Origin of the sequence: Agrobacterium albertimagni AOL15, assembly GCF_000300855.1 — a bacterium.
Classification (GTDB): Bacteria; Pseudomonadota; Alphaproteobacteria; order Rhizobiales; family Rhizobiaceae; genus Allorhizobium; species Allorhizobium albertimagni.
Genome location: NZ_ALJF01000009.1, coordinates 1 through 113,173 on the forward strand (window position 1 = coordinate 1; position 113,173 = coordinate 113,173).

Annotated in this window: 115 protein-coding genes, 1 tRNA gene and 2 pseudogenes; 51 read left to right on the top strand and 67 right to left on the bottom strand. The window is 58.2% G+C overall.

All coding sequences use genetic code 11. The annotated features are described in order from the left end of the window. Window positions 1-107: 107 nt before the first annotated feature. Window positions 108-410: a transposase domain-containing protein gene (locus tag QWE_RS11205; protein WP_276306993.1), complete on the top strand. Its 303-nt coding sequence runs from the start codon at window positions 108-110 to the stop codon at window positions 408-410. Beyond that, window positions 410-715: a hypothetical protein gene (locus QWE_RS25985; protein WP_006726234.1), complete on the top strand. Its 306-nt coding sequence runs from the start codon at window positions 410-412 to the stop codon at window positions 713-715. Before QWE_RS11205 ends, QWE_RS25985 begins: the two co-directional genes overlap by 1 nt. A gap of 212 nt (window positions 716-927) precedes the next feature. Here QWE_RS25985 and tnpB read toward each other — a convergent pair whose 3' ends face one another. From tnpB to QWE_RS11230, 4 genes are all read right to left on the bottom strand, one after another. Further along, window positions 928-1,272 carry an IS66 family insertion sequence element accessory protein TnpB gene (gene tnpB / locus QWE_RS11215; protein WP_006726236.1) on the bottom strand — a complete coding sequence of 115 codons (345 nt, stop codon included), beginning with the start codon at window positions 1,270-1,272 and terminating at the stop codon, window positions 928-930. Next, on the bottom strand, window positions 1,269-1,619 hold the full coding sequence (locus QWE_RS11220; RefSeq protein ID WP_100220890.1) for a transposase: 351 nt from the start codon (window positions 1,617-1,619) through the stop codon (window positions 1,269-1,271). The genes tnpB and QWE_RS11220 overlap by 4 nt, the downstream gene beginning before the upstream one ends. Before the next feature lie 167 nt (window positions 1,620-1,786). Next, a complete protein-coding gene (locus QWE_RS11225; protein ID WP_006726238.1) occupies window positions 1,787-3,121 on the bottom strand; it encodes a hypothetical protein in 1,335 nt (444 codons plus the stop codon). A gap of 5 nt (window positions 3,122-3,126) precedes the next feature. After that, window positions 3,127-3,858 (bottom strand): hypothetical protein, encoded by a 732-nt coding sequence (locus QWE_RS11230; RefSeq protein WP_006726239.1) that lies wholly within the window; start codon window positions 3,856-3,858, stop codon window positions 3,127-3,129. A 314-nt stretch (window positions 3,859-4,172) separates the two neighbouring features. Here QWE_RS11230 and QWE_RS11235 point away from each other — a divergent pair, with 314 nt between their 5' ends. From QWE_RS11235 to QWE_RS25630, 3 genes are all read left to right on the top strand, one after another. Further along, window positions 4,173-5,252 (top strand): acyltransferase family protein, encoded by a 1,080-nt coding sequence (locus QWE_RS11235; RefSeq protein WP_006726240.1) that lies wholly within the window; start codon window positions 4,173-4,175, stop codon window positions 5,250-5,252. Window positions 5,253-5,382: 130 nt separating this feature from the next. Beyond that, the gene (locus tag QWE_RS25255) at window positions 5,383-6,303 is read left to right on the top strand and encodes a Gfo/Idh/MocA family protein (protein WP_157790699.1); all 921 of its coding nucleotides are present in this window, start codon (window positions 5,383-5,385) and stop codon (window positions 6,301-6,303) included. Continuing rightward, window positions 6,300-7,796, top strand: a complete 1,497-nt coding sequence (locus tag QWE_RS25630) for an SDR family oxidoreductase (protein WP_006726242.1) — start codon at window positions 6,300-6,302, stop codon at window positions 7,794-7,796. Before QWE_RS25255 ends, QWE_RS25630 begins: the two co-directional genes overlap by 4 nt. A 201-nt stretch (window positions 7,797-7,997) precedes the next feature. Here the strand turns inward: QWE_RS25630 and QWE_RS25260 are convergent, their stop codons facing one another. The 8 genes from QWE_RS25260 to QWE_RS11285 form a co-directional block, all read right to left on the bottom strand. Next, window positions 7,998-9,233: a hypothetical protein gene (locus tag QWE_RS25260; RefSeq protein ID WP_157790700.1), complete on the bottom strand. Its 1,236-nt coding sequence runs from the start codon at window positions 9,231-9,233 to the stop codon at window positions 7,998-8,000. A 31-nt stretch (window positions 9,234-9,264) separates the two neighbouring features. Next, the gene (locus QWE_RS11255; protein ID WP_006726243.1) at window positions 9,265-10,515 is read right to left on the bottom strand and encodes a lipopolysaccharide biosynthesis protein; all 1,251 of its coding nucleotides are present in this window, start codon (window positions 10,513-10,515) and stop codon (window positions 9,265-9,267) included. Between the two features lie 85 nt (window positions 10,516-10,600). Continuing rightward, on the bottom strand, window positions 10,601-12,061 hold the full coding sequence (locus QWE_RS11260; protein WP_006726244.1) for an aminotransferase class I/II-fold pyridoxal phosphate-dependent enzyme: 1,461 nt from the start codon (window positions 12,059-12,061) through the stop codon (window positions 10,601-10,603). Further along, the gene (locus QWE_RS11265) at window positions 12,061-12,699 is read right to left on the bottom strand and encodes a NeuD/PglB/VioB family sugar acetyltransferase (RefSeq protein WP_006726245.1); all 639 of its coding nucleotides are present in this window, start codon (window positions 12,697-12,699) and stop codon (window positions 12,061-12,063) included. Before QWE_RS11265 ends, QWE_RS11260 begins: the two co-directional genes overlap by 1 nt. Continuing rightward, entirely contained in the window at window positions 12,689-13,828 is a 1,140-nt protein-coding gene (neuC, locus tag QWE_RS11270; RefSeq protein ID WP_006726246.1) for a UDP-N-acetylglucosamine 2-epimerase, read from the bottom strand. The genes QWE_RS11265 and neuC overlap by 11 nt, the downstream gene beginning before the upstream one ends. Beyond that, window positions 13,828-14,865 (bottom strand): N-acetylneuraminate synthase, encoded by a 1,038-nt coding sequence (gene neuB / locus QWE_RS11275; protein WP_006726247.1) that lies wholly within the window; start codon window positions 14,863-14,865, stop codon window positions 13,828-13,830. The genes neuC and neuB overlap by 1 nt, the downstream gene beginning before the upstream one ends. 609 nt (window positions 14,866-15,474) lie before the next feature. Beyond that, a complete protein-coding gene (locus QWE_RS24700) occupies window positions 15,475-16,695 on the bottom strand; it encodes a sugar transferase (protein WP_006726248.1) in 1,221 nt (406 codons plus the stop codon). Window positions 16,696-16,713: 18 nt separating this feature from the next. Next, on the bottom strand, window positions 16,714-18,522 hold the full coding sequence (locus QWE_RS11285; protein ID WP_006726249.1) for a polysaccharide biosynthesis protein: 1,809 nt from the start codon (window positions 18,520-18,522) through the stop codon (window positions 16,714-16,716). Window positions 18,523-19,072: 550 nt separating this feature from the next. Here QWE_RS11285 and QWE_RS11290 point away from each other — a divergent pair. From QWE_RS11290 to QWE_RS11330, 9 genes are all read left to right on the top strand, one after another. Next, on the top strand, window positions 19,073-20,206 hold the full coding sequence (locus QWE_RS11290) for an N-acetyl sugar amidotransferase (protein WP_006726250.1): 1,134 nt from the start codon (window positions 19,073-19,075) through the stop codon (window positions 20,204-20,206). Then, the gene (hisH, locus tag QWE_RS11295; RefSeq protein ID WP_006726251.1) at window positions 20,203-20,817 is read left to right on the top strand and encodes an imidazole glycerol phosphate synthase subunit HisH; all 615 of its coding nucleotides are present in this window, start codon (window positions 20,203-20,205) and stop codon (window positions 20,815-20,817) included. The genes QWE_RS11290 and hisH overlap by 4 nt, the downstream gene beginning before the upstream one ends. Before the next feature lie 3 nt (window positions 20,818-20,820). Further along, window positions 20,821-21,594, top strand: coding sequence for an AglZ/HisF2 family acetamidino modification protein (locus tag QWE_RS11300; protein WP_006726252.1), 774 nt, complete (start codon window positions 20,821-20,823; stop codon window positions 21,592-21,594). A gap of 75 nt (window positions 21,595-21,669) precedes the next feature. Next, complete coding sequence (locus QWE_RS11305; protein ID WP_006726253.1) at window positions 21,670-22,704, top strand: polysaccharide biosynthesis protein; 1,035 nt, start codon at window positions 21,670-21,672, stop codon at window positions 22,702-22,704. After that, the gene (gene wbjC / locus QWE_RS11310; protein ID WP_006726254.1) at window positions 22,704-23,813 is read left to right on the top strand and encodes a UDP-2-acetamido-2,6-beta-L-arabino-hexul-4-ose reductase; all 1,110 of its coding nucleotides are present in this window, start codon (window positions 22,704-22,706) and stop codon (window positions 23,811-23,813) included. The genes QWE_RS11305 and wbjC overlap by 1 nt, the downstream gene beginning before the upstream one ends. After that, complete coding sequence (gene wecB / locus QWE_RS11315) at window positions 23,810-24,943, top strand: non-hydrolyzing UDP-N-acetylglucosamine 2-epimerase (protein WP_006726255.1); 1,134 nt, start codon at window positions 23,810-23,812, stop codon at window positions 24,941-24,943. The genes wbjC and wecB overlap by 4 nt, the downstream gene beginning before the upstream one ends. Window position 24,944: 1 nt before the next feature. Continuing rightward, window positions 24,945-26,174, top strand: a complete 1,230-nt coding sequence (locus tag QWE_RS11320; RefSeq protein WP_006726256.1) for a glycosyltransferase family 4 protein — start codon at window positions 24,945-24,947, stop codon at window positions 26,172-26,174. A gap of 673 nt (window positions 26,175-26,847) precedes the next feature. Continuing rightward, entirely contained in the window at window positions 26,848-27,408 is a 561-nt protein-coding gene (locus QWE_RS11325) for an ATP-binding protein (protein ID WP_006726257.1), read from the top strand. Then, window positions 27,408-28,097 carry a hypothetical protein gene (locus QWE_RS11330; protein ID WP_006726258.1) on the top strand — a complete coding sequence of 230 codons (690 nt, stop codon included), beginning with the start codon at window positions 27,408-27,410 and terminating at the stop codon, window positions 28,095-28,097. Before QWE_RS11325 ends, QWE_RS11330 begins: the two co-directional genes overlap by 1 nt. Before the next feature lie 58 nt (window positions 28,098-28,155). On the opposite strand, the gene QWE_RS11335 is transcribed toward QWE_RS11330, so the two are convergent. Continuing rightward, window positions 28,156-29,349, bottom strand: coding sequence for a DUF3644 domain-containing protein (locus tag QWE_RS11335; protein WP_202802982.1), 1,194 nt, complete (start codon window positions 29,347-29,349; stop codon window positions 28,156-28,158). Between the two features lie 272 nt (window positions 29,350-29,621). On the opposite strand from QWE_RS11335, the gene QWE_RS11340 reads away from it, so the two are divergent. The 5 genes from QWE_RS11340 (at window position 29,622) to QWE_RS11360 (ending at window position 34,234) form a co-directional block, all read left to right on the top strand. Next, window positions 29,622-29,918 (top strand): hypothetical protein, encoded by a 297-nt coding sequence (locus tag QWE_RS11340; RefSeq protein WP_006726260.1) that lies wholly within the window; start codon window positions 29,622-29,624, stop codon window positions 29,916-29,918. A 9-nt stretch (window positions 29,919-29,927) separates the two neighbouring features. Next, window positions 29,928-31,076, top strand: a complete 1,149-nt coding sequence (locus QWE_RS11345) for a plasmid recombination protein (protein WP_006726261.1) — start codon at window positions 29,928-29,930, stop codon at window positions 31,074-31,076. After that, entirely contained in the window at window positions 31,073-31,744 is a 672-nt protein-coding gene (locus QWE_RS11350; RefSeq protein ID WP_006726262.1) for a hypothetical protein, read from the top strand. The genes QWE_RS11345 and QWE_RS11350 overlap by 4 nt, the downstream gene beginning before the upstream one ends. Further along, window positions 31,741-33,678, top strand: coding sequence for a DotA/TraY family protein (locus tag QWE_RS11355; RefSeq protein WP_006726263.1), 1,938 nt, complete (start codon window positions 31,741-31,743; stop codon window positions 33,676-33,678). The genes QWE_RS11350 and QWE_RS11355 overlap by 4 nt, the downstream gene beginning before the upstream one ends. 169 nt (window positions 33,679-33,847) lie before the next feature. After that, entirely contained in the window at window positions 33,848-34,234 is a 387-nt protein-coding gene (locus QWE_RS11360) for a hypothetical protein (RefSeq protein WP_006726264.1), read from the top strand. Between the two features lie 120 nt (window positions 34,235-34,354). On the opposite strand, the gene QWE_RS11365 is transcribed toward QWE_RS11360, so the two are convergent. The 10 genes from QWE_RS11365 to QWE_RS11410 all read right to left on the bottom strand — a co-directional run bounded on the left by QWE_RS11365 (window position 34,355) and on the right by QWE_RS11410 (window position 41,056). Beyond that, on the bottom strand, window positions 34,355-34,672 hold the full coding sequence (locus tag QWE_RS11365; protein ID WP_006726265.1) for a hypothetical protein: 318 nt from the start codon (window positions 34,670-34,672) through the stop codon (window positions 34,355-34,357). A 133-nt stretch (window positions 34,673-34,805) separates the two neighbouring features. After that, a complete protein-coding gene (locus QWE_RS11370; RefSeq protein ID WP_006726266.1) occupies window positions 34,806-35,024 on the bottom strand; it encodes a hypothetical protein in 219 nt (72 codons plus the stop codon). Then, the gene (locus tag QWE_RS11375; protein WP_006726267.1) at window positions 35,021-35,305 is read right to left on the bottom strand and encodes a hypothetical protein; all 285 of its coding nucleotides are present in this window, start codon (window positions 35,303-35,305) and stop codon (window positions 35,021-35,023) included. Before QWE_RS11375 ends, QWE_RS11370 begins: the two co-directional genes overlap by 4 nt. Continuing rightward, entirely contained in the window at window positions 35,302-35,499 is a 198-nt protein-coding gene (locus tag QWE_RS11380) for a hypothetical protein (RefSeq protein WP_006726268.1), read from the bottom strand. Before QWE_RS11380 ends, QWE_RS11375 begins: the two co-directional genes overlap by 4 nt. A 20-nt stretch (window positions 35,500-35,519) precedes the next feature. Further along, a complete protein-coding gene (locus QWE_RS11385; RefSeq protein WP_157790701.1) occupies window positions 35,520-35,969 on the bottom strand; it encodes a hypothetical protein in 450 nt (149 codons plus the stop codon). Between the two features lie 122 nt (window positions 35,970-36,091). Continuing rightward, window positions 36,092-36,430: a hypothetical protein gene (locus QWE_RS11390; protein WP_157790702.1), complete on the bottom strand. Its 339-nt coding sequence runs from the start codon at window positions 36,428-36,430 to the stop codon at window positions 36,092-36,094. Between the two features lie 184 nt (window positions 36,431-36,614). Then, on the bottom strand, window positions 36,615-36,875 hold the full coding sequence (locus QWE_RS11395; protein WP_006726271.1) for a hypothetical protein: 261 nt from the start codon (window positions 36,873-36,875) through the stop codon (window positions 36,615-36,617). A gap of 165 nt (window positions 36,876-37,040) precedes the next feature. Then, a complete protein-coding gene (locus tag QWE_RS25265) occupies window positions 37,041-37,211 on the bottom strand; it encodes a hypothetical protein (protein WP_157790703.1) in 171 nt (56 codons plus the stop codon). A 960-nt stretch (window positions 37,212-38,171) separates the two neighbouring features. Next, window positions 38,172-39,881 carry a hypothetical protein gene (locus QWE_RS11405; protein ID WP_006726273.1) on the bottom strand — a complete coding sequence of 570 codons (1,710 nt, stop codon included), beginning with the start codon at window positions 39,879-39,881 and terminating at the stop codon, window positions 38,172-38,174. Between the two features lie 302 nt (window positions 39,882-40,183). After that, window positions 40,184-41,056, bottom strand: a complete 873-nt coding sequence (locus QWE_RS11410; RefSeq protein WP_006726274.1) for a NaeI family type II restriction endonuclease — start codon at window positions 41,054-41,056, stop codon at window positions 40,184-40,186. A 137-nt stretch (window positions 41,057-41,193) separates the two neighbouring features. Here QWE_RS11410 and QWE_RS24410 point away from each other — a divergent pair, with 137 nt between their 5' ends. Further along, the gene (locus QWE_RS24410; RefSeq protein ID WP_006726275.1) at window positions 41,194-41,799 is read left to right on the top strand and encodes a hypothetical protein; all 606 of its coding nucleotides are present in this window, start codon (window positions 41,194-41,196) and stop codon (window positions 41,797-41,799) included. Beyond that, window positions 41,796-42,923 (top strand): DUF262 domain-containing protein, encoded by a 1,128-nt coding sequence (locus QWE_RS11420; protein WP_006726276.1) that lies wholly within the window; start codon window positions 41,796-41,798, stop codon window positions 42,921-42,923. Before QWE_RS24410 ends, QWE_RS11420 begins: the two co-directional genes overlap by 4 nt. 70 nt (window positions 42,924-42,993) lie before the next feature. Here the strand turns inward: QWE_RS11420 and QWE_RS11425 are convergent, their stop codons facing one another. The 5 genes from QWE_RS11425 to QWE_RS11450 form a co-directional block, all read right to left on the bottom strand. Then, a complete protein-coding gene (locus QWE_RS11425; RefSeq protein WP_040300035.1) occupies window positions 42,994-43,953 on the bottom strand; it encodes a DNA cytosine methyltransferase in 960 nt (319 codons plus the stop codon). 139 nt (window positions 43,954-44,092) lie between these two features. Then, window positions 44,093-44,518, bottom strand: a complete 426-nt coding sequence (locus tag QWE_RS11430; RefSeq protein WP_006726278.1) for a very short patch repair endonuclease — start codon at window positions 44,516-44,518, stop codon at window positions 44,093-44,095. Between the two features lie 117 nt (window positions 44,519-44,635). Beyond that, window positions 44,636-46,195 carry a DUF6538 domain-containing protein gene (locus QWE_RS24705; protein ID WP_157790704.1) on the bottom strand — a complete coding sequence of 520 codons (1,560 nt, stop codon included), beginning with the start codon at window positions 46,193-46,195 and terminating at the stop codon, window positions 44,636-44,638. A gap of 97 nt (window positions 46,196-46,292) precedes the next feature. Then, window positions 46,293-46,382 (bottom strand) — tRNA-Ser (locus QWE_RS11440). A gap of 507 nt (window positions 46,383-46,889) precedes the next feature. Next, window positions 46,890-47,780 (bottom strand): LysR family transcriptional regulator, encoded by an 891-nt coding sequence (locus tag QWE_RS11450; RefSeq protein WP_006726281.1) that lies wholly within the window; start codon window positions 47,778-47,780, stop codon window positions 46,890-46,892. Window positions 47,781-47,857: 77 nt separating this feature from the next. Here QWE_RS11450 and QWE_RS11455 point away from each other — a divergent pair, with 77 nt between their 5' ends. Then, window positions 47,858-48,190: a helix-turn-helix domain-containing protein gene (locus QWE_RS11455; protein ID WP_006726282.1), complete on the top strand. Its 333-nt coding sequence runs from the start codon at window positions 47,858-47,860 to the stop codon at window positions 48,188-48,190. 112 nt (window positions 48,191-48,302) lie between these two features. On the opposite strand, the gene QWE_RS25270 is transcribed toward QWE_RS11455, so the two are convergent. After that, window positions 48,303-48,539, bottom strand: coding sequence for a hypothetical protein (locus QWE_RS25270; protein ID WP_157790705.1), 237 nt, complete (start codon window positions 48,537-48,539; stop codon window positions 48,303-48,305). Between QWE_RS25270 and QWE_RS24710 the strand changes: the two are divergent. From QWE_RS24710 to QWE_RS11475, 4 genes and pseudogenes are all read left to right on the top strand, one after another. Beyond that, window positions 48,520-48,672 (top strand): annotated as a pseudogene (locus QWE_RS24710) (FliM/FliN family flagellar motor switch protein); the annotation flags it as partial. The gene QWE_RS25270 and the pseudogene QWE_RS24710 overlap by 20 nt on opposite strands. Before the next feature lie 28 nt (window positions 48,673-48,700). After that, window positions 48,701-49,741 (top strand): flagellar motor switch protein FliG, encoded by a 1,041-nt coding sequence (gene fliG / locus QWE_RS11465; protein ID WP_006726285.1) that lies wholly within the window; start codon window positions 48,701-48,703, stop codon window positions 49,739-49,741. Window positions 49,742-49,923: 182 nt separating this feature from the next. After that, window positions 49,924-51,006 carry a flagellar biosynthesis protein FlhB gene (gene flhB, locus QWE_RS11470; RefSeq protein WP_006726286.1) on the top strand — a complete coding sequence of 361 codons (1,083 nt, stop codon included), beginning with the start codon at window positions 49,924-49,926 and terminating at the stop codon, window positions 51,004-51,006. 5 nt (window positions 51,007-51,011) lie between these two features. Further along, complete coding sequence (locus tag QWE_RS11475) at window positions 51,012-51,452, top strand: hypothetical protein (RefSeq protein WP_006726287.1); 441 nt, start codon at window positions 51,012-51,014, stop codon at window positions 51,450-51,452. Between the two features lie 7 nt (window positions 51,453-51,459). Here the strand turns inward: QWE_RS11475 and visR are convergent, their stop codons facing one another. The 13 genes from visR to QWE_RS11540 all read right to left on the bottom strand — a co-directional run bounded on the left by visR (window position 51,460) and on the right by QWE_RS11540 (window position 63,562). Continuing rightward, a complete protein-coding gene (gene visR / locus QWE_RS11480) occupies window positions 51,460-52,209 on the bottom strand; it encodes a transcriptional regulator VisR (protein WP_006726288.1) in 750 nt (249 codons plus the stop codon). 10 nt (window positions 52,210-52,219) lie between these two features. Beyond that, entirely contained in the window at window positions 52,220-52,969 is a 750-nt protein-coding gene (visN, locus tag QWE_RS11485; RefSeq protein WP_006726289.1) for a transcriptional regulator VisN, read from the bottom strand. 268 nt (window positions 52,970-53,237) lie between these two features. Then, the gene (gene fliF, locus QWE_RS11490) at window positions 53,238-54,932 is read right to left on the bottom strand and encodes a flagellar basal-body MS-ring/collar protein FliF (protein WP_006726290.1); all 1,695 of its coding nucleotides are present in this window, start codon (window positions 54,930-54,932) and stop codon (window positions 53,238-53,240) included. A gap of 160 nt (window positions 54,933-55,092) precedes the next feature. Next, window positions 55,093-55,482, bottom strand: coding sequence for a chemotaxis protein CheT (gene cheT / locus QWE_RS11495; RefSeq protein ID WP_006726291.1), 390 nt, complete (start codon window positions 55,480-55,482; stop codon window positions 55,093-55,095). A gap of 13 nt (window positions 55,483-55,495) precedes the next feature. Further along, on the bottom strand, window positions 55,496-56,050 hold the full coding sequence (gene cheD, locus QWE_RS11500) for a chemoreceptor glutamine deamidase CheD (RefSeq protein ID WP_006726292.1): 555 nt from the start codon (window positions 56,048-56,050) through the stop codon (window positions 55,496-55,498). Further along, window positions 56,047-56,436: a response regulator gene (locus tag QWE_RS11505; protein ID WP_006726293.1), complete on the bottom strand. Its 390-nt coding sequence runs from the start codon at window positions 56,434-56,436 to the stop codon at window positions 56,047-56,049. The genes cheD and QWE_RS11505 overlap by 4 nt, the downstream gene beginning before the upstream one ends. Continuing rightward, a complete protein-coding gene (gene cheB, locus QWE_RS11510) occupies window positions 56,436-57,482 on the bottom strand; it encodes a protein-glutamate O-methylesterase CheB (protein ID WP_006726294.1) in 1,047 nt (348 codons plus the stop codon). The genes QWE_RS11505 and cheB overlap by 1 nt, the downstream gene beginning before the upstream one ends. Then, window positions 57,482-58,384 carry a protein-glutamate O-methyltransferase CheR gene (cheR, locus tag QWE_RS11515; RefSeq protein ID WP_006726295.1) on the bottom strand — a complete coding sequence of 301 codons (903 nt, stop codon included), beginning with the start codon at window positions 58,382-58,384 and terminating at the stop codon, window positions 57,482-57,484. Before cheR ends, cheB begins: the two co-directional genes overlap by 1 nt. After that, window positions 58,381-58,851, bottom strand: coding sequence for a chemotaxis protein CheW (locus QWE_RS11520; RefSeq protein ID WP_006726296.1), 471 nt, complete (start codon window positions 58,849-58,851; stop codon window positions 58,381-58,383). Before QWE_RS11520 ends, cheR begins: the two co-directional genes overlap by 4 nt. Window positions 58,852-58,855: 4 nt before the next feature. Next, window positions 58,856-61,111 (bottom strand): chemotaxis protein CheA, encoded by a 2,256-nt coding sequence (locus QWE_RS11525; RefSeq protein ID WP_006726297.1) that lies wholly within the window; start codon window positions 61,109-61,111, stop codon window positions 58,856-58,858. 16 nt (window positions 61,112-61,127) lie between these two features. Next, the gene (cheY1, locus tag QWE_RS11530; protein WP_006726298.1) at window positions 61,128-61,493 is read right to left on the bottom strand and encodes a chemotaxis response regulator CheY1; all 366 of its coding nucleotides are present in this window, start codon (window positions 61,491-61,493) and stop codon (window positions 61,128-61,130) included. Then, window positions 61,490-61,789: an STAS domain-containing protein gene (locus QWE_RS11535; protein WP_006726299.1), complete on the bottom strand. Its 300-nt coding sequence runs from the start codon at window positions 61,787-61,789 to the stop codon at window positions 61,490-61,492. The genes cheY1 and QWE_RS11535 overlap by 4 nt, the downstream gene beginning before the upstream one ends. A gap of 135 nt (window positions 61,790-61,924) precedes the next feature. Further along, window positions 61,925-63,562 carry a globin-coupled sensor protein gene (locus QWE_RS11540; protein WP_006726300.1) on the bottom strand — a complete coding sequence of 546 codons (1,638 nt, stop codon included), beginning with the start codon at window positions 63,560-63,562 and terminating at the stop codon, window positions 61,925-61,927. Between the two features lie 415 nt (window positions 63,563-63,977). Here QWE_RS11540 and ku (QWE_RS11545) point away from each other — a divergent pair, with 415 nt between their 5' ends. Beyond that, complete coding sequence (ku, locus tag QWE_RS11545; protein WP_006726301.1) at window positions 63,978-64,820, top strand: non-homologous end joining protein Ku; 843 nt, start codon at window positions 63,978-63,980, stop codon at window positions 64,818-64,820. A gap of 1 nt (window position 64,821) precedes the next feature. Beyond that, entirely contained in the window at window positions 64,822-67,404 is a 2,583-nt protein-coding gene (ligD, locus tag QWE_RS11550; RefSeq protein WP_006726302.1) for a DNA ligase D, read from the top strand. A gap of 6 nt (window positions 67,405-67,410) precedes the next feature. Here ligD and ku (QWE_RS11555) read toward each other — a convergent pair whose 3' ends face one another. Continuing rightward, complete coding sequence (ku, locus tag QWE_RS11555) at window positions 67,411-68,217, bottom strand: non-homologous end joining protein Ku (RefSeq protein ID WP_006726303.1); 807 nt, start codon at window positions 68,215-68,217, stop codon at window positions 67,411-67,413. A 288-nt stretch (window positions 68,218-68,505) separates the two neighbouring features. On the opposite strand from ku (QWE_RS11555), the gene QWE_RS11560 reads away from it, so the two are divergent. Next, entirely contained in the window at window positions 68,506-68,769 is a 264-nt protein-coding gene (locus QWE_RS11560; RefSeq protein ID WP_006726304.1) for a DUF2934 domain-containing protein, read from the top strand. Between the two features lie 128 nt (window positions 68,770-68,897). Further along, complete coding sequence (glgA, locus tag QWE_RS11565) at window positions 68,898-70,349, top strand: glycogen synthase GlgA (RefSeq protein WP_040300063.1); 1,452 nt, start codon at window positions 68,898-68,900, stop codon at window positions 70,347-70,349. A gap of 72 nt (window positions 70,350-70,421) precedes the next feature. Here glgA and QWE_RS11570 read toward each other — a convergent pair whose 3' ends face one another. Together QWE_RS11570 and QWE_RS11575 are read right to left on the bottom strand one after the other, a co-directional pair. Next, window positions 70,422-70,631 (bottom strand): hypothetical protein, encoded by a 210-nt coding sequence (locus QWE_RS11570; protein ID WP_157790706.1) that lies wholly within the window; start codon window positions 70,629-70,631, stop codon window positions 70,422-70,424. Between the two features lie 2 nt (window positions 70,632-70,633). Next, entirely contained in the window at window positions 70,634-70,912 is a 279-nt protein-coding gene (locus QWE_RS11575; RefSeq protein WP_006726307.1) for a hypothetical protein, read from the bottom strand. A gap of 100 nt (window positions 70,913-71,012) precedes the next feature. Here QWE_RS11575 and QWE_RS11580 point away from each other — a divergent pair, with 100 nt between their 5' ends. Both QWE_RS11580 and QWE_RS11585 read left to right on the top strand, forming a co-directional pair. Further along, the gene (locus QWE_RS11580; RefSeq protein WP_006726308.1) at window positions 71,013-71,333 is read left to right on the top strand and encodes a hypothetical protein; all 321 of its coding nucleotides are present in this window, start codon (window positions 71,013-71,015) and stop codon (window positions 71,331-71,333) included. Between the two features lie 38 nt (window positions 71,334-71,371). Beyond that, the gene (locus QWE_RS11585) at window positions 71,372-71,524 is read left to right on the top strand and encodes a hypothetical protein (RefSeq protein WP_157790707.1); all 153 of its coding nucleotides are present in this window, start codon (window positions 71,372-71,374) and stop codon (window positions 71,522-71,524) included. Between the two features lie 18 nt (window positions 71,525-71,542). Here the strand turns inward: QWE_RS11585 and QWE_RS11590 are convergent, their stop codons facing one another. Together QWE_RS11590 and QWE_RS11595 are read right to left on the bottom strand one after the other, a co-directional pair. Continuing rightward, window positions 71,543-71,773: a hypothetical protein gene (locus tag QWE_RS11590; RefSeq protein ID WP_006726310.1), complete on the bottom strand. Its 231-nt coding sequence runs from the start codon at window positions 71,771-71,773 to the stop codon at window positions 71,543-71,545. A gap of 62 nt (window positions 71,774-71,835) precedes the next feature. After that, on the bottom strand, window positions 71,836-73,527 hold the full coding sequence (locus QWE_RS11595; protein ID WP_006726311.1) for a sensor histidine kinase: 1,692 nt from the start codon (window positions 73,525-73,527) through the stop codon (window positions 71,836-71,838). 101 nt (window positions 73,528-73,628) lie between these two features. Here QWE_RS11595 and QWE_RS11600 point away from each other — a divergent pair, with 101 nt between their 5' ends. After that, window positions 73,629-73,904, top strand: coding sequence for a BON domain-containing protein (locus QWE_RS11600; protein ID WP_040300043.1), 276 nt, complete (start codon window positions 73,629-73,631; stop codon window positions 73,902-73,904). Window positions 73,905-74,053: 149 nt separating this feature from the next. On the opposite strand, the gene QWE_RS11605 is transcribed toward QWE_RS11600, so the two are convergent. After that, on the bottom strand, window positions 74,054-74,308 hold the full coding sequence (locus QWE_RS11605; RefSeq protein WP_006726313.1) for a hypothetical protein: 255 nt from the start codon (window positions 74,306-74,308) through the stop codon (window positions 74,054-74,056). A gap of 86 nt (window positions 74,309-74,394) precedes the next feature. Further along, a complete protein-coding gene (treZ, locus tag QWE_RS11610) occupies window positions 74,395-76,242 on the bottom strand; it encodes a malto-oligosyltrehalose trehalohydrolase (RefSeq protein WP_006726314.1) in 1,848 nt (615 codons plus the stop codon). Between the two features lie 202 nt (window positions 76,243-76,444). On the opposite strand from treZ, the gene QWE_RS25470 reads away from it, so the two are divergent. Further along, a complete protein-coding gene (locus QWE_RS25470) occupies window positions 76,445-76,621 on the top strand; it encodes a hypothetical protein (RefSeq protein WP_085942931.1) in 177 nt (58 codons plus the stop codon). A gap of 22 nt (window positions 76,622-76,643) precedes the next feature. Here QWE_RS25470 and QWE_RS11620 read toward each other — a convergent pair whose 3' ends face one another. Beyond that, window positions 76,644-77,735 carry a glycoside hydrolase family 25 protein gene (locus QWE_RS11620; RefSeq protein WP_006726316.1) on the bottom strand — a complete coding sequence of 364 codons (1,092 nt, stop codon included), beginning with the start codon at window positions 77,733-77,735 and terminating at the stop codon, window positions 76,644-76,646. 268 nt (window positions 77,736-78,003) lie between these two features. On the opposite strand from QWE_RS11620, the gene QWE_RS11625 reads away from it, so the two are divergent. The 4 genes from QWE_RS11625 (at window position 78,004) to QWE_RS11640 (ending at window position 81,118) form a co-directional block, all read left to right on the top strand. Continuing rightward, window positions 78,004-78,543 (top strand): histidine phosphatase family protein, encoded by a 540-nt coding sequence (locus tag QWE_RS11625; RefSeq protein ID WP_240532535.1) that lies wholly within the window; start codon window positions 78,004-78,006, stop codon window positions 78,541-78,543. A 284-nt stretch (window positions 78,544-78,827) separates the two neighbouring features. After that, on the top strand, window positions 78,828-79,676 hold the full coding sequence (locus tag QWE_RS11630; protein ID WP_006726318.1) for a hypothetical protein: 849 nt from the start codon (window positions 78,828-78,830) through the stop codon (window positions 79,674-79,676). Window positions 79,677-79,773: 97 nt separating this feature from the next. Further along, complete coding sequence (locus QWE_RS11635; RefSeq protein WP_006726319.1) at window positions 79,774-80,283, top strand: acyl-CoA thioesterase; 510 nt, start codon at window positions 79,774-79,776, stop codon at window positions 80,281-80,283. A gap of 76 nt (window positions 80,284-80,359) precedes the next feature. Further along, window positions 80,360-81,118: an SDR family oxidoreductase gene (locus tag QWE_RS11640; protein ID WP_006726320.1), complete on the top strand. Its 759-nt coding sequence runs from the start codon at window positions 80,360-80,362 to the stop codon at window positions 81,116-81,118. A 23-nt stretch (window positions 81,119-81,141) separates the two neighbouring features. On the opposite strand, the gene QWE_RS11645 is transcribed toward QWE_RS11640, so the two are convergent. Further along, window positions 81,142-81,792, bottom strand: a complete 651-nt coding sequence (locus tag QWE_RS11645; protein WP_006726321.1) for a GntR family transcriptional regulator — start codon at window positions 81,790-81,792, stop codon at window positions 81,142-81,144. Between the two features lie 374 nt (window positions 81,793-82,166). Here QWE_RS11645 and QWE_RS11650 point away from each other — a divergent pair, with 374 nt between their 5' ends. Genes QWE_RS11650 through QWE_RS11670 form a run of 5 tightly spaced genes read left to right on the top strand, consistent with a single transcriptional unit; the run spans window position 82,167 to window position 88,390 of the window. Next, complete coding sequence (locus QWE_RS11650; RefSeq protein ID WP_085942932.1) at window positions 82,167-83,381, top strand: NRAMP family divalent metal transporter; 1,215 nt, start codon at window positions 82,167-82,169, stop codon at window positions 83,379-83,381. Between the two features lie 22 nt (window positions 83,382-83,403). Continuing rightward, entirely contained in the window at window positions 83,404-84,168 is a 765-nt protein-coding gene (locus tag QWE_RS11655) for a LamB/YcsF family protein (RefSeq protein ID WP_006726323.1), read from the top strand. A gap of 22 nt (window positions 84,169-84,190) precedes the next feature. Beyond that, complete coding sequence (locus tag QWE_RS11660) at window positions 84,191-84,997, top strand: putative hydro-lyase (RefSeq protein WP_006726324.1); 807 nt, start codon at window positions 84,191-84,193, stop codon at window positions 84,995-84,997. A gap of 7 nt (window positions 84,998-85,004) precedes the next feature. Then, on the top strand, window positions 85,005-86,606 hold the full coding sequence (locus QWE_RS11665) for a 5-oxoprolinase subunit B/C family protein (protein WP_006726325.1): 1,602 nt from the start codon (window positions 85,005-85,007) through the stop codon (window positions 86,604-86,606). Between the two features lie 47 nt (window positions 86,607-86,653). Next, window positions 86,654-88,390, top strand: a complete 1,737-nt coding sequence (locus QWE_RS11670) for an acetyl/propionyl/methylcrotonyl-CoA carboxylase subunit alpha (RefSeq protein WP_006726326.1) — start codon at window positions 86,654-86,656, stop codon at window positions 88,388-88,390. Window positions 88,391-88,513: 123 nt separating this feature from the next. Here QWE_RS11670 and QWE_RS11675 read toward each other — a convergent pair whose 3' ends face one another. From QWE_RS11675 to QWE_RS11685, 3 genes are all read right to left on the bottom strand, one after another. After that, window positions 88,514-88,705, bottom strand: a complete 192-nt coding sequence (locus tag QWE_RS11675; RefSeq protein WP_006726327.1) for a CsbD family protein — start codon at window positions 88,703-88,705, stop codon at window positions 88,514-88,516. Between the two features lie 280 nt (window positions 88,706-88,985). Continuing rightward, on the bottom strand, window positions 88,986-89,813 hold the full coding sequence (locus QWE_RS11680) for a p-hydroxycinnamoyl CoA hydratase/lyase (RefSeq protein ID WP_006726328.1): 828 nt from the start codon (window positions 89,811-89,813) through the stop codon (window positions 88,986-88,988). Between the two features lie 48 nt (window positions 89,814-89,861). Further along, window positions 89,862-91,418 (bottom strand): AMP-binding protein, encoded by a 1,557-nt coding sequence (locus tag QWE_RS11685; protein WP_006726329.1) that lies wholly within the window; start codon window positions 91,416-91,418, stop codon window positions 89,862-89,864. Window positions 91,419-91,583: 165 nt separating this feature from the next. On the opposite strand from QWE_RS11685, the gene QWE_RS11690 reads away from it, so the two are divergent. Next, a complete protein-coding gene (locus QWE_RS11690) occupies window positions 91,584-92,096 on the top strand; it encodes a MarR family winged helix-turn-helix transcriptional regulator (protein WP_006726330.1) in 513 nt (170 codons plus the stop codon). A gap of 61 nt (window positions 92,097-92,157) precedes the next feature. Here the strand turns inward: QWE_RS11690 and QWE_RS11695 are convergent, their stop codons facing one another. Both QWE_RS11695 and pobA read right to left on the bottom strand, forming a co-directional pair. Beyond that, complete coding sequence (locus QWE_RS11695) at window positions 92,158-93,603, bottom strand: aldehyde dehydrogenase (protein WP_006726331.1); 1,446 nt, start codon at window positions 93,601-93,603, stop codon at window positions 92,158-92,160. 203 nt (window positions 93,604-93,806) lie between these two features. Next, window positions 93,807-94,979: a 4-hydroxybenzoate 3-monooxygenase gene (gene pobA / locus QWE_RS11700; RefSeq protein ID WP_006726332.1), complete on the bottom strand. Its 1,173-nt coding sequence runs from the start codon at window positions 94,977-94,979 to the stop codon at window positions 93,807-93,809. A gap of 123 nt (window positions 94,980-95,102) precedes the next feature. On the opposite strand from pobA, the gene QWE_RS11705 reads away from it, so the two are divergent. Next, entirely contained in the window at window positions 95,103-96,005 is a 903-nt protein-coding gene (locus tag QWE_RS11705) for a helix-turn-helix domain-containing protein (protein ID WP_006726333.1), read from the top strand. A 3-nt stretch (window positions 96,006-96,008) separates the two neighbouring features. Here the strand turns inward: QWE_RS11705 and QWE_RS11710 are convergent, their stop codons facing one another. Beyond that, window positions 96,009-97,610 carry an alkaline phosphatase family protein gene (locus QWE_RS11710; RefSeq protein WP_006726334.1) on the bottom strand — a complete coding sequence of 534 codons (1,602 nt, stop codon included), beginning with the start codon at window positions 97,608-97,610 and terminating at the stop codon, window positions 96,009-96,011. A gap of 134 nt (window positions 97,611-97,744) precedes the next feature. Here QWE_RS11710 and QWE_RS11715 point away from each other — a divergent pair, with 134 nt between their 5' ends. Continuing rightward, window positions 97,745-98,665, top strand: coding sequence for a lysylphosphatidylglycerol synthase transmembrane domain-containing protein (locus QWE_RS11715; protein WP_040300044.1), 921 nt, complete (start codon window positions 97,745-97,747; stop codon window positions 98,663-98,665). Window positions 98,666-98,673: 8 nt separating this feature from the next. Here the strand turns inward: QWE_RS11715 and QWE_RS11720 are convergent, their stop codons facing one another. From QWE_RS11720 to ribA, 3 genes are read right to left on the bottom strand one after another with little or no spacing between them, the layout of a single operon-like run. After that, entirely contained in the window at window positions 98,674-99,432 is a 759-nt protein-coding gene (locus tag QWE_RS11720; RefSeq protein ID WP_006726336.1) for an FkbM family methyltransferase, read from the bottom strand. After that, window positions 99,429-100,241: a CDP-alcohol phosphatidyltransferase family protein gene (locus QWE_RS11725; protein ID WP_006726337.1), complete on the bottom strand. Its 813-nt coding sequence runs from the start codon at window positions 100,239-100,241 to the stop codon at window positions 99,429-99,431. Before QWE_RS11725 ends, QWE_RS11720 begins: the two co-directional genes overlap by 4 nt. A 28-nt stretch (window positions 100,242-100,269) precedes the next feature. Then, window positions 100,270-101,376: a GTP cyclohydrolase II RibA gene (ribA, locus tag QWE_RS11730; RefSeq protein ID WP_006726338.1), complete on the bottom strand. Its 1,107-nt coding sequence runs from the start codon at window positions 101,374-101,376 to the stop codon at window positions 100,270-100,272. A gap of 159 nt (window positions 101,377-101,535) precedes the next feature. On the opposite strand from ribA, the gene QWE_RS11735 reads away from it, so the two are divergent. From QWE_RS11735 to QWE_RS11750, 4 genes are read left to right on the top strand one after another with little or no spacing between them, the layout of a single operon-like run. Beyond that, window positions 101,536-102,537 (top strand): zinc-dependent alcohol dehydrogenase, encoded by a 1,002-nt coding sequence (locus QWE_RS11735; RefSeq protein WP_006726339.1) that lies wholly within the window; start codon window positions 101,536-101,538, stop codon window positions 102,535-102,537. Between the two features lie 13 nt (window positions 102,538-102,550). After that, window positions 102,551-102,949 (top strand): 6-pyruvoyl trahydropterin synthase family protein, encoded by a 399-nt coding sequence (locus QWE_RS11740; protein WP_006726340.1) that lies wholly within the window; start codon window positions 102,551-102,553, stop codon window positions 102,947-102,949. Beyond that, on the top strand, window positions 102,946-103,989 hold the full coding sequence (locus QWE_RS11745; RefSeq protein WP_006726341.1) for a glycosyltransferase family 4 protein: 1,044 nt from the start codon (window positions 102,946-102,948) through the stop codon (window positions 103,987-103,989). Before QWE_RS11740 ends, QWE_RS11745 begins: the two co-directional genes overlap by 4 nt. Next, a complete protein-coding gene (locus QWE_RS11750; RefSeq protein ID WP_006726342.1) occupies window positions 103,986-104,783 on the top strand; it encodes a class I SAM-dependent methyltransferase in 798 nt (265 codons plus the stop codon). The genes QWE_RS11745 and QWE_RS11750 overlap by 4 nt, the downstream gene beginning before the upstream one ends. Here QWE_RS11750 and QWE_RS11755 read toward each other — a convergent pair. The 3 genes from QWE_RS11755 to QWE_RS11765 form a co-directional block, all read right to left on the bottom strand. Then, complete coding sequence (locus QWE_RS11755; protein WP_006726343.1) at window positions 104,736-105,545, bottom strand: RibD family protein; 810 nt, start codon at window positions 105,543-105,545, stop codon at window positions 104,736-104,738. The genes QWE_RS11750 and QWE_RS11755 overlap by 48 nt on opposite strands. A gap of 21 nt (window positions 105,546-105,566) precedes the next feature. Further along, on the bottom strand, window positions 105,567-106,103 hold the full coding sequence (locus tag QWE_RS11760) for a cytochrome b (RefSeq protein ID WP_006726344.1): 537 nt from the start codon (window positions 106,101-106,103) through the stop codon (window positions 105,567-105,569). Between the two features lie 142 nt (window positions 106,104-106,245). Beyond that, a complete protein-coding gene (locus QWE_RS11765) occupies window positions 106,246-107,292 on the bottom strand; it encodes a type 1 periplasmic-binding domain-containing protein (protein WP_240532537.1) in 1,047 nt (348 codons plus the stop codon). 460 nt (window positions 107,293-107,752) lie between these two features. Between QWE_RS11765 and QWE_RS11770 the strand changes: the two genes are divergently transcribed. Further along, window positions 107,753-108,715 carry a transglutaminase-like cysteine peptidase gene (locus QWE_RS11770; RefSeq protein ID WP_006726346.1) on the top strand — a complete coding sequence of 321 codons (963 nt, stop codon included), beginning with the start codon at window positions 107,753-107,755 and terminating at the stop codon, window positions 108,713-108,715. A 32-nt stretch (window positions 108,716-108,747) separates the two neighbouring features. On the opposite strand, the gene QWE_RS11775 is transcribed toward QWE_RS11770, so the two are convergent. The 4 genes and pseudogenes from QWE_RS11775 to QWE_RS24415 all read right to left on the bottom strand — a co-directional run. Further along, a complete protein-coding gene (locus QWE_RS11775) occupies window positions 108,748-109,404 on the bottom strand; it encodes a ribbon-helix-helix domain-containing protein (protein WP_040300045.1) in 657 nt (218 codons plus the stop codon). Window positions 109,405-109,407: 3 nt separating this feature from the next. After that, entirely contained in the window at window positions 109,408-110,700 is a 1,293-nt protein-coding gene (locus QWE_RS11780; protein ID WP_006726348.1) for an HlyD family type I secretion periplasmic adaptor subunit, read from the bottom strand. Beyond that, a complete protein-coding gene (locus tag QWE_RS11785) occupies window positions 110,697-112,850 on the bottom strand; it encodes a type I secretion system permease/ATPase (protein ID WP_006726349.1) in 2,154 nt (717 codons plus the stop codon). Before QWE_RS11785 ends, QWE_RS11780 begins: the two co-directional genes overlap by 4 nt. Window positions 112,851-112,871: 21 nt before the next feature. Beyond that, window positions 112,872-113,173, bottom strand: a pseudogene (locus tag QWE_RS24415) (channel protein TolC); the annotation flags it as partial.

A 113,173-nucleotide genomic window follows, 5' to 3' on the forward strand; every position in this document is an offset into this window, starting at 1 on the left:
GGGCGGCCAGATAACAACGCGAGCTCGCAGCTCAAAGTCAATTCGGCCTGCCCGCTTCTTCGCACTCCGACGCCCCTGTCCCGACACGACAATTCTAACATGACAGGATAGAATCTGCCGAGCGTTCGTGGGACGCCGATGACAACATGCCCGATAACAACATTGCTGAACGAGCCATGAGACCGCTTGGAATTGGTCGGAAAAACTGGCTGTTTGCCGGCTCGGACAAGGGCGGAGAGCGCATCGCCAACATTCTGACCATCATCGAGACGGTCAAACTGCACGGTCATAATCCGGAGGTCTATCTGACAGATGTCCTGACCCGGATCCAGGATCACCCCAAGGATCGACTTGAAGACCTGCTGCCTTGGAACTGGGCGCCGGCAAAAGCTCGACACGAGGCCGTCTGATGGCTCGCTCAAGGTTCATCTACACACTCAGCCAAGTCGCCGGCATGATCAGCGAAAACCTCGAACTGATCGAGGAAATCACCGCAAACTCCGACAACATCTCCGAAGGCGAACTGGTTTACGTCGGTGATGGCAGTGAGGATGGCACGAAGGGTCTGACCGAGAACGGCATCGAAGAGCTTCAAAGCCTACTTGCCGACATCAGGACGTGGGACGGCGGTATCCGCGAGTTCCTCATCGAGACACAATGCGATCCTGAAATAATCGACCGCATCATGGTCGATGAGATGAAACGCGGCCTATAGCTTCCATCTCTCGACACCCGGAAATGCGTTCTCCGGACGCTCACAGAGCATCGGCGCGCGCAGCCTTCTCGGCCATGGCAAGGACCATGGCTTTCAGGGTCTCTACATCATCTGGGAGCTGCAAATCGGGCGGCGTCATAAGGCCTACCAGAGCATATTTTGCTCCGATTTTCCTGCCCTTTCAGACGGTTGATTCACTTCGCCGCAGGCCTTTACCCAACACTCTCCGGCGGTTTTACCGCCACCGAGCGGAACCGTTTCCAGTCCATGCCGTCAACGAGCGCCATGAGCTGGGCATGGTTGAGCTGCACCCGGTTATGGCCGATCCGAGGCCAGCAGAACTGCGCCTTCTCCAGCCGCTTCGAGTAGAGGCAGACCCCTGATCCATCCCACCAGACGATCTTGACGCGGTCGGCCCGCTTCGCCCGGAAGACATAAAGAGAGCCGTTGAACGGATCACTGCCGGCATCCCGCACCAGCGATAGCAAACTGTAAGGCCCCTTGCGGAAGTCGATGGGATGGCTGGCGAGGAAGACCTTTACACCTGCGGGGATCATGCTGAGCGAACCGCCCGGATCACGCGCTGCAGATGAGCTTCTTCCACATGCTGGCCGGCCCGCACGACGATACCGCCAATGACGATTTCGACGACGGAGTCGGGCCCACGTGCTGCGCTCTGCGGTTCAACTGCCGGCGCTGCTTGTCCAGGCTCATCACTGCCCAACAGTTCTCTGCGCCAGCGGTAGAGTTGAGATGGCAGGATCCCAATTTGCCGCGCGACTGCCGACATGTTCACACCGGGCTGACAGGCTTGCTCAACCGCTGTGGCCTTGAACTCGTCGGACCAGAACCGCCGCAACTGTCGCGGCGACCCGTCAAGGCGATCGGGCACCGCCTCAATCATTCGCATCAATCCAAGGCTAGCCGCAGGCCTAGACATAGATCCTCACATTCAGAGAACTCGTATGTCCAGAATACCCTGCCCAGCATCAGCCACGCCAGATGAGGTCTCCTTGCCGCTTACGCTCGATCGGTTGCTTTGACAGGTTCATTCTTATTGTTTCGCGGAATTCACGTAATTAGTGTTCGATGAGCGCTGTGAACGGGAGCTATGTGTTCGCTTTTACCCATCTTCCATCCCCCCATAACTGTCATCACAAACAAAATGTAAGGGTACATGTAAAAATCAACGTGATTGTATAAGCTTCCCCGAAGGTGTGAAAGCATGGAAACAGTCAGCATGACTGCTGCGAACCATGCGCCGACTGAATTGACCCGGCGAGCAAAGCCGAACAGCCATCCATGCAGGAAAAAGAAGACGGCGATAAGTGGAAGTCCGCCAACGAAGTAGAAATTGAGATAAAGATCTGTCTCAACTGGCCACTGCTCGGTCGCGCGGATCGCCCACGCATCAGGGCGGTAAATGTCTGTAAGCATATGGTTCATATCGAAATAAGACGACGGGTCCATCCATCCCATTGTCATCCAGATCTTGTTGAGCGGCATGAAGAACGTGGTGAGCAAGCCTGGGTCGAAATCGCGGATGGACACAGCGAGGTTATGCAAGGCTGTAAAATAGTTCGCTGTAGACATCACCATGCCCCACGAACTCAATATGCTCTGGTGGCGAAAATACATGCCGACGATGAAGACGGCCACTCCAGCTCCGAGTAAGGCGAACAGCTTCCAGCTCCAGAATCTTGATGTCACCAACCAAGGTGTCAAGCTGAGTATCAGCAATAGCATGATCTGCATTTTGCTGCCGTGGACTGGCGACGTGACCGCCACCCACGCGAAAAACAGTGCAAGGAGACCGTATCGTCTCCATCGGTAGGCTAAGAACCCCGTCAGCATTGCCAGGGCCAAGGATGAGAAGTGGCTGATGATCACATAGACGCCGGTGCCCGCACGGTTTAGAAATGCGTCACCTGGATTGCGAAGCCAGGTCTCAAAGCCGCCACTACCCAGTATGATCGCGAAAATCGCTGCAGTTGACATGGCATAAAGGGGAGCGGCGAGCCGAACGACAGTACTCTCACTCACATCTGGCAGCGCAAGATGTATCGGGCTCGTCGCCAGCCCTGCCCGCTCGCCAAAGTGAATGGCAAGCGCAGCAACACTATATACCGAGAAGGCAAATGCAAAAGAGAGGCGATATTCCGGCATGCCTAGCTGACCTGCATAGAGCGAAGCCATGGTTGGTGCAAACACGAACCAAGCTCCATAGTAGATGTAAAGCATCGTCAGAGGAGACAGCACTCGGCTAGGCTGGCAGGCGAAGAACACACCAATGTAGAGCAGCAAAAAGATTGGGAACGTGTGCCAGCCCACTATGTGGAAGGCGTAAACCAAGGCGTTCCCAAAAACGAGTAGTGAAATCCGAACGGCGTCGATCGAAAGCTTCATGCCGGCTAGGTTCTTTTCATCAGAAAGGCGTGCCGCACTTGGTCCAGCTTGGCGCTGGATTTGGGGTCCTGTCTCAAGTGCGAAATAGTGGTACGGACAACAGCAAATATGAGCGCAATGAGCCCGGTGAGAGCTCCAGCGGCTATTCCGTGAATCAAGGGCCGTGCTGTGCTGCTCGCTTCAATCTGCTGCGTAGAAATGTTGTTGGTCCATGCTTGAGCTGCGGAAAGCCGCTGAGATTGGTTTTTGACATGGCTGGTCAGCTTTATCACTTCCAGGATGGTCTCAGCACTCCTTCCATCGTCCGCCACTAATTGCTCAAGCAGTTCTTTCTGCCGCTCAAGCAATTCTGCGTACACATCAATCGCCGTCTTCAACGCTTCAGCGATTCTTGATCGCTCCTTTCTGATAACTGAGATGGCCTCTTCTCGGGTCGGCGATAGCGTCGATATACTGATTACCCGCTCACTCACGTTAACCGTAACGCCGTCACTTGGTTCATCCTGAAAAATTAACGCGACAGCATTGTCAACGATATCATTCGCTACAAAATGGGGCACTTGGAAGCGCGTGTTTGCGGTGTAGGGCGAGGACGTTGTGGACGACATGAGGTAAACAATGGCGGCAGCAACTAGTGGAACGAATATTAAAATCACCCAGTAGCGCGCAACAAACACAGCCAGATCGAGAAGATCTATTGCTTCTACTTGTTTCTCCGGCCTGATATCTTCAACCATATCGTCAATGCCCTTTTCTCACTGCAGCGGTCAACTAGCGGTTTAATGCGGCGAATGCAATTACCTTTCGCTCTTGCGAGGCACTCCGCGTAAGGAAGTCTATCGCCGATGCCCTCATAACTCCCAGCCTTCTTGGATATAAAAAGCGATGATGCAGAGTAAGGCTTCGCGCGGTCCAGGCGAGTTAAGGGTTGCGTTTGTTTCTTTCAGCCTTTTTAAGATGCGGTATAAGCTCACGGCAAATGTCACTGCATCATTCGGCGCTGAGCGGTTCTTGAAGGACGATAGTTCCTAGGTTAATGAGGCCACCAACAATGAACGACGTCCAGGACAACCCTAGTCAGGCGAGGCTGGATAATCTTCTTACATTGCGGGTACTTGCAACATTTGCCGTAGTTTTCGGACACGCTGCGTCATTCTTCAGTGCATTCTCGTGGTCTCAGTTCCCCGCTGCACCGTACATCCAGAGCCAAGCCGTCACTGTGTTCTTCTTAGTGTCCGGCTACACAATCGCGTGGGTATGCGATCGGGACGCCGCGAAAGGACTTGGCGTATGGACTTTCGTTTTCGACCGCCTTGCTCGGCTCCTCATTCCTCTCGTCCCAATTCTGCTACTCGTCGCTGCACTCGAATCATACATCTTTGATGTTCATCCCTATGCGCAAAATTTCAACTTGCGGACGCTGGTTGGAAATTTTTTGTTCCTTCAGACCATAGTAGTCGACTCGTTTGCGACAAATCGCCCACTGTGGACGATTTCGCTTGAGTTCTGGATCTACCTTGCATTTGCTGGGTCGTTTTTTGCTCTCATGGCGAACAATTGGCGCACCGGCATGGGATCCGTTGTTATCTCGACGCTTGGCTACTGCGCACTCAACGAAGAGATTTTGGGGGGGCGCGGCGCTGGTTTGCCCGTTGTTTGGATTTTGGGAGCTCTGATATACTGGGCATTGAAGCGCGCGCCGCTAGCTCGCCCACGCACCTATCTGGCAGTGTTCCCCCTATCAGTAATGGTGCTGACGATGCTCGCTTCAAACCGAAACTGGCCACCAGACGGAACATATTCACCAACATACAATTTGGTCGTCAGCCTAGCTTTCTTCATCTACGTCAGTGTATGCCCCAAACTTCCGGCTTGTTGGAATAGAATGATGGCATGGTTTGGCTCATTTGCTTACACCGTCTACTTGGCCCATTACCCAATTCAATACTGGATCTGGAGTTTCGAGGTTCTGCCCAGAAACGCCGCTGGCGCGACCGGCGCTGTTGCAGCTAGCCCTGCGATCTCATGGGGCCTCGGATGGCTATTTGAACGGCGCTATAAACGGTTGCGCGAAATTATACGGTATAAGCTACAAGTCATCACGCGTTCACGGACCTCCGTGAGTGTCTGAATGAGCGACGAACAAAACCACACTGCTACAGCACTAGACGAATCACATATTGGCTTTGCGACTAACGATGTCGAAGTGGGAACGAATAGGTCGTTGCCGCTACGGAGTCAGGACGGCTTGGGAGAGACATTTGCCGAAAAATTCATTCTTGGTGATCGGCCAAGGTTCCATTGGTCAACGCCACGCTCGCCTACTTCAGAAACACGGCGAGGTCAGCACAGTTAGTTCCGTCGCCGATTACTCTTTCCGTAGCATATCCGAAGCAGTTCGAGGGCGCCACTACACGCACGCAGTGGTGGCCAACATGACAAGTCATCACGCACGCACCGCTTTCGATCTTGCCCAATGTGGTTTTACTGGACACGTTCTCTTAGAAAAACCTGCTTGCTCAAACGTACATGAGATAAGTCAGCTCGTTGAGTCTTCTAGAGCTTTCGCAGGGGTGTCTGTTGGCTATAACCTTCGCTTTCACCCAGTCATTCAAGCGTTGCGTCGGTGTTTGCAGGGCAAAAAGGTTATCGAAGCTCGATTGTCGGTGGGACAATTGCTTTCCGAATGGAGGCCTGGCTCAGACTATAGAAACGGCTCCTCTGCGAATAGGTTGGCAGGTGGCGGGGCTTTGCGCGACTTGAGCCACGAGTTAGACCTAGCACTTTCGATCTTTGGGCCATGGAAGAGGCTGGTGGCGCTTGGAGGAAATTTTCAGCGCTTAGATATAGAAACTGATGAAGCATGGTCGATCATCATGGAAACTGAAAAATGTCCCATGGTGTCTATCTGTATGAACTACTTTGACCAGCCGGGAAATCGGTCAATTAGAGCAACGACGGACGATACCTCGATTATAGCAGATTTGAGCGAGGGGCGGATTACTTCTAGCAGCCTCAGCGAGGATTTCGTGGTGAAGAGAGATGATACCTATCAGCTTTTGCACCAGGATTTCATAGAGCAGCAGGGGCAATCATGCACTTTAACCGACGGCATTGCAGTAGTCCGTCTGATGGATGCCATTGAGAAATCAAACTCCCAAAGGAATTGGATCGAAGCATGAAACGAATTTGCACCATTTGCGCTCGAGGCGGCTCCAAAGGCCTTCCGGGCAAGAATGTCATGCCTCTTCTGGGTAAGCCCCTTATAGCGTGGTCCGTTGAGCAAGCTGTCCAATCTGGACTTTTCCAATACGTCGCGGTGTCGAGCGACGATGACACGATCCTCGAAGCAGCAGAAACCGCTGGCGCTAAGATACTAATTCGCCGACCAAGCGATTTGGCCACTGACAGTGCCGCTAAAGTACCCGCAATACTCCACGCCCTAAGGACAGCAGAAGCTCAGACCAATGAAATTTTCGACATATTGGTCGACCTGGACGCAACTTCACCGCTTCGGCTCGTCGAAGACATCTCAGGAGCAATTCGCTTGCTCGAAAGCACGGGCTGCACAAACGTGATCACTGGGGCAAAAGCCCGCAGATCACCTTACTTTAACCTAGTTGAGCGCTCGCCGGATGGATTTATCAATCTCTCGAAGCCGAGCCAGATCACGCGACGGCAGGACGCCCCTGCAGCTTTCGACATGAATGCTTCAATCTACGCATGGCAGAGAGATGCGTTCAACAGCACTCCTAAGGTCTTCTACGACGACACACTTCTCTATGAGATGCCTGAGGATCGCTCACTGGACATAGACACGCCACTCGATTTTAAGATCGTCGAGTTGATTTTGCGCGAACGGGGCGGGAGCAACCGTCAAGATGCTTTCAGCCTTGAAGGGAAGGTTGCAGTAGTTACAGGGGCATCCGGAATATTGGGGCGTTATTTCTGCCGCTCGCTTGCTGAACGTGGCGCCATCGTAGCGGCATTGGACTTAAAAGGTACGGGAGAGGTTGCCGATGAAATGCAAAGAATCTCCGGACGTAGCCTGGGAATTGACATGGATGTATCGGATCCGAGTTCATGTATGTCGGCAATAGAACGCATAGAACAAACACTGGGGCCGGTGGATATTCTTCATAACAACGCTGCATCTAAGGGACCCGAACTGGCCCGCTTCTTTGATCCTGTCGAAACCTTTTCACCTGAAATTTGGCGCGACATCATGAAGGTTAATATTGACGGTTACTTCTTCATGGCGCAAGCCGTTGGACCGCGCATGGCAAAACGTGGGCGGGGATCAATCATTCAGACCTGCTCAATCTACGGCGTAGTCGGTCCCGACCAGCGTATATATGAAGGTTCCGATTATTTGGGCATGCCAATCAACACCCCGGCTGTATACTCAGCATCCAAGGCGGGCGTCGATGGGCTAACGAAGTATCTGGCCACGTATTGGGGGAAGGACGGCGTGAGGGTGAATAGCCTAACACCCGGAGGGGTAGAAAGTGGGCAGAACAAAGAGTTTTCGCGACGTTACTCGGCACGCGTTCCACTCGGCCGCATGGCAGCGCCAAGTGACATTGCTAACGCCTTGGCATATCTCGCTTCAGACGCTTCGAGCTATGTGACAGGGCACAACCTTATCGTTGATGGCGGCCTCACCGCGTGGTGATAGCATTCCAGAGATGCATACCTGTGCGGCGCCATGCTCTGATCCCCAAAAACTGGAGGGAGGTCGGGTCTCAGGTCATGATGCATGTCCAGCGCCACGGCGGCGCTGACGGAGGAAAGGCAGATGACACAGGTGCAATACCCTTGCGATCGACCTCGCGAAGCGAAGCGTTCCAGCCTGTGGATCGGATAGCGGCGGGGCTCAGCGCGGAAGTAAATCGATAATTTTGGTGACCACATGCGAGCACTCATTAGTCTCATTCGTCAGGTCGTGCACGACAGACCTAATGCCCACATTTTCGTATTCTGATACTAGGGTTGATCGGTACGACACCACCAGATCTACGACTGGGAACAATGTGTTGTCTTCTATGATTTTCCAACTCCGATTTCTACATGAAGCAGGTAACCCGGCTAGCGGATGCGGTTTGTAAAAAGCATTAATTGCCCGACCTTGCAGTCGGTCAAGCACCGAAAGTTGCAGGTCTGCACATAGAGGATGACCAACAAATAAAACTCTAGGCGATTCGTCGGTAGCAACTAGCGTCAGGGTTATCAGTGGTTTGAAGAGATGGGTTACCACTCCAATTGCGGCGTGAGAAGTCAGTACAACTGAACGAAACATACGATCAGCGGCATCGTCGTAGACATAGAGGGTCGTCACTGTGGATAGTTTGCAGGGTGGGACAAAATGCTCTTCCTCTTCACCAATGGCGCCGATGTAACCATGCTGCACGAGCGTCAACTTTCGGCCAGGCCGACGTGCTCGGCGCGCAGCTCGGACTGTCATGTCTACCAAGACAGCCCAGCGATCAAAGTGCTCGGCCATCACAAAGTCCGCATCTAAACGTGACAAGGCAATTCGAACTAGAAACCAAGGAACGGCCGTGTAAGTCTGTAAAATCCACCTGCGGCGGCGTGCGTCTCGACCCATCGTCCAAGTGGCGATAACGGCAAGTTTCACTGCAAGTGCAATATCTCGATACCCTATTAGGTGAAGGAGTGAGAAGTCCTGCCGCCTACCCTCACCCACGTTTATCCATGGAGGGACAATCCACACTTCTGGCGCAGAAATTTCCGGCGCCTTGACAACCTCAACCGCGCGGCTGGACAGTGCAAGACCGACCTTATCTGCGTTCTGAAGAACAGAACTCTCGTTCGGGCCCAGTCGACACCGAAGCCACAACAACTGTCCTCCTCGTAGCAAGTGAAAAGGAAGCCCCACCGTAAGCCGCCAAAGCGTGGCAAATAGCGCAACCAACTGCGTAAATGACGCTTTTTCTGGAAAGCGCCCTAACCAGAGGGGTACCCGCGGAATGAAGCCGACGCTCTCAGGCTTCTTATTCGCACGCTGCAGGAACAACAGGTCGGTTGCGATCTCATTGTCTGTTGCCGCACGATACTCCACAACATAACGGCGGGTGGTGTAATCTAGCATCTGGAATGGCCTTTCACGTTAACTGACAGTCTCAATCTCTGTCGACCGTTAACCGACCAAACAAATGGACGCAGACCGCACTTTTCCAAACTAAAATGACGCCGAACACGACGTTCAAGGCAAGTGGAATACTGGATATGCCGATAACAGGATTTAGAGTGTATATTACCGCAATAAATATAGCTGCTGCAACGAGATGGCTTGCGACGATCGTCCCGTCGTAGTTGTGTGCGTAAAGTGCGAGATGAGGAACAGAGCTTATGCCGTAGAGAGCGATTGCCAAAACTATTGGAGCCAAGAGGCCCATATTCTGCTGATAGACAGGGTTTGGTAAGAACTCCAAGAAGAAGACAAAGCCAAACCAACAAACGGTCGATAGAAACACCACGGCACCTGCAACCGTAGCTGCAAGGCGGCGCATTTCCGTCCGAAATTCTTCACTTTTCCCGGATCTGGCTGCTAGTACGATTCGAGGGTATGCGAAGTCGACAATACCAGCGTCAACGAATGAGAGGATAGCAGTCGCGACGCCTATGAAAAGGACATATGCGCCCAATACTTCTGCTCCGCCGATCAATTCAATCCAGACGCGGTCAATGGTAAAAACACCACGCAGCGAAAGGCTGGCAATCATGAGCGGCAGCGCGACGGATAGTCCTTTGACAATCCAGCGCCAATTTATAGAATTTGCACCAGTTTGGCCGGTTAACCGGAGAAGCGTCCTAAGGCTGAGCAAAAGTCCCACCGCCGAACCGGCCGTCCAACTTGCTAGCACGAAGTCAAGATTCCTAAGCTGTGGTAGTGCCAGCATGGCAGCAATCGCGACGAGGCACCACGCACCACCGCGCAAAAACAACACGACGCTAGAAAGCAAGGGGCGCGACAGGGCGACCAACACTCGGCCCGCCTCTAACCCTAAGTGCTCGAGGACTAAGAGTGCGGCGAACCAATATCCGTAACGCGCAGGAAGAGTATCGGTGAAGAACACCAGAACGATGATCGGGGAAATGATCAGATAAGTTACTGCATAAAGCGCAGCCTGGTTTCGCACAATCGCTCGTACATGGCCAGGACCTTGGGCAATAATCTCGCGAATCGAAAACGTATAAAACTCCCAACCAACAAGATACATGGTCCATCCGATGGCAGCTGTTAAGAGCCCATAATGGCCAACATCAGCCGGTGACATCGATACCGCCATAAAGGCGAGCATGCCAAATTTCGCGGCGAGAGTGAGCCCACGCAAACTTACATTGAGAACCCGGGTAAAGTTCGTGTTCATTCAACCGTTGCCGATCAAGTTTTATGGTTCAAATGACAATGCGGTTACGTTTGCCTTGATCGGGCGCCACACGCTAAATTAATGGCTACGCTACGCTTTTTATGGCGGAAACAACACGGTCAATGCTCTCGTCGGTCATGTTTGAGCCTGACGGGAGGCAGATACCTCTTTCAAAGAGGCTATCCGACACAGATGCTGGGTGATGGGGGTAATACTGGCACTCTGCGAAGACCGGCTGGAGATGCATTGGCTTCCAAACTGGCCGGGCTTCAATGAAGTCAGCTGACAGTAGAGTGATCAGGTCTTTTGCTTTAATCGGGCTATCGTCGTCCAAAGTCGCCACGGAAAGCCAGTGGTTAGAACGACTCCAACTTGGCTCTGGCATCCAGTGTAGCCATTGCAAGTCCGCTAGTAACGAACGGTAAGTGTTGAATACACGACGCCTGGCGTTCACTCTCTCATCGAGCACACGCAACTGCCCCCGCCCCACGCCGGCGAGGATGTTGCTCATACGGTAGTTGTAGCCGATGGTCGAATGTTGGTAGTGCGGCGCGGGATCGCGAGCCTGCGTGGCGTAAAAGCGAGCACGCTTGGCAAAGTCCTCGTTCTCCGTGACCAACATGCCACCACCAGATGTGGTGATTATCTTATTGCCATTGAATGAGTAGATGCCCATAGCACCGAACGTGCCGGATGGCTTGTCCTTGTATGATGCACCAAGGGACTCAGCGGCATCCTCCACAATCGGCACACCATAGCGTTGGCAAAGCGCGATGATTGGATCCATATCGGCGCTCTGACCGTATAAATTTACAACAATCACTGCTTTTGGCAGGCGACCTGCATTATATGCTTCAAAAAGGGCTCGCTCTAGAGCTTCTGGCGACATGTTCCAGCTTTCAGGCTCAGAGTCGATAAACACAGGCTCGGCGCCTTGGTAAACTATAGGATTAGCACTGGCAGCAAAAGTTAGTGTCGAACAAAAAACCACATCGCCTGGTGCCACGCCCAACATAATGAGTGCCAAGTGAATAGCGGCGGTTCCTGAGCTGAGTGCCACCGCATGGGATGCCCCCACCTTCTCTGCTAGCTCCCGCTCGAAAGCGTCGACATTGGGCCCTAAGGGAGCTATCCAGTTCGTCTCAAACGCTTCCGCTATGAAATCTAACTCGCTGTCGCCCATGTGAGGAGTCGAGAGCAGTATTTGCTCGCCAATGCGCGACCGCTCAAGCACATCGACAACACGATTAGCCTCATCTACCACTGGTAGATGGTTTATACCGTGCTTCTGCATCAAACCGAGCGCCTCCTGACGAGTATATCGAGGCGGGATTGTGACTGAGCTTATGCGTGGGAGATTGCTCAGAGTCTCATCAAGAGAGCCGCTAGCCAACAGCAAACGCCGCAGGTCACCATCAGTGACTGTACGCAGAAATCGTCCGTCGCCAGCGATCAGCAGCAAGATCCCCTTGCCAGACTCGTTCAGCCTTGCGAGAGCCTCTTTTACGGTGGCGCTTTCGCCTAAACTAAGGACTGCAATCGACACTACATTCTCCTGTTATTCAAAGGCACAGCAGGAACACCTGCATATGTGGATCCTGCACTTAAATCAGATGTGACAACTGCGCCTGCGCCAACCACAACGCCAATTTCGATTTTGCGCGCCGGGAGGATATTGGCGCCCGCGCCAATCAACACCAAGTTGGCGAGGGTAACCCCGCCACCCAACGTGGCCCCGGGTGCGACATGGACGAACTCACCCAATACACAGTCATGATCCACGACGGAATTGTGGTTTATGATAGCCCCCTGACCAATTGTGGCGCGCGCGGCGACGATTGAGCCGGCAGCGAGGAAAGCCCCAACACCCACGCTCGCATGAGCGGAAACCGTTGCCATGGGGTGAATGATGGTGCGAAGCTTAGCACCTACAGCGACGAGATTACGCGACACACGCTGCCGTACGACATTATCTCCAATTGAAACGTGGACATCCCTACCCGTCAGCCGCTCAGCCCCAGAAAGATGGCGGACTTGGATTCCAAACAATTTAAACTCAGAGCTGACCTCATCTTCTGTCCAGACCTCGATGGTATCTGGCTCTACGCCGGCTGCCAGCAGCGCGTCTACCGTCACTGCGCCCTGGCCTCCTGCGCCAATCACGTTGATAGGGTCAGTAGGCATTGGCCTTGTCCATTACAGAAGGGTCGCTCAAATCTAGCTGGCGCAATGCAGCGATAATACGTGGCGCAGCTGCGCCGTCTCCATAAACGTTCTCGGTCGTGAAACGCGGCGTTGCAAGAGCCTGCACAATGCCGAGCGCCACCGATTCTGGATCGGTAGGCACATCAATAACATTCGCGTTTCGCTCCCGGAGGTTTTGACGAGAGCCAATATTGATAACCGGTGTACCAAAACTAGCTGCCTCGATGATCCCACTGCTCGAGTTACCCACTAGCAAAGCGGCGTCCCGTATGGCGGAAAGATATTCGCTACGCGGCATGTGCGTTACCAGCGTGATGCGATCCTGTGCTGAGAAATGCTCAAGCACCTCGATGATGCCAACACTACCAGCATCCGAATTGGGCCTGAGGGCGAGAACCTGTAGGCCTGCCGCTAGCATCGCATCAAGTGCTGCTCTAGCACCCTCAGCCGCCTCATCGGCTTCTTGCAAAACTGGGTGGTATAGAAATATGGCGACAGGACTATCACCGCCAACGCCGTATTTAGAAAATACTTCCTTTCCATTGTGGCACGCTAGCTCTGTAATGCCATCTAACCCTGGAGCGCCAACCACGGTGATCATATTCTCTTGCTCACCCATCCGTACCAACCTTTCGCGGCTTTCGGACGTCGCCACTAGGTGTAAATGAGCAAGTTTAGAAATGGCATGTCGAACAGGCTCGTCAACCGTGCCGGAGCGCTCACCTCCATGGATATGTGCGATTGGGATATTAAGGTGGATCGCGGCGATTGCGCACGCCAGCATCTCACCACGATCGCCTAGCAGCAGAACGATATCGGGGCGATCGACCGTAAAAGCGGACACCAAGGCAATTACAATTTTCCCTATGTTGATCGCAGTGAGGCCACCGCTTGGCATACCCGACTCGACATCAATTCTTCTGGGCAGCGGAAGGCCCGACTTTTCGATCTCCTCGATCGTGTGTCCAAGCAGTGGGTCGAGATGCATTCCTGTGGCGTAAATCGTCAATTCCATGTCGGCTTGAGCGTCGATAGCCGACAATGTCGATCTCATAAGGCCAAAGTCGGCACGAGTGCCGGTCAGATAGGCTATGCGTCTCTGCCGCATCACGCTAGATCGCTCCACTGAAGCGTCTCACCCGCCGAGATATCCCGAATGGCTCGCCTTCCGGTCACTGAATTCAGCTCGGCGGGGGAAATTCCAGTGCCAGGACGGAGTAGCACAAGATCCGAGGCATTGATGACGGCCCCTGCTGCGATTGCGTATTTGCTCGTGACACTGCGTCGCACCAAAGCTCGCACGGGCAACTCTGATTCTTTGGGTTCCTTAACACCATTGCCTCGTGCACGATCTACAAGGCGAATAGCCTCAACCATGGAGGTCAGCTCTCTAGGATCAAGAGACGCACCATGATCAGGTCCAGCCAGGGTCTTATCAAGAGTGAAGTGCTTCTCAATTACCTCTGCGCCCATGCCCACCGCGGCGATTGGGATCGTGATCCCAAGTGTATGATCTGAGTAACCTACCGGTACACCGAGCTCGTCGCCAATGGTGCGCATAGCCAGAAGGTTTACATCGTCGGGCGCGGCCGGATAGTTGGAAGTGCAATGTAGTATAACTAAGGAATTAGCGAATGCCCCGCCGGGGCATGCTCGACCTACGACTTCCGCGGCCTCACGCACCTCATCAATTGTTGCCATGCCTGTGGAAAGAATTATCGGCAGTCCGGACGATGCCATATGCCGCAGGAAAGGGTGATTGGTTATCTCACCTGAAGGGACTTTTACACGCTTGATTCCCAGCGACACAAGGTAGTCGAACGAGTCCTCATCGAAGGCTGTCGACATAAACTCAATACCTCGCTCATGGCATCGCTTGAGTATGCATTCATGCATTTCAACCGACATCTCCAAGCTCTTTAGCATGTCATATTGGTCACCAGCACCAGTGGCCTTTTGCTGATAGAGAGCTTTTTCAGCGCCACGTCTTACCAGCTTATCCGCGGAGAAGGTTTGAAATTTAACCGCATCGGCTCCGGCATGTGCGGCAGCGTCAACAAGCTGCAGCGCCATATCTAGGCTTCCATTGTGATTGACGCCCGCTTCAGCAATGATGAATGTCGATTTCACAATAGGGTCTGCCAAATTATTGGTCCTCCAGAAACACTGTCTTCCGTCCTCTCAACCAGGACGCCGAGTTAAACACCATAGAACAAGACCGCCGACACTTCCTACTGTGCGCCAAGAGGCCAGTTGGACGTTTTGTCCGTAGCACTAGACGAGCTTGTCATTCGAACGCTGAATACCGTCAAAGGCAATGTCACCTGATCAGAAGATCTGGCAACCCCGTTAGCTGCAACATGCATCCTTTGATCGAGATCGATGGCTTGGAAGCCATGTCGCTTGCGCGCGAGTCCCAACCAGCTGCATAGTTTTATGTTTGGGCGCAAAAAACCGGAACAACGAGCTATGAGTAAGCGATTCCCTCACTTGAGCTACACTGTCATCAGTCTCCACACAAACAAACGCCTTCCCGATTGGCCCCAGGTAAGTTCTCGACAAGCAAAAACCCATAGTCACACCGCACAGATCAACCGAAGTAATAGAGACTCCCTCACATCTGCTCCCCAACAGACAAAATGGAAAACAGTTGGGTACGAAGATTGCTTTGGCAGCTAACGCCTCAATCCTAAGCTGAATCTAAAGTGCTTCGATCATTCTCGGAGGATCCAATACCCATCGACTGGAGGTGCGCTAAGGAGTTATGTTAGAACCACGGATCTTATCTCCCGAACCCGCACCTGTCGCCGTCTCAACAATGATTTTAACGTCAAGCCCAAGTGATTGTAGCTGTAGATACTCGCGATCACACTGGGCAAGGCCTGCAGGGTTACTCATGTCTATCCCTCGGACTTGTGCTAGGCCGGTAATACCAGGCTTTATGGCGAACACTCCCTGGCCTCTGCGTTCAAGAATCATGTCTGTTTGATTGGGCAAACATGGTCGTGGCCCCACAAGGCTCATCTCGTTTCGTAGGATGTTGATCACCTGTGGTAACTCATCCAGTTTTGTACGTCTCAGGAAGTGACCAATAGGTGTGACGGCGGATATAGGTACTTCATGAGTCCCCACATTCGGCGCCGAAGCAAACATCGTTCGGAACTTGAGGCAAGTGAACTGCTCTTCATTCCGCCCTACGCGCTGTTGGCGAAAAATGCCTGGCCCGGGAGATTGGAGCCTTATCGCCACCCATATCGCAATCATTGCCCACCAGAGCAGCGCCACTATTGACAGTGAAAACGCCAAATCTACGAAGCGCTTGGCTTTACTGAAGACTACATTCTCTCCCTGTCCAGCGGTGACAATCATGTTTCTGATGCCGTCGCCTTCCAGCGGCTCCAGATTTCTTAGAGTGTCGGCCAACTGCGACACATGGACAGTTGGCTTAAACGCTTTCAGGACCTCGAGAGCCGCGCGGCGAAACGGCGTCGGAAAACGATTTAGCACGGCAAGCTTTCCACCAAGCTGATCCCCTACGACCGCCGGCAGATAGAGCACCCATCGTCCAATGCCTTCAACAGTTGCGAGACGCTCGACCGCGAGGCGTTTCGACTCGGCATAACTGGTCTTGTCGTTCAGTTCCAAGGCATGGGTGGATGAGATGAAAACGAATGTGCGGATGCCAGCTGCTTTTGCTTTTCGACAGACTTCGATCGGCATATCTGCATTGATTCTCACAAAGCTGTCCCAATCTGCGACTTGGTTGTTGTTAAGCACAGCCAAGTGTAGAATGCAGTCAAATCCGTTCGCCAGCTTTAAAAAATCGCTGTAGCTGCTGGTCGCGATCCCCGGAAAAAGATTGTCTAAAATCTCCCTTTTGCGCCCGACGAGCAAAAGGTCGCAACCTCGAGCCTTCAACAGCGGCACGAGCTGTTTGCCTATGAAGCCGCTAGCCCCGGTTACTACAATACGCATAATTACGTCCCGTCATTGCTATGGCTTCTCGCTCTTGGCCACGATATCGAAAAGAATGCGGCGCGCGGTTTGCTCGTCACGAGCGCTCACAGCCGCCCTAAGAGTGACCAATGCATCATCGAGGAACGACAATGTAGTATTGGTCGCACGCAATATTTTAGGATGCTGTGTGCGACTTGCCGTCGAATCGTCGTAGAAGAGTTCCTCATACATTTTTTCGCCGGGTCGTATACCCGTTTCCACAATTTCAATGTCGCCGTTCGGATATTCTGGTGAACGAATTTTGAGACCTGCAAGCCGAACCATACTCTCCGCGAGGTCTGAAATGAGTACCGGCTCTCCCATATCGAGCAGGAATACATCGCCCCCTTGCGAAAGTGAGCCTGCCTGCACAATGAGCTCAGCTGCCTCTTTAATTGACATGAAATAGCGTGTCATTGCGCGATCGGTGAGGGTGATGGGCCCACCATTGGCTATCTGTTGCTTAAACAGTGGAACGACAGATCCGTTCGAGCCCAAGACATTTCCAAATCGTACAGCACAGAACCGCTGCTCCGTACGCTCCATAGCGATACGATGAGCTTTCTCTTGGACAATCAACTCTGCCCAGCGCTTGGTTGCGCCCATCACATTGGTGGGGCGCACAGCCTTGTCAGTGGAAATTAATACGAAGTCACGAACACCCAATCGATACGACGCATCTACCACCGTTTTCGTACCGAACACGTTGTTACAAATACCTTCCAAGGCATTAGCTTCCACCAGCGGCACATGTTTGTGCGCCGCAGCATGGAACACTACATCGACGTCATGATTAGCAATCGTCTCCTCAACTCGTTTCTCGTCGATGACCGACGCCAACACAGGCACGATAGAGATTTCCGCGTTGGCCAACTCTAACTCGATACGGTATAACGCGAACTCGTTGGCCTCGAACAATACCAAGCGCCGTGGCCTCCACTGCGCAATCTTACGGCAAAGCTCCGATCCGATAGATCCACCAGCGCCCGTTACCATGATCGTGCGTCCAACGATCATATCCCGGATGAGGCCGAGGTCTGGAGGGACTGGAGACCGCCCGAGAAGATCATCAATCTCAATCTGCCGAACTTGGCTCACCAGATAATTGCCTGAGACAAGGTCCGCTGCGGCAGGTAGTGACATTACCTTTATCTGGCCTTTGGCCAACTCAGACACAATCGCTTTGCGTCGCGCTGCGTTAATTGAAGGCATCGTGAGAATAACCTGTTCCACGCCGTAATCGCGAATCAAGCTAGACAAACTGCTTGGAGGATAGACACGCAATCCCGCCACCTCACGACGATGAAGATCTGAATTGTCATCAAGAAAACCAGCGATCATATGCGTGCCACGCAGCGACATGGCAAGCTGGGTACCGGCCTCACCTGCACCGTAGATTACTACCGCAGGGTTTTTTGAAGTTGAACGCGGGCTGCTCCTATTGAATAAGAGCTTTGCCGCAAACCGGCTCCCAATGACACAGATTGTCGCCAGCGCCCAATAAATCACTGGGACCGAACGAGGCACAACGTTGTAGATAACGAATTGACTCAAAAATACGACTGCTAGCCACAATAATACGGCGAGCGCTACAGCGCTTACCATTTTCCAGAGTGCACGCTCGGGCAGATATCGAATTACTGCGCGATAAAGGCCCATCCTTACAAAGACTGGAAGCGCCACCACGGGGCCAGCAAGTATGATGAACCAAGCTTCCGCACTTGCAGGCGGAGCCCAATAATCGAGCCGCAGCGAAAAGCTACCCCAAAGAACAAGTGCCAGCAGCACAAAATCAAAGCAGATCATAACAAAGCGCTTCCACCCACGCGGAAGAGCGACGAGAACACTTCTTATTCTTTTTATCATGAGTGTATCAATAGCCTAGCTAGTTCGGTCGGCGGCCGACAGGGCCGAAGCGGCTTTATACAGCAACGATCAATTTTTCAAGAACCGGCGACAAAATGGGACGAATTGTCGTCGTACACTGTAGCCCCCAAACCCCTGGATGATGGCCGCAGACATCTCATGCGACCGCCTTAAGCGAATCTGCAAATTCGTGACCGTCCTTGTATCCCTGGCTTAGCTGTTGCGAAAACTGCGGTGAGGTTGAGGGCGTAGTGGTTGCCAGATTGAAAAATTAGATATCCTTACGCCTGGATACGAATCGGCAAAGCCTGGCACGCTAAACGTCGATCTGCGCCGGCTGCCCTAATCAGTTTGATCCGATGTTGTTGACCCGTCGGGCATGATTTGACATACAGGCCGGATCTGCGACGGACGCTCGGCTGCCGAGGATAGCAATCGGGCTGCAAATGTGAACTGCGTTGGTTTCGCGACGTCTATTTGAAGAGAACTCATGGCCGCCCACCGGATAATTTGTTCCAACTGTATCATGGACACTTCTGACTCGAAAATCGTGTTCGATGAGCGAGGTTGGTGTGAGTATTGCAACAATTATCATCAGAACATCCTGCCGAATTGGCATCCTGATGAGCGCGGGATGAGGGAACTAGAGCCCGTTCTCGAGCAAATCCGGAAAGACGGTCGCGGCAAAGAGCACGACTGCATCATCGGACTCAGTGGAGGCGTAGACAGTTCCTACGTTGTTCTGCTGGCACGCAAGTTTGGCTTGCGTCCACTATTGTTCCATGTTGATGCAGGCTGGAATTCGCAACAAGCCGTCAATAACATCGAGAAGTTGGTAGACGGGTTGAATCTTGACCTTCACACCGAGGTCATTAACTGGCAGGAGATGAAAGACCTGCAGTTAGCGTTCTTCAAGGCGCAGGTGCCGCACCTTGACACGCCCCAGGACCACGCATTTTTCGCGGGCCTATATAACTATGCCGCCAAGAATGGCATCAAATACATATTGACTGGTGCCAACTATTCGACGGAGTGCGTGAGGGAGCCACTAGAGTGGCACTATCACGCATCTGACCTCCGTCAGCTCAAAGATATACACAAGCGCTTCGGAACCCGCCCACTTAAGACTTTCCCTCTCGCCGACATTTTCAAGTTCAAAATCTATTATCGCTTCGTGAAAGGTGTTCGGGTCGTTAAGCCGCTCAACCACGTGCCCTATTTCAAAGAAGCTGCTATGCAAGAACTGGCAGACACATTCGGCTGGCAGCGTTATGCGCACAAGCACTACGAGTCGCGCTTCACGCGCTTCTATGAAGGCTACTGGCTGCCGACAAAGTTTGGTTACGATAAGCGTCGAGCCCATTTTTCTAGTCTGATCTTGACTGGACAGATGACTCGTGACGAGGCTCTGGAGAAGATCTCCAAACCCGCTTACGACCCCGAAGAAATTGCACAGGATTTCGAGTACATCGCAACCAAGCTCGGCCTGAGCGTTGACGAGCTCAGGGCCCTTCACGCCGGCCCTAATAAGACCTATAAAGACTATAAAAATGCAATGACTTTCATCGATCTTGGTACCAGAGTACTTCGTGTTCTTGGTGTGCAAAAGGCCGTAATGCGGTGATCACGATCGTTGACTATGGCTTGGGGAACGTAAAGGCGTTCTCCAATATGTATAAAAGGCAGAATATCGAAACGCGCTTAGCGCGCTCGCGTGATGATTTGGCCGGGGCCAGTAAGATTATTCTGCCGGGCGTGGGACATTTTGATCATGCCATGGATCTCCTCGACCGCTCAGGTATGCGCACAACACTTGACGACCTGGTAGTTAATCAATGCCTACCGGTGATGGGCATCTGTGTCGGCATGCAGATGTTGGCCAATAGCAGCGAAGAAGGACAACGAAGGGGGCTTGGTTGGATACCAGGGCACGTTCAGTCGCTATATAAGCTGCCAATTGGGAACAACATGCCACTGCCGCATATGGGCTGGAACGACTTATCGATATCGCGACCCTTCGCGCTATTTTCTGGACTGGAATCGAACTCACGATTCTATTTTCTGCATTCATTCTACTTCGCTGCCGCAAACGATGACAGTGTTGTGGCTACCGCTAACTATGGCAAAGACTTTCCTTGTGTGGTCCGATCTGGGAATGTGACTGGCGTTCAGTTCCACCCGGAAAAGAGCCATCATTGGGGCGCGCGGTTGCTAAAGAATTTTGCGGAGCTTTAGGCCATGCTTCGTTCGCGCATAATTCCATGCCTGCTCGTTAGCGATGGAGGTCTTGTGAAAACTCAACGGTTCGGAGAGCCAAAATATGTGGGCGATCCGATCAATGCCGTGAAGATTTTCAACGAAAAAGAGGCGGACGAATTAGTCGTCCTCGATATAGATGCCACTAGCCAGGGGCGGCAACCTGACTTCACGATGATCAGCCAACTAGCTGTCGAATGCCGCATGCCGCTATGTTATGGTGGCGGCATAACAACTCGTGAACAGGCCAAGCGAATTGTTGGGCTGGGCGTTGAGAAGATATCTCTGAGCGCCGCAGCTATAGCCAATCCGGCTCTAGTAACGGAAATAGCAGATGAGGTTGGCAGTCAAAGCGTAGTCGTCGTTCTCGATGTTAAGAAGCCCGTATTTGGGAAAGAATTTGACGTCTACACCCACAACGGCTCAAAGAAGGTCCGCGGTGGGCTCAATAGCTTGATCGCGGAGTTTGAGCGGCGCGGTGCCGGAGAACTGGTAATCAACTCTATTGATCGCGATGGCATGATGAAGGGATACGACCTGAATCTTGCTGAGCACGTTCGTGCAACGACTAGATTACCAGTCACCATTTTGGGCGGCGCTGGATCGCTCGAAGACATCGGAGCCTTGATCGATCGATGCGGCCTGATAGGCGCGGCCGCAGGCAGTCTGTTTGTCTTTAAGGGTAACTATCGCGCCGTGCTAATCAATTACCCGAACCCCATCCAAAAAGACGAAATCGTTCTACGCGGCAAATAGATTGCACAGAGTAGGCCGATATAGATTTGCCGCTTGGCAACTTCTATTTATCGATTCAACGCGAGACAGGTAAGCATGTTCGACGGCAAGACACTATTGATCACCGGGGGCACAGGGTCTTTTGGAAATGCCGTGTTGAGACGCTTCCTGGACACAGGAATTCGTGAAATCCGCGTTTTCAGCCGGGATGAGAAAAAGCAGGACGACCAACGCAAGAAATTTCAGAGCAACAAGCTGAAATTTTACATCGGCGACGTGCGCGATCCCGTCAGCATTTTAACTGCCACCCGTGGCGTTGATTTCATCTTCCATGCTGCGGCCCTTAAGCAGGTGCCTTCGTGTGAATTCCACCCGATGGAAGCTGTTAAAACAAACGTGATGGGTACCGAAAATGTGCTCGAGGCGGCAATTACGAATGGCGTCAGCCGCGTCGTCTGTCTGTCGACCGATAAAGCAGTTTACCCCATTAATGCCATGGGCATATCCAAGGCGTTGATGGAAAAGGTTATGGTTGCCAAGTCACGCGAACTGATGAATTCGAACACGGTTATCTGCGGCACACGATATGGTAACGTTATGGCCTCCAGGGGTTCAGTCATTCCACTCTTCGCGGAACAGATAACATCAGGTAGGTCAATTACGATAACCGACCCCGAGATGACACGCTTCATGATGACATTGTCAGATGCAGTGGATTTGGTTCTCTTTGCTTTTAGCAATGGCGGTAACGGGGATATATTCGTCCAGAAAGCACCTGCCGCTACCATAGGTGTTCTCGCAGAAGCAATGCGCCAATGTCTCGGTGTCCATCAGCACCCGATTGATGTCATTGGTACGCGCCATGGCGAGAAGCTTTATGAGACGCTACTAAGCCGAGAAGAAATGGCTAATGCTATCGATATGGGCGATTACTACAAAATTCCGCCTGATCTCCGCGATTTAAACTATTCTAAATTCGTGGAGCAAGGTGAAACTACCATCACCAGATCAGAAGATTACAATTCGCACAATACAATTCGCCTTAACGTCCGTGAGATGGGCCAGCTGTTAGGAAAACTGGATTTCTTCCGCGACCTTATGGCGGGGCGCAAGCCAATCTTGGAGGACTGATGAAGAAGATTGCTGTTACCGGCGCCGGCGGCTTCATTGGTAAGAATATTATGGTCCGCCTGACGGAAGAAGGCTACGACCCCATACCAATAAAACGGGAACTTAATGTAGACTTACTTGCTGAGAAGTTCGCTTCGGTAGATTTTGTTATTCACCTCGCTGGCGTCAACCGTCCCGAACATGACCAAGAATACGAAACCGGAAATCTTGGGATGTCAGAGCGAGTTGTTTCAGCACTCAGAAAATTAGATCGACCGATACCGATTTTCTACTCCTCCTCCATTCAAGCTGAAATGGATAACCCCTATGGGCGTTCCAAGCGAGCGGCAGAGAACGCATTACAGAGATATGGAGACGAGACCGGCGCGCCCGTACATATTTGGCGCCTGCCGAACGTTTTCGGTAAATGGTGCAGACCGAACTACAATTCGGTTGTTGCGACATTTTGCAACAACATAGCTCAGGGTTTGCCAATCAATGTTAGGGATCCTGCCGCACGCTTGCATCTTGTATACGTCGACGATGTTGTGGACGCGGTTCTCAGATTGATTTCGGCAGACGGTAATTCACCGGTCACGCTTGAACCTGTATACGACACTACGGTGGGAGAACTCGCAACTTCAATACAAGCATTTCGAGATAGCCGGCATTCACTTGTAACGGGCCCAGTTGGATCAGGTCTCCAGCGAGCTTTGCATGCCACTTACTTGAGCTATCTGCGGCCTGCCGATTTCGCTTACTCTCTTGAGACCCACGAGGATCCGCGCGGCACATTCACTGAAATGCTCCGTACACCTGACGCAGGCCAATTCTCATTCTTTACTGCTCATCCAGGTGTCAGACGTGGTGGCCACTATCACCATTCTAAGACAGAGAAATTCCTAGTGGTCCAAGGCAAGGCACAATTTGGTTTTCGCCACATCCAGACCAACGAAACATACACAATTGAGACCTGTGGCGACAAACCAATGATAGTAGAAACTGTCCCAGGGTGGTCACACGATATAACGAATGTAGGCGAAGATCTTCTTATCGTATTGTTGTGGGCCAATGAGATCTTTGACAGAGGAAGACCCGACACTTATGCAGCTGAGGTCCTGCCACAATGAAGCTCTTGAAAGTAGCCACAGTAGTGGGCACCCGACCAGAAATCATCCGCCTTTCGCGAGTGATGGCTAAGCTTGACCAGTATTGCAACCACGTTCTCATTCACACTGGCCAAAATTACGACTACGAACTGAACGAGATATTTTTCAATGATTTAGGCGTCCGTAGACCTGACGTATTTCTGAACGCCGCAGTCGATACTCCAGCACAGACAATCGGCAACATCATCGGCAAAGTGGACGCAGTTCTCGCGGAGCATCGGCCAGACGCACTGCTTGTTCTGGGCGATACTAATTCTTGTTTGGCAGTAATCCCGGCAAAACGCCGAAAAATACCAATTTTCCACATGGAGGCGGGCAATCGGTGTTTCGACATGCGTGTACCGGAGGAGATCAATCGCCGTATTGTTGACCACACCGCCGATATTAACTTGACCTACTCCGATATTGCCAGGGACTACCTGCTGCGCGAAGGGCTCTCTCCTGATCGCGTCGTGAAGACAGGCTCACCTATGCTTGAAGTCCTGCAGTTTTATCGCCCGCAAATTGACGCCTCTGACGTACGCCAGCGATTAAACCTCATCGAAGGCCGATATATTGTTGTGAGCGCACATCGTGAGGAGAACGTCGATTCTGACGTAAATTTTGCAAAGCTTGTCGACGTACTCAATGGTGTGGCCGACACGTTCAACGAACCTGTCATAGTCTCGACCCATCCCCGCACACAGAAGCGTATTGACGCCAAGGGGATAAAATTCGACCCAAAGATCCAGTTGCTAAAGCCACTTGGTTTTCACGATTACGTTAATCTCCAGGTGGGTGCCCGTATTGTCATGTCCGATAGTGGCACCATTACCGAAGAGTCATCCATTCTCAATTTTCCTGCTGTCAACCTGCGTGAAGCTCATGAACGGCCAGAGGGAATGGAGGAGGCATCGGTGATAATGACCGGACTTGATCTTGAGCGCGTCCTCCAAGCCATAAGGATCTTGGAGACTCAAGGTCGCGGCAAGCAGCGAACTTTGATGCAGGTAGCCGATTACTCCATGCCGAATGTCTCTGACAAGGTTGTAAGAATCATCCATTCGTATCGTGACTATGTCATGCGAACCGTGTGGAAGCAGTTTAGCTAAAATGAGAATTCTCGTGGTTAGCCAGTACTTCTGGCCTGAGAATTTCAGAATTAACGACTTGGTCGCTGAGCTTGTTCGACGCGGGCACTCCATTACTGTTCTGACCGGCCAACCAAACTACCCCGGTGGCAGCGTATTTTCAGACTTCAAGGAGCAACCCGAAGCCTTCAGCACGTATGAGGGTGCGTCAGTTGTTCGTGTGGCAATGTTGCCACGCGGGACCGGTGGTCTTCGCCTGATGCTCAACTACGTCTCATTTGCGCTGTCGGCAAGCATCTTTGGCTCATGGATGCTACGAGGACAGGACTTCGATGCCATTTTTGTTTTCGAGCCCTCGCCAGTTACGGTGGGCTTGCCCGCTATAGTTCTAAAGAAACTCAAGCGCGCGCCGATTGCATTCTGGGTGCTTGATCTTTGGCCGCAATCACTAGAGGCAGTCGGAGTTGTACGTTCAAAAATCATTCTCAGCATTGTGGATCGATTGGTGCGGTTCATCTATCGGCGCTGCGACGCAGTTTTGGCGCAGTCGAGAAGTTTCATTCGTGCTATTAGTCAGCAAATCGACGACCCCGCCCGCATTGTATACTTCCCGAGCTGGGCAGAGCCTGCCACCTCGCTGGAAACGGTCGAGTTCGCTCCGGAAGTGGAACGGCGCGAGGATCTTTTTAATGTAGTTTTCACAGGCAACGTCGGAGAAGCGCAGGATTTCGGAGCTGTTCTCGTAGCAGCTGATGCGATGCGCCATGATCCAGTCAGGTGGATCATAGTCGGGGACGGGCGCAAATCCAACTGGTTGGCCGAGGAGATCAATCGAAGAGGGCTTGAAGAACGCTTTATATTGGTCGGACGTTTTGGTCTCGAACGCATGCCGTCCTTCTTTCGGCACGCCGATGCCCTTCTCGTTTCATTGCGAGATGAGCCAATTTTCGCAATGACGATTCCTGGCAAGGTACAATCATATCTTATGGCGGGGCGCCCAATTCTTGCTATGCTGAATGGTGAAGGCGCGCGGGTCGTCAATGAATCTGGAGCGGGCTTCGCCGTCAACGCTGGGGACCCTGCCAGCCTCGTAAACGCCACTCGAGCAATGTTATCCTTGGACCGTTCTCAGCTCGACCAAATGAGGCAATCAGGGAGACAATACGCAGAAGCGAACTTCAATCGCGACGTGTTGATATCACAACTGGAAGACATTCTTCATCAGCTAGGTGGCAGAAAGTCGGGCAAATAGGTGTTGAACAATCGGCTGGGGACGCAAAATTCGAGGGCAATCAGCATCCCCCGCGTATTGAGACAATTGGTCGACGCAAATCAGTACATGCGCCAGGGATGTTCGCAAGAAAAATCCGGCCGCCGGCGAGAAGAGACTGAAGCCGACCCATCGCTTCAGCGTGATTCGTTTGCCCGGCCGCGAGAGAAAGGTGCGACGGCTTTACTCTTGAAGAACCCGACGCACGGACATTGCATACTGCGCACCTTGGAGCAGTACACTCTTTGACAAAGCTGTATCGCGACAGCCAACTCTGAAACCAGTCTGATAGTACAATTCGCAGTCTCGCGAATATCGAAATTTCACAAGCGTCAAGACGACGTGGATAATCTGGCGGAGAGGGTGGGACTCTCGCCTATGATCCGAAAAAGCCCAGAAAAAAGGGGTCTCAGGCCGACGAATAGGTGTCGTGTGTACCAATGTTGTGCCTCGTCCTAATTGGCGGTTGGCGACCTGTCAATCTGCGATCGAATGGGTTTATCCCCTGCCCCGTTTTGACGACAGGCTGCCTCTCCTGGACATCCCATGCAGCTCGGTTAGAGGCGTGATGCAAAAGGCAGAGATGCAGTCTTAAGTTGACCTTAAAATGAAACTCGACCACCTTTGCGTGACGCAGATTCTCCTGAGGTGAAATGTGACAACGGAAGAGCTTGAAACGCTGCTGGAAGGTGCCGAGGAAACTGACTCCTTGGAATTCAAGACCGCCATGAATTGGGACAAGCTCGCACTCGCAAAGGACATTCTGGCGATGGCAAACATCCAGGATGGTGGTCAGATCGTCTTCGGGATCGAAGATGAAACGAATAAGCGAATAGGAATGTCGGACGAGCAAATCGCAACGTTCAACTCGGATCAGATGAAGGACCAAATTGGTGAATATGCTGACCCGCGCGTCTTGTTCAGAAAAGAGGTCGTTAGCGACCTCGACGGCCTGAAATTCGTTGTTGTGACCGTCAGCCCCTTCGATGAGTTCCCCGTTATTTGTAAAAAGGACGGTCCCGATCTGCAGAGGGGCACCATCTACTATCGAAGCAAAGCCCAGAAACCGCAAAGCGCTCGCGTTTCAAACTACACAGACATGCGTGATATCATCGAGGTAGCGGTAGTACGTAGAATGCAACGACTTCAAAAGCTCGGCTTGGTAGCCAAACCGGAAGCTGGTTACGACTTTCAAGGTGAGCTGGGCGGGTTGTGATGAAAGAAGGATTGATCGAACGCATTCAAGGTCTGGGCTTCTGGCGGGTAAACATTCGTCCACTTCGTGCACCAGATGCACTCCTCACACTCGCGCAGTGTCGTGAATTGGTCACCAAGAGCAGCGTTTCCCTTAGAGGATGGGATTATCCGCACATCTCCACCCGAGACGACGAACAAGGCGGCATTGAAAACGTTGGTGATTTTGTACAGGGCTGGTGCGATTGGTATCACCACGTAGAGTTTTGGCGGATGTACAAAAGCACGCAGTTCCTTCACTACAAAGCTCTCCGTGAGGACTTGAATGATGACATTCCAGCGAAACCAGATGGGCCTTTCTTGGGCGTCGGTGCATCAATCTACACGATGACTGAGTTGGTGGAATTCACGTTCAGACTGTTCCGGGCGGGCCTTTACAGGGAAGGCGCGCAAATCCATGTCACGATCGGGAATACACAAGACCGGACACTGTGGATCGACGATCCCATGCGTATGGGGTTCTCTTATCCGCGAAAGACGGCCGCTACAAAGATCGAAGTCCAACGCCAACTATCCGCTGCGGACTTGGAAGGAGAGCCGAAAGACATTTCGTCGGAGATGGTTGTCGAGCTCTTCGATCATTTTGGCTGGGCAGTTGATCGCGGTAGAATACAGGACGATCAGTCTCGCTTCTACAGAAGGCAGTTCTAGCGGCGGCGAGTGCGCAACAGTTTCGGCTGCGCTCCACTTCTCCGCGGCTCAGTGGACACTACAGCTTCGCTGCTCTGATAGCGGCAAGCCGCTCAGCATCGGTCGCTTCTTCAACTAGCCGCGCCACCCACTCGTCTGAGTATGTGTAGTCTTTATGGGCGGGATGGTAGATGCAGTACCGCTTGTCGGTGTTGCCCGGCTGTGCAGCACCTTTTTTCGGCCGTACCTTGAAGAGCTTCCAAGCCCTAGTGTGGTCGTTCGATGTGAACGGTACGGCTGCCTGCGCGGCAACGGCCCCAACTACCACTGAGGGCTTATGCGGGAACAGTTCGTCTGCAGCTACCTTCTTTGCCAGGACGTTGTGGATTTCCTTGCCTTCCTGCGAGTCCGGGTTCACGAACTGGAAGTGAGCGTGCGACTTCGAGGCAGCATCGAGAGTGTAGATAACGCGGAACTGGAACTCTAGACTGTTGATCTGCTCTGGCGTCATGCCGGCCGTGACATTTGCGTCGATGGCGTCAATGTGGCCCGGTAGCTCGTACTGATTGAGCGTGGCAGCCTGGTCAAGGTTCATTTTCGCGAAATGAAGCGCGAAGGAGAGTTCGTTAGCGAGGCTCAGATGATCCCCAAACAGCTCGCAAATCGTCTTATTGAAGTTCAGGCAACATGCCTGAAAGATGCCGAGCCACTTCACATCTGCCTTGCCAAGTAATTTGTGCTCTACCTCGTCGCGCAGAACCTTCAACGCTCGGAGGTTTTGTTTAATGCCTTCGCTCGTGGGAAAATCATTTCGTCCATACAGTTCTGATAATGCCATCGTCTTACCATCGGCCTTGACGATGTTCACGGCCTGTCGTGTAAAGTATTCGTGCATGAGGTAAGTCCAAGCGACGTTCGCAAGCATGCAGAAAACTTCTGTTTTAAACTTAAGGCCTGCGCTGTTGAAGACTTGGACGGCTAAAATCATCGCCTCGCGCGCACGAATTAGGCGTTCATGGTCGTAAAGGTTGAGACCCGTTTGCGGGTCGGTGGCCTTCTTCCATTTCAGCCAGAAGTCTACTTCCTCGGGTGTAGCCGCTTGCTGATCCGCATCCTTCTTAACCCCCGAGATACGTGCTCCGTTCACAGTCCCATTGCGGCCGCCGTTGATCCACGCTTGGATGTCCTGGTTGCGCCAGTTCTGGGCCAACAGCCCTTTGACGATGCGTTTCTCCTCCGGAGTGAGCGCACCTTCCTTCTTTTTCTGAGCCATTTCCCCGCCCGTCATCGTCCAGAATTTTCCTGACACAAAGTGCTACAAACGGTTGCAGTTCTGTGTCAAGGCGGAGATCGACGGTGGTCGTTGTAGGCTTGGCGAGCGATCGCCGATCGCCATAAATCCTTGGGAACTGAACTCACCGAGGGCAACTCACACGATCGCCAATGGTCAGGGCAGGCCCCTGCCTATTCTCCTTAAATAGCTCCGCGGCGCGGCCCTCGGAGAGCCACACCATGACGCAGGAATGATGATAGTCGGTCACTATCATGGTACTTTTTGCTGTCTTTCCTTTCCGCCGGCAGGCACGCTTGGGGTATTCCTTCGAGTGCCTGAAAATGCCCGATGACCTTTCTACAATAATTGAGGACCTTATCCTCGATGGCCAAATCCATAGCCTGGAAGATGTCCTTTCCGACGCCGAACGCAACATACCGGACCATCCTCTGCTCCAGTCAGGATGGGCAATCCTCCATGTGATGAAACACTATGCGGCGTTGTTCGACGCCGAGCCTACCGAAATGGATGCTCTCGTCGCTGACGACATGCCCCGCGAAGCCTCTTAGGGTGTCGCCTTGGCCTTCCAGTTCGTCCACCTCGAACCATACAGCCGCCGGCCCGACTCCAAAGGGCGTAGCACAGCCTTCGTGTTCGACGAGGCCGCTCGTAAGCCTATAGCGTCCGTTCACGTAGACGATCCCAAGCCGCCGACCACCATATGGGGCGTCGGGGTCGAAGAAGTACGGGCGATGCATGACGCCGCTGCCGAACTCGCGATGACACCCGGCGCACGGGGCAAACTTCGGAGAATCCAGTCCAGTCAGAAAACCCTTCATACCGTCGTCGCCAGCCATCCCTACACCGTGGACGAGGTCCGCTTCGACAGGGCGAAGCTGAGCGAGGTTCGGCGGTGGGAGAAGTTGACGATTGATTGGCTTCGACACCAGTATGGGCCCGCCCTCAAGTGCGTGCTCCGGCACACAGACGAGAAACAATGGCACATCCATGCCTATGTTTTGCCGACTGCCGACCCCGAACTGAAAGCTGCCGTCTATCATCCCGGAATTGTGGCGAAACGCGCGGTGATGGCGGAAGGACGGAGGCCAGGGGAGGACGGCAAGACCTTAAACAAGCGATCGAATGCTGCCTATAAGGCGGCAATGCGGGAATGGCAGGACTCTTATCACGAGGCGGTCGCCGTCCCGTGCGGGCTCACACGTCTTGGTCCTGCCCGTCGCCGTCTTACGCGCGAAGAGTGGAAAGCGGAACAGTCGCAGGCGAAGGCGCTCAAAAATGCCGTTGACCGTGCCGAGGCCGTCAGGCGGCAAGGCCAAGACTACGTAGCAAAGACACGCGCTGAGGCCGCGGCGATCAAGGCGGAAGCGGCCAAACTAAAATCCTCTGTCGATCGTCTGACTGGCTTTGGTGGAGCGGTTCGAGCCGTTGTCGACGGCATTCAAGAATCTCGTATCCGTGCGGAAATCCGCCGTGACTTTTCGCGCGATCTGACCGCCGCAAAGGCCGCCGTGGAAAAGGCCCTAACTGAGGCCGCGAAAGCCAAAGCCGCGCACAAGGCGCTAGAGAAAACCGCAGCAGACCAGCGTCATTCCCTGCGTCAACAGAGCCAGCGGCTGGCAAGCGCTCAAGCTGAGGTCCGCCGCCTTTCTTCCGCACTGGCCGCCGCGCTCCAGGAACCCGAACCGAAACTAGGGATGACGCCATGACCACGGGACAACAGATTTTTGTAACGAATGCCCAGCGGACGCTGCGCAACATTGGAATGGCTCACCTCGATTCCGCACACGGCGCGGCGGTTGATGCCGTGCGGTGGTGCATGGCCGTTCGTGGCCGTCCCACACATCACCGCCTCGCGTTTCTCGAATCCGAGGCACCCGCTCTCCTCGCTTATCTCGAACGAGTCGCCGATTCCGGGGATTCCGCGTCATGGCGGACAATGGAAGAGCGGATCAGAGTCTACGCCGAAGTTCTCAGGGATAGCCAGGAGCACCCATGCGCCCGACCGTGGCTCGCCGCCATTTGGCACACCCTGCCTGAACTCGCCGCGATCGGACAAACCGTGTTGGATAGAGCGGCGGAGAAACGCGGTATTTCCCCAGATGTCATGTCGGCGGTGAAGCCATCGGACGAAGGCAGCGGCGAAGGCGAAAAGGGTAGCGGTGGAAAGTCGGGAGCGTCTGGCACCGCGGCAAAGCCTCGTCCTTCTTCGCGTCTTGCCCTGCCGATGGTCACCGTGACGTTGACCGAGCAAGAAATGAAAGTCCTCGACCTCGCCGAGGACACCAGCGACGATGCCGAGCCGGCGGCGACGCTTGGCAACTCCACAGACAACGGCGACGGACCAGGACCAAAAGCCCCCGGGATGAAGCCATGATGGACATCTTCGCAGAACCATCGGCGACCAACATCGCGTGGCACTGGGTATCCGCCGTGCTTCCCCCTGATGGTTCGTCGCCATGGGGTAGGACACTGCAGGTTTTCACAAGCGTCCTCGGCTTCCTGGCATCGCTGGGCCTCGCTTACAGCGTGATATCTGGGATCGTCCAGAGTGCGTACACAGGCAAAGTCCTCGGCGACAGATGGCATCAGATATGGTCGCCGCTGCGCATCATTGTGGGCATCGGCCTATTGGTGCCTTTGCCGACCACAGGCTTTTCATCGGTCCACTATATCCTGCGCGACGTCGTGGCGCGTGGCGGTATCAACGTAGCAGACGCGACGTGGAATACGTTCGTCGGTGTGATCGCAGGCAAAGATGGGATGCCGATCGTCCCGGTTTCGGAGACGGGATCGACGGTTGCCATGGCGATCCTGCGTCATGAAGTTTGCGCGGCGGTTTACAATCAAGGCGGCTCCATGTGGGGCTGGGAACAACGATTGCCCGACCCAGCGGGACTAAATGCAGATGGGGTCACAGTCTGGAACTACGGCGCGACATGCGGCCGGCTGGCGTACACGTTTCCGGAAGGTCGGGCGAACTTTTCAAATGCTCGTCGGTCTGCCGTTGCCGAAATCGTTTCAGCCTTCCGTGCGGAAGCCGCGCGGTACGCCGAACTCGCCGCGCATACGTCGGGGATATCGTCAGCCGAAGGTGCGAAGAACGCGATTTCCACAAAAGTGCTTTCCGCGACGCTGGTCCAGGACATCCGCGCCGCCGGCGCGAAGTTCGATGCCGCTATTGTTGCCGCTACGAAAGCTGAAGTTGCATCAATGGATATGACGTCGCGTTCGAAGCTCGTCGAAGCGGCGAAGCAAGATGGATTTCTGACGGCTGGCATGTACTGGCGAGCTTTGGCGCAAATATCCGAGCTGACAACAAGTCTAACCAATGAAAGACCTGACGTCACTCTGCCTCGCACTGATGGGGATTTCGGGCAGGCTATCGAACGAGCGTTCTCGGCATTGGCGCTTCAGGTTTCCGGAGAAGCCGAGCGCGTAAACCTTACGGCCAACGATTTTGCAAGCGCGGGCGACGAAACTGCGGACTTCCTGACGAGGCTCCTCGGTAACGTTGCCAGGGATATGGCGGAATGGGCGGGATCGTCTGGCTCGGAGGGCGATGCTATGGCAGGTCTAGTCTCATCGGGGCATGCAATGATTGCTGGAGCCTGGGGCATCATCGCCGCCGGCGCGGGTGCTGCCGCACTGGCGGGCAACGCAGTAACGCGGTTCTTCGGGGCGGCAGGCGTCGACTGGTTGCTGGACTGGTCTAAGTATGTCGTTGGCGCTCTCATGCTCATCGGGAGCATCCGGGCATACATTATCCCGATGATGCCCTTCGTCTTCGTTTTCATGTCAGGAATGGCGATTCTCGCGTCTTTGATGGAAGCCATGATCGCGCTTCCGTTGTGGGCCATGAAATGGATGAAGCTCGACAACGGCGGTGATTTTGCGGGCGAAAGTGTTCGTATGGGCCTGCTCCTGACCGTCAATATCGCCCTTCGTCCGGTTCTGGCGGTACTCGCCCTGTCCGCAGCATACCCAGTGTTCGATGCCACACTGGGGACACTCGACAGGCTCTTCGCGACGGCATTCCTTGGCCAGACGGGAGGGCATGTCGTGGGCCTCGTCGGTATCCTCGTAATGACCGCGATGCACATGTATCTGACGTGGTACGCCTGCATGAAGGGCTTCGGGCAGATTTGGACCTTGCCCGACCGCGTCCTCGCCTGGACGGGCCAAGCTGGTACTGGCGGTGAGGCGAACCTGACGTCGGGCGCGTTCGGCGGAATGTTGGCACTTGCCGGACGCGGAAATCTTCCGAAGACTGGTCTAACGGCAGCACTCAAAAAAGGCGGGCGGAAATGAAGAAATGGGCGTTTTGGACAGTTGGAGGATTTGGCATGTCTGTGGTCTGTGGGCTCGGGGGGTTAGCCCATCTATCGGCTACAGTCGCTACCCTCACCGTGTTTTGCGCCATGTGGGCGCTGGTCATGATTGGTGCCGATGCCTGGCTGGCACCAAAGCAGCGGTCGAAATGATACCCATCGTGATCGCCGGCGTCGTGCTGGCGGCATCGATCGCGGGGATAGTCGAGGCGGCCTCGGTTGACCGCCGCGTTAATGTTACCGCCGATCCAGCGACGTCATGCAGTCCGACCTTGTTCTGCCCTGCACCTTCAATTCCATCACTGATTTTTCGATACGACGAATCTGCAATTGAGGGCGATGTTGTCGTTTGGGGATGCCACGGCTGCCGAGGCGAAGTGATGGCGGGCATGCCGTCGTGGATGCGCAAGGTACCGACGAGCTACGGTTATGACCTCGTCGGGCGACCCCAGCCCGGAGTGTTTAGGATCAAGAGCTTCTACGACGGCACACACAAACCGTCGCTCGACAGGATTTGGACGTTTATCCCGCGATGACAGTATAGGTATTTAAGGCCTCGTGCGGGTGACGATGGCGCCAAATTTGTTGACACAACCCATAAGAAAAAAGGCCCCGAGAGGGGGCCTTGGTGTCCTGGGAACGCTGTAGGCGTCATCTTACTTCCCGTTATCTTCGATCCAGCGCAAGAGGAAGGACCTGGTGTCTGGGCGGTTCCCGTTGAAGACCTCAAAGACATTGCCCTGTCCGTCCTGTTGGACAATGCTGTCACCGAGCACCTGAAATGGGGTCTGGTTGACGAGCTTTCGAAGGTCATCGTCGGTCGGCCAGCCAAGAACTGTCTGTCCCTCTGCCTCAAGGCGGCGAGCCTCAGCATCCATCCATGCCGCAGCTTCGGGCGACATGGGAGCTTCGACCGCAGCGCGGACATTTTCAGGCAGATCAGCCAGGTTAACGAAGAGCTTGTTACTGGTCATGTGCGTTACTCCTTACAAAAAAACGCAGTTAATCAGGCGGTCAATCGGTGCACACAGCATGCGAATGCTGTGGATCGGTGGGAAGGCCGGCGGAGAGTGCGGCGTTTTTCAGCCATGTCCCGCTCGTCCTCTGTCATGTTCCTGACTGCCATGCGGCGATACCGATCAGCGTGAAGCCGACCGCATGCATGCAGACCAGGAAGAAAATGAGATTCGCAACAACCTTCATCCAGACTTTCGGAAGATGGAGAAGGCGCATGAAGATCGCCAGTGCTACCAGCGCGGTGACGATCATCGCCACGCGCTCCGAATTGTGGAAGTCAACGTACTGATAAAAGTCGAGATCAATCATTGTGAAATCTCCGATTCGATGCAGCCGCCAGGCGAATAGTTCACTGACCCCGCCATCGCCCGTTCCTCGCGGGCTTCAATACGGCGGATCGTCTGCCAGGCATCGTCTAGCGCGCCGAAGACCGCTTCCATCTTGTTGGCGACCTCGGCCCCATCGCTCGTCCCGAGGTTCGAGAAGCCCGCGGAGATTGATCCGATTTCGGCGCGAAGACGGTAATAGGTCTTGTCGTTCATCGGGAAATCGGCAGTCGGGATGTCGGAAAATTTTCTCATCTTCCTCATTGTTTTTCCTCCGTAAGTTCTGAGTTCCCAGCAAGTCCATCCTGCTGCCGCTCCTTGCAGTCCCAGACATCGGAGAGCATCCCAAAAGCCATGTCGAGCACCTGCCAAAACTCCTCGTGCGTCAATGGCGGTAAGGCCTCCTGGCTGTCCTCACAATCGGTCTGCCTGTTCAATCCTGCGTCTGATGTCATCATTCTGTTTCCGGTTCCTTCCCTCATTTCCCGATCTCCATTTTCACGAGGTTTGTCACAACATTCCGGATGGTGGTTTCGCGTTGAGCGACGTGAACCTTGAGCGCAGCGAGCGTGCCTGAGGGCAGATCGACTGTCAGCCGATCTACGCGGCGCTGTGGCTTAGGGGGAGCAGTGGAATCCCTGCTCTCCTCCTGCCACTCCAGAAGCTTCAGTTCGAATTCCTCAGGGCTGGTATCATCGACGAAGATATGTCCATTCGTATCGGCAAGTCTGATGCCTCGACCGTCTGCTTCGTTTTCGTCATCGCCCAGACACGTCATGCTGTAGACGTTGATTTTGCGACCTCGATTAATCCAGGCCAAGGCAGCCTCAGCAACGGCTTCGTTGCTGGTCCAGCCATAGAGGGTTTCCTGATTGTAGGCGTCGTATCTATACCACATTGGGTTTCCTTTCTTATCGACCTTGGACATGGCTTCGCCATTCGCATCGAGGTCGTGCGTTGAAGTTTCCGGGCTTAAAGGAGTGGGACGGGCTCGCAGGATGGTTGGTCGCAGAGCTGCGACCACCAGGTGCAAACTAAGGCAGCGCCGTGTCAGGTGCTGAAAGGCGCATAGTTTCCAGACAGAAACCGATTTTGGATTGCTGTCGCTTTGGCGGTGGCGCTGGCAAGCTCGGCCTCGCTGCGGAAGTCGCACGGAATGTCGATTGCATAGTGCTCGGAGAGATGCTCCCGGAGAGCCTGGCGTGCAGCCTCGTCACCATCCCCACCGCTCGCAACGAGTTCAACTCGAAGGCGGCTCTTGCTCGGGATACCCTCGATCCTGGCCTCTACCCATTCGTAATTCCCAGCTGCATCAGTCACGGCCAGCTTGCCATCGGTGCCGAGGTCATCGAACTTCATTTCATTCCCTTTCGTTTGGACCTTGGACATGGCTTCGCCATGCGCCGCGAGGTCATCGTGCGTTACGGTTTTCCCTGAAATGTCAGGAGTTTAAGATGTGTGTGGAACCACCTTTGTGAGTGTCCACATACTAAGTGTTGGAGCGATCGTCGGGCGGCGCAAGAGGTAAAATGCGCCGGCGCTGAACTTTATACGTTAGCCCCGATTGGGACGATCAGGCGATACTCAGCCCTTGGTCGAGTTTCGCAATGGCATTTGCCGCGGCGATCCGCGCTTCTTCAAGGTTATCAGCGAAACCTGAAGCCAACGAGCGGATTTTTCCGTCCCTCTCAGGATCGGGAACGTCGATTGAGAACATCGCTCGATCGTCTGGCCCCGGGATGTCGGCGACCACAGGACAAACCGTTCCGTACCGTGTTTCCACTTCTGCGCAATCCCAGTTCGCCATCTTGCGGCCCCAAATAATATTGATCAATTCGCATCTCCTTTGCTTGTTGTGTTGATGTATTATTGCGATGAATGATGGCGCCGTCAACAAATTTTGCAAAGAAATTTCAAATATTTAATTCAAGAACTCGACTTATACTGAGTTCTTGAATTTAGAAATCGAGTTCTAGCATTTATTACTTGAGTTCTTGAATTAACGTCCCGCCAAGCGCTTGACCGCGGCGATGGCGAGGAAAAGCGGCAGCGCGAACCAAAGACCGATGCTCATCATTTCGACTGCCGCGGGGGCCTTCGTAGCGGCCACAGTGACGGCCATGAAGACGAACATGGTGATGGGTAGGGTGAGGATGCGGAGTACCAACATCGGATTCGTCCTTGATCGTTAAGCTGATTGGTAGCGTCGGAATGCCTGGATGCCGTCACGGGCGAATTCCCGTTGCATATCGACGGCAGCACCAGGGATGCGCGACCGCCGGAGTAGGGTTCTGGCGGACGTCTTGGGGTCAATCCTGTAAAGGCTGGCCAAGTAGCAGATGAGGCCGCCCATCGGATCAAGGTGGTTAACTTCCTCGACCTGAACTGAGTACGTTAAGCCCGGAATGGTTGTTGTCTTCACCTGCATATCCATGCCTTCCGCTCTGTTTTCTATGGATATTTTCTACCACATTTACGGATCGAGCCCAGGATTCTACGCGGCAGGGTTGAGTCGTCCCGGAGGTGGCGTTAACGGGAATGATTGGATTTTAGGGACTGCCCGATGTTCCCTGTTCGATGCTGGCCGCAGGCCGAGTCGAACCCGCCCGGAGGGCGGAACTTTCGATGTTCCCCGTCCCGATGCCATCGCCTACGCCGGCGCTCGGAGCGGAAGTCATCCGAAGGGCCGCAACGGAGTGGAGGACGCCGACGGCGTTGACAGAGCGAGAACGCTGGCAGAATGGGTGCTAAGGGTGGGGAATGGTTTCAGGGGTATGCTGACCCGCCTGAACGTATATTAGTGCTGTGCGAGGCTTTATACCTCGCCGTACAGCACACGCGCCCCTTCAAATGGGCCGCAGGTCATTTGATGCGGATAGCGCATCACACGCGGTAAAGAATGAGCATATCGGAGCCGTGAGCATGGCGACCCTCTCAGGAGGGGCACGGCGGGAATTCGCGCATGTCTCGATCGGTTAATAGGGTAGCCGTAGGAGCGTCAGCATAGCGCCGCAAAAAAGCGGGACGCGGGACCGACTACCCCCGACGGGACATTCCTTTGGTGGCAGCTTTAGGCCAGTCCTCGTCGAAACTGCATTGGCGCGAGCATGTGCATCTCCTCTTGGCAAGATCACCGCGCTGCCTCCGTGATTGCGGTTTCTCTGCGCGCTAGATGCGTCTGACCCGTCTGTATGAACGCTGACCCATCCAAAGGCATGGACCCCGTTCTATGGCGACGTAGACGCATTTCCGCACGCTTGTGCTTTTCCTCCCGTTGTTCCGCATAAACACGGAGTCTTTCCTCCTCTGCCTTTCTCAGGAATTCTGGCATGGCGCGACGGATCGGCTGTACGGCAGCCGTTCCTTTAAGAGCCTCCACTCGTACTTCAGGAGACTTCGGTGCCGTAAGTTCCACGACATCAACCTCAGGCATTGGCTGTAAGTCCAGCGCCGAGGCCTCCGGGTTCTGCAGTATTGAAGCGTCGAGTTCTGGAGTCCTATATTTACCGTCGGAGAGAGAGGCGGAGAAGGAGGAGGGTAGGTGTAGGACTTCCGAGAAGTAAGTATCTGATTTTATTGAGGTGGAAGCTGCAGATTTTGCATCCGACTTGATCTGGCAGACACCCGCCGAAACCCGTCCGACGAACCGCTCGTAGGCAGCCTTCATGGTCCTGACGAGGTTGTTCACCTGGTCTTTCGGAACGATGAACGAGTCATGGATCGGCAGACAAGGCACGCCCTTCTGGATCGTCATCACGCGCATGACATATTCGGCCATGTTCGCGTCGAGGTTCTGCAACTCCAGACCGAGACCCGAATGGAAGTATTCCTCGACCGCCCTGTGGCGCTTCTTCATGGCGTCGATCAGCTTGCCCGCCAGTTTCCTCGGCAGTCCCTTTTCCTCGAGCAAGTCGGCGACCGCGCCCTTGGCCGAGAGATAGCCGTCGGCGTTGATGATGACAAAGAACGCACGCTTGGCGATCTTCCGCTCGAAGCCCTCGATTATGTAGGGATCGCCGACGAGTTTCTTCTTCGCACGGACATAGATCATCCGTGCGTGGAGGCAGTCGTAGTCAACCTCGATCGTAGCCTTGCCGTCGATAAGGATGTTGCGGCGCGCGTCTCCGGACATGGTCTGCCAGAAGGTGCCGTAGAAGCGGCCGCCCAGAGTCCAGCCTCCGTTGAACACGCGCTTGAGGGCGACCTGTTTCGTCGAGAGGAGTTCCCCGTCGATGTTGCGCCACCTGCCGTCGGACAGTTCCTCGTCGCCCGCGATACTGAATTTGGTACGCTCCAGCACGTCGTTGATGCGTTCGAGGACGTATCGCTTGTTGCGTGTGTCGGCCGTGTCCTTGTAGCCGATCAGTTCGCCCTCGGCGTTTTTGAGGATAATGCTCTCGCCACGCCGTTTCGACAGTGGCGGCATTTCGAAGGCCGCCAGCATAGGGTTCGGCAGATAGGACGACTGCACGCCGAGCGATCCGACTGGCCGCCTGTCATGGGCGATCAGCACGCCGTGCCTGACCAGCAGGTCCACGACCTTGACGATGATGTCCCGCGAGAAGCCCCGTCCCGTGTATCGGCTGCGTTTAACCCAGTGGTCACGGCTTCTCGAATACGAGACACGGCGGCCTTCGTGGAGATGCGCGGACATGATTGCGTCGGCGAGAATGGCTTCCAGGACCTCCATTTCGAACACGGTTTCCATCGGCTCGATGCCAAGGAGGTGGACAAGCGCCATGAAGACCTGCTCGCCGAGACGCCAGGAGAAGCCCAAAGGCCTGTGGCGCTTGGGGTCCTTGCGCCATTCGCCGTTCTTCGAAAAGGCGGGGATGACCACGGCCTGTCCAATGTCGAACTCGGCGGCGGCCCTAACCCGGCCTACGTCGGCGTCCGAATTGTCAACATTGGAATTTTGGAAAGGGGCTCCCGTCGCGGCGGCTGGGGTATGTCCCAGCCCGCGGGTCACTCAGCCGTCAACGGCGGCTTTACAACAATTTCAAGATCGTTCATCATTATCGAACATTCCCAAGAAAAACCGCTGGAGAGGGGCCAACCTCGTTGATGGCGGTTTTTTCATGGTCGGTCGATATTCGGCACCCGTCAACCGCCGATCAGACTGGCGAATTGCGCGAGTATCTGTCAGTCGATGTGGCCGGCGTTCCGGAGAAGCGTGACATCATCCGCCGCTAACGGCCTGAAAGAAATGAACTCGTCTGCAGTGACTGGACCGAGGCCCAACTGCTCAATCAAGGCTTTGTCACGCTGCCCCCACAACAAGGCAATTCCCTTGGGCGCAAGGATGTCTCTCGCGCCGCCATTTCGACGAATGCGCTTCATATAGTCGTGTTGTTGAGCCAAGGCGCTAACCTGCTGCCGCGATATCGGCCGGCCTTGTACTTTCTCAAATAGCGCTGCGATACGGCTTGTGCCACCTCGCGCCGACATGATCTCCATACGATCCGATACCGACAGGACTTCCCAGAAATTAGGCGGATACGGATGGTCGCGTAGTATCCACCATATGTTTACGTGCTGGGCCGCCAAAAGCTGGCCCTTGCCATCCTGGTTCTTGCTAAGACGTAGATATTCGGGCCGGCAGACCACGATGCCGACGTCACAAAGCGCCGTTCTCTCCGAAGACCTTACGAGGAGTGCCGGCCTTCCAACAACTTCCTTTGGAAGCATCCAGTCGCGGCCAGTCGTGTTTTTGATGTCGATCTCGACGCCATCTACCAGCATGTCGAGCACGCTGCCCTTCGGCACGCCGAGATAGTTCCTTATGAGAATTTCGACCTTCGTTCCGACATACGTTTTTTCCGTCTTCTCCGTTTCGATGAGGGTGAAGCGGTTCGTACGCGGGGCATCGATAACCTCATCAAACGCCTGCCGAAGTAGAGCGGGAACATCCACGGCAAACTTATCGAAACCGCCGGCATGGTTGAGAATTGCCTTCACGAGCCTGGAGACGAGAGGATAGTCAGGGTGGGACGAATCGAGCGGTGCGTGCGACATGCCGCCGACTGTCCGTTGACATGGTTAGTGAACCGTTAATCGAACATGGACATGGCACCCCTCTGTAAAATGAATCGACACCGTTGCACCTTTAAGATGAAACCGATATCCAGAATGCGTTTGGGCCTGAGGTGTAGATGACTTGGATTTCGGAAGACGATTTTCGCAATCAGTTGCGGACTCTGGAAGCGCCTGACTTTTATCAAAGCGTAATGTTCAGCAACCAAGCATATGTGTTTAGCCGCGATCACGATGAGGCCTCGGCCTCCAAAATGTACGACAGGTTCAAAGAGCAGATTGCTTCGCATTTCGAAGTTTCAAGGCATAACGTTTGCCTGATCGGCTCCGGTAAAACTGGATACAGCCTGAACCCGGACAAGCATTTCAAGCTTTACAACACAGAGTCTGATATCGATGTTGTGATCGTCTCACCAAGCCAATTCCACTCGCTGTGGAACGTGTACGTGCGGCTACACTATTTTGATACCGAATTCAAAATCTCAGATGTGAGGCGAGACATATTTCGGCAATTTGTGAGTTTTAAGCAGCTGCCTCAAACCAGTCAGGAAATTGTCGACCTCGAAAAACGCCTGGGTCCCTTGCGCAGAGATTTGGAGAAGAAGTTTTACCTGGTCTCGGAGATAAATTTTAGAATCTATCATAACTGGGAAGCGGTTGAGCTATACCACATTCACGGAATACAGAAGATAAAGTCGGGCCTAGAACGGGGAGTAATTGCTTGAATATCGCCGACCACACCAGTTATGAAGGCCGAGACGTAAAATGGATCAAGGACCATTTCGAGAGGAAGCTTCTTTTCGTTGACGACTCGTTTCAGCGGCAGTTTGTTTGGCTTCCAAAGCATCGCATCCGCCTCATTGAAACGATGCTAGCCGGCTTCCCTATACCCGAGATTTACCTGTGGCAAACGGACACCGATCCCGACACGGGAGATTCGAAATATAGCATCATTGATGGGCAACAGCGTATCCGCTCCGTTGTCGGCTACATCAACAATGAGTATAAACTCAGAAAGACGTCTTTAAATAAAGATTATCAGGAATGGTCTTTCGCAGACAAAAAATTCTTTGAACTCAGCCCCGAGCAAAAGGCAGTGATATGGAAGTATAAATTTCATATCAAGTTTATCTCTTCGGCAGTTCCTCGATCTGAAATCACGAAAATGTTCTTGCGATTAAATAGCACTAACATGACTTTAAACCCGCAGGAGCTAAGGCATGCGGAATTCAGCGGTCAGTTCTTGGAAGCGGCAGAAGCGATCGCGGATGACCCGATTTGGCGCGAAAACAAGCTGTTTGCGGAACCTGAAATCCGGCGGATGCGGGATATCCAGTTCGTCAGCAGCATACTGATCTATCTTCGGCGCGGCGTTGTTGAGGAGCTCAGTCAGTCCAATATAAATAGAATCTATGATGCATATAACGAAACCTACACTGAACGAGGCGACGACGAGAAGGCCGTTATAGCGCTGGCTCAAGCTGCACTCGCCGTTGGCGGTACGGATGAGGAATTGAAAAAGTTTCTCCGGTCCAAAGTCCATCTATATTCCCTTATGATCGTCTGCGATCAGATGCCAAAGGAAATCTCCAATCAGGATGTGAGCCGGCGGTTTAAAGCATTTGTCGCTGCTTACTACGCGGTGGAGCCTGACAAGGTCTACGACACGCCAACGGAGCTAGCCGCTGTTGAATATAGGCGTTTGACGACTGAAGGGGTTCAAAAGCGATACAACCGAACTAGGCGTATTGCTGTACTAAGGCGCTTTTTGGAGACGGGGACATATGTGCCCGAGGTCGCGCCCGGGCCTGATCATGGACAAGGTGAAGAGGAAATTATCGACGCGTGATTTGACGATGAACCTGCCGCGTCAAAACTCTTTTATGTCTCGGCAAGGAGGAACGCTGCAGTTCTGTTCGTCAGACCGCAAGTGCTTGGTAAACGGTTCGCGTTTCGATCGCCGCGCGCACCTTATCAGCGACCGCCCTTGCAACTGGTGGGGGGAATGCATTTCCAACTTGGCGATATGCAGCGGTCTTCTTTCCGTGAAACTGCCAAGCATCGTCAAACCCTTGGATGCGTGCCGCCATGCGGACGGTGAGGCGAGGCATGCCCACGAAGTCACGTTCCGGGGCTTCTTCCGCGATCGACTTTCCGTTGACGCCCAGAGTTGCCCACGCCGCACGCGCACGTGTCGGACCGAGGTCAGGCCCCCCGTGCTTCTTCGATCCGCCTACAAGTGTCGGTGCAACATCATTCGCGCGCTTGGCCCATGCCTTCGCGCCTTTCCAGCCATTTGCAGACATGAGGTCGACAAGCGTCTCGCCGACAGTAGGTGCGTCAAAAGGCGACGGAGAAGGCCATTCGAAATTGTCTTTGATGTCGTCGCGCAATGCCACAATCAGGACGCGGGGACGTAGCTGCGGCACGCCGTAGTCGGATGCATTGAACAGACGCCAATGGGCCTCATAGCCAAGCTTCTTGAGCTCGCCTCGGATGAAGCCACGATAATCTTCGAATACGGCACTCAGGAAGCCACGGACGTTTTCGATCATTACGGCCTTTGGGCGGGTTTCGTCAACGAGGCGGATCGCGGCAGGGAAGAGGTTGCGCTCGTCCTTGTCACCGAGTTGCTTGCCGGCCACGGAAAACGGCGGGCATGGGAGGCCGCCAGCAAGAAGATCGATACCTTTGTATCCCGTTCCATCGAACAAAGAGAGGTCTTCCTCGTGAACCGTCCACTGCCTGCGGTTCAGCCGAAGCGTCTCACAGCAGTCCCGATCTATCTCGACCACGCCGGCATGACCGAACCCGGCAAGCTCCAGGCCACGCGCCTGACCACCTGCACCAGCGCACATTTCGAGCGAGGTTAGGGACATTGGAGGCCTCCGCAAGTGAACAAAATAAGAACAAGGGCCGAATAGCACGGAATTCAAGGCCGCGCAACGTTCTCTGCGAGGTTAGGGGTACATGGTTTCGCCAAGCTTAACTTCGTGAACAGACTGAGAATCCACAGGATTAATCTCCTTGGAGGAAGTCTGTAATACGGCTCCGAACGGAATCCATGTTCCGGAGCTCGCACTCCCAGATAACCAAGACTCGCCAGCCGCCGGCCTCCAGCAAGGCAAGGTTCTTTTGGTCGCGCTCCACATTACGATCCATTTTCGGCCCCCAATACGTCTTGTTCGACTTTGCCTCTGATCGGGCTTCCCAACAGGCTGGGTCATAACGGAGATGAGCGTGCCAATAGCATCCCCGGACTTCGATGATCTTCCGCCTCGGGCCAAATACGAGATCGGGCTTGCCTGGCAAGTCCTTGCGGTGGAGACGATAGCGGTAGCCCATCGCATGGACTAGGCGTCGGACTACGAGTTCGGGACCAGTGTCCTTCGAACGTATCCGTGACATGTTTCGGCTGCGTTGATCGGACGTCTCTGCCATCATTTTCGCCCCACCCCGCCTAAAGGCGGTGCTGCGGCCCTCCCCCCGGGAAGGGCCTCTCGCCCCCGCGGGGGCGACTTGGTTTCCCCGCCGTCGCGCGAGCGCTCGGGCGGTGCCATTTCAATCGATCTCAAACCGGGGAAGTTTGGCAATCTCATGCGCAAGTACGTGGGGCTTGAAGCCTCCGTATGCCTCGCCCTCGGTCGCGGGAACGTGCCCCTGCATGTAATCTCGGGTTCCGACATCCATGTAGACACCTCGTGCCTCTGTTTTGAAAAGGTGCCGCCATGCGTGATTGGGCCTAATCCTGATGTCATCGACTCCAAGTTTACGGACCCACCCCGCCAGTCGCTCTCCGACCTTGTTGTACTGCGGGTTCCCTTCCGTCCCACCCCGATGCCGCGACGGATCGTAGAACAACGGACCCGTACGCCTTGATCTAACAAAGTCTAGAAACCCCTGTTCAATCAGGTGAGGATGGACCGCAACAAATCGGGCATTGCCGTCCTTAGTCGTGCCGGCGTCAGGCGTTATCCAGATTAACGGATATCCATCGTGATGCTGGACGTCCTGCTTCCGCAGCTGGGCTATTTCACCTACGCGAGCCCCCGTATAAGCACAGAGCCACGGTATCCAGCGGTAAGCAGCCTTCATTTCAGGACCACATCTTTGAGGTGGTGGGCCCAGGCTAGCAGTCAGGATAGTTTTCACCTCTTGAGCGGTGAAAGATTTCTCACGCGTCTTTTTCTTGCGTGGTACGGCAACCGCTATATCGTCAACGGGATTGATCGATATGCGCTTATTCGCCTTAGCCCAATTACAGGTTGCCTTGAGGCAGGCGAGATACCCATCTTGGACGCTTACAGCGCTTAGTCCAGACCTCAGTAGACGGTCTTTCCAGTCAATCACCCATTCACTCGTCAAGTCCCGGATATCGGTGACCTCAAGTGCGGCCTTTTTAATGATGCCCTTCCATTTCTTGTAGGTAGTGTGACCCGTCTGCTTCTCGTTCGTATAGTCTTCGAACACCTGCAGCAGGCTGTATTTGTCCGCCGTTTCCGGGCTCTTGGGGGCTTGTTTTATGACCAGTTCAAGCGGGGGGAACCGATCGGCGTCGGGATCAGAGCGGAAATCGCCATTGGACAGCTTGAGCAAATGTTCTTTAGCCTGAAGCACCGCAGTGCCGACAGCTTTCCGGAGGAGCTCCATGCTTTGCGGATCGACACGATAGCCGTGGCGCTCAAGGTATGCGTTTATGGCCTTGTCGTTTCGCCGCGTTTTCAGATTTTCGAGCGTACGTTGAAACAGATCAGCGTCCTTGGTGATCTGCGCCACTTTTACTTTGTCCGGCCGCAACTGCAGATGATCCTCCAAAAGAGCACCCTCGCGCGCGAGGGGATCGCCCGGATTATCCTCGTTCTCGGCAACCATCGCACGGTAGATTTCGCCAGACATGGCAACAGCCTGCTTTTGCGTCAGGGAAATCACGCCGGCTGACAATTGCACCCAACGCGCCTTAACCTCCTGAAGCACCCGCGCATGTGCGATGGTCGCCTCACGAGGATCGCGCGTGTTCAGGCTGCGCTTAACCACGTCCGTTCCAACGAGAGGAATCAGATGCTGCGGTACTCGCATGCGGAAATAGTAGATGCCGGATTTCGATTTTTCTGGGCGAGGCATTCGTAGGACCATGTGTACCATCTTTGTGTACAAGTCGGCCGTCAACGAACCCTTAAAACTCAGTATGTTGAGCCATTTCAAAGCTGTTTGGGAGCGATGGCGGAGAGGGTGGGATTCGAACCCACGATACCCTTGCGAGTATGCCGCATTTCGAGTGCGGTGCTTTCGACCACTCAGCCACCTCTCCGGTCACACTGGTCGGCGCTCGGTGCGCGGGCTGTCTCATAGCGGCAACTCAGCCCCCTTGCAAGAGAGAATATAATTGTTTTTCGATTACATTCCTTAAGCCTCCCATTGGCGTGCCTCTCGATGAGAAACCAGAAGCCGAGGGCCGATGCCAAGCTTCCTATGATCCTGCAGAATTTTCGCTAGCCGCCTCCAAACGACGAGGCGGCAAATCATGCGCGAAGCGCGCACGGCGTAGACCACCCGACCGCTAATTCAAACCCGTATCAAAGCCGCGCTTGCGCGAGATCCGGGTCAGACAATGAAGAGCATCGGAGCGTTCAGCATCGCGGCGACCGCAGGGCGCGAACGCGGGAATTCTCGACTCGTCAGGGCCGGAAAATGGGAAGCCGCAGGAGCCTGAGCATAGCGACCCGACAGGGTCAGGCGGGACCGCCTTCCCCCGGCCATGGCGTTCAACTTGAAGGGGCGATAGGCTTCGTCGGAGCAGTCGTACACACGACCGCTCTCACCTCCCCGACCGCCCAAATGTCTTTGCAATATCGATGATGTCATCTCGTGCTGCCGTCGGATCATCCTTGCTCCAAGCGACACCAAGCCCGATCTTCAGATCGATGCCCGTCACCTTCTTCAGCACCACGTCCCTGCCCGGAAGATCGCCTGTCCATTCCGGTGCAAAGCCGACACCAAGACCTGATGACACAAGCGAGATCAGCGAGAAGGTGTCGTCACAGGTATAGGCGACATTGTCATTCAGACCATGCTCCTCGAAAGTCTCTGCAAAATAGCGCTCGGTGTAGGAGAGGTTCTGCCGCTTGAAGGCGATGATCTTCTCGGCTCTCAGGTCCTCGATCGTCACCTCATTCCTCGAGGCAAGCGGATTTCCCATAGGCACCGCCAGCAGATAGCGCTCATGGGCAATCGAGAAGAAGCGCAGCGAGCCGATGTTCTCGACCGGCCGGATAAAGCCGAGGTTCAGCTTGCCGCATTCCAGCTGCCGGATGATCTCCGACGTCGAGCCATTCGACACATGCAGGCGGATATCAGGAAACTTCCGGCCAATGCGCGCCAGGAACGCCGGCAGTACGCCAGTCGTTGCCGGATAGATCGTCCCGATCCGGATCTCCCGCATGGTGCCGCCTCCTGCCGCACGTGCCATTTCGGCTGAGAGATCCAGTTCCCCCAGCATCCTGACACAGCGATCATAGAACACCTCCCCTGCCCGCGTCAGCTCGACCTTGCGGGTCGAGCGCGTCAACAACTGCACCCCGAGCCCCTTCTCCAGCGCCTGGACCTGCGTGCTCAGCGCCGGCTGGGCAATGTTCACCCGCATGGCGGCACGGCCGAAATGCAGTTCCTCGGCAACAGCAACGAAGTAGGAGAGTTGGCGGAGTTCCATAGGCACCACGTTTCGTTCATCCAGCTCACGCCCTATTGTACATAGACCCGTCGGCTTTGTCATGAACAAATTGTGGTATGGAGCCATTTGCAACCAATTTGAGACGCCGCGCCGAAATGCTCGGCATATCCAACGCCGAAGTTGCCCGTCGTGCAGGGCTGACCGATCGCAGATACGGCAATTATGTAACTGGACGGAGGGAGCCAGATCTCTCCACGCTCGTGCGTATCGCGACTGTTCTATCGATCTCCGTTGATGAACTGATCGGCATGGCTCCGGAAAAAGACGTAAGAACCGTTGAGGAAATTTTTCAGGAGAGAATCATTTCGGCGCTCCACGCGCTTAAGGCAGACGATCTTAAAAGGCTGGCAGTGATGATTGAGGCTTTGACTTCTGCTCGCGAAGACTAGAACGAGTTCAGCCGTGCTGTCGCAGTCGCGGAAGCGCACGAAAGCTCAGGCGGGCACGAGTGCCCGCCGGTTCGATCAACGAATTTAACATGTCATCCTATCGGATGGGCGTTTACTGGAGCGGCGCCAGGAGGTCCATCGGAATTCCTGCCTTTTGCCGCGGATCCCGCTGGACATAAGCCCCATTCGGGGTGGTCTTCACGGAGAACTCGTTGCGCGCATATGCATCGGTCTGGCCGACCGGCTTCGCATTCATGGTCTTCAGCAGGGAGCCTGAAGCCGCCAGGATCTTGTATTCCGCAAACAGAGCCGCGACGCGGGCCGTTTCGGCGACGATGCTGGTGGACAAGAAGATCGGCGAACCCGTCGAGATCATGGTGAATGGTCGTCGCATCGCGCGCGGCGAGATCACCGTTCTCGAGAACGACGATACACGATTTGGTGTCAAACTGATTGAAGTGATGGCGACCAAGACATCCTGACCCATGACGGGCCAGAGAGGACAAGACCATGATGGACTTCGACGATTTTGGCGGCCCCTTAACCGGAAAACCGCTTTCCCAGGCCGACAAGGCAGCCGCCGTGCTGCTGGCCATGGGAAAGGGTGTTGCCGGCAAGCTGCTCAAATACTTCACGCAGGCGGAACTGCAGACGATCATTGCGTCGGCACAGACCCTGCGCACCATCCCGCCGGATGAACTGACCGAACTCGTCAACGAGTTCGAAGACCTGTTCACCGAAGGTGCGGGCCTCATGGACAATGCCAAGGCCATCGAGAGCATTCTCGAGGAAGGCCTGACGCCCGAGGAAGTCGATGGACTTCTCGGACGTCGCACCGCGTTCCAGGCCTATGAAGCGTCCATCTGGGACCGTCTGCAGGATGCCGATCCTGATTTCATCGCGCGCTTTCTGATGCGCGAGCATCCCCAGACTGTTGCCTACATCCTCTCGATGCTGCCCTCTTCCTTCGGCGCCAAGGTGCTCCTGAAGCTGCCGGAAAGCCGTCGCGCCGATATTATGAACCGCACGGTCAACCTGAAGAACGTCAGCCCGAAGGCCGCTCAGATCATCGAAAACCGCGTTCACGACCTGATCGCCGAAATCGAAGCCGAGAAGAACTCGACCGGCTCTGCCAAGGTGGCGGAACTGATGAACGAACTGGAAAAGACCGAAGTCGATACATTGCTCACCTCGCTGGAATCGATCAGCAAGGAATCGGTCAACAAGGTTCGCCCGAAGATCTTCCTCTTCGAAGACCTGCTCGTGATGCCGCAGCGCAGCCGCGTACTGCTGCTGAACGACATCTCCGGCGACATCTTGACCATGGCGCTGCGTGGCGCCAGCGCCGAGATCAAGGAATGCGTGCTGGCCTCGATCAGCCCGCGCTCCCGCCGCATGATCGAATCAGACCTGCAGGCAGGAACCGCCGGAATCAACCCGCGGGAGATCGCGATCGCACGCCGCGCCGTGGCGCAGGAAGCGATCCGCCTCGCCAATGCGGGCCAGATTCAGCTTAAAGACACCGAAGGCGGCGATACGCAGGCGGCCTGAGCGGTCACCTCTGTTGAAAACCCGGTCCTTTTGATCACCCGCCGATTGAACCCCAATCGGCGGGTGTCTACGTTCGACGTACCGGCACCTTTCCGGTGGCTGTGGGCGCGAGGCGCAAACGGCGCAATTGACCGGGGCATCATCAATCCCGCCCGGTGCAGCCTCCGAGGACGGCAGCGGCCATGGCCGAAGATGACGACAAAGACAGCAAAACCGAAGACCCGACCGAGAAAAAGCTTCGGGATGCGATGGAGAAGGGAAACGTACCGAGCTCCCGCGAGGCACCGATCTTTGCGACGGCACTCGGCTTCTATCTCTTTGCCGTGTTCTTTCTGCCCGGAGCGGTGACACGTCTTTCGCAATCGCTGAAGGACATCTTCGAGCGCCCCGACCAATGGTATCTCGGAACGGCCGTCGACGTCGTCTCGCTCTTCACCCATCTGGCCTGGGAGGTTGGGGCCTTTCTCGCTCCCATGCTGATCATGCTGATCCTGTTCGGGGTTACCGCCAACGTCGCGCAGAACATGCCCTATTTCGTTCTCGAACGAATCAGGCCTCAGGCGAACCGGATCTCGATCGTCAAAGGCTGGAATCGCATCTTCAGCTCTCAGGGCATGGTCGAGTTCGCCAAATCGATCTTCAAGATCATCGTGCTCTCGGCAATCATGGTCTTTGCACTGCGCAGCGATTACTTCGCCGTCATCGACACGATGTTCTCCGACCCTCAGGTGATTTTCGTCAAGATGTCGGAAATCCTGAACAAGATGATGATCATCGTCGTCATGGCGACGGCAATGCTGGCAACCGTCGATATCTTCTGGACCCGGTATCACTGGTACGAACAGCTGCGCATGACGAAGCAGGAGGTGAAGGAAGAGTACAAGCAGGCTCAGGGTGACCCGATCGTCAAGGCCCGCCAGCGCTCGATTGCCCGGGATCGGGCCCGCAAGCGCATGATCGCGAGCGTGCCCCGCGCGACACTGGTGATCACCAATCCGACCCACTATGCGGTGGCCTTGCGCTATGTGCGCGAGGAAAACGAGGCGCCAGTGGTCGTTGCCAAGGGGCAGGACCTGGTGGCGCTGAAGATTCGAGAGATCGCTCGCGAAAACGACATCCCCATTTTTGAGGATCCGCCACTCGCCCGCTCCATGTTTGCGCAAGTCTCGGTGGATAGCGTCATTCCGTCAGTATTTTACAAGGCAGTCGCAGAGCTCGTGCACCGGGTTTATGCGTCGAAGGCCCCCAAGAGACGGATAAGCTAGGCCCGATGAAGAAGTGCTCCTACACCAACCAGCGTGAACGCATCGTGGCGGAGGCTATCAGCCCCGTTGCAAGCGAATTGCGCCTTCTGGACGCTGCCGACCTCATTTCACTTCTACGTTTTGAACTTTACGGAAATCTCTCGGACCTCGTTTCGTCCGCAGCCGAACTCTATTTTCATCCCGGCACCGTCGTTTTCGGCGCCGGTGGCGATTATCGGCTCGAATGGGGTGGTCCGCCGGAGGTTGTGCTCGATCTCGAGATCAAGCCGCGCGGCATCACCATCTATTCTCAGCTGACGCTGACCAACGAGCATGCCGGGCTCGACATCAAGCATATCGCGTTTCATGACACGTCCGGAGATCCGGACGCCAATACGCGAATGCTGGAAGATCGCCTCGAAGAGGCGCGCTTCGTCAAGGGACAGGCGTCCCCGCTCTACGGATGAAACAGGCTCAGGTGATGTAGCCAAGGCGAATTGCCTTGGCGATCGCCTGGATGCGGTTGACCGAATCAAGCTTGATCGTCGCCGATCCGAGATAGGCGTTGACGGTATGCACCGACAGGCCGAGACGCTCTGCGATTTCTTCGCTGATGCGTCCGTCGCCTGCAAGCTGCAGGCAGGCGATCTCGCGTTCGCTCAAGGTTTCGGATGGTGCCGCCCGGCGTTCGTCAAGCGACAGGATATCGGTCATCACCTTGTAGCAGCGGCTGTGGACCGCAAGGATCAGCTCGCCGGGCAGATCGGCGCCGCCGATCGTCGGAAACACCACGTAGCCGTTTCCGACAGCACCGAGGCGCACAGGAAAAGCGATACCCGAATAGGGCAGCAGGCGCTCTTGCAACTGGACGGCAAAGGGCGTGAAGTCCGATGCATCCAGGAAGCTCGTCTTCTCCTCCGCGCTCCAGAGCACCGGCAGAGTCGAAGTCTCGATATGGGCGAGAAGAGCGTCACCATAAGCCCCGATGAAGGCCTCCCGGCCGCTGCTGAGACCGCTGCTCCAGTTCTCGAATTCCGGATCCAGACGTCGCTTGTGCGGCAGACTGGCGCCAGCGACGCGAAACGCTGCAAAGCCGCGCGCATTCAAAGACCGCTGCAGCGACACAAGCTTCGGGAAGATATCCGAACGGGAGGTGACGGGACGCTGGCCTGACCAAGTCGCATCTTCGAGGATGTTTCCGCCTGGTCTGGTTGTGGTGGCCATTCCTGCTCCCTCAAACGAGATTGTTGCGCACCGCATAGGCGATGGCTTCCGAGCGTGTCTTCGTCGCAGTCTTGCGCATCACGCTCGTGATGTAGTTGTTGATCGTGTTGCGCGAGATGCCGAGGATCGTGGCGATCTCGTCGCTGGTCTTTCCCTCGGCAATCCAGAACAGGCATTCCAGTTCTCGATCGGTCAAGTCAAAGTCGCGGTCGCTCTTGTGCCCCTTGTTGGCCGAGAGGCTCAGCGCATAAGCCGCAAGCAGGCCGACTTCCCTCAAGCGCTCGGGCGACAGCACATAGTCCTGCGGGAAGAGCAAAAGCAGAGCGAGACGGGTTCGTCCGACATTGAGGGTCACCGTGCAATACTGCCGGCTGGTGCCGGCGGGTACATGCGCATCGTCAGGCAGAATGGCATATTTCGGCTGCAGAACCGACAGGCACTTCTCGAGCTCAGTCGACTGGGAATAGCTGGTGGCCAGTTCGCTCTCGAGACGACGGACGAGATCGAAGGGCCAATCGGCGGCCACGACGAAGTCGAGCCCCTCTTCCTGGACAAGATCGTAGCGCGCAAGCAAGTGATGCGAGGCGCCGACATAATCACAGAGAACGCGCAGGCACTGGCCCATGTCACCCGATAGCGCCGGCGTTGCCAGCTTTCGGATCAGTACGTCCTTCGACGAGGAGCCTTTGTGCAGAGACTCTGCCAGAGAAGCCGCCCGAGACCGCCCCTCAGTGCCCTCTGTTGTCGGCTCGGCATCCATTCAATGTGCCCCTTTGAAGTGACAGCCTAGCATTGTCGCAGTCTTCGCCATGTCCGAGTGCAGCCGACTCACATATGGCCCAATCTCGGACTACCGAATCATGTTCACTCTAAAATATAAAGTGGCAAAGGTCACAAGCATTTGCGGTATTGCGAGACGGGTGCAAGCATGCCCGGTCAAGACCTCTGGTGCAACCCCGTATCGTTATGGGGCTACAATGCAAAACCGCGCCCGGAGGGCGCGGTTGGTACTCGCTTGTTCTTGAAAATCAGGCGGCGTTGTCCACAGCCCATTTGCGAAGGATCTTGGCGGCGCGCTCTTCCGAGATTTCCACCATGCGCGAGAGGCGCCGCTCCGGACCTTCCTTGACCCGGCGGTTGAAGCCGCCATTCGGGTCGTCGTCCATGGTGAGAAGGTCGTCGGTCGAGTCGAAGCCGAAGTCGGATCCGAAGCCATCCATGAGGCCGCCCCCTGCCCCGCCACCCATGGCGGGAGAGAAATCGGGCAGTTCCAGACCGGCAGCCTGCTCGCCGATCCCGCCAGCGAGTGCCGGCTCGGCACCACCGCCACCGGCGGTGCGAATCATCGGACGGATACCCATCCAGACGATGAGGAAGGCAACAGCGACGAAGGCCAGCGAGTTGATGATGCCACCGATGTTGCGGCTCAGGATTTCCATGAAGCCGGGGCCTGTCGCGGAGTCTTCCAGCAGCTGGTTTTCCAGGAAGTCCATGGCCGTCAGGGTCACGACGTCACCACGGTTGGTGTCGAGACCGGCGGCCGATGTGACGATCTTCTGCATCTCGGCGAGATAGGCATCGATCTTGGCCTGGTCGACGGGCTCGCCCACCATCTTGGCGATGCGGCCACGATTGACGACGACGGCGACCGAGAGCTTTTCGACGGTATAGCTGTTCTTGACCGTCGCGACCGTCTTGCTGTTGATCTCGTAGTTGGTCTGCTCTTCCTTCTTGTCCTGCTCGTCGGACGACTGAGGGCCACCGCCACCGGCCTCAGGCGCTGCCTGGGGAATGTTCTGTTCGACGGTCGCAGCCGTGTCAGACTGACGCTGGAGAGACTTCTGCTGTTCCTTGGTGACGCGAACCGAGCGTTCCACGCGCGATTCCGGGTCGTAGATCGTTTCCTGGATCTGCTGGCTGTCGGTGTTGATCTGCGCCATGACGCTGGAACGGAAGTTGTCCATTCCCAGGAAGGGCGCCAGCGCCTTGTCGATGTTGGTTTCGACTTCGCGCTGAACGGACTGAACGACGCCCAGCGAACGGGAGGCTTCACCGCCGGTCTCGTCACCTGCCGCAAGCAGCTGGCCGGTGGAATCGAGAATCGTCACATCCTCGACGTCCAGACCCGGGACGGAGGAAGCGACCAGCTGGCGGATCGATGCTGCGGCCTTGCGGCCAGCATCCGACGAGGCGCGAATCATGACGGAAGCGGTCGGCTTCTGTTCGCCGCGACGGAAGTTGCCGATGTCCGGCATGACGATGTGCACGCGGGCTGCTGCAATGCCGGCGATCTGCTGGATGGTGCGTGCGACTTCACCTTCCAGCGCGCGGACACGCGTGACTTCCTGCATGAACGAAGTGAGACCGAGCGAGCCGACATTGTCGAAAAGCTCGTAGCCGGCATTGGCGCTGTTCGGCAGACCACGTTCGGCGAGCAGGAGACGTGCCTTTCCGGTCATGCCGGCGCGCACGCTGATGCTCTGGCCATCGGAACCGGTCTGGAAGTCGACGCCCGATTCAGCAAGAGCGATGCTGATCTGGTTCATGTCGACCGGTTCGAGGCCGACATACAGGGTCTCGTAAGAGGGTTTGTTGACGTAAAGCGCACCGGCAATGATGATCGCGAAGGAGACGACAGCCACCCCGGCCATGGCCAGAATCTTCGTCTGCCCCATCGCCGCGAAATTTTTAGGTATCTGAAGTAATTGATTTAACAGATTCATTCTGTCTCGCACCATCTACAAGAAGGGTCTGGGCGCTTTTGCCCTTGGCGCGACAATAGAAATCGAAACTTGTGCGAACGTTTCGCGAGGCCGGAAAGCCGAATTCATTTCGGCAATTGGCAGATTGAGGATCTGCGGCCGGTGCCTCGAAAGAAGGAAGTTAGAAGAAGTCGAAGTCGCCGGCAGCCTTTACCAGCGGTTGCGAATGGCCATGGCGAAGGCCTGCCCCCAGCGCCTTCTGCATGTCGGCAAGCTTGACGAGGCTCAAGGCGGTCGTCATGTCGATCATCCAGTCCGACGGGATCGTCCCGGTGATGGTGTCGACGAATTCGGCCAAGCCCCTGGCTTTCTGAACGGCAAGGTCAATGCCCTGCAGAACCTTGAGGCTGTCCGGATGCTCCAGTACCTTCGGGCCGCCGAGTTCGAGAAGGTGCGGTTCAACACGCTCAATCAGATAAGCCACGTCGTGCAGCTCGCTGACGATGCGCATGAGGATTTCCGGAAGTTCTTCCCGTGTATCCTGGTTTCCCGCCAAGTGTTCGTTTTGCATCCGATGTCCAGTACTAGAAGAACTCGATTGAAGTTTCCACCGGCTTCGAAACAGGAACCGGACGCTGCTCCAGCGCCACCGTCTTCTGCGTTTCTGCGCCCGTGAGCGGATACTGTCTTGCCCGGCCGCTGACCGGCCAGAATTCCAGTTTGCGGCCGTGGTCTCCGCCCGTGGAGGACCCAACGACCTTGATGCCTTCGTCGCGCAGGAATTGCTGGGCAAATGCTGCGTTCTGTTCGCCGACATTCGAGAACGTCGCGATCGTCTTGGCGCCACCGAAAACTTTGGCCTCCAAGCGATCCCTGCGCGCGCCCTGCTTCAGAAGGCCGTTGATCAAAAGCTCCATCAGATGGACCCCGTAACGGGTGGCGTCGCCGCCACCGGCACCTGGCACCGCGGAACCCGGAAGCAGGAAGTGGTTCATGCCACCTACTCCTGCAATCGGATCCCGAATACAGGCAGCAACACACGAACCGAGGATGGTCGACAGAACCACATTCGGGTCCTTGCTGACTTTCCACTCCCCTTGGATGATATGGACGCGCTTTGCTGCACTGTCATCGATCATTTCAATGCTCCGAATACAGCCTCGATGGCCGCCTTCATCTTCTCGATCGTGAACGGTTTCGCCAGAACGTTATTGGCGCCCAGCTGTGCAGCCTTCTGGACTAGCGCACGGTCGCCCTGCGCGGTCAGGATGATGAAGGCCGCCTTCTTGGTGTTCGGATTGGTGCGCACCGCCTGGAGCAGGCCCAAACCGTCCATCTTCGGCATGTTGAAGTCCGAGATGACCAGGTGATGGGGCTGTTGCTCCATGATCTTCATGCCCTGCTCGCCGTCGCCGGCGGCAGTGATCTGCTTGAAGCCCAGCTGGGTCAGCGCGTCGCTGAGCAGCAGGCGACTTGTGACCTGATCGTCGACGATCAGAACTTTGATTTTTTCGGCTAGGGACATTATTCAATACCTTCTTTTCGGGCAGCAGTGAGTTTGAGGATTTCCTCGCCAATGGAGGTGAGAGGCAGTTGATGCTCGACAGCGCCCAGCTCATGGGCGACTCGTGGCATCCCATAGACCACACAGGTCTTTTCGTTCTGGCCGATGGTACGAGCACCGGCATGACGCATCTTCAGAAGACCGGAGGCGCCGTCGCGCCCCATGCCCGTCAGGATGACCCCGACGGCATTGCGGCCGGCAAGCTCGGCGACCGAATCGAAGAGAACATCGACCGAAGGCCGGTGTCCGTTGACCGGCGCGCGCTCGACCAGTCGGCAGCAGGGCGCCGACGCATTCGACACCTGAAGATGACGCTCGCCACCGGGGGCGAGATAGATCTTGCCGATCTCGAGCCTTGCCCCATCCGTGGCCTCCTCCACCACGGGTGCGCAGAGACGGTTCAACCGCTCGGCGAAGCTCTTCGTGAAGGTCGGCGGCATGTGCTGCGTAATCACCGTCGGCGGGCAATTGCGCGGGAATTTCTGCAAGACGGCGATCAGCGCTTCGACGCCGCCGGTCGACGAGCCGATGGCCACGATCTTGCGCCCGACGCGGAAATCGGCAGCAGGCGCGGTCGCTACCGGTTGGACATGCGGTGCCGAATGATGACGGTGCTGAGAACGCGCCGCCGCCTTGACCTTTTCGGCAAGCTCGCCGAACGGGCGCGGCTCACCCGGCTGAGGCTTTGCCACACAGTCAAATGCGCCGATTTCGAGCGCAGCCAACGTTGCTTCAGCGCCGCGATGCGTCATGGTCGAGACCATGATCACCGGCATGGGCCGCAGCTTCATGATCTTTTCGAGGAACTCGAGGCCGTTCATGTTCGGCATCTCGATGTCGAGTGTCACGACATCGGGATTGAGCTGCTTGATCGCCGCGCGAGCTTCCATGGCATCGCCGGCCTGGCCGATGACGCTGACATCCGGATCCTGGCTGAGGACAGCCGTGATCAGACCGCGCATCGTGGGGCTGTCATCGACGACGAGAACGCGTGCAGGTGCCGCCATTACTTTCGTCCTCCATTTTTGCCCAGGTACCGATAGGTGGTGATGCCGATATTGTCGAAATCGTTCTTCGAGTCGCCCGAGACGCGCTCGGAGTGGCCGATATACAGGTGGCCGCCGACGGGCAGCAGATCGCCAAAGCGGGTCCAGATGCGCATTTGGGTCGGCTCGTCGAAGTAGATCACGACGTTGCGGCAGAAGATCACGTCAAACTTGCCCTTGAAAGGCCACTGGGCCATCAGGTTCAGTTCGTTGTAGGTGATCAGACGCTTCAGGCGCTCGTCGACCTGGAACTTGCGGCGCCCGCCGATCTCGACTTCCTTGAACCACTGCTTGCGGATGGCAGGCGACACGGTTTCGAGTGCCTGCTCGTCATAGGCGCCCTGGCGGGCGACGGCGAGGATCTTCGGATCGATATCGGTGGCTAGGATCTTGAAGTCGTAGTCCAGCACGTTCGGAAAGGCCTGGAACACGGTCAAGGCAATCGAATAGGGTTCCTGGCCGTCCGAGCTTGCGGCGGACCAGATGCGCACGCGACCGCCGGATTTCGCCCGCTGGATGAGCCCCGGCAGCACCTCGTCACGCAGATGTTCGAAGTGATGGTTCTCGCGGAAGAAACGCGTGAAGTTGGTTGTCAGATGCGAGAGCATCTCGCGGCGCTCGGCCGAACCCTCCGGCGAGGCAACGAGCTGGCAATAGGCGCGGAAACCGGAAAGGCCAAGATTGCGGATGTGCTTAGACAGTCGCGAGTAGACGAGCGAAGCCTTGCTGTCGTTCAGCGCGATGCCCGCATCCGAATAGATCATGGCAGCAATCTCGTTCAGATCCCGTCGGGTCAGCGGGTATTCGCCGCTGGCCAGGACTTCGTCGTCCGATTGACGGGATGTACTCATTGCAAAGGTCATGCAGCCTCGCTTTCGGCGGCTTCGTTGAAGAGTGCACCGAGCTCGACCAGGCAGATCATCCGCTTGTCGATGGCAAGAATGCCACGGGCATAGTGTTTCTCGAGGTCGGAGGAGACCTCCGGCGTCGGCTGAATATCCGCGTCGCTCACCGTGAGGATGTCGGAGACCGCATCCACCAGGAGACCGACGACCCGAGACTTGACCTGGGCCACGATGATGACGTGGCGGGCGGTCGGCTCGGCGGGCTTCATGCCCAGACGCAGGGACAGGTCCATGATCGGCAGGACGGCACCACGCAAGTTGATGACGCCCAAGACGTAGTGCGGGGAATGCGGCAGCGGGGTCGCCGGGGTCCATCCCCGGATCTCCCGTACCGACATGATGTTTACGCAGAACTCCTGATCGCCGATACGGAAGGCGATGAGCTCCCGGCTACCCTGGACCAAGCTTTTGACCGCATACGACATACTCTTACCCTGCGACGGCTAACGACATTTCCTGCTTGAGAGACTGACCGCGGGAGGCGGCGACGACGGCATCCACATCCAGGATCAGAGCGACGCGGCCATCACCGAGGATGGTTGCGGCGGCGATACCCGGAACATGGGTGTAGTTGGCTTCGAGCGACTTGATGACGACCTGGCGCTGGCCCTGGATGGCATCGACCATCAGTGCGCGCTGGCCGCCGCCTTCGGATTCCACCAGAAGAGCGACACCATCCATCGGATTTGCCTGCGTGCCGCGGAAGTTCAGGATCCGGCCTACATCCACCAGAGGGCAGAAGGAGTTACGGATCGAGATCAGCCGCTGGTTGGCGCCGAACGAATGGATGTGCTGTGCCTCCGGCTGCAGCGTCTCGACGATCGCAGTGAGCGGAACGACGAGGGTCTGGCCGGCAACCGTGACGACCATGCCGTCGAGAACGGCGAGTGTCAGCGGCAGGCTCATGGTGAAGGTCGAGCCGAGGCCCGGACGCGAGGTGATCGAAATACGGCCACCGAGTGCCTGGATGGAGCGCTTGACCACGTCCATGCCGACGCCGCGGCCGGAGATGTCCGAGATCTTGTCGGCGGTCGAGAAGCCCGGCGCAAAGATCAGGTTGTCGATCTCTTCGTCGGTCAGGTTTGCGTCGGCGGCGATCAGCTCGTTGTCGATCGCCTTCTGGCGGACACGCTCGCGGTTGATACCGGCACCGTCATCGACGAGTTCGATGACGATACGGCCGGAGCGATGCTTCGCCGTCAGCTTGATCGTGCCTTCCGGCTCCTTGCCGGCGGCGGCGCGCTTCTCGGGGCTTTCGATGCCGTGGTCGACGGCATTTCGGATCATGTGGGTCAGCGGTTCGGCGAGCTTGTCGATGACCGTCTTGTCGACTTCGGTATTTTCACCCTCGGTGACGAGACGGATCGACTTGCCGACCATGTCGGCAACTTCGCGAACGATACGCGACATGCGCTGGAAGACCGGCTTTACCGGCTGCGCGCGGATCGCCATGACCGAGTCCTGGATCTCGCGGGTGAGCTGCTGCAGCTCCTCGAGGCCCATGTTGACGGCCGACGTACCGGTCGCATCGTTTTCGATGACGCTTTGGGAGAGCATCGCCTGGTTGATGACGAGCTCGCCAACGAGGTTGATCAGGCGGTCAACGCGGTCGAGATCGACGCGGATGGTCTGGCCGGCGGCGTTATTGGCCTGAGCGGCGGCGGCTGCGGCTGCGGCAGCAGCGGCTGCAGCAGGCGATTCCTTCTTCTCGGGCTTCGCGGCGCTGGCTGCCATCTTCATGACGTTGGAGGCAGTCTCGGCAGCCTCGACGGCAGCGGCGACGGGCTCCTCGGCGGCTTCCGAACCGTCGTCGAGTGCAGACAGATCGAACGGGACCGGGATCATCGGCAGTTCCTCGGTCGGGGCTGCCGCTTCGGCCTCACGCACCTTGATGTCGAGGTCGCAATCCCATTCGGCGAATTCGAAGACCTGACGAATGCCTTCCTCGCCCTTTTCCGCCTTGATCTGGATGGCCCAGTGGAAATAGGCGCCTTCGGGATCGAGTTCTTCGAGCGACGGCAGGTCGTCCATGTTGCAGTTGATGCTCATCTCGCCGAGGCGGGACAGATCACGCAGCAGGAGGGCGGATTCGTTGCCCTTTGAGTAGAGTTCGCGGCGTGGCTTGAAGGTCACGTCGAAGGTCGAGACGCTTGCTTCCTGCTCTTCACCGCCGAAGTCGTCGAAGGTGAAGGGGATCGGCTGGAAGCCGCTATCGTCGCTGGGTGCAGCGGCCGGTGCCGGCGCTGCAGCCTTTGCGACCGGCTTGGCGGCGGCTACCGGTGCGGCCGACGGGGCCGGCATTTCGCCGTTTGCCAGGGCTTCCAGTTCCTTGACCAGACCGCTCGAGCGGCTTTCGTCGACACTGCCGCCGTCGCGGGAAGCGGTGACCAGGTCGGCCAGAACGTCGGCCGACTTCAGCATCACCTTCATGACTTCCGGGCCGGGCTCCAGCTTGTTGGATCGAACGCAATCAAGAGTCGTCTCGAAGACGTGCGCGAAGGCAACCAGGTCATCGAGACCGAAGGCACCTGCACCGCCCTTGATGGAGTGAACCGCGCGGAATACGGCGTTGACCGTTTCCGGATCGCGATCTCCATCATTCATTTTCAGAAGACCGGATTCCAGTTCCGCGAGCTGCTCCTCGCATTCCTGGAAAAAGATCTCTTTGATTTCGTTCATATCCATAGGAGAAAATCCCGGCTTAGGCGGTTACACGCTCAATGGCATCGATCAGCTTGGTCGGATCGAAAGGCTTGACGATCCAGCCTGTCGCACCGGCCTGGCGGGCGCGGTTCTTCTTTTCGGCATCGCTTTCCGTGGTCAGGACCAGGATCGGAACCGCACGATACTTTTCGTTCCGGCGGACACCCTCGATGAAACCGAAGCCGTCGAGACGCGGCATGTTGATGTCGGTCACGATGACGTCGGGATTGCATTCTTCGAGCACTTCCAGACCCTCGACGCCATCTTCGGCCTGAATGGTCTCGAAGCCTGCGTTGTTGAGGGTGACCAGAAGCATGTTTCGAATGGTTCTGGAGTCATCCACGGTGAGCACTTTTTTCTTCATTGCCGGATCTCCTTAGCGAGCAGATGATCGATGTTCACGCCAATCAGTTGAAGGGTTTTCAGGAAAGCCTCGGAGGCCTTTCCAAATGAGAAGGGATGCTTGTCAGCTTCCCAGGCCTTGGCGGCTGCCATCAGGACCTGCACGCACTGAGCACCGACGCGCTCGACACCGGAGGCATCGATCGTCAACGGGGCACCACGCAAAGAGAGAATATTGGCCTTGAGATTGGATGCCTCGTTCAGGTCCAATATCGCGGCCAGCTTCAGACTCTTCTGATCGCCTTTCTTACTTGCCATCATTTCTTTCCTTATGTCCCAAGGCTGCGGCAACCAGACCCGAATGTGGTTCCCAGGAGAACCATTCCCCCGGATGGATTGCCGAACTTTCCGCCCTTAACTTCCTTGTGTAGCGCATGGTGGTAAACAATCCCCTCACCCTCCGAGCCCCGCGATATGGACCGGAAAACCAAAGTCGGCGGATTCGTCTTCCATCGTGTCCGGAGCGGCATAAGCGGTGGCATTCGCAACCGGTGCCCCCTGCTCGCGCTGGCCGGAGAGCTGGATGCGTCCGGCTGTACTGGGCGCCCGGCGGGTCTGCCGCTCGATGTGAAATTCACGGATCGTCGCGCCCAACTCCAGGATGACCTTGTGCAGATCGTCTGTGCCCTGGCTCGACTGGCGGGCGACGGTTGCGGTGTTGCCGATGTCGACGCCGAGCGCGGCGACCGTTCCGGCAATGCCGGCGAGTTCTGTGGCCTGGCGGTCGGTCTTTTCGGCCATGTCGGACACGGTCCCGCTGATATCGCCGACCTGGAGCACGATGTCGGCGATCGCACCTTGCGTCTTCGCCACCATTTCCACGCCGGCTTCGACCTGGTTTTTCGTCGTCGCAACAAGCGTCTTGATTTCACGGGCGGCGTCGGCGGAACGCTGGGCGAGTGCGCGCACTTCCTGGGCGACGACGGCAAAGCCGCGGCCACTGTCACCGGCACGGGCAGCCTCGATCCCGGCATTCAGCGCCAGAAGGTTCGTCTGGAAGGCGATCTCGTCGATCGCGCCGATGATGTGGCCGATCTGTTCGGCGGACGCTTCGATGTCGGCCATGGCGGAAATCGCCTGTCCGACGACCGCGCCACTCGATTCAACGGAATTTCGGGTCGCGGCCACCGTGGCTTCCGCGCGCTTGGTCTGGCCGGCACTTTCGCGCACGCTGCTGGTGAGGTCCTGCAGGGCGCGGCTCGTCTCGTCCAGCGCACCGGATTGATCCTCGGCGCGGTCCGCGTAGCTGCGGGCAGTCTCGGCCATGCGGCCGGTCGCGTCGCGGGCGACTGCGAGCTTCTCTTCTGAGGAGAGGAAGGCGGTCTGCAGTTGTTCGAGCGCCTCGTTCATGCGGCCTGCGAGCTCCGCATAGGCTTCCGGCACATCTGCTGCCGTGCGGGCGGTCAAATCGCCTGATGCCAGCGCATCGACGACCGGGCGGAAGACGCTCTCGAACTCGGCGCGATCATGCTCGCGCTGCGCCGCGAGATCACGGTGGTGTTTCAGGCGCAGTTCGTTGAACCGAAGCGATACCGCTATCTCGACATCGACCATGACCAGCCGGACGAGGGCAGCCACCAGATCGGACACCTCGCGCTGGCGACGACGGCTCGATGGCAAGAGGCCGGAGCCCGTCGCGTCGCCGATCGCGCTCGTCACCAGGTGTTCCAGAACCACCGCGTGACCCGCCACATGCCAACGAGGATCGAGACCCATGCGGCTTTCGCTGTCGGACAGAACCTTCACTCGTTCGGCATAAAGCGCATCGAAACGGGCATCGGTAAGGACATCCCAATGGGATGAAAGAAGATCATGAAGCCGCTCATACTGGCGTTCGCTGCTGAACACGCGCGCCGCATCCGGGGAGGACTGCAGGCGCTGGAAAAGATCGCGAAGTGCCGTCTTCAAGGGCTGCGAGAGAGTATGGCGGTTCTGCCGGAGAAGCTCGCACTGGGTCTCGTCGAGACCGGCAAAGCGCAAGCGATCACGCAGGCTGCCCGCCTGTGATCCCGTCGCCCGCTCCGTGGACATCCCCTGACCCGTCATTCGTCCCGCACTATGGCCGCCTATACGGCGGACCTTCCGTCGCTCGACAGTGCTGCAGGCCAGATGGCGGAGGAAGGAATGCTGGGGAACCCGTTCCCGCTGCCGTCCGCATCATGGTCTGCCAGCTCATCGAACTGTTTCCATGTGAAATACAGACCGGACCAGAACCGGTACGACGGGATGGCGTCATGCCCGAAGGAAACTCTCAAGCGAGTCCCACTCCGACGTGTCTCCCAATCTTTATGGTTAATTCCTTGCTTGAAGGTTAATGAAATCTCCACTTCAAGCCGCAATCTCTAATATGAGAAAATAACGTTGTATTCCCATATGCCTGAGGTTGCAGCCAGCGGAACAAAGCCCGTCTCCGCGTCGTTGCGCCGAAAAGCGACAGGAGTGGAACGTGAGCGCACGGGCTATCTGGAAAGGGCATCTTGCCATTGGCGATCTCGGATGCGCCGTGGCTCTCTACTCGGCTGTCAATGCTCAGGAGCGAACCTCATTCCACATCATCAACCGAGACACAGGGAACCGCGTCCGACGCGAATATGTCGACGAAGACAGCGGTCGCCCCGTCGGCAAGGACGATCTGGTCAAGGGGTATGACACGGCGGAGGGCCAGACGGTCATCCTCGAGCCCGACGAGATCCGCGATGCTGTCCCCGAAAGCGACAAGCGGCTGGAGCTGTCGGCCTTTCTGGATTGCGACAAGATCGACACCCTCTACCTGGAGCGCCCGTATTTCCTGGCGCCGGCCGATCGGCAATCCGTCGAGGCCTATGATCTGATCCGCAGCACGATGGAGACTAAGGGTGTCGCTGCCATTGCCCGGACCGTGTTGTTCCGCAGAGTTCGCAGCGTCCTTGTTCGGCCCCACGGACGGGGGATGATCGCCACGACCCTCAACTACGACTATGAGGTCCGGGATCCGGCTGAGAGCTTTTCCGACATCTCCAAGGTTCGTATCGACAAGGAGATGATGGATCTCGCGCGTCACATCATCGGCACGAAGATGGGTGAATTCGATCCAAGCCAGTACGAGGACCGCTACGAGGCGGCCCTGACCGAACTCGTGAAAGCCAAGATTGCCGGCCGCAAACCGAAGAAGCTGCCGAAACGGAAGCCGGAGAATGTCACCAGCCTGCTCGATGCGCTGCGCAAGAGTGCCGGAGCCAAGGAGGAGAAGTCGGCACCGAAGCGGAAGACGACCGCGACATCGACGACAAAGCAGAAGAAGGCGAGCTGACATGTCGCTCTCCGAATATCGCCGCAAACGCGACTTCAAGGCCACGCCGGAACCGAAGGCTGCAAAGGCCACGAGCAGGGGCAACAGCTTCGTCATCCAGAAACATGCGGCGAGACGCCTGCATTACGACCTGCGTCTGGAAATGGACGGCGTGCTGAAAAGCTGGGCCGTCACGCGCGGCCCGAGCCTGGTGCCGGGCGACAAGCGACTGGCGGTGCATGTGGAGGATCATCCCCTCGCCTACGGCGATTTCGAAGGCGTCATCCCGCCCGGGCAATATGGATCTGGTGAGGTGATCGTATGGGACCGTGGCACGTGGGAACCGATCCACGACATGCGCAAAGGCTACAAGAAGGGCCACCTCGAATTCACGCTGATGGGCGAGAAGCTTGGGGGACACTGGCATCTGGTGCGCATGGCACGCAAGGAAGACGAAACACGCGAGAACTGGCTGTTGATCAAGGGAGAAGACGAGGCGGCGCGTCAGACGGATGATCCCGATATCGTCGAGGAAATGCCGCTGTCGGTGAAAAGCGGCCGATCGATCGAAAGCCTGAAAGGCGACGGCAAGGCTGCCGTCTGGAACTCGCGGAAGACTGGAGCGAAGAAAGCCAAACGGTCTGCCGAACGCGGAGGGTCGTCCTCGCCAAATGCAGTCTCGATCAAGGGCGGCAAGGCGGGCAGCTTGCCGGACTTCTTGGCGCCGGCGCTCGCCACCCTGGTGAAGACAGTGCCGAAAGGAAGCCGCTGGCTCCACGAGATCAAGCTGGATGGTTACCGGATCCAGGCGCGGATCGATCATGGCCTGGTGCAGCTCTTGACGCGGACCGGTCTGGACTGGACGGAGCGCTTCGGTGAGCGGATCGCATCTGCCCTTAAGGGACTGCCTGTTCAGACGGCCCTGCTCGACGGTGAGATCGTGGTTGAAAGCGGCAATGGCAGCAGTGACTTCTCCCTGCTTCAGCAGGATCTGAGCGAGGGTCGCGATGATCGTTTCACCTACTATCTCTTCGACATCATGCATCTTGACGGACAGGACCTGACGGGCGCGTCCCTCAGGGACCGCAAGGCACTGCTGGAGCCTCTGATCAGCGACGCCGGCGTACCGCTCAAGTATTCCAGCCATTTCGACGAGAGCGGTGATCTCGTCCTCAAACATGCCTGCCGCCTCAGCCTCGAAGGGGTGATCTCCAAGGTCGCCGATGCGCCGTACCGATCGGGTCGCGGGCGGGAGTGGGTCAAGTCGAAATGTACGGCCCGCCAAGAACTGGTCATCGGGGGCTATGTGCCGTCTTCCGTATCCGACAAGGCCATCGGCTCTCTGATCATGGGCGTCAACGAGGCGGACGGACTGCGGCATGTCGGGCGTGTCGGTACCGGATACAGCCGAACGCTGGCCAGGCAGGTGTTCACCAGGCTCCAGCCGCTGTTGCGCGACAAGAGCCCGTTCAAAGACAAGCTGACGGGTGCCGAACGCAAAGACGCGGTTTTCGTCGAGCCGGAACTCGTCGCCGAGATCGAGTTTCGTGGATGGACAGGGGATGCCCATCTGCGCCATGCATCCTTCCGTGGGCTGCGCGAAGACAAGGCCGCAAGGGACGTGATTCAGGAGGCGCCGACGGCGGCCACATCGACGAAGAAGGCCGGAACCGGCAAGAGCGGCGCAGCAGCGGACAAGAAGATGAAGGGCGAAGCGGAGGCGGCACGTCGTGACATAACGCTGACGCATCCCGACCGGCTCTACTGGCCGGAGGCTGGCGTCACGAAGGAAGGGCTTGCGGATTACTACGCCCTGGTCTGGCCCCTGATCGCGCCGTTCATCGTCGACAGACCACTTGCGCTGTTGCGGTGCCCGGAAGGGCACGAAAAGACGTGTTTCTTTCAGAAACATGGATGGCGCGGCATGCGCAAGGAGATCATCACCATTCGTGACCCGCAAGACGACGAGGGTCACGTCGGCATCCACGGTATTGAGGGGCTGCTGTCATTGGTTCAGGGGGCTGCGCTCGAAATCCACCCCTGGGGCTCACGGGCCGGCGATCTCGAGCGTCCGGACATGGTGAATATCGATCTCGATCCCGGTCCCGATGTCACCTGGGAACGGGTGATTGACGCGGCCTTCGAGGTGCGTCAGCGATTTGAGGACATGGGCCTCACCGGTTTCGTCAAGACTTCTGGGGGGAAAGGCCTGCATGTGGTGGCACCACTCAAGCCGAAGGCGAAATGGCCTGACGTCAAGGCTGCCATGAAGGCCCTGGCGGACGGCATGAGCGCTGACAGTCCGACCGATTATGTCTCGACGGTCAGCAAGGCGAAACGCAAGGGCAAGATCCTGATCGACTATCTGCGCAACGGCCGGGGTGCGACGGCGGTTGCGCCCTATTCCACGCGCGCCCGGCCGGGGGCGCCCGTGTCGATGCCGCTCTCGTTCGAGGAGCTCAGCCCCGACATACTGCCCAACCATTTCACGGTCGAAAACGTGCCGACACGGCTGGCGAGCCTCGATGCCGATCCGTGGGCCGACTTCCGCAAGGCAGAAGCGCCGCTGGCATTCACCGCCGGGAGAAAAAGGAAAACCCGCTAGGAAACGTTACTTCCGTGCCGTCTTCTTCTCCGAAGCGAGGCTTCGCTTGAGCGCTTCCATGATGTCGATGACATTGTCCTTGCGCTCCGGCTCCGCCGTCTTCTTTGGTTTCGTCCGCTTAGACTTCTTCGTGCGGCTTTCGATGATTTCGTGCAGGCGCTCCTCGACCGGATCGCGTACGAGTTTCGGATCCCAGTCTCTCAGGCGTGCTTCCATGAGCTTCTTCATCATGGTTTTGGCGCTGCTTGCGACGTCGGACCTGCCGGCCTCCTTGAAGAAAGGATCGGGTTCGCGAACCTCGTCGCCGTAGCGCATCGTCCAGACGACCATTCCATCGTCGCGGGGGACGAGAAGCACGGCGTGTTCGCGCCGGTAGAGCACCAGACGGGCGATGCCGCCGGTGTCGGTCTTGCGCATGGCTTCGCGGATGACGGCGAAGGCTTCCTCGCTCACCTTGTCGGCGGGCGCCAGATAATGCGGACTGTCGTACCAGATCCAGCCGATCGAACTGCGCGGGACGAAGCTCTCGATATCGATTGTCCGGGTGCTTTCCAGCGCAACGTCCTCGAGTTCGTCATCCTCGAACAGGACATAATCGTCCTCGGCTCGCTCGTAGCCTTTCACCTGATCCTCATCATCGACGGGCTTGCCGGTTTCGGCGTCGACATAACGGCTGACGACCCGGTTGCCGGTCTTGCGATTGATGTTGTGAAAACGAAGCTTGCTGCTTTCGGTGACGGCGGGTGTCATGGCCACCCGACAGGTGACGAGGGACAGTTTCAGATAGCCTTTCCAGAACGCGCGCTGCGCCATTTGCCCTACCTCCCGAACGCCATCCAGCCGCGGCACTGCCCCGGAAAACGCCCCCGGCACGGAACAGTTCCGATCAGCGCTCAAATCGCCAGTTGCAACGGGAACCGTTTGCCCCCGATGGCGTTCATCTCTTGCCTGTTCCTCTCCAATGATGAGCCGGAGGATTTGAAGTCGGTATGGGGGTATCGAAGACAGATCTGACCGGGGAGCCGGCGGGTGCGACGAGACCGCGCTCGGCCGAGGACGATTGCGTACGGAACGGGCATTGGGCGACGACGGAGAATTGCCATGCCTGAACGAGATTATGACTGGATTGCCCGGCGAGCCTATTCGCTTTGGGAAGAGGAAGGCCGTCCCGATGGTCGGGACGAAGCGCATTGGCAGACAGCACTCACCGACTGGGAAACCCTCCAGGCGGCGGCACGCCAGACCACGGCCAAGTCCGGCCAACGGATCGCAGCGGCCCAAACGTCGGCGGAGAACGAAGGTCTTGTCATCACCGAGGAGCCGGTGCTTCCGGCCAAAAAGGCTTCAAGGAGCCGGAAAGGGTGACCAAGGTGGCAGGAGTCGATCTTTCACTGGCGCTCAGCCGGGCGCAATTCATCCAGCGTGTGCGGGAAGCCTATCACCGGGACGAAGAGGAGCATGGTCCGCGCCGGCATTACCCGACACGTGTCCCTCTGCATGTGCTGGCGGTAACCTCGGAGATATATCCGCTGGTCAAGACCGGCGGTCTGGCGGACGTCACTGGAGCGCTGCCAAAGGCGCTTTCCTCCTATGGTATCGAGACCCATACGCTGGTGCCTGGCTATCCGTCGATCCTGGCGCTCGCGCGCCTTCATCCGCCACTCATGGAGTTCGACGATCTTCTCGGCGAAAAGGCGACCTTGCGCCATCTGGAGATCGACGGTCTCAGCCTCTTCGTCCTTGATGCGCCAGCGCTCTACGATCGTCCAGGCGGTCCGTATGTCGACGAACATGGCGTCGATCATACCGACAACTGGAAGCGCTTTGCGGTTCTGTCGCTTGCCGGCGCCGAGATCGCGGCCGGAGTGTTGCCGGGCTGGAAGCCGGATCTGGTGCATACTCATGACTGGCAGTCTGCGCTGACCTCGGTCTATCTGCGGCAGATGGGCTCTGCAGTGCCCGTCGTGCTCACCATCCACAACCTCGCCTTCCAGGGACAGTATTCGGCATCGCTTTTGCCGCAGATCGGCCTGCCGCCGGAGGTCTATTCCGTCGAACAGATGGAGTATTTTGGCGACATCAGCTACCTCAAGGGCGGCCTGGTGACGGCCGATCACATCACCGTCGTCAGCCCCACCTATGCGCGGGAAATTCTTTCGCCCACTTTCGGCATGGGACTGGACGGCGTGCTGAACGCGCGCATGGACAGACTGCAGGGGATCGTCAACGGGATCGACAAGGAGGTCTGGAATCCGGCCACCGATCCTTACCTGCCTTTCCGCTACGACGTGAAGACGGTGCGCAACAAGAAGAACAACAAGGCTCTGCTGCTCGAGCGCTTCAATCTGGAGCCGGGCGACGGGCCGCTCTTTTCCGCCGTTACCCGAATCACGTGGCAAAAGGGCATGGACATGCTGGCCGAGGTCGCGGACGAAATCTTCTATCGCGGCGGCCGGCTCATCGTTCATGGCCAAGGCGACCACGACATCGAGGACGCCCTGAAGGCAACTGCCGCGCGCTTCCCCGGACGGATGGCAGTATCGGTCGGTTACAGCGAGCCCACGGCGCATCTCATTCATGGCGGTTCGGATGCCATCATCCAGCCGTCGCGTTTCGAGCCTTGCGGCCTGACACAGCTCTATGCGCTGCGCTACGGATGCGTGCCCGTCGTGTCGCGCACGGGAGGCCTGTCCGAGACGATCATCGACGCCAATGATGCGGCGATATCAGCTCGCGCGGCCACCGGCTTCCAGTTCCATCCGGTTCGACCGGAGGGCCTGCGCCATGCCTTGCGTCGCGCGGTCGATGCCTATGGCGACAAGCGACAGTGGGCAAGGCTGCAGTTGCAGGCAATGCGTGCCGACTATTCCTGGGATCGCAGTGCCGAAAGCTATGCCGAAGTTTATGGTCGCCTGACGGAAACCGGTGCCGAGCTCCGTCACTGAGCCGTGAAGCAATTCTACATAAACAGAGGGCCCGGATCATACCGGGCCCTCTGTTCGTATTCGGCCGCGAGATCAGGGATTGGCCTGTCCATCGGGCCTGCTCTGGCCGGCACCCCCGGTCCCTGTCTGCGGGGTGGGGTCCCTATCGGCTTCCATCGCCGGCAAGGTGTCGGGAGCCACGTCTTGCTGTGAGCCGGTGGAATTGCTGCTGCTGTTGTTGCCGCCATCGCCGCAAGCCGTGAGCAGTCCAAGGACGGCGAGTACGGCCGTCGTTCTCTTCACGTTCATCTCCAATCCTCTCTTTGATAGTCGCCATCGCCATTAACGCGCTCGCGAAAGGCGATGGTGCGTTCGAGCGCCGCAATATCATCGCTGCTCGCCGGAACCGGGTCTTCGGCGATGGCCTCGAGTACAGCGGGGTCGATGGCGCCAGAGCGGATTGCCTGGCGCAGTGTTTCGCGTGTCTGCCGTTCCGCCTCCAGTTGGGCGAACAGCGCGACAATCAGCCGGTCACGCGGATCGGGAAAGCGACGCCAGCGTGGCGGACGCACCGTCTCGGACATGATCCACTCCTTTTCGACAGAAGAAATTGCTCCTTCAGGAAACATTTGGGGCGTCCCAATGTTCCCCTTTCGAAGGCTGATCGACAGAAGGAGAAACACCGTGGACAGCGATTTGAAGACGATGGAGGCCCGGCTCAACGCGCACCGGGAAATCCTGGTCTCGCTGCTGAGCGAAATCCTGATCTCGCCAGAGGGCGCTCCCGAAATGCTGCGCAATCTCGAACAGGAAGTGCTCTTGCGCGACGGCGCAGAAGATCCCGGCGTGGAGCCGTCTGCCGGGATCGGGCGCGGTCATGAAAAGGGTGAAGCGATCCGGGATATCCTGGACACGGCCAAAGCGCGCGCAGAGGCCCTGAGGCGAACGGCAAGCGATCTCAATCAGCCAAACGGTTTCACAGAGGCAATCAAGAAGAGGGAATGATTATGATCAGAGCGATGGTAACGAGGTGGCTCACGCATATGCGCAAGCCCAAGCGTGACACAGAGAGCAAGGAACATCGGCAGGTCGCTTTGCCCTTGCGCGCCGACCTGCCGCTTCGGGAGCGCTCCCGCTCGCTCGTGGCGGTCCCCGCACAGATCAATGGTGCGCGGATGGGGTCAGGAAAGTTCTGACCTGATCAACTGACCTAATCAACGGCGGTTGGTCTGTTCTCGGATGTCAAAATTGGCGTCCCAGTCTTTCGGCTTGTCTTCCTTGCCCGGAGGCCACTTGTTGACGGTGGCGTCTTCGGACCCTGTCACCACGGTAGGCTTGGCGCTTGCGACACCGTCGCTGTCGCCGCCGGCCTGCGTGCCAGCGAACTGGCCCTTCGCGTCGTCATGGATTTTAGCCTTGTCAGCTTCCTGGCGCTTGTCAGTCATGGTCAATCCTCCAAAGTGGTCATCATCAACCCGATGACGCACCGAAAGGTTCCTGTGCCCGCCTAGTCGGTGGACCCTGCGAGGAAGGAAGAGAGCGGCGCGACCAGCGTCCAGCGTAAGCCCGCGGGATCGAAATCGATCGTGACATTGCCGGCAAACGCACTTGCCGCATGACGTTCGATGACGGTCGATCCGAAGCCACGCCGTGTGGGCTTCGTGACAGGCGGACCGTATTGCTCGATCCATTGCAGCCGAAGTCGAGGCTCTTCATCCTGTGTCGCGGGCTCCAGCACCTCCCATTCGATCCAAAGCCGGCCTTCGAGCACCGACAGAGCCCCGTATTTGACGGAGTTGGTCGCCAGTTCATGAAAAACCAGGCCGAGATTCTGGACTGCATTCGCATTGACCAGCAGATCCGGACCTCGGCGATGGATGCGATCCACAGATCCCGTGACGGTGGTCAGCTGCAAGTCGACGAGGGACGCCAGCGGAATGCCGCCCCATTGCTGCTTGGCAAGCGCTTCGATCGACTGTGCAAGCCCTGCCAGGCGACCGCTGACGGCCCGCTGAAACTCTTCGACGTCATCGGTGCCGCGGGCCAGCTGCCGCATCATCGCCTGGACCAGCGAGAGGATGTTCTTGGTGCGGTGAACGAGCTCCTGCAGAATGAAGTGAATGCGTTCTTCCGCCTCTGCCCTGTCGAAGGAAGCATTCGACAGAGCCACCGCCACCTGGTTGGCCTCAAGAATCTTGGTGCGCACCGGCGAGACGATCTCACCATGACCGATGCGCTCCGCCATGCATGCAATCCTGCGGATCGCCGAGCGCAGATGGTGGGCTGCGACCAGAACGATCCCAAGCAGCAGTGTCATCAGAACGAGGCTCCCGATCAAAAGACTTTGCCAGAGGGTGATGAACGACCCTTTGAGACTGTCCACGGGTCCCCAGACCAGAGCGCGCCACGGCCAGTCCGCGACTTTCGCGTATCCCATCAGATATTGTCGACCGTTCTGGTAAAAGACGGCACTGTTGTTGGAGCCATACATCAGATCCAGCCAGCTTTGCTCGATTTCAGTACCGGATGGCTTATTCTCGGCGCCGTTCGACACGACGATCCGGCCATCGCCATCCACCAGTGCGGACGACCATCCGGACGGCAAGGCTTCGCCGGCGGCAAGGCTTGCAAGGCTCGCGGCATCCTGGGTAAGCACGACAGCGTTGATGCCGTCCGAAGTCCGCGCGGTGACAGGCATGGTCAGGTTGACCACCCAGCGCTCGCTCGTCGCGCCGAAGAAGACGCCCGAAAGCTCGACCTTGCCGGAGCGTAGGGCCGCCATGACCGAGCCTGGATTGGCCATGGGTTTCAGTGCGGCGCCCCAAGGCATCCGCGTGTTGAGGACTTGTACCCCGTCCCGCCGCGCCAGCATGACATAGAGAGAGCTCTCCTTGAGGCTTTCTCCGACGCGCGCATGGAATGCCTGCAGGTCGCCCTGCTGCAGCTCTACGGAATTCGCCACAAGGGCGAGCGTCGTTTCCATGTCGGCGATCTTGCGCTCGACGGCGCGGCTTATGGCCTGGGCATCGTCTGCCACGTCCGTGCGCATGGTCTGAAATTGCGATCGCTCGAGCTGCAACAGCAGAAAGGCGACAAAGACAAGGAGCGGGACTGTCGCCAGAACGGCCATTGCGGCGAGATACGAGCCGATCGACGCGGTCGGAAAGAGACCAGCAAACAACCTGCCAACGCGGTTCAAAGCGCCGCCCTCCTGCAGCGAGGCCCAGAAATCATAGGGACCTCAGCGAACCAAATGGGCGTGCGGGCGTTAGGATGATGACCGCGACACAGGAGGTTGCCATGATATTCAAACCCCAGCGTTTCCATGGAGAGGCCCCCGAGGTGGCTGTAGAGTTTCCAGCCGAGGCTGAGCTCGAGCAACGGGTCGCCGACGCGCTGGCCGCCTCTGACGGTGTGGGGGCGGAAGGCCTTCGCGTCGTGGCGACGGGCAAGGAGATCTTGCTGTTCGGCGGCGTTACGACGCGCGAGGAGATGGACAGGGCTGTGGAAGTCGCGCTTGCAGTTCCAGGGGTCGAAAAGGTCACGGTTCGGATGGAAAGCGGCGAAGCGCCCTGACACTGGGGAATGGGTCCCGCACGTAGCGCGGCGTCGCATAGCGGCCGAACGCCGGGGACAGGCTTCACGCCAATCCCAAGGACCCGCCGGGATCACCTTTGCGTCGATCGGTTTCACCTATATTCCGATTTTTCTGGCCAGACGAAACGTCAGGCGCGTCCACCCATGCCGGTCGTGCCGTCCGGTCCCCATGCCTGCGCAATGCCGGCAATCTCCTGCATACGTCCCCGCAAATCCTGCTGGCGCAGAACCGTCACCTTACGGATGGAGACTTTGCTCGCGGAATATTCTCGCGCAGCTTCCACCGCGAGCCGATAGCTCGGATAAACGGCCGACTGTCCTTCCTCCGACAGAAAGCACCAACCACTGGCTTGGGGAATAATATCGCAATACACCTCAGTCATGCCGCACTCCTCCTGATTTCACCAGAACGTGCAATCGGCTCAAGGGTTCCTGCCAAGGTGCAGTTTTTTTTTGCGTCAGGGGCCCGCTAGCCGCAGGTTACAATCAGGCTTGCCGCGGGAAAGCGTGAGAGATCCCGCATGTCTGACTGAGCTTCGGGCGGCATGACATGGATGGCGGCTCCATGTACCGGCGGCAGCGTTGCAATCTCATCGCTGAAATTTGCCCGCAACTGCCAGCGATGCTCCCCCAGCTGCCAATCGATTGCCAGCCTCCCCTCCTCCGCCAACAACACATGGCCAACGCCGCCGCCGACATCTTCAAGCAAAGGCATCAGATGACGCTTTCGTTTTTCGATCAGGTCACGGAAGATGGTTCGTAATACCATCCCTCGTTCGGTTTCAGCCTCCTGCCAGTCGAGCTTGGAGGCGAGGAAGGTGTCGAGATCATTGGGGTTGCGAATTTCCTGAAGCTCGAGGTCTTCCGTGCCGAATGACCTGGCTTGCTGCAGTCGATCCTCAAGAGAGTTCTGATCGAGATCCAGGGGGTAGTCGCTGAAAAAGAAGAACCTGCCGCGTGATCGAAATTCATCGCCCATGAAGAGCATCGGGATCTGCGGCGCGAGCAGCAAGATCGCCATCAACCGCTCGGCGAGATCGGGGTCGATGAGGCTCCACAAGCGATCGCCGCGACCGCGATTGCCGATCTGATCGTGGTTCTGCAGAAAGTTGATGAAGGTGACGGGCGGCAAGTGGCCGCTGGGTTCGCCCACCAGTGCATCGCCTTTGCCCTCGATCCGTTCCCCCTGGATGGCGAAGCCGCTTGCGAGCGTCTTTGCGATGCGTGGCCAGAAGTTATCGGCGAAAACCTTGAAATGCCCAACATGCTCGGCGGTGGCCCAGGCATGGATGAGGTGGTGATAGCCATCATTCCAGACCGCGTCATAGAGGCGGACCGCATTGTCCTCGCTTCGCTCGTGGAGAGCCGTGATGTTGCGGCTGTCTTCGACCACCAGATGGATGTGACGCCCCGGCAAAGTCTTGCGGATCAGAAGCGCCAGCTCTTCGACGAAGTGCTCGTCGCTGTCTGCGTCTTCAATCCGGTCGACGGCATCGAAGCGGAGGCCGTCGAGGGCAAATTCTTCCAGCCAGTAGAGTGCGTTTTCCGCGATAAGGTCACGCATCGGCTTGCGGGACACATCCGGCCTCGGTCCCCAGGGAGTGCCTTCAGTCATGAAGAGGTCAGGCGCGTAGACTTGCAGATGATTTCCATCGAGCCCCAGGTGATTGTAGACGACATCGAGCATGACCATCAGACCGAGGCCATGGGCCGCATCGATGAAGGCCTTCATGTCATCGGGGGAGCCATAAGACGGATGGGGTGTGTAGAGGAGTACGCCGTCGTAACCCCAGCCGCGCTTGCCCCCGAAGGCGGCAACGGGCATCAGTTGAACCACTGTCACCCCAATATCTGCAAGGGCGGGCAATCTTGCCGCTGCCGCAGCAAATGTGCCTTCGTCAGTGAAAGTCCCCACGTGGATTTCATAGACTACGGCTTCAGACCAGGGACGGCCCGTCCAGCCTCTGTTCTTCCAGCGATAGGCGGTCGGATCGACAACGAGCGACGGACCGTGAACATCCGATTCCAGAGCGCGGCCGGCGGGATCGGGCACATGTCTCCCATCCGGTAGCACGAAGGCATAGGGCGTCCCGGGCGCGACGTTGGTCGCGAGGAGATCCCACCAGCCATCGCCCATGGCCGTCATCGGCACCTCTTCATCGCTCAGGCGAAGGTTGAGTGTCTCGATGCCCGAGGCCCACAGGCGAAACCGCACCTCGCCGGCAGCGATGTATTCCGCGCCCCAGCTTTTGGGAAACACCCGGTATTCCGGATCGACCGGCCGCTCGTCTTCGGGCTTCGATCGCTGTTCGTCCATCCGCTCGCCCTCTCGCTCGGTTCATCCGGTGGATCGAACAATATGGACAAGGGTAAAGTTCCGGCACGGATGCGAGGAGCGCAGAACGGCGGCGATGAGGGCTGCCGGGTTTTCAGGAACAAAGTCGAGGGCGGCGGGATTGCTTCTTCATGATGCCGAGCCCGGCCGCATCCCGCGGCGGGCGGTTCTCAGGGAGATGATCATGACGACCCCAAACCCCACGACACCCTATGACGACCAGCCCCCGATGCCCGCTCCGACCTGGGCTCCGGAAGTCCCGATCGAGGAGCCGCAGCCGGACGTCTTGCCGGACGAGGTGCCGACACCCAATCCCGACGAGACGCGCGATCCGCCTGTGACGGAGCCGTCGCCTATCTGACACCCTAGTGTCGACGCGGGCCTCAACGCAGGCCCGCGACCCTCTCCCAGCTCTTCTTGCCGGCGACCCAATTCTGCCAGTCGGCGACCGAGCCATAGAAGACATTCAGATCGATCTTGCCGTTGACGCCCTGCGAGAGGCCGGAGCCGGAATACTGCCAGAAGACCCACTTGCGGCCCGGATAGACCTTGGAGGGATGGGCCGCGACCGAGCGGAGCCAGAAGGGATAGTCGAGGAAGTGGCCGCGCAGATTGTCCTTGTAGAAGTCGGGGGCCGTGTAGATGACCGGCCGCTTGCCGTAATGCCGCTCCAGACGATCCATGAAGACCTGCATCTTTTCGCGCGCCTTTTCCGGCGAGAGGCGGAAGCGGCAGCTGGATTCGCCGTTGTATTCGACGTCGATGACCGGCGGCAGGGCATCCGGATCACGCGGGACGTTGCGGATGAACCAATCCGCCTGCTCCGAAGCGACGCGGCACCAATAGAAGAAGTGATAGGCGCCGCGCTTTACGCCGGCCTCCTTGGCCCGCTTCCAGTTGGTGTGAAACATCGGATCGAGATGGTCGCCACCATCGGTCGCCTTGATATAGGCGAAGTTGGCGCCCTGGCTGCGTAGCGTCTGCCAGTCGATATTCCCCTGCCAGCGCGAAACATCCACGCCGTGCACGGCATGATGCTTCGGTGTCACCTTGCCGAAGTTGATCGGTTTGGCATCGCTGAAGCGCTGATTGAAAACGCGATGGCGTCCGTTGGAGCGCTCAGTCGGGTCCCGGGGTGCCAGGACCGCGCGTATCGGGGACGACAGCATCGCCATTGGCCGCTGGTCGGGTACGGGCATGCCGGCGGTCATCTGCGGCGTATCGAAATGCGCCTGGTTCGGCGTGTCTCCCGCCCAGGACAAAGCCTGCGGGTCACTGCCGGATGTCGACGCGGATGCAATGGAACCTGTTTGCTCGTCGACGGCGACGGCAGGTGTCGGGGCTGCGGCAGTCTGAACCTGTTGGGGCGCCCCCTTTGAGCCAAGTTGCAGGGCTTCTATCGGATTGGTGCGAGCACTGCAGCCGGCAAGCACCAGACAGCCGATGAGGAGCGAAGGGACAACCTTGGAACGCATGGCACAAGAACTCAAACTAATGCCGGGCGCATTCGAAGTCGGACACCCGGGGCCTCTGGGAATTGCTAACAAAGCTTTACCGGGAAAAGGTGAATGCAATCTTTACGGGCCGAGCCCAGGTGCCGTGCTTAGAACTCGAATGTCCCCTCTTCACAGAGATGTGCGCCGCGCCGGCGATCTCGATTGTTTCGCGCGCCGTAGAACTAAATGTTCGGTTTTTCGTGGTGCCCGGGGAACGACAGCCATGCCTTCACGACGCGCTTTTCTGATGACTTCATTATTCGCCCTGGCGAGCAAGCCTTCGCGCAGCGCCGATCCCTGGGAGGCGTTGCGCGCCAAGCGGGCTTTCGTGCTTCTGCGGCATGCGATCGCGCCTGGAACAGGTGATCCTGCGGGCATGCGCCTCGGCGACTGCAGAACGCAGCGCAATCTCTCCGACGAGGGACGGTCACAGGCAAGGAGTATCGGCTCCTTGTTGCGTAGCCAGGGGATCGACAGAGCGGCGGTCTATTCGAGCGAATGGTGCCGATCTCTGGATACTGCCCGGCTGCTGGAGCTTGGGCCGGTGTCGCCGCAGCCGCTTCTCAATTCCTTCTTCGGCAGGCCCGGAAACGGAGCCAGACAGACAGAAGCGCTCAAAGCCTGGCTGTCGACCCGACCGGTCGACCTGCCGCTGGTGCTGGTCACCCATCAAGTGAACATCACGGGGATGACATCCGTCGTTCCTCGCAGCGGCGAGCTCGTCTTCACGACCATGGATGCGGCCGGCGCGGTCAGCGTGATCGGCCGGCAATCCGCCGGGGCATGACAGGCAAAATCATGCGGCAGAAATGGGGACCGCGCGTGATGAAAGGACTTGAAACAGGTTTAGGTGCGGCGGCAATCCAGACATGCCCCGACGGACGCGCCGGCAGGGTCGGCGCCACCATACTTCTCCAAACGCGGCGCCAACGGGAGTCTAAAATCTGCATCGATCGATCTCCGGGCGCATTCTGCCGTTTCCATGATGCCGCTGCCGCGGTGTAATCGCTGTCACGGAAGTCTGCGGGAAAGCGTGTTAGCTTTGTTCGGCGACGATGGGAGCGACAAGGCATGGATGCATGGCGGGCACGGCTGGACGATCAGGCCTATGAAGACGCGATCCGATATTGTGCCAACAGCATCCTGCCCATGCATTTCGGCGAAAAGCTGATCAACAAGATCTTCGGCCGCAATCTTCAATCCCATGCAGCAGGCCTGCTTGCCGTGATGCATTGCGAGGCCGAACTCGGGCTCGGCGAGCGGCCGACGCTCACCCGAATCCAGGCCGAGATGGGACGGTCTAGAACGCTTTCCAGCTTCTTCTCACTGCTCCGGTTTGCCCGCTTCATCGAGGCGGTCGATCATGACGGAGACCGTCGAACAAGGATCTTGCTCGCCAAGCCACCTCTGCTCGACGGCCTGAAGACCTGGCTGTCGCATCACATGACCTGCGCCGAAGTGGCCGGGCTCCTGCCGACCGGCAGCACGCACCGCCTGAAGAGCGACGAGGTTTTCGCGCTGCGCTATATTGCAGCGGCGCGACTGATGCTGGACCGGGTGAGGTCGCACACGACCCACGGCCAGGACGCATGGTCCTGGTTCGACCGGTTCGATTGCGGCGACAGGATCGCGCTTGCGCTGCTTCGGGCCCATTATGAAGATGCCGGCGAGCAGGAGACACGCTGGTTTCTTCTCGATACGCGGCAGCTCGCCGAGAGGCTCGGCATCTCCCATTCCCATCTGCGCAATGTCGTCAACGGAGCGGAAGCCCGAGGCTTCGTTCTCCAGGATCGTCGCACTCATCGAACCGCACTCACCCCGCAAATGCTGAACGAGATCCGTGACTTTCACCTCTCCTTCTGGGGCTGGATGGCAGAAACGGCCGATCATGCAGAGAGCGGACAGACATTCGCCGCCTGATCGCCAGCGCCTGCAAGCGCAGCGATGACGTCTGCCACTTGCGTCCTTGTAGAGGCGCACAATAGAATCGTCCTGCAATCGAGGGCAGAGGGATCTCATGGACACGACGCATGACACCAGCCAGTTGGAGATGGTGGTCCTCATGACCCCCGACATGGCGAATTTTTCCGGCAAGGTGCATGGCGGCGCGCTGCTCAATCTTCTCGACCGGGTCGCCTATTCCTGCGCTTCGCGCTACTCGCAACAGTATGCGGTCACCCTGTCGGTCGATCAGGTCGTGTTCCGCCAGCCGATCCATGTCGGCGAGCTCGTGACGTTCCGCGCCTCTATCAACCATGCCGGCCGGACATCGATGGAGGTCGGCATTCGGGTCGAGGCAGAGAACATCAGAACCGGCGAGCGGCGGCACACGAATTCCTGTTACTTCACGATGGTCGCCGTCGATGCCGAAGGCAGACCGACGGCGGTGCCGACCTACATGCCGCAAACAGAGGTTCGCAAGCGTCGACAGCGCGCTGCGGAAACCCGCCGGGCACTGCGACTGGAATTCGAGGCGCGCTTCAGAGAGGCAAGCCAGACCGCAGAAGAAGCCCTTCCGATCGCGTGAGGCGAACCCGATTTGCTTGACTTTGTCACACCTTTGACCAAGTCCGAGGAGGCTGTGGTGCATGGTGGAGTTGGAAATGATGCAGAAGCTTTTTGATCTTTCGGGGCGCCGCGCGCTGGTGACAGGCTCTTCGCAGGGCATCGGCTTTGCCCTCGCCTCCGGCTTGCAGGAGGCCGGCGCGGAAATCGTGCTCAACGGCCGTAGCCTGGACAAGCTCGAGACGGCTGCAGCCAAGCTCGGGCCCGGAGCCAGGATTCTGCCTTTTGACGTCACTGATCACATGGCCGTGCGCGAGACGGTCGATCGCTTCGAGTCGGAAGTCGGTCCGATTGACATCCTTGTCAACAATGCCGGCATGCAGCACCGAGCGAAGCTGGAAGACTTCCCGCCTGATGCCTTCGAAAAGCTGCTGGCCGCGAATGTCTCAAGCGTTTTCAATGTCGGCCAAGCCGTCGCCCGACACATGATCGGCCGCAAGCGTGGCAAGATCATCAACATCGCCAGCGTCCAGACGGCACTCGCGCGTCCGACGATCGCGCCCTACACGGCGACCAAGGGCGCCGTCGGCAACCTCACCAAGGGCATGGCGACCGATTGGGCACGCCATGGGCTGCAATGCAACGCGATTGCGCCCGGCTATTTCGAGACACCGCTCAATGCGGCCCTCGTTGCAGATCCGGAGTTCACGGCCTGGCTATCGAAACGCACGCCGGCGGGGCGCTGGGGCAAGGTCGAGGAATTGGCCGGGGCCTGCGTCTTTCTCGCGTCCGACGCTTCCTCCTTCGTCAACGGCCACATCCTCTATGTGGACGGAGGCATTACCGCTTCCCTCTGAACGCAAGTCTGGGTGTTGCGTCTTCAGATACGCGAGAAGGCCGCCAGAACCGTCCGTTCGGACTGCAGGAGATAGGCTTCCAAGGCGGCGGCCGCTCCCTTGGGATCGCCTGCCACCAGTTTTTCAAGAATGGCCGCATTCATCTCGACATAGGGCGCGTGCAGCAGTTCGGGCTCTTTCAGCAGGCCAAAGCTCAAGCGCAGTTCAGCGGCGATCTGCGCATAAAAGCCCGTCAGTCTTTCGCTATCGGCCAGATCGACGATTGCCGCGTGGAATTTCATGTTCTCGCTACCGACTGCGGTCCAGTCGTTGAGCTTGCTCGCCGCACGGGCGGTCTCGACTGCCGCCCGCATGCGGGCAACTGCCGGGTGGTTGGGATAGGCATTGGACAGCGCCTGACACTCTACAAGGCGACGAACGCGGTAGATATCGATGATCGAAGCCATGCTGGGCGTTGCGACGAAGACACCCCTGTTCGGTTCGTGCTGAAGCAGACCGTCTTTGGTCAATAGCCGGAATGCTTCGCGTAACGAGTTGCGAGACACGGCAAAATCGGCGCTCAGGGCAGCTTCCGACAAGCGCTGCCCGGGCTTCAGCTCTCCGCTGATCAGCCTGTCGCGAATTGCTTCCGCCAGGCGTGGCGCCAAGGCCGCTGTCGTTTCCGTCTCTGCCATGCTCATTCCCCAAGGTGCCGGCCCCAATGTACCGGTTAGCCCGCTGCATCTTCACGAGCCATCCGTCGATCGATGGAAAGCTCTGCTGCCTTATCGTCCATGTGCGAAATCGCAGCAAGGCGGGAGCCAATCACGGCCAAAAATTGTTCTTGAACAGCGGGAAACTGCTTATCCGAGTATCAATTTGCTCAACATTGCGGCAATCAAGTAGAACGATAAAATAAAATCGTTGAACAATATTGACAGAATTGTGAAACCACGAGAGGCTACCCCTGCAGGTGAACAACAAGCCCCGCGCAAAGCCGGGACAGGTCAACCGAGAGGGTAACATGGAACAGACTTCGACAGCTCCCGATGGAGCCGCATCCGGCGGCATGTCCGCCAAGACGCGCCGCGGCGCCTTGATCGCCGCAATCTTTCTCATGGCGACGTCCGCCATCGGGCCTGGTTTCATTACCCAGACCGCAACCTTCACGACAAGGCTCGGATCGGCGTTCGCATTTGCGATCCTCGCCTCGATCCTCATCGACTTCGTGGTCCAGCTGAACATCTGGCGGATCGTGACGCTGACCAAGATGCGCGCCTCCGATATCGCCAACGCCGCCATTCCCGGCACCGGTTATGTGCTGGCGATCCTCGTCATCGTCGGCGGCCTGTTCTTCAACATCGGCAATATCGGCGGCGGCGGCCTCGGCCTCAACGCGCTGCTGGGCCTCGACCCGAAACTGGGCGGCTCGATCAGCGCGTTGCTTGCGATCGGCATCTTCCTGTCGCACCGAGCAGGTGTGGCGATCGACCGCGTCATCGTCGTCGCTGGCCTGATGATGATCGTGTTGACCGTCTATGTCGCGTTTGTCTCGCAGCCGCCGGTGGGTGACGCCTTCTTCCAGACCTTTCTACCGAGCACCATCGATTTTGCTACGATCACGACGATCGTCGGCGGCACGGTCGGTGGTTACATCACCTATTCCGGCGCCCACCGTCTGCTCGACAAGGGCACTGTTGGCATCGAGAACCTCGGCGCTGTGAACCGCGCCGCTCTGACCGGCATCGCCGTCACCGGCGTCATGCGCTACGTGCTGTTCCTTGCCATCCTCGGCGTTGTCGCCAGCGGTGTAGCGATCGACGTTACCGGTGCTGGCGCCAACCCGGCAGCCCAGGCATTCCAGGCTGCCGCAGGGGACGTTGGCATGCGCATCTTCGGTGCGATCTTCTGGGCAGCCGCGATCACCTCCGTCATCGGCGCGGCCTATACCTCGGTATCCTTCGTCACCGTCTTCAAGAAGGACATGACCGAACGCGCCCGCAACATCGCGACTGTCATCTTCATCGCGGTTTCGCTGTTCTTCTACATCATCATCACGACGCCGCCGGCGCAGATGCTGGTCTTCGTCGGTGGTCTGAATGGTCTCATCCTGCCGATCGGCCTGACCATCTTCATCTATGCCGGCTGGGCGCGCTCCGATCTGATGGGTGGCTATCGCTATCCGCGCTGGCTGCTGATCCTGGGAGCACTGACTTGTGCGCTCACCTGGTACATGGGCTACAAGTCGATAGGACCGATCTTCGCGCTGCTGACCGCGGCCTGAGAACGAGAACAGGGAGGAAGACATGACTGCCATCGATCTGAACAGCGACCTTGGTGAATGCTATGGCGCCTGGGCCATGGGCGACGACGAGGCGATGCTCGCAATCGTCTCCAGCGCCAATGTCGCCTGCGGTTTCCATGCCGGCGATCCGGTCGGCATTCTGAAGACGGTCAAGGCTGCCGCCGAACGCGGTGTTTCGATCGGGGCGCATGTCTCCTACCCGGATCGCGTCGGCTTTGGCCGGCGCGACATGGATGTCACCTCGCCGGAACTCACCGCCGATGTGATCTACCAGATCGGCGCAATCAAAGGCATTGCTGCGGCATCCGGGGTCAGCGTCGGATATGTGAAGCCGCATGGTGCCCTCTACAATCGTATTGCCCATGACGCCAAACAGGGCCAGGCCGTCATCGACGGCATCAAGGCGATCGATCCTGATCTTGTGATGATGGGGCTTGCGGGGTCACCGATCCTCGAGCTTGCCCGTGCCTCCGGCCTCAAGGTTGTTGCCGAAGCATTCGCCGACCGTGCTTATACGCCGTCCGGCGCGCTCGTATCCCGGCGGGAACCCGGCGCCGTGCTGCATGATGCGGGCCTCATCGCCAAGCGCATGCTGCAACTCGCGCATGACGGCACGATCGAGGCGATAGACGGGTCCACGATCAAGATCGATGCGCAGTCCATCTGCGTCCATGGCGATAGCCCCGGCGCGGTCGCGATCGCACGCGAGATCCGCGAGGCCTTCGAGAAGGACGGCATTGTGGTGCGGTCCTTCCTTACGCGCTGACGCCCTCAACAGGAGACGTTCGATGATCAATCTCGACACTTTGCGGCATGTGGATACGGCCGCAGCGAGGGCGGCCCGTGAGCGCTATCGCGCAGGCGCCGTCGAACCGACTTCGGGTGTAGCACCGGGCTTCACCCAGGCGAACATGATCGTGCTTCCACGCGACTGGGCCTTCGACTTCCTGCTCTATGCGCAGCGCAATCCCAAGGCCTGTCCGGTGCTCGACGTCTCCGATCCGGGCTCGCATGCGACCGTTCTCGCGAAAGGTGCCGACTTACGCCGCGATGTGCCGCTCTACCGGATCTGGCGCGACGGCAAGCTCGCGGAAGAAGTGAGTGATGCGACCGCGGCCTGGGCGGAGCATCCCGATCTCGTCAGCTTCCTGATTGGCTGCAGCTTCACCTTCGAGACGCCGATGATGGAGGCGGGCATCGAGATCCGGCACATCACCGACAAGTCGAATGTGCCGATGTATCTCACCAATCGTCCCTGCCGGCCTGCGGGTCGACTGCAAGGCAATCTGGTCGTCTCGATGCGCCCCATCCCGGCGGCGCGCGTGGCGGATGCGGCCACCATTTCTGGCCGCTTCCCGGCCGTGCATGGGGCACCAGTGCATGTGGGTGCGCCGGAAGAGCTCGGGATTGCCGATCTCGGCAAGCCGGAATTCGGCGATGCCGTGCGGATCGAGCCGGGTGAAGTGCCGGTCTTCTGGGCCTGCGGGGTGACACCCCAGGCTGCGGTCATGGCGTCGAATGTCCCGTTTGCCATCACCCACGCCCCCGGCCACATGTTCATCACCGATATCCCCGATTCCGCCTATCACGCCTGAGGCCACGATGCGTTTTCTTCCCGTCAGCCTGACCGTTCTGATCGTCGAATTGAAGGATCTCGACGAGACGCTCGCGCTCTTCGCCTCGCTGGAGGCGGAACCGGTCGAGGGGGTCGTCGACATCGTGCCGGCCGCGCGCACTTTGATGATCCGCTTTCGTCCGGAGACGCTGACGGCGGAAAAGCTGGCGGCGGCGATCAGCACGCGCGACCTCTCGGCCAAGATCGCGCCATCCGACATGCTGGTCGAAATCCCCGTAAGCTATGACGGTGAGGATCTCCAGGATGTCGCTGATCTGACGGGCCTGTCTATTGCGGAAGTGATCGAACGACATACCGCAAGCGAGCTCACAGTCGCGTTCTGCGGCTTTGCCCCCGGCTTCGGTTATCTCGTCGGCGGCGATCCGATGCTGCAAGTGCCGAGGCGCCAGAGCCCTCGGACGAAGATCCCCGCTGGCTCCGTGGCGCTCGCTGGCGCCTTTTCCGGGGTCTATCCGCAGGCGAGCCCCGGCGGCTGGCAGATCATCGGCACCACACCTGTGAAGATGTGGGACCTGACGCGCGAGCCGCCTGCCCTCTTCCAGCCGGGATACCGCGTCCGCTTCTTCGATCTCGCCAAACGTGCGCAGACCACGATCGCGGCCGGCACTTCGGATACGGTCGCGACCGCTGCGGTCGAGCATTCAGCATCCACCACCATCAAGGTCACGGCAGCCCCTGTGCCGGCGCTGGTGCAGGATCTCGGTCGTTTCGGTCAGACGGGCCAGGGTGTCTCCTCCGCCGGTGCGCTGGACCAGGGCGCGTTTCGGGCCGCAAACCGCATCGTCGGTAATCCGGTCGACACCCCTTGTCTGGAAATTGCCATGGGTGGCTTCTCGTTCGAGATTTCCGGCCCTGGCGTGATGGCGCTGACCGGTGCGCCCTGCCCTGTCTCCATCCAGGATGCGAAAGGCCGCGTGACGGAAGCGTCCAGCTATCAGCCCATCTCGCTCGAACCCGGCGATCGCGTGACGCTCGGCTTTGCCGCCCGAGGCGCGCGCAGCTACATCGCCTTTCGCGGCGGTATCCACGTGGCGCCGGTTCTCGGCAGCGCGTCGACCGATACGCTGGCCGTCGTCGGTCCCGACCCGGTCGGCATGGGCGCAGTGATTGCAGTTGGCACGTCCGAGCACAGCCTTTCGCCCGTTTCGCTCACCGAGAGCCCCGCCTTCGACTGCCCCGCACCGGGAGACATCGTCACGCTCGATGTGGTCATGGGGCCGCGCAGCGACTGGTTCACAGAGCACGGGATCGAGACGCTCTCGTCCCAGCTCTTTGAGGTGACGCCGCAGTCGAACAGGGTCGGCATCCGCTTGTCCGGACCAGAGCCGCTGGAACGCAAGGACAAGGCAGAGCTTCCGAGCGAGGGCACGGCGACCGGCGCGATCCAGGTTCCACATAGCGGCCAGCCTGTGCTTTTCCTTGCCGATCACCCGCTGACTGGCGGCTATCCGGTCATCGGCACGGTCGCCGAATATCATCTCGATCTCGCCGGGCAGATCCCGGTGAATGCCAAAATCCAGTTCCGGACCATCACGCGCTTCGCCGAGATCGTGCCCGACAGGGCATGACCCGCAACGCCGCGATGAAAGCCCAAGAAGACAGTGAGGAGACCCCGATGAAGAAAGTGCTGATTGCCAATCGCGGCGAAATCGCCGTGCGTATCATCCGCGCCTGCCGCGACTACGGGCTCCAATCCGTTGCCGTCTACGCCGATCCGGACATGGATGCAGTGTTCGTCAAGTTCGCAGACGAGGCCTATGGCCTTGGGGGCAGCCGTCCCGCCGAGACTTATCTCGACATCGAGAAGCTCCTCGACATTGCGAAGCGGTCAGGAGCCGATGCCGTCCATCCCGGCTACGGCTTCCTCTCCGAGCGCGCCGAATTTGCCCGCGCCGTCCAGGAGGCAGGGCTTGCCTGGATTGGCCCGGACCCGGAAGTCATCGAGGCGCTCGGCGACAAGGTCGAGGCGCGGCGGATCGCGCAGTCGGTGGGTGCTCCACTGGTCGCAGGCAGCGATGGTCCGGTCGAGACCGCTGACGAGGTCATCGCTTTTGCCAAGCAGCATGGGCTTCCCGTCGCGATCAAGGCCGCTCATGGCGGCGGCGGCCGCGGCCTCAAGGTCGCGTGGAAAATGGAAGAGATCGCCGAGCTCTATCATTCCGCCGTGCGCGAAGCGGAGGCCGCCTTTGGTCGCGGCGAATGTTTCCTGGAGCGCTTCCTCGATCGGCCACGCCATATCGAGGCACAGGTTCTGGCCGACAAACATGGCAATGTGCTTGTCCTCGGCACCCGTGACTGCTCGCTGCAGCGGCGCAACCAGAAGATCGTCGAGGAGGCGCCAGCACCCTTCCTGACCGACGCGCAGCGACAGTCGATCCATAACGCTGCCAAGAAGATCTGTGCAGCTGCCGGCTATTCAGGCGCCGGTACGGTCGAGTTTCTGCTCGGTGTTGACGGCACCATCTCGTTCCTGGAAGTGAATACCCGTCTGCAGGTCGAGCATCCGGTGACCGAAGAAACCACCGGCATCGATCTCGTGGTGGAGCAGTTCCGCATTGCCGAAGGCAAGGCACTCGAGGTTCTGGAGACGCCGGCCCCGCGTGGCCACTCGATCGAATTCCGAATCAATGCCGAAGACCCCGGCCGGGGCTTCCTGCCGACACCGGGTGCGATCACCCGTTTCGATGCGCCCTCGGGTCCCGGCGTTCGCCTCGATACCGGCGTCGTCAGCGGCTCGACCATTCCTGGAACCTTCGATTCTCTCATGGCGAAGCTGATCGTGACCGGCGCGACGCGCGAGCAGGCGCTGGCCCGTGCACGAAGAGCACTCGCCGAGTTCAAGATCGAAGGCGTGGCGACCGTCCTGCCCTTCCATCGCGCGGCCATGGAACACCGCGACTTCACCGGAGAAGAAGGCTTTCGCGTTCACACCCGCTGGATCGAGACGGATTTCGCAGAGCCGCTTGCGGCCGCCTCCCGTCCGGAGCCGGTTTCTGATGCATCCTTGATCCGGACGCATGTGGAGATCGATGGCAAAAGACACGAACTGGCGGTCCCAGCCATTTTACTTTCCGGCCTCGGCAATCTCGCTGGCGGACCGGCTGGCAGTGTAGACGCCTCAACCGCCAAGGCGCAAGACAGCCTGAGCATAACCGCGCCCATTTCGGGTACGCTGCAGGCGTTCAAGGTCGAGGACGGGGCAGAGGTGCAAAGCGGCGAGCTGATTGCGGTGATGGAAGCGATGAAGATGGAAACCCAGGTCATCGCGACCCGCGCCGGGCGTGTCAGCTTCAAGAGCGAGGCAGGCGCCTATCTGGCTGCCGGGCAGGAAATCGCGCGCTATCTGGACTAAGTGCTGCGTGCGTTTGGGCTGGTAGGGCTCGCCGAACTGTGTCGGCCAATCTGATCTGAAAAACTGCGCTTGAAACAGCAAAAGGCCCGCCAATGGCGGGCCAAACGCTGAAGTCGATGAGACTTAGGCCTTGTCGACGACGTTCTTCACGGCGTCCTTGGCTTCACCCTTGACCTGCTGGCCATGGCCCTTGGCTTCCTGAGCCGCGCCCTTGGCTTCCAGGCTGTGGTTGTCGGTGGCGTCACCGACGGCCTGCTTGGCCTTGCCTACGAGTTCATTCGTCTTGCCGGAAATCTTGTCGGATGTGGAACCCATTTTCGTTCTCCTTGTTGGCGGTAACGCACAGCTTTCAATTCGCTACCCGGTCATTTCTGCCGGGAAAGTCCATCTCGCGCTGTTCAACGATCCGCTTGCACCTACAATGCTTTAGGGCGCGGTTCGTTCCGATGCTTGAGGCCAAATACCCCTGACGAGATGGGGCCCTAGGGAACACGAATGTGTGAGGCTCCCCCTTTTTCTGCGCATCCGCAGAACACAGAAAAACCGGTGATGAGGTCACCCATCACCGGTTCGTTTGATCCAATCAACCCGACAGTTAGCGCTTGTAGGCGCCCAGACCCGGACGATAGGTCTTGTCGTCGAGGAACTGCTTCAGGCCCTCGGCGCGACCATTGCTCTTGTCGAGGAAGAGCATCTGTTCCAGCTTGGCGTAGATGTAGTCGTCCGCCTGTTCCCACGGCATGTTGCGCACGCGCTTGAACGTATCCTTGGCAGCCTTGAGCACCACGGGGTTCTTTTCGAGCAGGCTTGCACAGAGAGCACGGACGCGGGTCTCGAGATCGGCCAGCGGCACGGACTCGTTGACGAGGCCCATCTCACGGGCCTTCTGGCCGCCGAAGGTCTCGCCCGTCATGATGTAATAGAGCGAGTCGCGATGGTTCATCACCTCGGCCACGGCACGGGTCACGTTCCCGCCCGGCAGGATGCCCCAGTTGATTTCCGAAAGGCCGAATGTGGCTTCGTCTGCGGCGATCGCGAGATCGCAGGACACGAGCGGCGTGAAGGCACCGCCGAAGCACCAGCCGTTGACCATGGCGATGGTGGGCTTCTCGAAATACATCAGGCGGTTCCACCAGCCACCGGACTGACGGCGGCTCTTCAGGACGGCCGCGCGGCCCTTGCCGTCGTTCTCGCGGAAGTATTCCTTCAAGTCCATGCCGGCAGACCAGGACTGGCCAGCGCCACGCAGAACGAGAACGCCGCAGCGATCATCGGCCTCCAATTCGTCCAGCACTTCCAGCATGCGGATGTTGAGCTTCGGATTCATCGCATTGCGCTTTTCCGGACGGTTCAGGGTCACGAAAGCAATGCCGTTGTCGAATTCGACCAGAACCGGGTCTGGCGTGGTGTTTGTCTCAGTCATGATGGCTCCTTGAGGCATTTCTTGGGGCATGAGCCCAGTCGAAGGTGTTCAGCTGTTGGCATGGGCCTGGCGCAGGATATGTTTCTGCGCCTTTCCGGATGCCGTTCGCGGGATCTGGTCGAGAAAGACGATGCGGGCCGGGCGCTTGTAGGACGCCAGACGATGGGCACAATGGGCGAGGATTTCGTCGGCAGAGGGCAAGTCCGCCTGAGCAACGATGAAGGCGACGCCGCATTCGCCCCATTTCGGATCGGGCAGTCCCAGCACGGCAACATCGCGGACCTTGGGATGCGCGCCGATGACGGCCTCGATCTCTGCCGGGAAGACGTTCTCCCCACCGGAGATGTACATGTCCTTGAGCCTGTCCGGGACGTAGATGACGCCCCCTTCACCACGTCGGCCAAGATCCCCCGTGCGATACCATTCGCCAACGAAAGCCCGGGCAGTCTCGCCCGGATTGTTCCAATAGCCCGGCGTTACCGAGGGACCCTTCACCCAGATCTCACCGACCTCGCCATCCGGAACGTCCTGACCGTCATCACCGACCAGCCGCACGGCGAGGAGCGGTGCGGGATAGCCAACACTGCCAGGATGCCGCGCGACCGCATCACGATCCAGAGGTACGTGAATGGTCGTGCCGGCTTCGCTCATGCCATAGCCGTTGACGAGCGGAATGCCGTCTTCGAGGAAGGTCTCGATCAGGGCCGGCGACAGTGGCGCGCCGCCGATGAAGATCGCCTGCAGCGCCTTCAGGGCCTTCGGGTCCCAGGCGGGAGCGTTTCGAAGGGCCGCGGCCATCTGCGGAACCGCGAAGTAGTGGGTAATCCCAAGCGCAGGATCGCCCAGAACGGAAAGGGTGCGGTCGGGCATGAAGCGATCGGAGATGACCAGGCGTCCGCCCATCATCAGCGTCGTGCGGCCGATCGCAACCAGACCGATGGTATGGAAAAACGGCAGATCGCAGAGCGTGACGGAGTGGCTGGTGACTTCACCGACGAGCGAAAAGTTGACGGCCGAGGCAAAGGCATTGCGGCGAGTGATGATCACACCCTTGGGGCTCCCCGTAGTCCCCGAGGTGTAGAGCATGATGCAGGGCGCATCCGCATCCACGCTGGCCGGTTCTGCCCGCGGTGCTGTGGCGACAAGCTCGGCCCAGCCACCTTCGCCTTCAACGGCAATGGTCCGCGGCATTGCCTCGGAGATCTCAGCGAGGACCGGAGCGAATTCTGCATCATGCAGCAGCAGCGAAGGCTCGCAATCGGCGATGATCTGCCCAAGTTCGGCTGCGCCGAGGCGCCAATTCAAGGGCACGAAGACCAAGCCTGCGCGCTGACATGCAAGGCACACGGTGATCTGCTCGATGGAGTTGCGCCCCAGAATGGCGATGCGCTGCATGGCCGGCCGATTGCCAAGGATCTCCAGAAGGCGGTATGCGGCGCGGGCCACGGCGAGATCCAATGTCCCATAATTCAGGGTTCGTCCGGTCGCAACGTCGTAGACCGCTGGTCGCTCCGGCGTCACCTCAGCGCGGTAGATGACGGGATCGTCCGTCTCAAGGCCGACGGCTCCCCTGACTGCCAGAACAGACTTGATTTCAGGCTGCATGCTTGTCCTCCTCATCGCCACCCCTGAGGGGCCTCCTTGACGAATTGTATGCTAAACATACTAATTGACCTCCAAATGTTTGACAAGCGGCAATTTGACTGTTGCAGTCGAAAGTGATCATGAATGAATCAGCAGTTAAGATGCCGCATGATTGGAAGAGCAGCCATGACTCGACACAATGACCTGAAGCCAGCGAATGACGACGATGTCTTCGAAGTGGGCTCACCATTACGCACAGGCCGCCTCGACGACATTCTCGGCTTTCACCTTAGGATGGCGAATGTCGCCATCTATCAGGACTACACGGCCGCCATGGGCGACATCGGGCTGACGCAGAAACAGTTTGCCGTTCTCGAACTGATCGCAGCCAATCCGCGGGTAAGCCAGATCGACATCGCCAACCAGCTCAGCATGGACCGGGCCACGATGATGGCATTGGTGAACCGTCTGGAAAGCCGCGATCTTCTGGAACGGCAGCCATCCCCCGTCGATCGGCGGCGCCAGGAACTGCTGTTGACCGAGGCGGGAGCTGAGGTCTTGAAGCAGGCACGCAACATCCAGCAACAGCACGAGCTGCGCTTCACCTCGCGGTTTTCGCCCGAGGAGCTGGAGCAGTTCATCGAAGGCTTGAAGCGTGTCTATGCCGACATCATCCCACGCAACAGCCAGACCGACTGATCGGTCTTGAGCGTAGACAACATGAAACGGCCGCCCGTGGGCGGCCGTTTCTATTTGGAGATCAGAAGGGATAGTGCTGGTTCGGGTCTTCGATGGTGATCCAGCGCAGCTCCGTGAACTCGGAGATCGCGGCCTTGCCGCCGAAGCGACCATAGCCACTGCCCTTGACGCCACCGAACGGCATCTGCGGCTCGTCGAAGACCGTCGGGCCATTGATGTGGCAAATGCCGGACTCGATGCGCGCGGCAACGGCCAGAGCACGGCGGATGTCGCGGCTGAAGACGGCGCCGGAGAGACCATACTCGGTGTCGTTGGCGACGCGGATCGCTTCTTCCTCATCCTTCACGCGGATGATCGGCTTGACCGGACCGAAGCTTTCTTCCTGATACATCCGCATGTCCGAGGTGACATTGTCGAGCAAGGTTGCTTCGACGACGCTGCCTTCCCGCTTGCCACCGGCAACGAGCTTCGCGCCCTTGGAGACGGCGTCTGCGATCAGCTCGTCCATCTTCTTTGCGGATTCGAGGCTGATGAGCGAGCCAAGCACGACATGGCCCTTCGGGTCACCGGCCGGCAGCTTGGAGGCCTTGGCCGCGAGCTTGGAGACGAACTCGTCGGCGATCTTCTCATCGACGATGATGCGCTCCGTCGACATGCAGATTTGACCCATATTGGCAAACGCACCGAAGGCGGCAGCGTTTACGGCCGCGTCGATATCGGCATCGTCGAGGATGACGAGCGGCGCCTTGCCTCCGAGCTCCAGAAGAGCCGGCATCAGATGACGACCGCACAGTTCGCCGATGATCTTGCCGACCTTGGTGGAGCCGGTGAAGTTGACGCGCTTGACTGCCGGGTTGGTGATCAGGGCTTCGACGATCTGGGCTGCATCCTCGGGCGCATTGGTGATGACGCTGATGGCGCCCGTCGGAAGGCCGGCTTCAACGAGGCACTGAGCGATGAGACGATGGGTGCCAGGGCACTGCTCCGATGCCTTCAGGATCACGGTGTTGCCGCACGCGAGCGGCATGGCGACCGCGCGGGTGCCGAGGATGATCGGCGCATTCCACGGCGCGATGCCAAGGCAGACGCCAACGGCCTGTCGCATGCCCATGGACAGCGAACCCGGCTTGTTGGACGGGATGACTTCGCCCGAGATCTGGGTGGTCATGGAAGCGGCTTCGCGCAGCATGCTGGCAGCAACCATCACGTTGAAGGCGCCCCAATGGCCGGTGGCTCCGGTTTCGGCGACCACGAGTTCGGAGAACTCGGCGGTCTTCGATTCCATGATGTCGGCAGCCTTGAGCAGGATCTTGCGGCGCTCACCGGGGCCGGTCTTCGACCAGGCCGGGAAGGCTGCAGCAGCCGCTTCTACGGCGGCGTTTGCATCCTCGAGGCTCGCGGCCGAGGCCGTGGTCGCCACTTCCTGCGTAAACGGATTGATGCGGGTAAAAGTGCGTCCGCCAGCGGCTGCCTTTTCGGCACCATTGATCAACAGCGACACATGCATATTCATGGATTTTCCTCCTCCATAATCATCAGGTTCAGAAACTGGTCAGTCTTGTTCGACTGCCCCACCCGCTCTGTTGCGATCCTGTTACGATCTTCCACAAGCGGGGTATTAAAAGGACCGGCGGCCTCCCCGATCCGATCTATTTTTGTAAGTCTAACAAACGATTGTTTTTTGACAAGTGGTGCCGCGCAGTCGGGACGTCAATAGGGAAGCCCGACATAGTTCTCCGCCATCGCCGTCGATGCGGCTCTCGAATGGGTGAGGTAATCGAGCTCTGCTTCCTGGATCTTCTGGCCGAAATCTCCGGTATCCGGAAAACGGTGCAGCAATGTGGTCATCGACCAGGAGAAGCGAACCGCTTTCCAGACTCGGCTGAGAGCCCGCGCGGAGTAGGCGTCGAGCGCCGCATCGGACTTCTCCTGGTAATGTTCGAGAAGTCCCTCGATCAGGTAGTACACGTCGGATGCGGCAAGGTTCAGGCCCTTGGCGCCGGTCGGCGGGACGATATGCGCAGCATCGCCGACGAGGAACATCCGCCCGAAACGCATCGGCTCGGCGACGAAGGAACGCAGCGGCGCGATCGATTTTTCGAAGCTCGGTCCTGTGATCATCACCTCTGCGTGATGGGCCGGCAGGCGACGGCGCAGCTCGTCCCAGAAGCGATCATCGGACCACATCTCGACCTTGTCGTCGAGCGAGCACTGAACATAGTAGCGGCTGCGGGTTTCGGAGCGCATCGAGCACAGCGCAAAACCGCGCGGGTGGTTGGCATAAATGAGTTCATGGTTGACCGGCGGCACGTCGGCGAGGATCCCCAGCCAGCCGAAGGGATAGATCTTCTCGAAGGTCTTGATCGCGCCTTCGGGCACTGCCTTGCGGCTCGCGCCATGGAAGCCGTCACATCCGGCGATGAAGTCGCAATCGATGCGCTGCGTGACACCATTCTTCTCGAAGGTGACATGCGGCTGGTCGCCATCGAAACCGGAGGGAACGACATTGGCGGCATCGTAGATCGTCACACCGCCATCATGCTCACGGCGCTCGATGAGATCGCGCGTGAGTTCCGTCTGGCCATAGACCATGACCCGCTTGCCACCGGTCAGATCGAAGAGGTCGATACGATGGTCGCGGCCATCAAACGCAAGGGAGAAACCGTCATGCGGAAGACCTTCCCGATGCAGGCGCTCGCCGACGCCGGCGCGATCCACGAGGCCGACAGTTCCTTCTTCGAGCACCCCGGCCCGCACGCGAGACAGAATGTGGTCCTTGCCGACGCGGTCGACGATGAGATTGTCGATGCCTGCATTGGTGAGAAGCTGGCCGAGCAAGAGGCCGGACGGACCTGACCCGATGATGACGACTTTGGTTCGCATGTTTCCTCCCACAGTGCTGCCAATTTGTCTTTCGACAAGTTTGGACGGCGAGCGCGGTCGTCAACAATGGACGCATCGCGTCTTTTGTTGCACAAATCGAACATGACGAAACGCAAGCACCCAATGCGGGCCTCAATCCCGACTTACGAGCTCTACGGCGAGGACGATCCCGCCGGGTCGCGCTTCTGGGTGCATTGCGAGACGATTCCGGCCCGAAGTGCACTGCATCACTGGGAAATCGGGCTGCACAGACACGAACGCTATTTTCAAATCCTGCTCGTGACAGGCGGCTCCGGCGATGCGGTCTTCGAGGGGGACATTGCCCGTTTCGAACCAATCTCGATCGTCACCGTTCCGCCCGCCATCGGGCATGGGTTCCGCTTTTCGCCGGAGATCGACGGCTACGTCTTCACCTTTCTTGCCAGTCGCCTGCCGGTCCGACCGGGCGAGCCGAGCGCGCTCGGTCAGTTCCTGTCGAGACCAAGCGTGACGCGACTTGCCCCGCAGGATCCGGAGGGGCAGTTGATCCTCTCCCACCTGTTGAGGGTCGCGAGCGAATGGCAGGGGCGGCTTACGGGGCGCACGGTGCTGATGGAAACGGGGCTTGCAGCGGCCCTGGCACTTGCCGCCCGCATCGCCGCCCAGGATCGAACCGAGACCGAAGAGATTGATGACAACGACCGAAGGCTCGAAGCCTTCTCCTCACTGCTGCATCGGGAGGTGCGCAACCATCGTCCGGCTTCGTTCTACGCCCATGCCCTGGGGATCACGCCGACCCATCTCAACCGCGTGCTGAAAGCCAAGACAGGTCTTGGAACGCAGGAGCTCGTGGCGAGGCGGCTGGTCGAGGAAGCACAACGGGAGCTGCTCTTCACGCCCGGCAGCGTCAAGGAAGTCTCGTTCCGCCTCGGCTTTTCCGATCCGGCCTATTTCTCCCGCTTCTTCAGTCGCCAGACCGGGATGACCCCGGCCAGCTGGCGCGCGCAGGAACAGCTACGATTAGGATCCCGGGCAGACAAGGCCTAGCCGTCAAGGCTGGCTGAAGAGGTCGATCAAAACCTGCCGCATCTCGTTCATCGGCCACTCCCTTGTCTGCGTCTCCGGGAGCATGCCGGTGAAGAAACCTTCCCATTCGAAACGGGCAACGAGTTCCCTGTCTGCCGACACGACGTGGATCGGGACGGCGCGCGATGCGTTGGGACCGGTGATGATGGCCGCAGGCTGATGGTCGCCGAGGATGACGAAGACGGTGTCTTCGCCAAACCGCGCCATGTAGCTGCCGAGCGTTTCCAGGGAATAGTCGATCGTCTGGATGTATTGGGCGCGCACACGCTCAGGATCGGCCCAGACCACCCGAGGCGGGTCGCCGCTTTCCGCCTGCGCGTTGAAGATCGAACCGTCGCCGACATCGTCCCAATCGATGAGGCGGGCGACGGGTGTCCAGGGCGCGTGGCTGGAGATCAGCGCCACTTCCGCCATCACTCTCTCGCCGGCTGCCCGGGCAGGGGCTCGGCCCAGTCGCTCGAAGGCTGACAGCGTATATTGATCCGGCATCGTGACCCAGTTGAACGGCTTTCCCTGATAGTCGAGATCGGCGGCCGCCAGAATTTGCCGATATCCAAAATAGACCGCCTCCGGCCAATCCATGGTAATTGCCGGCATGACGGCAATGCTCTTCCAGCCAGCTTCGACAAACAGCCTGTTGAGGCTCGGTTGCTGGCTGATCATCAAGCGGTCGTAGCGCGCCTGACTGTCGACCCAGAGGCCGGAGAGGAGCGTTCCATGGGCAAGCCAGCTGAGCCCGCCAACGGTCGGAGCGGTGACCCAGGCACTGGCAGAGGCAAGTCCGGCGCGTTCGATCTCGGTCTGGACGCTTTCCAGGCGTGGTCGGGTGATAGAGGCATATCGCGGATCCTCTACCGCCGAGCGTCCATAGGACTCCACGAAGATCAGCACGAAATCCTTGTCCCTGACGCGTCCGAAGAGCCCGGCGCCATTGCGAGGCCCCTCGCCCCGGGACAGAGCGGTTTCGAAGACATGCATGTCCTGAACGGAGCGGATGACAAGCGTCAGTCGATTGTTGAGGTAAGAGGGCATGCGCGCCTCGACACGGGGGGTATTCAGGAGGAACGCAATCCCGCCGAAAAGTGTGATCGCCACCAGAGACAGAACCAGCCAAGAGCGTGCGGGGCGTTGGATTTCCGTCAATCGCGCTGCGGCCCATAGAAACAATAGAAGAACGACCAGCAGACCGAGAAGGGCGGCTGCGACAGCCGCAAAGGCGGCGAGCGTTCCGACGGTTCCGGAGAACAGGTTCCAGCCGTCCGCCATCATCTTGATATCGAGGTAAGGATTGAATGGGCGCTGAAAGGCCTCCCGGGTGCCGATGTCGGCTACCTTCAGGAAAAGGATAAGAAGCAGCACCAGCCCGCAGAGAAATCCGATCGGCCGGCGCAGGATGCGCGGGACTGCAAGCAACAGCAGCAGCAGCAGCGGCCATTCGAGCGGCAGGCGGGCGAAGGCCTGAAAAGTAATTGCATCGAGCCGATCCGGCAGGGTGAAGGCAAACCAGGCGATCACCGTCACCACGAAGGCGCCGAGATAAGGCTTCAGCGTTTCGGCTGACTTCATGACCCAGTCACTCCGCTTCCGAGAAGGGCAGATCGATTGCACGCGAGAGGATTTGCAGTCATGAAGGTCCGCTGCCTCTCTTTCCGCGTATAGGACAGCAAACGACCACTCACCCTCGACGAAAGCCCCGCCGCTTGCCCATTCTGCGTTTCCTTGCTCCCGTTGCGTTGATCGCGCTCCTGGCATTCCTCCTGTCTAGAACGGATTTGACCGCGTTGGGAGACGCCTTCTCGCAGATCTCCGTCACGCATGTGATCGCTGGTCTCGCTCTGGTGCAGATCCAGATCATCGTGTCGGCGCTGCGCTGGCGCTTTACCGCGCGCCGTCTTGGCGAAGCGTTCCCGGCGAGCGTCGCGATCAGCGAATATTACGTCGCGAGCCTCCTCAATCAGAGCCTTCCGGGCGGTGTCGCCGGTGATGCCGTGCGCGCCTACCGAATGCGCAATGCCGGCGCCGGCGGCTGGAAAGGGCCCGCCAAGGCCGTGGTATTCGAGCGGCTTTCCGGCCAGGCCGCATTTTTCGTTCTGGCGCTTTCGGGCCTGTTCGCCTGGCCGCTTGTTCTCGGAGGGGAGGATGCCGGGCGTCAGGCCTTGCTGCTGGTGCTCTGCTTCTTGCTGTTTGCCGCCGCAGTCTGCGCGGGCCTGTTCATCGCGAAGCGCCGGTACAAAGGGTCCAGCCATATCGGCGATGACCTGTTGCGCGTATTCATCCGCCGCGGCGCGCTTCCGATTCAGGCTGGTCTGAGCCTCGTGATCGTCGGCAGCTACGTTGCAACCTTTTTCCTTGCAAGCCATGCCGTCGGTGCCTCCCTGCCCTGGATCGCTGCTTTCACGATCATTCCGCTCTGTCTGATCGCCATGCTGATCCCGGCCGGTTTCGGAGGCTGGGGCACACGGGAAGCCGCGGCCATGGCGCTCTGGCCGTTGCTTGGCGCCACGGACAGTCAGGGGCTGGCAGCGAGCATCGTTTATGGCGGTCTCTCTCTGGCCGGCGCCCTGCCGGGTCTCGCGATCCTGTCGACCGAGGCCATCCGCGGAAAGCCGCGTCGCGCCTGAACGCCCTGTCATCGGGTCTCTATCCGGGCGTAAACGTCGCCGGATTGCGCTTCAGGGGGCATCTGCGACAGCTCGACCAAAAGTTCATCTGCCGACTTCCAGCGATCCGACACAAACCGATGCTGCTCTCCGACGACACGGTTGAAGCGATAATTGCCGATGCCCATCAGACGATCGATCGCGTTGGACGCAACGGAGGGCATCGCGGGAATGTATTCGAAGGCGATCAGAGGTATCGGCTTTGAAAGGCCGTAGAGAATTTCCGCCTCCGCACCCTCGACGTCGATCTTGCAAAAGGCGGGCATGCCGTATTTCGCGACGAGATGATCCAGCGTCACCATGGGCACCGTGACCTTGCGGTCCCAGACGACCTGCGAAAAACCCTTGCTCTGCTTGACCGTCTCGACGAAGCGGCTGGAAATGCTTGTGACCGTCGGATGGCGGCTTGAGATCAGCAAATCGATCTGCCCGGCGGACCGACCGACGGCCGCCCGTTCGAAGCCGGTCAAGGCGCCTGCAAAGCGGTTTTCGATGAAGTCCGCAAAAGCCGGCTGCGGTTCGACGGCGACGACTTTTGCCCCGAGCTTCAACAGGGTGCTGCTGCGGCTGCCGACATGAGCTCCGATGTCGAAGACGAGATCGCTGGGCTTGACGATCGACGCATAAAACTGCCGCAGCGCCGATCTGCGCCAAGGCTGGCCGTAGTAAACGACGAGCGAGCGGGCGAGCCCGAAGGATGTTGAGAGGCGCTCGGTGAGACTGGTCATGGCGTGACGGGCCGACGCAGCAGGTAGAACACGTCCACCGTAAACGAATAGGCGAGCGCCAGAAGCGCGACCGCTGCTATGGCGGTCGAATAGGGAACGGTCACGAAGGGGATCAGGATCAGGCAGAGAGCAGAGATCTGGATCACGCAGACAAGCTTGCGTCGGAACGACGGGAGGAGCTCGCCGTTCAGCTTCGGCATCACCCAGCCTGCGGCCACGAAGCCGTAGCGCATCAGGCCGATCAGCAATACCCAGAGCCCAGCCTTTTCCAGGAAGGCTGCGGCGACGGACAGGACCAGGATCAGCAGCGCATCGACTTCCATATCGAAGCGCGCGCCGAAGGGCGATTCATGGCCGTAGCTTCGCGCAAGATAGCCATCGACCCCGTCGAGCGCCAAGGCGATCAGAACCACGCCGGCGAGTGTCCAGAGTGCTGTATCGGTGGCGGCGAGACTGTCGAAACAAAGAACGGTCGCGCCAGTCAGGCTGACGAGACAAGCGCGAAACGCGGTGACGAGATTGGCCGGGCCGAACTTGCGATGGGGGTGATCCGGCAGAGCATAAACCACCAGCGCAAACATCAGCGCGAGCGACAGAATGACCGAGGCCACGAAATCCCAGCCGAGCGGCAGGTGAAAGGACACGACCACCGCGACGACCGATGTGCCGACGAGCAGGCCGGAGAGACCGGCCAGCGTGTTCATCAGCAGTCCGCGACGCTGCCGCAGCATTGCGACCCAGTCGAGCTGGGCATCTGCCCATGGCCGACCGAAGCCATCGCCGCCAAGCCGTTCAGGCTCGCTTGCCATCTTGCAATCCTCCCTGCCCGCCTGGAGCTTATTCTGCTGCGACCAGAGTTTCCAGATCCAGCATGTGGCCGGCGCGCAAGGTCTTGGTGCGCAGATAGTTTTCGTTTTCCGCCGTGACGCGACCGGTGACCGGCGCCCTTGCCTCGACTTCGATGCCGCCGAGCTTCAGGCCGGCAATCTTGGTCGGGTTGTTGGTGTAGACCGCAACCTTTGAGATCTCCAAATGCCGCAACATGGCAACGGCCGCCTCATAGCGGCGATGGTCTTCGGTGAGCCCGAGCTCGGCATCCGCATCGATCGTGTCGAGGCCGAGATGCTGATAGCCGTAGGCGCGCATCTTAGCGCCAATGCCCGTGCCGCGGCCTTCCTGGTCGAGATAAAGCAGCACGCCGCCGCCCGCCTGCTTCAGCAGAGCAAGACCGTTGCGCAGCTGGTCGCCGCAATCGCATTTCAGGGAGCCGCAGAGATCACCGGTAATGCAGGAGGAGTGAATGCGGATCGGCACGGTCTTCGTCACATCCGGCTTACCGACCACAATCGCAACCTGATCCTTCTGCGCCAAGCCACCGCGGAAGACGACAAAATCGGCATCCCCGAGATCCTTCAAGGGAACGCGGGTGCGCGCGACCTTGTCGAAGCGCTGGCGTGCGGCATCCGCGCCTTTCAATCGGCTGTAGGCGATCTCGCAGCAAGCGCCGAACCGATCTGTCATGGTCGTGACATCCGCCAAAACCATGGCCGGCAGCAACAGCGCCAGGCGGGCCAGTTCTGTCGTCTGTGTCGCCAGTGCATCCGCTGGCTGCCACAATGCAGGCTTTTCCGCACCAAGCGTGTAAGCCAGCCGCGAGGCATCATCGAAAGACAGGCCGGCGAGCGGCGTGATGACATCCTGTTCGGCCCCGATCCCCAAGCGACCGGCCCGCGGCGCGGTCAAGAGGAGACCATGGCGGTTATCGGTAACGGCTGCGAATTGATCGTAAAGCGACGGTGCCACACAGTCGAGCGCCAGAACAGCAAGCTTTCGTTCCCCCTCCGTGACGACGACGGGTCGGCCATAGCGCAGTTCGGCGACGGCGCGTTCTACTTCGATTTCGGCGGTTGAGAATTGGAAAGCGGACTGGCTGGACTTAGACATGAGGCGTACTCTCCCTATCAGTGGCAACCATTACGCCGGAGTTTCAGCGACGGTTTGCGCATCCGCCATAAATTTATTTTGATGGCGGCTACGGAACAAAATGTCTTCTTCGGCAATACGTTCCATTGGTCTGCATATTTAGGGTGGGGGACACGCAGTTTGAAGCTTGGGGCAAATGAACAATCCGTATCCGCCGGAGATACGGCGGCTGCGCTGTGGTTCGAGGCAAAGGAAATCTGCCGGCTACGGCATGAGCCGCTCGGCATCCCGGCTCAGGACGAAGTGCTCGTGCGGACGCTTTACAGTGGCATCAGCCGCGGAACCGAGTCCCTGATTTTCAAGGGAGCGGTCCCTGAAAGCGAGTTCGAACGCATGCGCGGACCGCATATGGAGGGGCAGTTTCCCTTTCCGGTAAAATATGGATATGCGGCTGTCGGCGAGGTGGAGAAAGGTCCACCAGATCTGGTCGGTCGCAACGTCTTTGCCCTTCATCCTCATCAAGATCGCTTTATCCTGCCGTCCGATCAAGTGACGCTGCTGCCGGAGGCGCTGCCGCCGCGGCGGGCGGTGCTCGCTGCCAATATGGAAACTGCGCTCAACATCACATGGGATGCAGGGGTGCAGCCGGGCGACCGCGTCGCCGTCTTTGGCGCAGGCGTTGTCGGGACACTCGTTGCCTATCTCGCCTCGCGGATTGCCGGCACAGAGACTGTCCTCATCGACAAGGACCCCACGCGCCGCAAACTGGCCTCCGATCTGGACCTCACCTTTGCCGAACCTGACATGATCGAGGGGGAATTCGACATCTTGATCAATGCCAGCACAGCCCCGGCAGCACTGGAAAACGCCATCGCCCATGCGGGCTTTGAAGCAAGAATTGTTGAAGCAAGCTGGTATGGCGACCGCATGGTCAGCATTCCCCTGGGCGGCGCCTTTCATTCTCGCCGCCTGTCCCTCGTCAGTTCGCAGGTCGGCGGCATCCCGTCCTCACGCCGAGCTCGCTGGACCTATCGTCGGCGAATGAGCAAGGCGCTGGAGCTGCTTCTGGACGTTCGTCTGGAGCGCCTTATCTCCGGCGAGACCGCTTTTTCTGAACTGCCAGACGCCTACGCTCGTATCCTCTCCACACAGGACACCCTGTGTCATCGCATCCGTTACTGACGAAAGAGATCTCATGTTCGCTGTTGAAGTCCGAGACCATATCATGATCGCCCACAGCCTGCCGCGCCCGGTTTTCGGGCCTGCACAGGGGATGCACGGCGCAACCTTCGTTGTCGATGCGGCCTTTTTCACAAAGGACGTAGACGAAGATGGCCTCGCCGTCGACATCGGCGCTGCAACAACTGTTCTGTCCGAGGTCTTGAAGCCGCTGAACTATCAGAACCTGGACGAGCTTGCGGTGTTCAAAGGTAAGGTCAGCACGACGGAAGTCATTGCGAAACACATCTTTGACCAGCTGGCGCAGGCTGTGTCCGACAAGCGCCTCGGTCCCGGCAGCCACCGGATCTGCCGGCTGAAGGTGATGCTGCACGAATCCCATGCGGCGCGTGGCTGGTACGAGGCCGATCTTTGAACCGTTCCCTCGTGTTCGCCTATCCGGGCGATCTTTCGCTGAAGACCGGCGGCTATGGCTATGATCGCCAGGTCCTCGATGGACTGCGTAAACTCGGTTGGCAGATCACACTCCTGCCATTGGGCGAAGGTTTTCCGTTTCCCACTGCAGACACGCGGCGAGGGGCAGAAACTGCGCTGTCGTCGATACCGGACGGGACGCTCGTTCTGATCGACGGCCTTGCCTTCGGCGTCCTCGATGCCTGGGCGGGAGCCCATGCCGAACGTCTCCAGATCATTGCTCTTGTTCATCATCCGCTCGCCCTCGAAACGGGGCTTTCGGACGAGCAGCAGCAGCACTTCCGACAGAGCGAACAGAGGGCGCTGGCAGCCGCCCGGCATGTGATTGTCACCTCGCCGATGACGGCACGTGAGCTTGCATCCAACTATGGGGTCGCGTCTTCCCGCATTACGGTCGCCCTGCCTGGCATCGACAAGAGCGACGTAAGGCGCGTCGTTAATGCGGCCCCGCAGATCCTCTCGGTCGGTACGCTCACCCGGCGCAAGGGTCATGACGTGCTGCTGAGGGCTCTCAAATCGGTCGAGGATCTCGACTGGCAGGCCGTGATCATTGGCAGCAAGAGCCTCGATCCTTCGACGAGCGAAGCGCTGGCGCGACAGGTGGAAACGCTGGGCCTGGAGGCGCGCGTTCAGTTGCTTGGCGAGGTCGATGACCCGCAGGTGCACTTCGCCTCGGCGGACATCTTTGCGCTTGCCAGCCGATACGAAGGCTATGGGATGGTGTTTGCCGAAGCACTATCTCACGGACTTCCGATCGTGGCGTGCCACGCCGGAGCCGTTCCAGACGTGGTGCCTTCCGATGCGGGCATCCTCGTGCCGGTCGATGACGCGCCGGCTTTCGGAGAGGCGCTCCGCCGTCTGCTGCAGAGCCCGCGGGAACGTGAGATGCGCTCTGCGGCGGCACTTCAAGCCGGCAGCCTCTTGCCAACATGGGCAGACACGGCGGCAATCATTTCCAACACACTGGATGGTATTTCATGAGCGGCTTCAACAAGGACTGGCTTGCACTGCGCGAACCCGTAGACATGAGGGCGCGGGCAAATTCGTTGGTCGAGCAATTGTCGCAGCATCTCGACGGTATCGAGCGCCCCAAAATACTCGACATCGGCTGCGGCACTGGCTCGACCTGGCGCAGCCTCGCTCATCGCTTCCCGGGGCATTCGGAATGGCAGTTGCTCGACTACGACCCGCTGCTGCTGGCGGAGGCCGAACGGCGTATCGGGCAACATCAGGATGTCTCTTTTCGACAGTTCGATCTGAACGAGATCGACTCGCTGCCGCTGACCGAGGTGAGCGTGGTGACGGCATCGGCTCTCTTCGATCTCTGCTCGGCAGAGTTTTGCGATCACTTCGCCGAGATACTCTCAGCAAGTAATACGGGTCTCTATGCCGCGCTGAACTATGACGGCGTTATGGAGTGGTCCATTGCTCATCCGCTCGACCAACAGGTCGCCAAGGACTTCAATCAGCACCAGCATTTCGACAAGGGCTTTGGGCCGGCACTTGGTCCGGATGCGACCGCGCATCTGAAGCAAGCGTTCGAGCGCTTGGGCTATTCAGTCTCTGTTGCCACGAGCCCCTGGGTGATGGGCCGTGATGACGGAGATTTGCAGGCCGCGTTCCTCGAGGGGCTCGAACAGCCGCTTTCGGAGATCGGTTCTCTGACTGACGTCCAAATCAGGGACTGGCTGGGTTTCAGGCTCGAAAAGATCGCAGAGGCCGGAAGTTCATGCGTGGTCGGCCACTCGGATATGCTCGCGCTCCCCCGACACTGAAACAGCTGGGTTTTTCAGATCGCAATCGAACAGGATGTCGCTGCCCAAGGTATAGACCTTGGCAGCCGGCCGGTGAGCGCTGGAGAGCTTGTCGATCGGCGGCAGCGCGATGCCGGCAGGTCCCGAGCCAATGATCAGCGGCGCAATCGCGACATGCAGGCGATCGACGAGATCGGCTTCGATAAAGCGGGCGATCGTGCGGGCGCCGCCTTCGACGAGGATGCGACGCAAGCCGCGGTCCGCAAGTGCGTCCAGAATGTCCTGAGGGTCGAGGCCACCCTCGCCCCTGCGAACACGGATGACGTCGGCTCCCTGGGATTTGACCGGTGCATCATGACCCTGCACGAGAATGACCGGCGCGCCGCCGTCGCGAAACAGGCGTTCCTCGCCGGTCAGTTCCGCGCGGCAATCAATCACAACACGGACGGGATTGGGGCCTTTCACGGCCCTGACGGAAAGCCTCGGGTCGTCGCATTTGACGGTGCCGACACCGACAATCACGGCTTCCACGAGCGCGCGACAGCGATGAAGATGCGCGATGCCATCGCTTCCGGAGATGTCGCGCGCGTCACCTGATGGCGTGGCCACGCGGCCATCGAGCGACTGTCCGACCTGTGCCAGGACAAAGCTGCGCTCGGCGGCGGCGATCGGGGCGTAGAGGGCCATGACAGGATCGCCTTCGTCTGCACCGGTTTGGCTTGCGCTGCCGCGCATTGCAAGAAGGCGCGCCCAAAGCTGGTCCGTCATGTCGATCTTACGCATCGAGGTCCTGTCCCGAAGAATTCACAATATGCGGTAAAGCGTTCCGTCGCGGCGGATCACGTGGTGAAAGACCACCGCCGCAATATGCAACGCAAAGAGAGCCAAAATGATCCACGCGCTCCATGTGTGGATCGCCGAAAGGGTAAAGGCGATGTCCGGTGACTTGCCGATCGGGCTCCAGACGGTGAACAGACCAAACCATTTGAGCGGAAAGCCATGGGCATTGGTTGCCAGGAACCCGGAAACCGGCATGACGATCAGGAAGACATAGAGAAGCCCGTGCACTGCATGGGCAGCTGCCTTCTCCAAAGGCGGCGCCTCGACCAGAGGCGCCCCGCTCGTCAGCCTTGCACCGATCCGCACCAGCATCAGCCACAGGACCAGGAAGCCCAGACTTTCGTGGATCAGATAGAAGTCGAGCTTCACGTCCTCCTTCACGAATCCAATCATCTGGCCAAGCGGCCAGGTCATGAGGACAAGGACTGCAATCAGCCAATGGAGGATGCGCAGCGTGCCTGCATAGCGTTCGCCCGCCAGCATCGATTGTGCGCCGTTCATTACACTTTGCTCCGATCCCAGACCATTCGTGCGCCAGACCTCCTCGTCTGCCGCCCATCAGTCATCCGTTCTCAGGATGTGACGGTTTGACAACAATGTAAACGGAAGATCAGGGCTCGCAGATCATGTCACGCTGTGGTGATCAAAGTGTCGGAGGCGCTTTCTGGAAGAAAACATAGGAGCCCTTGGCGACCTTGAAGATATCGCAATTGCGCCGGACCTTGCGATCGCCTTCCAGCCGGAAAACACCGAGCGAGCCTGAAAAGCCATTCGGCGACATGAGCTGCTCGGGTGTGAAGGCCGCCTCCCGGAAGCGGCCAGCGAGACCGATTGCCATCGCCATGGCGTCGAAACCGTAGCCGGCTTGGGCAGAAGCCGGCATGCCGTAGCTTGCCATATACCGGCTGCCGATCCTTGCCTGGACGTTCTGGTCGTAGCGACAGACGATGCTGCCGGTCAGCTTCGGTTCACTGAGGTCCTGCGCCGTCAGAACGGCACTCGCGACAATCTTGCGTCCCGGCCGCGGCGGCTTGGCGGCATCTGCCTTTTTCAGCACGTCGCCCGGCGACTTGATGCCGGGCATCAGTACCACCATGTCGGCCTTGCTCCACGAGTTCAGAGCCTTTGCAGGCAGTGTGCCGCCGCTCAACTCGATAATCGGTTCGACCTTCCCGCCAAAAGCCTTAATCTGGCTGGCGATGCGATCGGCCTGCGCTTTTTCTGCCGGAGATGAGGCGAGGATCACCGCATGGGTCGCCCCTTCGGCCATCGCAAAGGATGCGCTTTCGATCAGGCTGTCAGTAGGGCTGGATACGAAGGGATAGACATTTTCAGGCAGGACCGCCTCGTTCGTCTGGAATGCGACCATGGGGACCTGAAGTCCGCCGAGGCCGCGCTGAACCGCTTCGAACTCCGCGCCACGGGCGGTGGTGACGATGAAGGACACCTGCTGGCGCGCCAAGGTCCTTGCCGCGGCCTCGATCGCGTCCGGCTTTTCCGTCGTCTCGAGCATGGTGAGCTTCACGACGTCGGATCCGAGCGTGTTGACGGCCAGAGCGGCACCATCCCGGTACTCGCTGTCAGCCTGGCGGCTCGGTTGATCGGCACGACGGACACCGAGATAGGCGACCTTTACTGAACCGGATCCCAGGGTCTGGTTATAGAGCCCTGTATCGTTGGCAGGCGTCACGGCCGCAGAGGCTCCGCCCTCTCCAGGGTTCGGCTTGAAGTCATCGGTCTGACAAGAGGATAAAGCGGCAAGCAGCAGAGCCGAAGCTCCGGCGCGCAGGAAGCTCCGCGTAAACTGTTCTATTCCGACCATGATGGCGCCAAGTCTCGTTCCCGATCCGTTGGCGAACGTTAAGCATTGGCACTCGGTGAAGCAAGAGCGAAGCTGTTCCATATCTGGGCAGACTGCAGCAAAAGCAACAGCTGGGCTCGAGTGGCAACACAGGAGAACGGCTTAGATCCCGGACGCCTTGAGCGCCTCTGTTTCCTGCATTGTGGCCACCTTGGTTAACAAGATATACCGATCATCCAAAGCATTTTACTATAATAATGCGACGCGCATTCAAAGTATAGAAGCCATCTATACGAACAGATAATTCAAGCATTGCCGCTACTCTTCAAGCAACGATTGGAGAATAGCGGTGCTCAAGAAGAACAAGAACATTGTCGCAGTCTCAGCCCTTGTCGCGGCCACCCTCGCGTCATCAGGCTCGCTGGCGGCTCCCATGCTGCCACACACGATGACGTCTTACTCAAACGTTGCCCAGACACTCGTGCTTGGAATGAGCCCGTTTGCAGGCTCACTCGGCACCAATCTTTTCGGCAAGATCGAACAGCGCTGGGAGCAGACCGCAGAGGCCTTTGCCCAGTCGGTCGCCACACAGATGGTCGCAATCGCGCCGATGCGCACCGAGCTCTCCACCGGTACCGTCGCCAAAGCGCCGAAGGAGGTAGCGCCGAACCAGCGCAAGACACCGACCAACGACGTCTTCGACTCCGTGGCCATTCCCTTCAAGAAACTCGGCGCACTGAAGAAGGCGGCACCGACCTTTGCCGAGATCGCCAAGGGCACCGCGCTTCGGTGCGGCGGCGCCAATTGTTTCGAGATGGATGCTGTCGTTCACCGGACATCGGCCGGAGGCGGCATGTCATCGCTCCGCGACAAGCTCAATCTCGTCAATCACGCGGTGAACCGCCGCATCACGTACCGCAAGGACATCGACAGTCATGGTCGGGTGGATCAATGGTCCTCGCCGTCCCAGACCCTCGCCTCCGGTTATGGCGACTGCGAAGACTATGCCCTCTTGAAAATGGCGGTCCTCGAAGCACAGGGCTTTTCGCTGCAGGACATGACCGTCGTCATCCTCTACGACAAGAAGCGGCACTTCTATCATGCCGTTCTGTCGGTCGAAATCCAGGGAACGCATTACATCCTCGACAACATGCGGGATCAGGTTCTAGCGGACAGCCGCCTGCCTGATTACCAGCCACTGTTTTCCATCTCGAATGGCCGCGGCTTCCTGCATGGTACCCGCACCAAGGGGAAGGCTATGGCCATGAAGAGCTTCGACAGCATCGCACCGGGCGAAGGCGGGGAACTCTGAGCGGATCGTCCGCCCAGTCGTGCAGCTCGACCTCAGCCCCGGACGACGTAGCCGATGACCATCTGCTTCTGATGGCTGGGCGCCATGGCGAGGTTCATTTGGCCGGTCAGCTGCTTTCCGGCACAGGTGGCGGTGAAGCCGGTGGTTATCATCTTGCCCCTGGACGACAGGCTCTGCAGCGCTTCATCGACCTGCGTGTCGAGAACAAAGCGGAAGCCGGCCGAGAGCTGCGCGATATTGCCCAGCACAAGCTTCTGCTTCAGCATGGTCATGAAGGGCTCGTTGAAAAACTGGATCTTCTTGTCACGCGTGAGCACGATGGCGGGCGTCGGACAGGCCTGGATCAGCGCATTCAGATTCTCAACCGAGTAGACATTTTCCATCAGTGACAGGCGACGCCACATCCAGCGAAACGCAAGCACACGCAGCATGGATGCCAGATTGCCATTCTCGCCCATCTGGCCGGCAGCCTGATCCACCACATCGCCCAGGGATTGCCGCGAACCGTTCAGCAGCCAGGCGAGACCATCCCAGTAGACGCTTTCCAGCCTGATACCCCGGCGCGCTCCACCTTTGCCGATGATCGCGCGGAATTTGGGTTCCGCGTCATGCTCCTCGACATGCCGCATCGCGGCCGGGTTTACGTCGGCTGGTTCAGAGTAAGACGCTTGCCGATCGGAAAGGGCCATGGCTCACCGCTCGGTCAGGGCGACGGATTGCGCCTTGTTGATCGGCTTCATGAGATAGCTGAGGATTGTCTTGCGGCCGGTCATGATTTCTGCCGAGGCGACCATGCCCGGAATGATGGGGTAGCTCTTGTCGCCGCGCGTCAGCTCGGACTGGTCCGTCTTGACATGGACCAGATAGAAGGTCTCGCCCTTCTCCTTGTCGACGATACTGTCGGCGGAGACATTGGTCACCTCGCCTTCCAGCCCGCCGAAGATCGAGAAGTCGTAAGCCGTAACTTTCACGATCGCCTTCTGGCCGCGCGTCACGAATGCCACGTCACGCGGTGAAATCTTGGCTTCGATCAGAAGCGTGTCTGCGGTCGGGACAATGCCCGCGACCACGGTGCCTGGGTCGACATAGGCGCCGATCGTATTGACCTCGAGCGTGTTGACGATGCCATCCACCGGTGAGCGGATATCGGTGCGGCTGACACGATCGGTCGCACCACGGATCGTTTCGTCGATGACGGAGAGTTCAGCGAGCGTCTGTGCCTTTTCCGTCAATGCCTGCTGACGCAGCTGAAGCGCCAGTTCATCCACCTGGAGACGCGCTTCCTCTACCGCGCCGCGCAACCGCTCGAGGCTCTCCTGATAAACCGTGATCTGACCGCGCTGGTCCGTCAGTTCGCGCTCGAGCGCAATCAGCTCGGTCTGCGCCACGAGACCCTTCTTGGCCAGCGGGCTCATCAGATCGTATTGCCGCGTCGCCTGGGTGATGTTCTGCTCGAGGCGCACGATATTGGCCTGCGCCTCGCTCAGTTCATTCTCGCGCTGACGCACGCGTTCCCGAAGCACGCCCGCCTTGTTGAGATAGGCGGCCTTGTTCGCGGCGAAGAGCCGCTCCTCATTTGCACAAACCTGGCTGGCGACCGATTGGACGTCGTTTGGGCAGACGAAGGCGACGTCATAGGAGCCGACCTCTTCCAGCGCCAGGCGCGCAATCTTGGCGCCGAGGGCCCGCGCCTTTGCGACGGACTCCCCGAGCGACGATTCCGTCGTCGTATTGTTGAGCTGGACGATCAGTTCACCCTTGCGCACGATCTGGCCGACCTGAACGGCGATGGTCTCCACCACCCCTGCTTCGGACGACTGAACGATCTGTGTCTTGGAGACGGGAATGACCTTGCCTTCCCCTCTCGCGATTTCATCGATCTCAGCGATTGCCGCCCAGGCCAGAAAGAGGACGATGAAACACGCGACAAAAACCACGATCATACGGGCCATGAACGGAGGCGTGTCGGCAACCGGACGGCTCATGGCTTCACGCCCTTCTTCTGCATGGCTTCGATAACCTGATGCTTCGGCCCGTCTGCCACCACACGCCCCTTGTCGAGGACGATCAGGCGATCGACGAGATCGAGCATCGTGAAGCGATGGGTTGCGATCAGCAATGTGGTGTTCTTGTCGAACGCATTCGACAAACGGTTGATCAGATGACGCTCGCTGGCCAGATCCATGGCGCCCGAAGGCTCATCGAGGAAAACGATCTTCGGTTTCGTGAGCAGAAGACGTGCTATCGTCATGGCCTGCTTCTGGCCACTCGACAGATTGGATCCGCGCTCGCCGACGGGCATGTCGAAGCCGCGGGGATGCCGCGAGACGAACTCTTCAACACCTGTCATGCGGGCCACTTCGAGCAGTTCCTCGTCGGTCGCATCTGCCCGACCGATCAGGAGGTTCTCCTTGACCGTCCCGGAGAAGAGATCCGAGGACTGGCCTGCGACGGCAACGGCGGAGCGCACTTCCGACATGTGGTACTGGCGGATGTCGACGCCATCGATCAGCACGCGCCCGTCTGTCGGCACGAAGAGACCATCCAGCAGACGGCCAAGCGTCGTCTTGCCGGAACCGATACGGCCGATGATGCCGACCTTTTCACCGGGCGCGACGGTCAGTGACAGCTTGCTGATGACCGGGTTGTCCGAGCCCGGATACTGGAAGCTCACATCCTGGAAACTGAAACCGCCATGCTTGATTTCGCGGTTGACGAAACCGACCGTCGACGGACGATCCTCCGGCTGCTCCATCACCTGGTCGAGAATTCTAAGCGACAGCGTCGCCTGACGAAACCGCGCGAGCGTCATTGCGATCTGGCCGAGCGGCGCGCCAGCCCGGCTGGCAAGCATGACGGTGGCGATGATCGCGCCCATGGCGAGCCGCCCCTCCGAGAATTCGTAGGTGCCTGCAATCACGATCAGCACGCCGACAATCTGCTGTATGAGCGCCGTCAGGTTGATCGCATTGGTCGAGACATGCTTGATCTCTTCGCTCGTGCGGCTCGAATGCTTCATCAATTCCTGCCAGCGACGCAGCATGGTCGCTTCGGCGCGCAGGCTCTTCAGCGTCTCGATGGTCGAGATCGTCTCGACCAAAAGCGCCTGCCGTTTCGACGCCTCGTTGGACGCCGCTGCCATCCGGTGGCCAATCTGGGCCTGAGCGCGAAGTCCGATCGCGATCGACAGGATCAGCGCTACGGCCGGAATGATCGCAAGCCAGCCAGAGATCAGATAGATAACGATCAGGAAGATGAAGACGAAGGCCGTATCGATCATCAGACCGATCGTGTTCGAGGTGAAGAACTCGCGCACAAACTCGTACTGCATGACGCGATTGGCATATTCGCCCGTCGACATCGGGCGCGAGGCAAGCGTCGTATTCAGCACCTTGTCGAAGATCATCTGCGACAGGCGCAAATCGGCGTTGCGCCCGGCGTGGTCGATCAACGAGGCGCGCGCTTCCTTGAGCAGATAATCGAAGAGATAGGCGAGCATGATGCCGGCTGCGAGCACCCACAGGGTGGGAATTGCCTTATTGGGCAACACGCGGTCGTAGACATTCATCGTGAAGAGCGGCGAGGCAAGCGCGATCAGGTTGATGAAGAGCGCGGCAAGGATGACCCGCAGATAGGTCCGCCAATAAGGCATCAGCGCCCGCACCAGCCAATGGCGCTTCTCGATCTCGTCGGCGCTGCCGATCCGCGCGTCTTCCGTGTCGTTCCGATAAAAGAGCGTGAAGGCGAACAGGAACTCAGGACCGAGCGCCATGAGTTCCTGATGCGTCAGGCGGGCCGAAGCGGTGCCCTCGCGAATATCGAGCGTGTAGACTCCGTCGTCGCTGACCTCGAGCAAGGGCAGCGTGCCGCCATCCTTGAGGACGACAATGGCTGGACAGTCAAAATCGTTTTCCCGGATAGCACGTTCGCCGATCCGCATGACCTGCAGACCAATCCGCTCGGCGACATGTTCCACATCGTCGAGTTCGAGAGATTCAACGATTTCGTCCGGCAGACCTGAGAACAGCACGGTATCGGAGCTGGGCCGACCGTAAAATGTGGCGACAGCCTTGAATGACGCACGAAAGCTCAGGCGGGCACGAGGGCCCGCCGGTTCGATCAACGAATTTAACATGTCATCCTATCGGATGGGCGTTTACTGGAGCGGCGCCAGGAGGTCCATCGGAATTCCCGCCTTTTGCCGCGGATCCCGTTGGACATAAGCCCCATTCGGGGTGGTCTTCACGGAGAACTCGTTGCGCGCATATGCATCGGTCTGGCCGACCGGCTTCGCATTCATGGTCTTCAGCAGGGAGCCTGAAGCCGCCAGGATCTTGTATTCCGCAAACAGAGCCGCGACGCGGGCCGTTTCGGCGACGATGCTGGTGTTGAAGCGGGTGTTCTGTGCGTCGAGAACATCCAGAAGCGAGCGCTGGCCAATCTTTAACTGCTCGCCGT

Excerpts from the sequence above, each read along its gene's own strand:
- QWE_RS25985 (WP_006726234.1), top strand. The coding sequence starts at position 410 with ATGGCTCGCTCAAGGTTCATCTACACACTCAGCCAAGTCGCCGGCATG.
- tnpB (WP_006726236.1), bottom strand. The coding sequence starts at position 1,272 with ATGATCCCCGCAGGTGTAAAGGTCTTCCTCGCCAGCCATCCCATCGAC.
- QWE_RS11220 (WP_100220890.1), bottom strand. The coding sequence starts at position 1,619 with ATGATTGAGGCGGTGCCCGATCGCCTTGACGGGTCGCCGCGACAGTTG.
- QWE_RS11225 (WP_006726238.1), bottom strand. The coding sequence starts at position 3,121 with ATGAAGCTTTCGATCGACGCCGTTCGGATTTCACTACTCGTTTTTGGG.
- QWE_RS11230 (WP_006726239.1), bottom strand. The coding sequence starts at position 3,858 with ATGGTTGAAGATATCAGGCCGGAGAAACAAGTAGAAGCAATAGATCTT.
- QWE_RS11235 (WP_006726240.1), top strand. The coding sequence starts at position 4,173 with ATGAACGACGTCCAGGACAACCCTAGTCAGGCGAGGCTGGATAATCTT.
- QWE_RS25630 (WP_006726242.1), top strand. The coding sequence starts at position 6,300 with ATGAAACGAATTTGCACCATTTGCGCTCGAGGCGGCTCCAAAGGCCTT.
- QWE_RS25260 (WP_157790700.1), bottom strand. The coding sequence starts at position 9,233 with ATGCTAGATTACACCACCCGCCGTTATGTTGTGGAGTATCGTGCGGCA.
- QWE_RS11255 (WP_006726243.1), bottom strand. The coding sequence starts at position 10,515 with ATGAACACGAACTTTACCCGGGTTCTCAATGTAAGTTTGCGTGGGCTC.
- QWE_RS11265 (WP_006726245.1), bottom strand. The coding sequence starts at position 12,699 with ATGCCTACTGACCCTATCAACGTGATTGGCGCAGGAGGCCAGGGCGCA.
- neuC (WP_006726246.1), bottom strand. The coding sequence starts at position 13,828 with ATGCGGCAGAGACGCATAGCCTATCTGACCGGCACTCGTGCCGACTTT.
- QWE_RS24700 (WP_006726248.1), bottom strand. The coding sequence starts at position 16,695 with ATGCGTATTGTAGTAACCGGGGCTAGCGGCTTCATAGGCAAACAGCTC.
- QWE_RS11285 (WP_006726249.1), bottom strand. The coding sequence starts at position 18,522 with ATGATCTGCTTTGATTTTGTGCTGCTGGCACTTGTTCTTTGGGGTAGC.
- QWE_RS11290 (WP_006726250.1), top strand. The coding sequence starts at position 19,073 with ATGGCCGCCCACCGGATAATTTGTTCCAACTGTATCATGGACACTTCT.
- QWE_RS11300 (WP_006726252.1), top strand. The coding sequence starts at position 20,821 with ATGCTTCGTTCGCGCATAATTCCATGCCTGCTCGTTAGCGATGGAGGT.
- QWE_RS11305 (WP_006726253.1), top strand. The coding sequence starts at position 21,670 with ATGTTCGACGGCAAGACACTATTGATCACCGGGGGCACAGGGTCTTTT.
- wbjC (WP_006726254.1), top strand. The coding sequence starts at position 22,704 with ATGAAGAAGATTGCTGTTACCGGCGCCGGCGGCTTCATTGGTAAGAAT.
- wecB (WP_006726255.1), top strand. The coding sequence starts at position 23,810 with ATGAAGCTCTTGAAAGTAGCCACAGTAGTGGGCACCCGACCAGAAATC.
- QWE_RS11320 (WP_006726256.1), top strand. The coding sequence starts at position 24,945 with ATGAGAATTCTCGTGGTTAGCCAGTACTTCTGGCCTGAGAATTTCAGA.
- QWE_RS11330 (WP_006726258.1), top strand. The coding sequence starts at position 27,408 with ATGAAAGAAGGATTGATCGAACGCATTCAAGGTCTGGGCTTCTGGCGG.
- QWE_RS11335 (WP_202802982.1), bottom strand. The coding sequence starts at position 29,349 with ATGGCTCAGAAAAAGAAGGAAGGTGCGCTCACTCCGGAGGAGAAACGC.
- QWE_RS11340 (WP_006726260.1), top strand. The coding sequence starts at position 29,622 with ATGGTACTTTTTGCTGTCTTTCCTTTCCGCCGGCAGGCACGCTTGGGG.
- QWE_RS11350 (WP_006726262.1), top strand. The coding sequence starts at position 31,073 with ATGACCACGGGACAACAGATTTTTGTAACGAATGCCCAGCGGACGCTG.
- QWE_RS11355 (WP_006726263.1), top strand. The coding sequence starts at position 31,741 with ATGATGGACATCTTCGCAGAACCATCGGCGACCAACATCGCGTGGCAC.
- QWE_RS11360 (WP_006726264.1), top strand. The coding sequence starts at position 33,848 with ATGATACCCATCGTGATCGCCGGCGTCGTGCTGGCGGCATCGATCGCG.
- QWE_RS11365 (WP_006726265.1), bottom strand. The coding sequence starts at position 34,672 with ATGACCAGTAACAAGCTCTTCGTTAACCTGGCTGATCTGCCTGAAAAT.
- QWE_RS11370 (WP_006726266.1), bottom strand. The coding sequence starts at position 35,024 with ATGATTGATCTCGACTTTTATCAGTACGTTGACTTCCACAATTCGGAG.
- QWE_RS11375 (WP_006726267.1), bottom strand. The coding sequence starts at position 35,305 with ATGAGGAAGATGAGAAAATTTTCCGACATCCCGACTGCCGATTTCCCG.
- QWE_RS11380 (WP_006726268.1), bottom strand. The coding sequence starts at position 35,499 with ATGATGACATCAGACGCAGGATTGAACAGGCAGACCGATTGTGAGGAC.
- QWE_RS11385 (WP_157790701.1), bottom strand. The coding sequence starts at position 35,969 with ATGTCCAAGGTCGATAAGAAAGGAAACCCAATGTGGTATAGATACGAC.
- QWE_RS11390 (WP_157790702.1), bottom strand. The coding sequence starts at position 36,430 with ATGTCCAAGGTCCAAACGAAAGGGAATGAAATGAAGTTCGATGACCTC.
- QWE_RS25265 (WP_157790703.1), bottom strand. The coding sequence starts at position 37,211 with ATGTTGGTACTCCGCATCCTCACCCTACCCATCACCATGTTCGTCTTC.
- QWE_RS11410 (WP_006726274.1), bottom strand. The coding sequence starts at position 41,056 with ATGTCGCACGCACCGCTCGATTCGTCCCACCCTGACTATCCTCTCGTC.
- QWE_RS24410 (WP_006726275.1), top strand. The coding sequence starts at position 41,194 with ATGACTTGGATTTCGGAAGACGATTTTCGCAATCAGTTGCGGACTCTG.
- QWE_RS11425 (WP_040300035.1), bottom strand. The coding sequence starts at position 43,953 with ATGTCCCTAACCTCGCTCGAAATGTGCGCTGGTGCAGGTGGTCAGGCG.
- QWE_RS11430 (WP_006726278.1), bottom strand. The coding sequence starts at position 44,518 with ATGATGGCAGAGACGTCCGATCAACGCAGCCGAAACATGTCACGGATA.
- QWE_RS24705 (WP_157790704.1), bottom strand. The coding sequence starts at position 46,195 with ATGCCTCGCCCAGAAAAATCGAAATCCGGCATCTACTATTTCCGCATG.
- QWE_RS11450 (WP_006726281.1), bottom strand. The coding sequence starts at position 47,780 with ATGGAACTCCGCCAACTCTCCTACTTCGTTGCTGTTGCCGAGGAACTG.
- QWE_RS11455 (WP_006726282.1), top strand. The coding sequence starts at position 47,858 with ATGGAGCCATTTGCAACCAATTTGAGACGCCGCGCCGAAATGCTCGGC.
- fliG (WP_006726285.1), top strand. The coding sequence starts at position 48,701 with ATGATGGACTTCGACGATTTTGGCGGCCCCTTAACCGGAAAACCGCTT.
- flhB (WP_006726286.1), top strand. The coding sequence starts at position 49,924 with ATGGCCGAAGATGACGACAAAGACAGCAAAACCGAAGACCCGACCGAG.
- QWE_RS11475 (WP_006726287.1), top strand. The coding sequence starts at position 51,012 with ATGAAGAAGTGCTCCTACACCAACCAGCGTGAACGCATCGTGGCGGAG.
- visR (WP_006726288.1), bottom strand. The coding sequence starts at position 52,209 with ATGGCCACCACAACCAGACCAGGCGGAAACATCCTCGAAGATGCGACT.
- visN (WP_006726289.1), bottom strand. The coding sequence starts at position 52,969 with ATGGATGCCGAGCCGACAACAGAGGGCACTGAGGGGCGGTCTCGGGCG.
- fliF (WP_006726290.1), bottom strand. The coding sequence starts at position 54,932 with ATGAATCTGTTAAATCAATTACTTCAGATACCTAAAAATTTCGCGGCG.
- cheT (WP_006726291.1), bottom strand. The coding sequence starts at position 55,482 with ATGCAAAACGAACACTTGGCGGGAAACCAGGATACACGGGAAGAACTT.
- cheD (WP_006726292.1), bottom strand. The coding sequence starts at position 56,050 with ATGATCGATGACAGTGCAGCAAAGCGCGTCCATATCATCCAAGGGGAG.
- QWE_RS11505 (WP_006726293.1), bottom strand. The coding sequence starts at position 56,436 with ATGTCCCTAGCCGAAAAAATCAAAGTTCTGATCGTCGACGATCAGGTC.
- cheB (WP_006726294.1), bottom strand. The coding sequence starts at position 57,482 with ATGGCGGCACCTGCACGCGTTCTCGTCGTCGATGACAGCCCCACGATG.
- cheR (WP_006726295.1), bottom strand. The coding sequence starts at position 58,384 with ATGACCTTTGCAATGAGTACATCCCGTCAATCGGACGACGAAGTCCTG.
- QWE_RS11520 (WP_006726296.1), bottom strand. The coding sequence starts at position 58,851 with ATGTCGTATGCGGTCAAAAGCTTGGTCCAGGGTAGCCGGGAGCTCATC.
- QWE_RS11525 (WP_006726297.1), bottom strand. The coding sequence starts at position 61,111 with ATGGATATGAACGAAATCAAAGAGATCTTTTTCCAGGAATGCGAGGAG.
- cheY1 (WP_006726298.1), bottom strand. The coding sequence starts at position 61,493 with ATGAAGAAAAAAGTGCTCACCGTGGATGACTCCAGAACCATTCGAAAC.
- QWE_RS11535 (WP_006726299.1), bottom strand. The coding sequence starts at position 61,789 with ATGGCAAGTAAGAAAGGCGATCAGAAGAGTCTGAAGCTGGCCGCGATA.
- QWE_RS11540 (WP_006726300.1), bottom strand. The coding sequence starts at position 63,562 with ATGTCCACGGAGCGGGCGACGGGATCACAGGCGGGCAGCCTGCGTGAT.
- ligD (WP_006726302.1), top strand. The coding sequence starts at position 64,822 with ATGTCGCTCTCCGAATATCGCCGCAAACGCGACTTCAAGGCCACGCCG.
- ku (WP_006726303.1), bottom strand. The coding sequence starts at position 68,217 with ATGGCGCAGCGCGCGTTCTGGAAAGGCTATCTGAAACTGTCCCTCGTC.
- QWE_RS11560 (WP_006726304.1), top strand. The coding sequence starts at position 68,506 with ATGCCTGAACGAGATTATGACTGGATTGCCCGGCGAGCCTATTCGCTT.
- QWE_RS11575 (WP_006726307.1), bottom strand. The coding sequence starts at position 70,912 with ATGTCCGAGACGGTGCGTCCGCCACGCTGGCGTCGCTTTCCCGATCCG.
- QWE_RS11585 (WP_157790707.1), top strand. The coding sequence starts at position 71,372 with ATGCGCAAGCCCAAGCGTGACACAGAGAGCAAGGAACATCGGCAGGTC.
- QWE_RS11590 (WP_006726310.1), bottom strand. The coding sequence starts at position 71,773 with ATGACTGACAAGCGCCAGGAAGCTGACAAGGCTAAAATCCATGACGAC.
- QWE_RS11600 (WP_040300043.1), top strand. The coding sequence starts at position 73,629 with ATGATATTCAAACCCCAGCGTTTCCATGGAGAGGCCCCCGAGGTGGCT.
- QWE_RS11605 (WP_006726313.1), bottom strand. The coding sequence starts at position 74,308 with ATGACTGAGGTGTATTGCGATATTATTCCCCAAGCCAGTGGTTGGTGC.
- treZ (WP_006726314.1), bottom strand. The coding sequence starts at position 76,242 with ATGGACGAACAGCGATCGAAGCCCGAAGACGAGCGGCCGGTCGATCCG.
- QWE_RS25470 (WP_085942931.1), top strand. The coding sequence starts at position 76,445 with ATGACGACCCCAAACCCCACGACACCCTATGACGACCAGCCCCCGATG.
- QWE_RS11620 (WP_006726316.1), bottom strand. The coding sequence starts at position 77,735 with ATGCGTTCCAAGGTTGTCCCTTCGCTCCTCATCGGCTGTCTGGTGCTT.
- QWE_RS11625 (WP_240532535.1), top strand. The coding sequence starts at position 78,004 with ATGACTTCATTATTCGCCCTGGCGAGCAAGCCTTCGCGCAGCGCCGAT.
- QWE_RS11630 (WP_006726318.1), top strand. The coding sequence starts at position 78,828 with ATGGATGCATGGCGGGCACGGCTGGACGATCAGGCCTATGAAGACGCG.
- QWE_RS11635 (WP_006726319.1), top strand. The coding sequence starts at position 79,774 with ATGGACACGACGCATGACACCAGCCAGTTGGAGATGGTGGTCCTCATG.
- QWE_RS11640 (WP_006726320.1), top strand. The coding sequence starts at position 80,360 with ATGATGCAGAAGCTTTTTGATCTTTCGGGGCGCCGCGCGCTGGTGACA.
- QWE_RS11645 (WP_006726321.1), bottom strand. The coding sequence starts at position 81,792 with ATGGCAGAGACGGAAACGACAGCGGCCTTGGCGCCACGCCTGGCGGAA.
- QWE_RS11650 (WP_085942932.1), top strand. The coding sequence starts at position 82,167 with ATGTCCGCCAAGACGCGCCGCGGCGCCTTGATCGCCGCAATCTTTCTC.
- QWE_RS11655 (WP_006726323.1), top strand. The coding sequence starts at position 83,404 with ATGACTGCCATCGATCTGAACAGCGACCTTGGTGAATGCTATGGCGCC.
- QWE_RS11660 (WP_006726324.1), top strand. The coding sequence starts at position 84,191 with ATGATCAATCTCGACACTTTGCGGCATGTGGATACGGCCGCAGCGAGG.
- QWE_RS11665 (WP_006726325.1), top strand. The coding sequence starts at position 85,005 with ATGCGTTTTCTTCCCGTCAGCCTGACCGTTCTGATCGTCGAATTGAAG.
- QWE_RS11670 (WP_006726326.1), top strand. The coding sequence starts at position 86,654 with ATGAAGAAAGTGCTGATTGCCAATCGCGGCGAAATCGCCGTGCGTATC.
- QWE_RS11675 (WP_006726327.1), bottom strand. The coding sequence starts at position 88,705 with ATGGGTTCCACATCCGACAAGATTTCCGGCAAGACGAATGAACTCGTA.
- QWE_RS11680 (WP_006726328.1), bottom strand. The coding sequence starts at position 89,813 with ATGACTGAGACAAACACCACGCCAGACCCGGTTCTGGTCGAATTCGAC.
- QWE_RS11685 (WP_006726329.1), bottom strand. The coding sequence starts at position 91,418 with ATGCAGCCTGAAATCAAGTCTGTTCTGGCAGTCAGGGGAGCCGTCGGC.
- QWE_RS11690 (WP_006726330.1), top strand. The coding sequence starts at position 91,584 with ATGACTCGACACAATGACCTGAAGCCAGCGAATGACGACGATGTCTTC.
- QWE_RS11695 (WP_006726331.1), bottom strand. The coding sequence starts at position 93,603 with ATGCATGTGTCGCTGTTGATCAATGGTGCCGAAAAGGCAGCCGCTGGC.
- pobA (WP_006726332.1), bottom strand. The coding sequence starts at position 94,979 with ATGCGAACCAAAGTCGTCATCATCGGGTCAGGTCCGTCCGGCCTCTTG.
- QWE_RS11705 (WP_006726333.1), top strand. The coding sequence starts at position 95,103 with ATGCGGGCCTCAATCCCGACTTACGAGCTCTACGGCGAGGACGATCCC.
- QWE_RS11710 (WP_006726334.1), bottom strand. The coding sequence starts at position 97,610 with ATGAAGTCAGCCGAAACGCTGAAGCCTTATCTCGGCGCCTTCGTGGTG.
- QWE_RS11720 (WP_006726336.1), bottom strand. The coding sequence starts at position 99,432 with ATGACCAGTCTCACCGAGCGCCTCTCAACATCCTTCGGGCTCGCCCGC.
- QWE_RS11725 (WP_006726337.1), bottom strand. The coding sequence starts at position 100,241 with ATGGCAAGCGAGCCTGAACGGCTTGGCGGCGATGGCTTCGGTCGGCCA.
- ribA (WP_006726338.1), bottom strand. The coding sequence starts at position 101,376 with ATGTCTAAGTCCAGCCAGTCCGCTTTCCAATTCTCAACCGCCGAAATC.
- QWE_RS11740 (WP_006726340.1), top strand. The coding sequence starts at position 102,551 with ATGTTCGCTGTTGAAGTCCGAGACCATATCATGATCGCCCACAGCCTG.
- QWE_RS11750 (WP_006726342.1), top strand. The coding sequence starts at position 103,986 with ATGAGCGGCTTCAACAAGGACTGGCTTGCACTGCGCGAACCCGTAGAC.
- QWE_RS11755 (WP_006726343.1), bottom strand. The coding sequence starts at position 105,545 with ATGCGTAAGATCGACATGACGGACCAGCTTTGGGCGCGCCTTCTTGCA.
- QWE_RS11760 (WP_006726344.1), bottom strand. The coding sequence starts at position 106,103 with ATGAACGGCGCACAATCGATGCTGGCGGGCGAACGCTATGCAGGCACG.
- QWE_RS11775 (WP_040300045.1), bottom strand. The coding sequence starts at position 109,404 with ATGGCCCTTTCCGATCGGCAAGCGTCTTACTCTGAACCAGCCGACGTA.
- QWE_RS11780 (WP_006726348.1), bottom strand. The coding sequence starts at position 110,700 with ATGAGCCGTCCGGTTGCCGACACGCCTCCGTTCATGGCCCGTATGATC.
- QWE_RS11785 (WP_006726349.1), bottom strand. The coding sequence starts at position 112,850 with ATGTTAAATTCGTTGATCGAACCGGCGGGCCCTCGTGCCCGCCTGAGC.